Annotated in this window: 134 protein-coding genes and 2 tRNA genes (1 of these 136 running past the window's edge); 49 read left to right on the top strand and 87 right to left on the bottom strand. The window is 47.0% G+C overall.

Going from position 1 to position 111800, the window contains the following annotated elements; translation table 11 throughout:
• Nucleotides 1–483 carry the 3' portion of a phosphoribosylformylglycinamidine cyclo-ligase gene (purM, locus tag LGS26_RS04180; protein ID WP_237889468.1) on the top strand. Its footprint begins 567 nt before the window's first position, so 483 of the gene's 1050 nt are visible here — the last part of the coding sequence; the start codon falls outside the window, past its left edge; the stop codon is at nucleotides 481–483.
• 11 nt (nucleotides 484–494) lie between these two features.
• Here the strand turns inward: purM and LGS26_RS04175 are convergent, their stop codons facing one another.
• Nucleotides 495–788 carry an HU family DNA-binding protein gene (locus LGS26_RS04175; protein WP_237889466.1) on the bottom strand — a complete coding sequence of 98 codons (294 nt, stop codon included), beginning with the start codon at nucleotides 786–788 and terminating at the stop codon, nucleotides 495–497.
• Between the two features lie 213 nt (nucleotides 789–1001).
• Between LGS26_RS04175 and ftsY the strand changes: the two genes are divergently transcribed.
• Nucleotides 1002–2120, top strand: a complete 1119-nt coding sequence (gene ftsY, locus LGS26_RS04170; RefSeq protein WP_237889464.1) for a signal recognition particle-docking protein FtsY — start codon at nucleotides 1002–1004, stop codon at nucleotides 2118–2120.
• Between the two features lie 2 nt (nucleotides 2121–2122).
• Here ftsY and LGS26_RS04165 read toward each other — a convergent pair whose 3' ends face one another.
• Entirely contained in the window at nucleotides 2123–3046 is a 924-nt protein-coding gene (locus LGS26_RS04165) for a TIGR01777 family oxidoreductase (protein ID WP_237889456.1), read from the bottom strand.
• Between the two features lie 168 nt (nucleotides 3047–3214).
• On the opposite strand from LGS26_RS04165, the gene LGS26_RS04160 reads away from it, so the two are divergent.
• From LGS26_RS04160 to LGS26_RS04115, 10 genes are all read left to right on the top strand, one after another.
• Nucleotides 3215–3574 (top strand): DUF1844 domain-containing protein, encoded by a 360-nt coding sequence (locus tag LGS26_RS04160; RefSeq protein WP_237889454.1) that lies wholly within the window; start codon nucleotides 3215–3217, stop codon nucleotides 3572–3574.
• 10 nt (nucleotides 3575–3584) lie between these two features.
• A complete protein-coding gene (gene ispE / locus LGS26_RS04155; protein ID WP_237889452.1) occupies nucleotides 3585–4424 on the top strand; it encodes a 4-(cytidine 5'-diphospho)-2-C-methyl-D-erythritol kinase in 840 nt (279 codons plus the stop codon).
• A 35-nt stretch (nucleotides 4425–4459) separates the two neighbouring features.
• Nucleotides 4460–4531 (top strand) — tRNA-Gln (locus LGS26_RS04150).
• Between the two features lie 34 nt (nucleotides 4532–4565).
• On the top strand, nucleotides 4566–5510 hold the full coding sequence (locus tag LGS26_RS04145; protein ID WP_237889444.1) for a ribose-phosphate pyrophosphokinase: 945 nt from the start codon (nucleotides 4566–4568) through the stop codon (nucleotides 5508–5510).
• A 20-nt stretch (nucleotides 5511–5530) separates the two neighbouring features.
• Nucleotides 5531–6181 carry a 50S ribosomal protein L25 gene (locus LGS26_RS04140; RefSeq protein ID WP_237889442.1) on the top strand — a complete coding sequence of 217 codons (651 nt, stop codon included), beginning with the start codon at nucleotides 5531–5533 and terminating at the stop codon, nucleotides 6179–6181.
• 88 nt (nucleotides 6182–6269) lie between these two features.
• On the top strand, nucleotides 6270–6842 hold the full coding sequence (gene pth / locus LGS26_RS04135; protein WP_237889434.1) for an aminoacyl-tRNA hydrolase: 573 nt from the start codon (nucleotides 6270–6272) through the stop codon (nucleotides 6840–6842).
• A 13-nt stretch (nucleotides 6843–6855) separates the two neighbouring features.
• A complete protein-coding gene (locus tag LGS26_RS04130; RefSeq protein ID WP_237889426.1) occupies nucleotides 6856–8199 on the top strand; it encodes a M23 family metallopeptidase in 1344 nt (447 codons plus the stop codon).
• Entirely contained in the window at nucleotides 8200–8865 is a 666-nt protein-coding gene (locus tag LGS26_RS04125) for a hypothetical protein (protein WP_237889424.1), read from the top strand.
• Between the two features lie 27 nt (nucleotides 8866–8892).
• Complete coding sequence (locus LGS26_RS04120; RefSeq protein ID WP_237889422.1) at nucleotides 8893–9360, top strand: universal stress protein; 468 nt, start codon at nucleotides 8893–8895, stop codon at nucleotides 9358–9360.
• Nucleotides 9361–9375: 15 nt separating this feature from the next.
• Nucleotides 9376–10185, top strand: a complete 810-nt coding sequence (locus LGS26_RS04115; protein WP_237889420.1) for a hypothetical protein — start codon at nucleotides 9376–9378, stop codon at nucleotides 10183–10185.
• Nucleotides 10186–10222: 37 nt separating this feature from the next.
• On the opposite strand, the gene LGS26_RS04110 is transcribed toward LGS26_RS04115, so the two are convergent.
• From LGS26_RS04110 to LGS26_RS04035, 17 genes are all read right to left on the bottom strand, one after another.
• Nucleotides 10223–10645, bottom strand: coding sequence for a MerR family transcriptional regulator (locus tag LGS26_RS04110; protein ID WP_237889418.1), 423 nt, complete (start codon nucleotides 10643–10645; stop codon nucleotides 10223–10225).
• On the bottom strand, nucleotides 10638–11828 hold the full coding sequence (gene nrfD, locus LGS26_RS04105) for an NrfD/PsrC family molybdoenzyme membrane anchor subunit (protein ID WP_237889416.1): 1191 nt from the start codon (nucleotides 11826–11828) through the stop codon (nucleotides 10638–10640). The genes LGS26_RS04110 and nrfD overlap by 8 nt, the downstream gene beginning before the upstream one ends.
• A 49-nt stretch (nucleotides 11829–11877) precedes the next feature.
• The gene (locus tag LGS26_RS09660) at nucleotides 11878–12003 is read right to left on the bottom strand and encodes a hypothetical protein (RefSeq protein ID WP_269137059.1); all 126 of its coding nucleotides are present in this window, start codon (nucleotides 12001–12003) and stop codon (nucleotides 11878–11880) included.
• A 736-nt stretch (nucleotides 12004–12739) separates the two neighbouring features.
• The gene (locus LGS26_RS04100) at nucleotides 12740–13123 is read right to left on the bottom strand and encodes a cytochrome c3 family protein (protein ID WP_237889414.1); all 384 of its coding nucleotides are present in this window, start codon (nucleotides 13121–13123) and stop codon (nucleotides 12740–12742) included.
• A gap of 68 nt (nucleotides 13124–13191) precedes the next feature.
• A complete protein-coding gene (locus tag LGS26_RS04095; RefSeq protein WP_237889412.1) occupies nucleotides 13192–13944 on the bottom strand; it encodes a 4Fe-4S dicluster domain-containing protein in 753 nt (250 codons plus the stop codon).
• Nucleotides 13945–14101: 157 nt separating this feature from the next.
• Nucleotides 14102–15652 carry an NADH-quinone oxidoreductase subunit N gene (locus LGS26_RS04090; RefSeq protein WP_237889410.1) on the bottom strand — a complete coding sequence of 517 codons (1551 nt, stop codon included), beginning with the start codon at nucleotides 15650–15652 and terminating at the stop codon, nucleotides 14102–14104.
• A gap of 3 nt (nucleotides 15653–15655) precedes the next feature.
• On the bottom strand, nucleotides 15656–17224 hold the full coding sequence (locus LGS26_RS04085) for an NADH-quinone oxidoreductase subunit M (RefSeq protein WP_237889408.1): 1569 nt from the start codon (nucleotides 17222–17224) through the stop codon (nucleotides 15656–15658).
• A 49-nt stretch (nucleotides 17225–17273) separates the two neighbouring features.
• Nucleotides 17274–19259, bottom strand: coding sequence for an NADH-quinone oxidoreductase subunit L (gene nuoL, locus LGS26_RS04080; RefSeq protein WP_237889406.1), 1986 nt, complete (start codon nucleotides 19257–19259; stop codon nucleotides 17274–17276).
• 26 nt (nucleotides 19260–19285) lie between these two features.
• Entirely contained in the window at nucleotides 19286–19594 is a 309-nt protein-coding gene (gene nuoK / locus LGS26_RS04075; RefSeq protein WP_237889404.1) for an NADH-quinone oxidoreductase subunit NuoK, read from the bottom strand.
• A gap of 11 nt (nucleotides 19595–19605) precedes the next feature.
• On the bottom strand, nucleotides 19606–20049 hold the full coding sequence (locus LGS26_RS04070; protein WP_237889402.1) for an NADH-quinone oxidoreductase subunit J family protein: 444 nt from the start codon (nucleotides 20047–20049) through the stop codon (nucleotides 19606–19608).
• A 117-nt stretch (nucleotides 20050–20166) separates the two neighbouring features.
• Nucleotides 20167–20874 (bottom strand): NuoI/complex I 23 kDa subunit family protein, encoded by a 708-nt coding sequence (locus LGS26_RS04065; RefSeq protein ID WP_237889400.1) that lies wholly within the window; start codon nucleotides 20872–20874, stop codon nucleotides 20167–20169.
• Between the two features lie 20 nt (nucleotides 20875–20894).
• The gene (nuoH, locus tag LGS26_RS04060; RefSeq protein WP_237889398.1) at nucleotides 20895–21935 is read right to left on the bottom strand and encodes an NADH-quinone oxidoreductase subunit NuoH; all 1041 of its coding nucleotides are present in this window, start codon (nucleotides 21933–21935) and stop codon (nucleotides 20895–20897) included.
• 18 nt (nucleotides 21936–21953) lie between these two features.
• The gene (locus LGS26_RS04055) at nucleotides 21954–23090 is read right to left on the bottom strand and encodes an NADH-quinone oxidoreductase subunit D (protein ID WP_237889396.1); all 1137 of its coding nucleotides are present in this window, start codon (nucleotides 23088–23090) and stop codon (nucleotides 21954–21956) included.
• 86 nt (nucleotides 23091–23176) lie between these two features.
• Nucleotides 23177–23728: an NADH-quinone oxidoreductase subunit C gene (locus LGS26_RS04050; RefSeq protein ID WP_237889394.1), complete on the bottom strand. Its 552-nt coding sequence runs from the start codon at nucleotides 23726–23728 to the stop codon at nucleotides 23177–23179.
• Entirely contained in the window at nucleotides 23718–24233 is a 516-nt protein-coding gene (locus tag LGS26_RS04045) for an NADH-quinone oxidoreductase subunit B (protein ID WP_237889392.1), read from the bottom strand. The genes LGS26_RS04050 and LGS26_RS04045 overlap by 11 nt, the downstream gene beginning before the upstream one ends.
• A 13-nt stretch (nucleotides 24234–24246) precedes the next feature.
• Nucleotides 24247–24612, bottom strand: a complete 366-nt coding sequence (locus LGS26_RS04040) for an NADH-quinone oxidoreductase subunit A (protein WP_237889390.1) — start codon at nucleotides 24610–24612, stop codon at nucleotides 24247–24249.
• A gap of 697 nt (nucleotides 24613–25309) precedes the next feature.
• Nucleotides 25310–25382: transfer RNA gene (locus LGS26_RS04035), tRNA-Ala, on the bottom strand.
• Between the two features lie 116 nt (nucleotides 25383–25498).
• On the opposite strand from LGS26_RS04035, the gene pyrF reads away from it, so the two are divergent.
• The 4 genes from pyrF to LGS26_RS04015 are packed head-to-tail and all read left to right on the top strand — an operon-like array spanning nucleotide 25499 to nucleotide 30401.
• The gene (gene pyrF / locus LGS26_RS04030) at nucleotides 25499–26293 is read left to right on the top strand and encodes an orotidine-5'-phosphate decarboxylase (RefSeq protein ID WP_237889388.1); all 795 of its coding nucleotides are present in this window, start codon (nucleotides 25499–25501) and stop codon (nucleotides 26291–26293) included.
• Nucleotides 26286–28379, top strand: coding sequence for an acetate--CoA ligase family protein (locus LGS26_RS04025; RefSeq protein WP_237889386.1), 2094 nt, complete (start codon nucleotides 26286–26288; stop codon nucleotides 28377–28379). Before pyrF ends, LGS26_RS04025 begins: the two co-directional genes overlap by 8 nt.
• Before the next feature lie 17 nt (nucleotides 28380–28396).
• A complete protein-coding gene (locus tag LGS26_RS04020) occupies nucleotides 28397–29467 on the top strand; it encodes a phosphotransacetylase family protein (RefSeq protein WP_237889384.1) in 1071 nt (356 codons plus the stop codon).
• A 1-nt stretch (nucleotide 29468) separates the two neighbouring features.
• Entirely contained in the window at nucleotides 29469–30401 is a 933-nt protein-coding gene (locus tag LGS26_RS04015) for a L,D-transpeptidase family protein (RefSeq protein WP_237889382.1), read from the top strand.
• Between the two features lie 11 nt (nucleotides 30402–30412).
• Here LGS26_RS04015 and LGS26_RS04010 read toward each other — a convergent pair whose 3' ends face one another.
• Complete coding sequence (locus LGS26_RS04010) at nucleotides 30413–30766, bottom strand: alanine-zipper protein (RefSeq protein WP_237889380.1); 354 nt, start codon at nucleotides 30764–30766, stop codon at nucleotides 30413–30415.
• 66 nt (nucleotides 30767–30832) lie between these two features.
• Between LGS26_RS04010 and LGS26_RS04005 the strand changes: the two genes are divergently transcribed.
• Together LGS26_RS04005 and thiC are read left to right on the top strand one after the other, a co-directional pair.
• Entirely contained in the window at nucleotides 30833–31756 is a 924-nt protein-coding gene (locus LGS26_RS04005) for a L,D-transpeptidase family protein (protein WP_237889378.1), read from the top strand.
• Between the two features lie 62 nt (nucleotides 31757–31818).
• A complete protein-coding gene (thiC, locus tag LGS26_RS04000) occupies nucleotides 31819–33126 on the top strand; it encodes a phosphomethylpyrimidine synthase ThiC (RefSeq protein WP_237889376.1) in 1308 nt (435 codons plus the stop codon).
• Nucleotides 33127–33153: 27 nt separating this feature from the next.
• Here thiC and LGS26_RS03995 read toward each other — a convergent pair whose 3' ends face one another.
• Together LGS26_RS03995 and LGS26_RS03990 are read right to left on the bottom strand one after the other, a co-directional pair.
• Complete coding sequence (locus LGS26_RS03995) at nucleotides 33154–34626, bottom strand: CCA tRNA nucleotidyltransferase (protein WP_237889374.1); 1473 nt, start codon at nucleotides 34624–34626, stop codon at nucleotides 33154–33156.
• A 220-nt stretch (nucleotides 34627–34846) separates the two neighbouring features.
• Complete coding sequence (locus tag LGS26_RS03990; protein WP_237889372.1) at nucleotides 34847–35926, bottom strand: serine hydrolase domain-containing protein; 1080 nt, start codon at nucleotides 35924–35926, stop codon at nucleotides 34847–34849.
• Nucleotides 35927–35974: 48 nt separating this feature from the next.
• On the opposite strand from LGS26_RS03990, the gene def reads away from it, so the two are divergent.
• Genes def through rsmB form a run of 3 tightly spaced genes read left to right on the top strand, consistent with a single transcriptional unit; the run spans nucleotide 35975 to nucleotide 38814 of the window.
• Complete coding sequence (gene def / locus LGS26_RS03985) at nucleotides 35975–36472, top strand: peptide deformylase (RefSeq protein WP_237889370.1); 498 nt, start codon at nucleotides 35975–35977, stop codon at nucleotides 36470–36472.
• 4 nt (nucleotides 36473–36476) lie between these two features.
• Nucleotides 36477–37427 carry a methionyl-tRNA formyltransferase gene (gene fmt, locus LGS26_RS03980; protein WP_237889368.1) on the top strand — a complete coding sequence of 317 codons (951 nt, stop codon included), beginning with the start codon at nucleotides 36477–36479 and terminating at the stop codon, nucleotides 37425–37427.
• Nucleotides 37405–38814, top strand: coding sequence for a 16S rRNA (cytosine(967)-C(5))-methyltransferase RsmB (gene rsmB, locus LGS26_RS03975; protein ID WP_237889366.1), 1410 nt, complete (start codon nucleotides 37405–37407; stop codon nucleotides 38812–38814). The genes fmt and rsmB overlap by 23 nt, the downstream gene beginning before the upstream one ends.
• Here rsmB and LGS26_RS03970 read toward each other — a convergent pair.
• On the bottom strand, nucleotides 38811–40007 hold the full coding sequence (locus LGS26_RS03970; protein ID WP_237889364.1) for a pyridoxal phosphate-dependent aminotransferase: 1197 nt from the start codon (nucleotides 40005–40007) through the stop codon (nucleotides 38811–38813). The two genes, rsmB and LGS26_RS03970, sit on opposite strands and share 4 nt — an antisense overlap.
• 88 nt (nucleotides 40008–40095) lie before the next feature.
• Here LGS26_RS03970 and rpe point away from each other — a divergent pair, with 88 nt between their 5' ends.
• Nucleotides 40096–40767 (top strand): ribulose-phosphate 3-epimerase, encoded by a 672-nt coding sequence (rpe, locus tag LGS26_RS03965; protein WP_237889362.1) that lies wholly within the window; start codon nucleotides 40096–40098, stop codon nucleotides 40765–40767.
• 75 nt (nucleotides 40768–40842) lie between these two features.
• Here rpe and extJ read toward each other — a convergent pair whose 3' ends face one another.
• From extJ to LGS26_RS03915, 10 genes are all read right to left on the bottom strand, one after another.
• Nucleotides 40843–41094, bottom strand: a complete 252-nt coding sequence (extJ, locus tag LGS26_RS03960; RefSeq protein WP_237889355.1) for a selenite/tellurite reduction operon protein ExtJ — start codon at nucleotides 41092–41094, stop codon at nucleotides 40843–40845.
• A gap of 139 nt (nucleotides 41095–41233) precedes the next feature.
• On the bottom strand, nucleotides 41234–42067 hold the full coding sequence (gene purN / locus LGS26_RS03955) for a phosphoribosylglycinamide formyltransferase (RefSeq protein ID WP_237889353.1): 834 nt from the start codon (nucleotides 42065–42067) through the stop codon (nucleotides 41234–41236).
• A 176-nt stretch (nucleotides 42068–42243) separates the two neighbouring features.
• Entirely contained in the window at nucleotides 42244–42627 is a 384-nt protein-coding gene (locus LGS26_RS03950) for a DUF2493 domain-containing protein (protein ID WP_237889351.1), read from the bottom strand.
• A 33-nt stretch (nucleotides 42628–42660) separates the two neighbouring features.
• Nucleotides 42661–44907, bottom strand: a complete 2247-nt coding sequence (locus tag LGS26_RS03945; RefSeq protein WP_237889349.1) for a glycosyltransferase — start codon at nucleotides 44905–44907, stop codon at nucleotides 42661–42663.
• A 139-nt stretch (nucleotides 44908–45046) separates the two neighbouring features.
• Nucleotides 45047–46633: a glycosyltransferase gene (locus LGS26_RS03940; RefSeq protein WP_237889347.1), complete on the bottom strand. Its 1587-nt coding sequence runs from the start codon at nucleotides 46631–46633 to the stop codon at nucleotides 45047–45049.
• 19 nt (nucleotides 46634–46652) lie between these two features.
• Entirely contained in the window at nucleotides 46653–47402 is a 750-nt protein-coding gene (locus tag LGS26_RS03935) for a hypothetical protein (RefSeq protein WP_237889345.1), read from the bottom strand.
• A gap of 182 nt (nucleotides 47403–47584) precedes the next feature.
• Complete coding sequence (locus LGS26_RS03930; RefSeq protein ID WP_237889343.1) at nucleotides 47585–48796, bottom strand: ABC transporter ATP-binding protein; 1212 nt, start codon at nucleotides 48794–48796, stop codon at nucleotides 47585–47587.
• A gap of 65 nt (nucleotides 48797–48861) precedes the next feature.
• Nucleotides 48862–49671 (bottom strand): ABC transporter permease, encoded by an 810-nt coding sequence (locus LGS26_RS03925; RefSeq protein WP_237889341.1) that lies wholly within the window; start codon nucleotides 49669–49671, stop codon nucleotides 48862–48864.
• A complete protein-coding gene (locus tag LGS26_RS03920; protein WP_237889336.1) occupies nucleotides 49647–50540 on the bottom strand; it encodes a peptidylprolyl isomerase in 894 nt (297 codons plus the stop codon). Before LGS26_RS03920 ends, LGS26_RS03925 begins: the two co-directional genes overlap by 25 nt.
• 63 nt (nucleotides 50541–50603) lie before the next feature.
• Entirely contained in the window at nucleotides 50604–50780 is a 177-nt protein-coding gene (locus LGS26_RS03915; RefSeq protein WP_237889335.1) for a hypothetical protein, read from the bottom strand.
• A gap of 136 nt (nucleotides 50781–50916) precedes the next feature.
• Between LGS26_RS03915 and LGS26_RS03910 the strand changes: the two genes are divergently transcribed.
• The 13 genes from LGS26_RS03910 (at nucleotide 50917) to amrA (ending at nucleotide 60490) form a co-directional block, all read left to right on the top strand.
• Nucleotides 50917–51237 (top strand): hypothetical protein, encoded by a 321-nt coding sequence (locus LGS26_RS03910; RefSeq protein WP_237889334.1) that lies wholly within the window; start codon nucleotides 50917–50919, stop codon nucleotides 51235–51237.
• Nucleotides 51238–51385: 148 nt separating this feature from the next.
• Nucleotides 51386–51829 carry an Hsp20/alpha crystallin family protein gene (locus LGS26_RS03905; protein WP_237889333.1) on the top strand — a complete coding sequence of 148 codons (444 nt, stop codon included), beginning with the start codon at nucleotides 51386–51388 and terminating at the stop codon, nucleotides 51827–51829.
• A 215-nt stretch (nucleotides 51830–52044) separates the two neighbouring features.
• The gene (gene rpsB / locus LGS26_RS03900) at nucleotides 52045–52851 is read left to right on the top strand and encodes a 30S ribosomal protein S2 (RefSeq protein ID WP_237889332.1); all 807 of its coding nucleotides are present in this window, start codon (nucleotides 52045–52047) and stop codon (nucleotides 52849–52851) included.
• 71 nt (nucleotides 52852–52922) lie between these two features.
• Nucleotides 52923–53522, top strand: a complete 600-nt coding sequence (gene tsf / locus LGS26_RS03895) for a translation elongation factor Ts (RefSeq protein ID WP_237889331.1) — start codon at nucleotides 52923–52925, stop codon at nucleotides 53520–53522.
• A gap of 9 nt (nucleotides 53523–53531) precedes the next feature.
• The gene (pyrH, locus tag LGS26_RS03890; protein ID WP_237889330.1) at nucleotides 53532–54266 is read left to right on the top strand and encodes a UMP kinase; all 735 of its coding nucleotides are present in this window, start codon (nucleotides 53532–53534) and stop codon (nucleotides 54264–54266) included.
• 2 nt (nucleotides 54267–54268) lie between these two features.
• A complete protein-coding gene (gene frr, locus LGS26_RS03885; RefSeq protein ID WP_237889329.1) occupies nucleotides 54269–54826 on the top strand; it encodes a ribosome recycling factor in 558 nt (185 codons plus the stop codon).
• An 8-nt stretch (nucleotides 54827–54834) separates the two neighbouring features.
• Nucleotides 54835–55569, top strand: a complete 735-nt coding sequence (locus tag LGS26_RS03880) for an isoprenyl transferase (protein WP_237889328.1) — start codon at nucleotides 54835–54837, stop codon at nucleotides 55567–55569.
• A gap of 3 nt (nucleotides 55570–55572) precedes the next feature.
• Nucleotides 55573–56397, top strand: a complete 825-nt coding sequence (locus tag LGS26_RS03875; protein ID WP_237889327.1) for a phosphatidate cytidylyltransferase — start codon at nucleotides 55573–55575, stop codon at nucleotides 56395–56397.
• Nucleotides 56394–57581: a 1-deoxy-D-xylulose-5-phosphate reductoisomerase gene (locus LGS26_RS03870; RefSeq protein ID WP_237889326.1), complete on the top strand. Its 1188-nt coding sequence runs from the start codon at nucleotides 56394–56396 to the stop codon at nucleotides 57579–57581. The genes LGS26_RS03875 and LGS26_RS03870 overlap by 4 nt, the downstream gene beginning before the upstream one ends.
• Nucleotides 57578–58666: an RIP metalloprotease RseP gene (gene rseP / locus LGS26_RS03865; protein ID WP_237889325.1), complete on the top strand. Its 1089-nt coding sequence runs from the start codon at nucleotides 57578–57580 to the stop codon at nucleotides 58664–58666. Before LGS26_RS03870 ends, rseP begins: the two co-directional genes overlap by 4 nt.
• 12 nt (nucleotides 58667–58678) lie before the next feature.
• Entirely contained in the window at nucleotides 58679–59386 is a 708-nt protein-coding gene (gene tsaB, locus LGS26_RS03860; RefSeq protein ID WP_237889324.1) for a tRNA (adenosine(37)-N6)-threonylcarbamoyltransferase complex dimerization subunit type 1 TsaB, read from the top strand.
• 66 nt (nucleotides 59387–59452) lie between these two features.
• Complete coding sequence (locus tag LGS26_RS03855) at nucleotides 59453–59689, top strand: hypothetical protein (protein ID WP_237889323.1); 237 nt, start codon at nucleotides 59453–59455, stop codon at nucleotides 59687–59689.
• 225 nt (nucleotides 59690–59914) lie between these two features.
• On the top strand, nucleotides 59915–60490 hold the full coding sequence (amrA, locus tag LGS26_RS03850; protein ID WP_237889322.1) for an AmmeMemoRadiSam system protein A: 576 nt from the start codon (nucleotides 59915–59917) through the stop codon (nucleotides 60488–60490).
• On the opposite strand, the gene coaD is transcribed toward amrA, so the two are convergent.
• The 13 genes from coaD to ilvB all read right to left on the bottom strand — a co-directional run bounded on the left by coaD (nucleotide 60459) and on the right by ilvB (nucleotide 73671).
• Nucleotides 60459–60965 (bottom strand): pantetheine-phosphate adenylyltransferase, encoded by a 507-nt coding sequence (gene coaD, locus LGS26_RS03845; protein ID WP_237889321.1) that lies wholly within the window; start codon nucleotides 60963–60965, stop codon nucleotides 60459–60461. The two genes, amrA and coaD, sit on opposite strands and share 32 nt — an antisense overlap.
• A gap of 2 nt (nucleotides 60966–60967) precedes the next feature.
• The gene (rsmD, locus tag LGS26_RS03840) at nucleotides 60968–61558 is read right to left on the bottom strand and encodes a 16S rRNA (guanine(966)-N(2))-methyltransferase RsmD (RefSeq protein ID WP_237889320.1); all 591 of its coding nucleotides are present in this window, start codon (nucleotides 61556–61558) and stop codon (nucleotides 60968–60970) included.
• An 11-nt stretch (nucleotides 61559–61569) separates the two neighbouring features.
• Nucleotides 61570–62859: a class II fructose-bisphosphate aldolase gene (locus tag LGS26_RS03835; protein WP_237889319.1), complete on the bottom strand. Its 1290-nt coding sequence runs from the start codon at nucleotides 62857–62859 to the stop codon at nucleotides 61570–61572.
• Nucleotides 62860–63306: 447 nt separating this feature from the next.
• The gene (locus LGS26_RS03830) at nucleotides 63307–64326 is read right to left on the bottom strand and encodes an aspartate-semialdehyde dehydrogenase (RefSeq protein WP_237889318.1); all 1020 of its coding nucleotides are present in this window, start codon (nucleotides 64324–64326) and stop codon (nucleotides 63307–63309) included.
• Between the two features lie 7 nt (nucleotides 64327–64333).
• Nucleotides 64334–65395 (bottom strand): 3-isopropylmalate dehydrogenase, encoded by a 1062-nt coding sequence (locus LGS26_RS03825; RefSeq protein WP_237889317.1) that lies wholly within the window; start codon nucleotides 65393–65395, stop codon nucleotides 64334–64336.
• 185 nt (nucleotides 65396–65580) lie between these two features.
• Entirely contained in the window at nucleotides 65581–66078 is a 498-nt protein-coding gene (locus tag LGS26_RS03820) for a 3-isopropylmalate dehydratase small subunit (protein ID WP_237889316.1), read from the bottom strand.
• 45 nt (nucleotides 66079–66123) lie between these two features.
• The gene (leuC, locus tag LGS26_RS03815; RefSeq protein ID WP_237889315.1) at nucleotides 66124–67389 is read right to left on the bottom strand and encodes a 3-isopropylmalate dehydratase large subunit; all 1266 of its coding nucleotides are present in this window, start codon (nucleotides 67387–67389) and stop codon (nucleotides 66124–66126) included.
• A 38-nt stretch (nucleotides 67390–67427) separates the two neighbouring features.
• Entirely contained in the window at nucleotides 67428–68990 is a 1563-nt protein-coding gene (locus tag LGS26_RS03810; protein WP_237889314.1) for a 2-isopropylmalate synthase, read from the bottom strand.
• Nucleotides 68991–69005: 15 nt separating this feature from the next.
• Nucleotides 69006–69803, bottom strand: a complete 798-nt coding sequence (gene pssA, locus LGS26_RS03805) for a CDP-diacylglycerol--serine O-phosphatidyltransferase (RefSeq protein ID WP_237889313.1) — start codon at nucleotides 69801–69803, stop codon at nucleotides 69006–69008.
• 8 nt (nucleotides 69804–69811) lie between these two features.
• Nucleotides 69812–70456, bottom strand: coding sequence for a phosphatidylserine decarboxylase family protein (locus LGS26_RS03800; protein ID WP_237889312.1), 645 nt, complete (start codon nucleotides 70454–70456; stop codon nucleotides 69812–69814).
• On the bottom strand, nucleotides 70457–71446 hold the full coding sequence (gene ilvC / locus LGS26_RS03795) for a ketol-acid reductoisomerase (protein WP_237889311.1): 990 nt from the start codon (nucleotides 71444–71446) through the stop codon (nucleotides 70457–70459). It abuts the gene before it with no gap.
• A gap of 15 nt (nucleotides 71447–71461) precedes the next feature.
• A complete protein-coding gene (gene ilvN / locus LGS26_RS03790; protein WP_237889310.1) occupies nucleotides 71462–71947 on the bottom strand; it encodes an acetolactate synthase small subunit in 486 nt (161 codons plus the stop codon).
• A gap of 23 nt (nucleotides 71948–71970) precedes the next feature.
• Nucleotides 71971–73671 carry a biosynthetic-type acetolactate synthase large subunit gene (gene ilvB / locus LGS26_RS03785; RefSeq protein WP_237889309.1) on the bottom strand — a complete coding sequence of 567 codons (1701 nt, stop codon included), beginning with the start codon at nucleotides 73669–73671 and terminating at the stop codon, nucleotides 71971–71973.
• Between the two features lie 264 nt (nucleotides 73672–73935).
• Between ilvB and LGS26_RS03780 the strand changes: the two genes are divergently transcribed.
• Genes LGS26_RS03780 through LGS26_RS03735 form a run of 10 tightly spaced genes read left to right on the top strand, consistent with a single transcriptional unit; the run spans nucleotide 73936 to nucleotide 83681 of the window.
• Nucleotides 73936–75492, top strand: a complete 1557-nt coding sequence (locus LGS26_RS03780) for a PAS domain-containing sensor histidine kinase (RefSeq protein WP_237889308.1) — start codon at nucleotides 73936–73938, stop codon at nucleotides 75490–75492.
• Nucleotides 75493–75501: 9 nt separating this feature from the next.
• Complete coding sequence (locus LGS26_RS03775; RefSeq protein ID WP_237889307.1) at nucleotides 75502–76317, top strand: metal ABC transporter permease; 816 nt, start codon at nucleotides 75502–75504, stop codon at nucleotides 76315–76317.
• Nucleotides 76308–77000, top strand: coding sequence for a futalosine hydrolase (gene mqnB / locus LGS26_RS03770; RefSeq protein ID WP_237889306.1), 693 nt, complete (start codon nucleotides 76308–76310; stop codon nucleotides 76998–77000). Before LGS26_RS03775 ends, mqnB begins: the two co-directional genes overlap by 10 nt.
• Before the next feature lie 48 nt (nucleotides 77001–77048).
• Complete coding sequence (locus tag LGS26_RS03765; RefSeq protein ID WP_237889305.1) at nucleotides 77049–77909, top strand: 1,4-dihydroxy-6-naphthoate synthase; 861 nt, start codon at nucleotides 77049–77051, stop codon at nucleotides 77907–77909.
• A 15-nt stretch (nucleotides 77910–77924) separates the two neighbouring features.
• Nucleotides 77925–78638 (top strand): protein TolQ, encoded by a 714-nt coding sequence (gene tolQ / locus LGS26_RS03760; protein WP_330873326.1) that lies wholly within the window; start codon nucleotides 77925–77927, stop codon nucleotides 78636–78638.
• Between the two features lies 1 nt (nucleotide 78639).
• Entirely contained in the window at nucleotides 78640–79116 is a 477-nt protein-coding gene (gene tolR / locus LGS26_RS03755) for a protein TolR (protein WP_237889304.1), read from the top strand.
• Nucleotides 79085–80128 carry a cell envelope integrity protein TolA gene (locus LGS26_RS03750; RefSeq protein ID WP_237889303.1) on the top strand — a complete coding sequence of 348 codons (1044 nt, stop codon included), beginning with the start codon at nucleotides 79085–79087 and terminating at the stop codon, nucleotides 80126–80128. Before tolR ends, LGS26_RS03750 begins: the two co-directional genes overlap by 32 nt.
• Nucleotides 80129–80166: 38 nt before the next feature.
• Entirely contained in the window at nucleotides 80167–81453 is a 1287-nt protein-coding gene (tolB, locus tag LGS26_RS03745; RefSeq protein WP_237889302.1) for a Tol-Pal system beta propeller repeat protein TolB, read from the top strand.
• A 23-nt stretch (nucleotides 81454–81476) separates the two neighbouring features.
• Nucleotides 81477–82343 (top strand): tol-pal system protein YbgF, encoded by an 867-nt coding sequence (gene ybgF / locus LGS26_RS03740; protein WP_237889301.1) that lies wholly within the window; start codon nucleotides 81477–81479, stop codon nucleotides 82341–82343.
• Nucleotides 82344–82364: 21 nt separating this feature from the next.
• Complete coding sequence (locus tag LGS26_RS03735; protein WP_237889300.1) at nucleotides 82365–83681, top strand: ABC transporter substrate-binding protein; 1317 nt, start codon at nucleotides 82365–82367, stop codon at nucleotides 83679–83681.
• A 12-nt stretch (nucleotides 83682–83693) separates the two neighbouring features.
• Here the strand turns inward: LGS26_RS03735 and LGS26_RS03730 are convergent, their stop codons facing one another.
• The 8 genes from LGS26_RS03730 to rpsF form a co-directional block, all read right to left on the bottom strand.
• Nucleotides 83694–84380, bottom strand: coding sequence for a PHP-associated domain-containing protein (locus LGS26_RS03730; protein ID WP_237889845.1), 687 nt, complete (start codon nucleotides 84378–84380; stop codon nucleotides 83694–83696).
• A gap of 9 nt (nucleotides 84381–84389) precedes the next feature.
• Entirely contained in the window at nucleotides 84390–84893 is a 504-nt protein-coding gene (locus LGS26_RS03725) for a CDP-archaeol synthase (protein ID WP_237889299.1), read from the bottom strand.
• A 2-nt stretch (nucleotides 84894–84895) separates the two neighbouring features.
• Nucleotides 84896–85474 carry a 16S rRNA (guanine(527)-N(7))-methyltransferase RsmG gene (gene rsmG, locus LGS26_RS03720; protein ID WP_237889298.1) on the bottom strand — a complete coding sequence of 193 codons (579 nt, stop codon included), beginning with the start codon at nucleotides 85472–85474 and terminating at the stop codon, nucleotides 84896–84898.
• Between the two features lie 94 nt (nucleotides 85475–85568).
• A complete protein-coding gene (dnaB, locus tag LGS26_RS03715; protein WP_330873325.1) occupies nucleotides 85569–86939 on the bottom strand; it encodes a replicative DNA helicase in 1371 nt (456 codons plus the stop codon).
• A 2-nt stretch (nucleotides 86940–86941) separates the two neighbouring features.
• Nucleotides 86942–87391 (bottom strand): 50S ribosomal protein L9, encoded by a 450-nt coding sequence (rplI, locus tag LGS26_RS03710; RefSeq protein ID WP_237889297.1) that lies wholly within the window; start codon nucleotides 87389–87391, stop codon nucleotides 86942–86944.
• A 29-nt stretch (nucleotides 87392–87420) separates the two neighbouring features.
• Entirely contained in the window at nucleotides 87421–88356 is a 936-nt protein-coding gene (locus LGS26_RS03705) for a DUF2232 domain-containing protein (RefSeq protein ID WP_237889296.1), read from the bottom strand.
• Nucleotides 88357–88414: 58 nt separating this feature from the next.
• Nucleotides 88415–88687 (bottom strand): 30S ribosomal protein S18, encoded by a 273-nt coding sequence (gene rpsR / locus LGS26_RS03700; RefSeq protein ID WP_237889295.1) that lies wholly within the window; start codon nucleotides 88685–88687, stop codon nucleotides 88415–88417.
• Between the two features lie 3 nt (nucleotides 88688–88690).
• A complete protein-coding gene (rpsF, locus tag LGS26_RS03695; protein WP_237889294.1) occupies nucleotides 88691–89098 on the bottom strand; it encodes a 30S ribosomal protein S6 in 408 nt (135 codons plus the stop codon).
• A gap of 199 nt (nucleotides 89099–89297) precedes the next feature.
• Here rpsF and LGS26_RS03690 point away from each other — a divergent pair, with 199 nt between their 5' ends.
• From LGS26_RS03690 to LGS26_RS03675, 4 genes are all read left to right on the top strand, one after another.
• A complete protein-coding gene (locus tag LGS26_RS03690) occupies nucleotides 89298–89735 on the top strand; it encodes an Hsp20/alpha crystallin family protein (protein WP_237889293.1) in 438 nt (145 codons plus the stop codon).
• 11 nt (nucleotides 89736–89746) lie between these two features.
• Nucleotides 89747–92143, top strand: coding sequence for an endopeptidase La (gene lon, locus LGS26_RS03685; protein ID WP_237889292.1), 2397 nt, complete (start codon nucleotides 89747–89749; stop codon nucleotides 92141–92143).
• 57 nt (nucleotides 92144–92200) lie between these two features.
• Complete coding sequence (gene icd / locus LGS26_RS03680; RefSeq protein ID WP_237889291.1) at nucleotides 92201–93418, top strand: isocitrate dehydrogenase (NADP(+)); 1218 nt, start codon at nucleotides 92201–92203, stop codon at nucleotides 93416–93418.
• Nucleotides 93419–93496: 78 nt separating this feature from the next.
• Complete coding sequence (locus LGS26_RS03675) at nucleotides 93497–94249, top strand: ComF family protein (RefSeq protein ID WP_237889290.1); 753 nt, start codon at nucleotides 93497–93499, stop codon at nucleotides 94247–94249.
• 44 nt (nucleotides 94250–94293) lie between these two features.
• On the opposite strand, the gene rplQ is transcribed toward LGS26_RS03675, so the two are convergent.
• The 33 genes from rplQ to LGS26_RS03510 all read right to left on the bottom strand — a co-directional run bounded on the left by rplQ (nucleotide 94294) and on the right by LGS26_RS03510 (nucleotide 111750).
• Nucleotides 94294–94803, bottom strand: coding sequence for a 50S ribosomal protein L17 (gene rplQ, locus LGS26_RS03670; protein ID WP_237889289.1), 510 nt, complete (start codon nucleotides 94801–94803; stop codon nucleotides 94294–94296).
• Between the two features lie 3 nt (nucleotides 94804–94806).
• Nucleotides 94807–95844 carry a DNA-directed RNA polymerase subunit alpha gene (locus LGS26_RS03665; RefSeq protein ID WP_237889288.1) on the bottom strand — a complete coding sequence of 346 codons (1038 nt, stop codon included), beginning with the start codon at nucleotides 95842–95844 and terminating at the stop codon, nucleotides 94807–94809.
• A 34-nt stretch (nucleotides 95845–95878) separates the two neighbouring features.
• Complete coding sequence (gene rpsD / locus LGS26_RS03660; protein WP_237889287.1) at nucleotides 95879–96505, bottom strand: 30S ribosomal protein S4; 627 nt, start codon at nucleotides 96503–96505, stop codon at nucleotides 95879–95881.
• Between the two features lie 27 nt (nucleotides 96506–96532).
• On the bottom strand, nucleotides 96533–96919 hold the full coding sequence (gene rpsK, locus LGS26_RS03655) for a 30S ribosomal protein S11 (protein ID WP_237889286.1): 387 nt from the start codon (nucleotides 96917–96919) through the stop codon (nucleotides 96533–96535).
• A gap of 24 nt (nucleotides 96920–96943) precedes the next feature.
• The gene (rpsM, locus tag LGS26_RS03650) at nucleotides 96944–97312 is read right to left on the bottom strand and encodes a 30S ribosomal protein S13 (RefSeq protein ID WP_237889285.1); all 369 of its coding nucleotides are present in this window, start codon (nucleotides 97310–97312) and stop codon (nucleotides 96944–96946) included.
• 14 nt (nucleotides 97313–97326) lie between these two features.
• On the bottom strand, nucleotides 97327–97440 hold the full coding sequence (gene rpmJ, locus LGS26_RS03645) for a 50S ribosomal protein L36 (RefSeq protein WP_237889284.1): 114 nt from the start codon (nucleotides 97438–97440) through the stop codon (nucleotides 97327–97329).
• 22 nt (nucleotides 97441–97462) lie between these two features.
• Nucleotides 97463–97681: a translation initiation factor IF-1 gene (infA, locus tag LGS26_RS03640; RefSeq protein ID WP_237889283.1), complete on the bottom strand. Its 219-nt coding sequence runs from the start codon at nucleotides 97679–97681 to the stop codon at nucleotides 97463–97465.
• A gap of 50 nt (nucleotides 97682–97731) precedes the next feature.
• Nucleotides 97732–98448: a type I methionyl aminopeptidase gene (map, locus tag LGS26_RS03635; protein ID WP_237889843.1), complete on the bottom strand. Its 717-nt coding sequence runs from the start codon at nucleotides 98446–98448 to the stop codon at nucleotides 97732–97734.
• 67 nt (nucleotides 98449–98515) lie between these two features.
• Complete coding sequence (gene secY / locus LGS26_RS03630; protein WP_237889282.1) at nucleotides 98516–99817, bottom strand: preprotein translocase subunit SecY; 1302 nt, start codon at nucleotides 99815–99817, stop codon at nucleotides 98516–98518.
• Nucleotides 99817–100278 (bottom strand): 50S ribosomal protein L15, encoded by a 462-nt coding sequence (rplO, locus tag LGS26_RS03625; RefSeq protein WP_237889842.1) that lies wholly within the window; start codon nucleotides 100276–100278, stop codon nucleotides 99817–99819. The genes secY and rplO overlap by 1 nt, the downstream gene beginning before the upstream one ends.
• An 18-nt stretch (nucleotides 100279–100296) precedes the next feature.
• Nucleotides 100297–100797 carry a 30S ribosomal protein S5 gene (gene rpsE / locus LGS26_RS03620; RefSeq protein WP_237889841.1) on the bottom strand — a complete coding sequence of 167 codons (501 nt, stop codon included), beginning with the start codon at nucleotides 100795–100797 and terminating at the stop codon, nucleotides 100297–100299.
• A 25-nt stretch (nucleotides 100798–100822) separates the two neighbouring features.
• On the bottom strand, nucleotides 100823–101203 hold the full coding sequence (gene rplR / locus LGS26_RS03615; RefSeq protein ID WP_237889281.1) for a 50S ribosomal protein L18: 381 nt from the start codon (nucleotides 101201–101203) through the stop codon (nucleotides 100823–100825).
• A gap of 30 nt (nucleotides 101204–101233) precedes the next feature.
• Nucleotides 101234–101788 (bottom strand): 50S ribosomal protein L6, encoded by a 555-nt coding sequence (gene rplF, locus LGS26_RS03610; protein WP_237889280.1) that lies wholly within the window; start codon nucleotides 101786–101788, stop codon nucleotides 101234–101236.
• Between the two features lie 15 nt (nucleotides 101789–101803).
• Nucleotides 101804–102199 (bottom strand): 30S ribosomal protein S8, encoded by a 396-nt coding sequence (rpsH, locus tag LGS26_RS03605; RefSeq protein ID WP_237889279.1) that lies wholly within the window; start codon nucleotides 102197–102199, stop codon nucleotides 101804–101806.
• A 28-nt stretch (nucleotides 102200–102227) separates the two neighbouring features.
• A complete protein-coding gene (locus tag LGS26_RS03600; protein WP_237889278.1) occupies nucleotides 102228–102413 on the bottom strand; it encodes a type Z 30S ribosomal protein S14 in 186 nt (61 codons plus the stop codon).
• 18 nt (nucleotides 102414–102431) lie between these two features.
• The gene (gene rplE / locus LGS26_RS03595) at nucleotides 102432–102971 is read right to left on the bottom strand and encodes a 50S ribosomal protein L5 (protein WP_237889277.1); all 540 of its coding nucleotides are present in this window, start codon (nucleotides 102969–102971) and stop codon (nucleotides 102432–102434) included.
• A gap of 21 nt (nucleotides 102972–102992) precedes the next feature.
• A complete protein-coding gene (gene rplX, locus LGS26_RS03590; protein WP_237889276.1) occupies nucleotides 102993–103325 on the bottom strand; it encodes a 50S ribosomal protein L24 in 333 nt (110 codons plus the stop codon).
• Between the two features lie 21 nt (nucleotides 103326–103346).
• A complete protein-coding gene (gene rplN, locus LGS26_RS03585; protein WP_237889275.1) occupies nucleotides 103347–103715 on the bottom strand; it encodes a 50S ribosomal protein L14 in 369 nt (122 codons plus the stop codon).
• A 19-nt stretch (nucleotides 103716–103734) separates the two neighbouring features.
• Nucleotides 103735–103995 (bottom strand): 30S ribosomal protein S17, encoded by a 261-nt coding sequence (gene rpsQ, locus LGS26_RS03580; RefSeq protein ID WP_237889274.1) that lies wholly within the window; start codon nucleotides 103993–103995, stop codon nucleotides 103735–103737.
• A gap of 21 nt (nucleotides 103996–104016) precedes the next feature.
• A complete protein-coding gene (gene rpmC / locus LGS26_RS03575) occupies nucleotides 104017–104184 on the bottom strand; it encodes a 50S ribosomal protein L29 (RefSeq protein ID WP_407932050.1) in 168 nt (55 codons plus the stop codon).
• A 20-nt stretch (nucleotides 104185–104204) separates the two neighbouring features.
• Nucleotides 104205–104621: a 50S ribosomal protein L16 gene (rplP, locus tag LGS26_RS03570; protein ID WP_237889273.1), complete on the bottom strand. Its 417-nt coding sequence runs from the start codon at nucleotides 104619–104621 to the stop codon at nucleotides 104205–104207.
• Between the two features lie 9 nt (nucleotides 104622–104630).
• The gene (gene rpsC / locus LGS26_RS03565; RefSeq protein WP_237889272.1) at nucleotides 104631–105290 is read right to left on the bottom strand and encodes a 30S ribosomal protein S3; all 660 of its coding nucleotides are present in this window, start codon (nucleotides 105288–105290) and stop codon (nucleotides 104631–104633) included.
• A gap of 19 nt (nucleotides 105291–105309) precedes the next feature.
• On the bottom strand, nucleotides 105310–105642 hold the full coding sequence (rplV, locus tag LGS26_RS03560) for a 50S ribosomal protein L22 (protein WP_237889271.1): 333 nt from the start codon (nucleotides 105640–105642) through the stop codon (nucleotides 105310–105312).
• Between the two features lie 20 nt (nucleotides 105643–105662).
• Nucleotides 105663–105944: a 30S ribosomal protein S19 gene (gene rpsS, locus LGS26_RS03555; protein WP_237889270.1), complete on the bottom strand. Its 282-nt coding sequence runs from the start codon at nucleotides 105942–105944 to the stop codon at nucleotides 105663–105665.
• A 20-nt stretch (nucleotides 105945–105964) separates the two neighbouring features.
• Nucleotides 105965–106789, bottom strand: coding sequence for a 50S ribosomal protein L2 (gene rplB / locus LGS26_RS03550; protein WP_237889269.1), 825 nt, complete (start codon nucleotides 106787–106789; stop codon nucleotides 105965–105967).
• 1 nt (nucleotide 106790) lies between these two features.
• Nucleotides 106791–107081, bottom strand: a complete 291-nt coding sequence (locus LGS26_RS03545) for a 50S ribosomal protein L23 (protein ID WP_237889268.1) — start codon at nucleotides 107079–107081, stop codon at nucleotides 106791–106793.
• Nucleotides 107078–107701 carry a 50S ribosomal protein L4 gene (gene rplD / locus LGS26_RS03540; protein WP_237889267.1) on the bottom strand — a complete coding sequence of 208 codons (624 nt, stop codon included), beginning with the start codon at nucleotides 107699–107701 and terminating at the stop codon, nucleotides 107078–107080. The genes LGS26_RS03545 and rplD overlap by 4 nt, the downstream gene beginning before the upstream one ends.
• Before the next feature lie 15 nt (nucleotides 107702–107716).
• Entirely contained in the window at nucleotides 107717–108346 is a 630-nt protein-coding gene (gene rplC / locus LGS26_RS03535) for a 50S ribosomal protein L3 (protein WP_237889266.1), read from the bottom strand.
• 41 nt (nucleotides 108347–108387) lie between these two features.
• Nucleotides 108388–108696: a 30S ribosomal protein S10 gene (rpsJ, locus tag LGS26_RS03530; RefSeq protein ID WP_237889839.1), complete on the bottom strand. Its 309-nt coding sequence runs from the start codon at nucleotides 108694–108696 to the stop codon at nucleotides 108388–108390.
• 22 nt (nucleotides 108697–108718) lie between these two features.
• Nucleotides 108719–109909, bottom strand: coding sequence for an elongation factor Tu (tuf, locus tag LGS26_RS03525; protein WP_237889265.1), 1191 nt, complete (start codon nucleotides 109907–109909; stop codon nucleotides 108719–108721).
• A gap of 20 nt (nucleotides 109910–109929) precedes the next feature.
• On the bottom strand, nucleotides 109930–110400 hold the full coding sequence (rpsG, locus tag LGS26_RS03520; protein WP_237889264.1) for a 30S ribosomal protein S7: 471 nt from the start codon (nucleotides 110398–110400) through the stop codon (nucleotides 109930–109932).
• Between the two features lie 47 nt (nucleotides 110401–110447).
• Nucleotides 110448–110819: a 30S ribosomal protein S12 gene (gene rpsL / locus LGS26_RS03515; protein ID WP_237889263.1), complete on the bottom strand. Its 372-nt coding sequence runs from the start codon at nucleotides 110817–110819 to the stop codon at nucleotides 110448–110450.
• 136 nt (nucleotides 110820–110955) lie between these two features.
• On the bottom strand, nucleotides 110956–111750 hold the full coding sequence (locus tag LGS26_RS03510) for a YkgJ family cysteine cluster protein (protein ID WP_237889262.1): 795 nt from the start codon (nucleotides 111748–111750) through the stop codon (nucleotides 110956–110958).
• Nucleotides 111751–111800 lie beyond the last annotated feature (50 nt).

Here is a 111800-nt window from a genome sequence, read left to right as displayed (position 1 = left end):
AGCAATGGATTCTCCCTCGTAAGAAAGATATGTTTTGATGATTTAGGGCTTTCAATATCGGACAACATCCCTGAATTGGGCAACAGACCCCTGGGTGAATTATTACTGACCCCAACGCGTATTTATGCCACAACCATAGCGCACCTGTTAAAACAGCATAAGATAAATGGAATGGTACATATGACCGGCGGCGGCTTTCAAGACAACATCCCGCGCATACTCCCGAATTCATGCAAGGCTGTAATAAATATCGGAAGCTGGCCGGTCCCACCTATCTTTTCATTCCTAGAAAAAAAGGGTGGCATTGAGACAGAAGAGATGATGCACATATTTAATTATGGGATAGGTATGATCTTGATCGTTCCAGAGGCCGAAGCCCAGGACGTCGTTTTCCAGAGCCAAGTCGTCGGTGAGAAGGCCTTTATTATAGGTCGGGTAGAGACGAAGGCGGCTGGTGAACAGCCGGTGGTATTTAAATACTGATTACTGACCAGTCATGCCTTTTTGTCCCAATTCTTTATGACCCTTTCCCGCAACTCCTTGCCTACCTTAAAAAAGGGTAACTTTTTAGGTCCAACCGGGATCTTTTCGCCGCTCTTCGGATTTCTACCCGTATATGGCTTATACTCTCTGACCACAAAACTGCCGAAACCGCGCACCTCCGCACCCTCTCCATCTATGAGGGCCTCTGTTATGGCGGTAAAGACCTCGTTCACTACAAATTCAGCCACACCGTAGTTTAGGCCTGCCTCTTGAGCCAACGCCTCTATGATCTCTGATTTGTTCACCGGCCCTCTCCCCCATTCCCCATTCGGTTTGATCTTAAATATAAGACCCCTAAAAATCGTCTTTAATTAATTCTTAAATATATTGCTATATTTCAGAGTTACGTTAATATCAAAGTTATTCCATCTTAGCCTTAGCAGATCCCTTTTAAAAACTAATATATCTGATAAAAGGCGGCAAGGGGGTGGACACGAGATAAATCTATCGAGATCTTCATGATAAAAAAATGGCTGCAAAGGATAAAAAACTGGGACAAACAGACCGAACCTGAGGGATTGGGCGACGTCGGCAACGCCACTGAGGCGCAAGGGATTAAGGATTTCACAGAGCCTGCTCAGTCAGAAACAACGGTGATCTGTAAAAAGACAGATGCAACCCAGGAAGAAAACCTTACCCAGACAAGTCAAACGCCCAGCCTTGGTCTATTTAGCAGACTCAAGGAACGGATGAACAAGACCCGTCAAGGGTTTGTACACCAGATCGATCAATTGATCCTTGGTAAAAAGGAGATAGACCCTGAACTCCTGGATGAGCTCGAAGAGGTGCTTGTAACAGCCGATATAGGCGTTTCCACAACCCAAGAAATATTCACCAGGATCAGAGACGAGGTAAAAAAGCGCGAGCTGAGCGACCCCAATGTGCTCAGAGAGCGCATCAAAGAACAAATCTCGGGTCTTTTGCAGGTTGACGCCCCACCAATGAATTTGGAGCTGGCGCACCCCTTTGTGATCTTAATCGTTGGCGTAAACGGCGTAGGCAAGACCACCACCATAGCTAAACTCTCCTACAAGCTAAAAAAAGATGGAAAAAGGGTCCTGCTCGCCGCTGGCGACACCTTCAGGGCAGCAGCCATCGAACAACTCGAGGCATGGGGGGAGAAAACTGGCATCCCGGTAATAAAACACCAGACAGGCGCCGATCCTTCAGCCGTAGCCTACGACGCCATTGAGGCAGGGCTCAAAAGGGATTCAGACGTTATCATTATAGATACGGCCGGAAGGCTCCATACAAAGGTCAATCTCATGGAAGAACTGAAAAAGATAAGGAGGGTGATAGCAAAAAAGATACCGAACGCCCCTCATGAGACATTGCTTGTATTGGATGCTACGGCAGGACAAAACGCTATCTCCCAGGCCAAACTGTTTAAGGAAGCTGCTGGCGTAACAGGCATAGTGCTCACCAAGCTCGACGGAACAGCCAAGGGCGGGATCGTCATAAGCATTGCCCACCAGATGCGGATACCTATACGTTTTATAGGTATAGGTGAAGGCATGGAAGACCTGCGTCCTTTTGATTCACAGGAGTTTGCAGAGGCTATCTTCTCCAGAGACTAAACCTACCGCCTTCCATAGCATTTTCCCAAAAGGTCTTCAAGGGCATCTTTGATCGTCGGAAAATCAAAGGCGAAACCTTCCCTCTCAAGTACTGCCGGTACGACCCTCTGCCCCTTGAGCGCCACATCAGCCGCATTACCAATAAAAAGCCTCAAGGCAAACCCAGGCACAGGGAGGATGGCTGGGCGACCAAGGATGCCTGCAAGGGTTTTTGTAAATTCCATGTTAGTGACAGGATTCGGAGCGCACATGTTTACCGTACCGGACACTTTCTTGTTTGTAGCAATAAAAAGTACGGCTCGACAGAGATCATGGATATGTATCCAAGAAAACCACTGCCTTCCGTCTCCAAGGCGGCCTCCCACCCCAAGCCTGAACACAGGGATCATCTGGGCGAGCATCCCACCACCCATGCCTAGCACTGCACCTAAGCGGGCTACAACTACCCTTGCCCCATTTTCTGATGCCCTCATCGCCTCTTCCTGCCATTTCATGGTCACTTCCGCAAGAAAACCTGTACCGCAGGCTGATTCTTCAGTAAATACCGCATCTCTGTCTCCGTCCCCATAGTAGCCTACGGCGTTTGCATTTATGAGTGTTATGCCAGGACCTCTTTTTAATGCAACATCGGCTGCCAAACGGGTGGAACGCACACGACTTTCGAGTATCTCCTCACGCGCCTCATCCGTCCATCTGGTCAAGATTGGTTTTCCCACCAGATTTACTATCACATCTCTCTGCGATGCCACATCCTGCCAGCTACCTGCATGCAAAGGGTCACCCTGGATTATAGATACGCCAGGCGGAAATTCCTCTGCCTTTACGGGACGCCTGACAAGTGCTGTAACCTCATGACCCTTTTTCAATAAATAGCTTGTCAGGTGGGTACCAATAAAACCCGTCCCTCCCATTAAAAAAAATTTCATAATCACACCTTCTCTTTATCCATTACATATTTTTTATTATATCTTGTTTTTATTATAACCCTTTGGCATTATAAAGTCTATCTTATTGGAATTGGCCAGCAAACCAGAATCCAAAGACATGTGTATGCATATGGGTGTTTAAACAAACCTATGACTAGAGAGGCGGATATGGAAAAAGACAGGCTTGACCCATCCGATTCAGCTTCAACGACCGAACGGCACAATGACCAACAAAACAACCGAAGCCAGGGAGAGACCGGTCCCAAAAAATCAACCCCCCTCCCAAGGGTCACATTTTCAACCTTTGTACTCTCACTTAATACATCGGCATTGCTGCATCTAGGCGAGATCCCCGACCCTGTCTCTGGTAAAAAAGACAAAGACATACCCCTCGCCAAACATGTGATAGATACGCTTATCATGTTGCGCGACAAGACTACTGGCAATCTTGAAGATGACGAAAAGAGGCTCCTGGAGAGCATACTCTTTGACCTGCAATTGCGATTTGTGAACGCCTCAAGGCAATAGACATACCCCGATGGACAACCTCACCGTAAAGGCCCCTGCCAAGATAAATCTGTTTCTGCGCATTATAAAAAAGAGAGAGGACGGGTATCACAACATCGTTACTATTTTTCAAAAGATCAGTCTATGGGACGAGATAACACTGGCCATATCAAAAAAAGAAAGGGGCATCTGTTTAGAATGTAGTGATGACAACCTGCCGGGCATGGAAGACAATCTGGCGTTCAAGGCGGCAAAGGCATTTTTGGATTATACTGGCATAGACTATGGGGTTTACATAAAATTAAAAAAACAAATCCCAATCGGCGCCGGCCTCGGCGGCGGGAGCAGCGATGCAGCAGCCGTCTTAAAGGGATTGAACAAGCTGTCAGGGGGCCTCATGAACAGCGACGATCTCAATGGTATTGGCTGTAGGCTTGGTGCCGATGTCCCTTTCTTTATGCATGATGCGGCATCGGCAATAGGAACCGGGGTCGGGAACAGGCTTAAGGCCATCAAAATCCCGCTGTTTCACTACCTCCTGGTCTGGCCCGGTTTTAGTATAAGCACAAAATGGGTCTATGAGCATTTTGAGTTGACAACTCGACCTCTTGACACTATTTTTGACGCCGAGCTAGCCTTGCATGTCAGGAGATGGACTAATGACCTCGAAATGGCCGTGACTCCCATTTATCCCCAAATAAAGGCCATAAAGAATCGGCTCATGGAGTTGGGGGCTGAGACCGCTCTTATGTCTGGCAGCGGCTCAACGGTCTTCGGGGTCTTCTCCTCAGCAGAAAAGGCCAAGGCAGCTGCCTCAGGCCTGGTCGTCAGAGACAATCAGCGCATATACTTGACCAAGGCCTTGGGCTAAACATTAAAGATATTTTAACATGACAAACTATCGATTGGGGTGTCGTCAAGCGGTAAGACACGGGTCTTTGGAACCCGTATTCGGAGGTTCGAATCCTCCCACCCCAGTAACTGATTTCAACCATTAATGGGGTGTCTTCAAATGCCGGTCAATAATATCAAGATATTCAGTGGGAACTCCAATCCCAAACTGTCTCAAGAGATATGTGACTATCTTGGACTGCCGATGGGAAGGGCCACGGTCAAGACATTCAGCGACGGTGAGGTATTTGTAGAGATAGGGGAAAACGTAAGGGGGGCCGATGTATTCGTGATCCAATCCACATGTCCTCCTGTCAACAACAACCTTATGGAACTCCTCATCATGATAGACGCGCTGAGAAGGGCCTCCTCCAGGAGAATCACAGCCGTACTTCCCTATTACGGCTATGCGCGACAAGATAGAAAGGCGGCGCCTAGGGTACCGATAACTGCCAAACTGGTGGCTGATATAATAACAACTGCTGGTGCAAGGAGGGTTCTTGCCATGGATCTCCATGCCGGCCAGATACAAGGTTTTTTTAATATACCGGTTGATCATCTATTTGCAGCCCCTGTATTGCTCGATTATCTCAAAACAAATATTCAGGGCCAGGTAGTGATGGTATCTCCTGATGCAGGAGGGGTGGAAAGGACCAGGGCTTTCGCCAAAAGGCTTGGGGCCGGTTTGGCCATTATAGATAAACGAAGGGAAAGGCCCAATGAGGCAACGGTTATGAACATAATTGGCGATGTAAAAGGCAAGACTGCCGTTATATTGGACGACATGGTGGACACGGCTGGCACGCTCTGCAAGGCTGCTGAGGCACTTATGGCGCAAGGGGCGAGCTGCGTGCACGGCTGTGCAACACACCCTGTACTTTCCGGACCAGCCATAGAACGCATAAGGCAGTCGGTGCTCGACTCGCTGGTGGTGACCAACACCATCCCCCTGAATGAAGAGGCCAAAAAGTTCGACAAGATAAAGGTACTGTCTGTCTCCAGTCTTTTAGGAGAGGCAATAAGACGTATACATAATGATGATTCGGTAAGTTTACTCTTTGTATAGTTAAAAGGAGCATTGACAAGATGAAACAGGTGACTTTGGATGCATTAATGCGTGACGAGACTGGGAAGGGGGCGGCGAGAAAACTGCGCGGCGCGGGGAGGCTCCCGGGCGTATTATACGGGCCGAAGAACAAATCCGTTCCGTTGTCTGTAGACGCACATAGATTCAACAGGATTATTGAGACCTCCAAGGGGGAACAGATATTGTTTTCACTTAACCTCAGAGGAGCTGGCGGTGATGAAGCAAGTCGATTGGCCCTTGTCAAAGAATTGCAGCTCCACCCAGTGAATGAACGCATCCGTCACATAGACTTTTACGAGGTCTATATGAATGAAGAGGTAAGGGTAGACGTACCCATTGCAATCACAGGCAAGGCAAGGGGGGTTGAGATAGAAAATGGCATCCTTGAAATCATCAAACGCACAGTAAAGGTATCATGTCTTCCGATGTCCATACCAAAGGAGATCTTGGTCGATGTGTCTGACTTAGGGCTCGGCGAGGCGATACACGCCGCTGATCTAGTAGCCCCTGCCGGGGTAAGAATCATGGAAGACCCAAAGACAGCATTTATAACCATAGTAGGCGCAGGGATTGAGGAAAAGGCCAGCGAAACGACAGAGGCCGAGGCAGCAGCGGAGACAACTACAACCACTCAGACCGAAAACAAATAAGGCATCCAGCCCCCTCCTTATATGAGGAGGGGGGGAGTCACATAAACTGATGGTGCGTACTTAAACGATCCTTAAAGTGTCTAAAATCATGTTAGCCGGCCTGGGGAATCCTGGGTCTCAATATGCCATGACCCGCCATAATGTAGGCTTTATGGCGCTAGATGCCTTGGCGTCGAATTATGGTATAGCCTTTAAACGATTCAAACAGACCACGTGCGAAATAGGATCGGGCATCATCGAACAGCGCCCTATAGTCCTTTTAAAGCCGCTTACCTATATGAACAAAAGCGGAGATGCCGTGGCAAAGATGCTGGTCTATTATAACATTGAACCGCCAGCCATGATGGTCATACACGACGACATCGACATGCCGCTTGGTACCTTCAAGTTTTCAAGGGGGGGTGGCGCAGGTGGACACAACGGTATAAGATCGATCATCGAATCAATCGGGACAAATCAATTTCCGAGGCTGAAAATCGGCATAGGACGCCCCAAAGACCTCGCTCCAATAGATCACTATGTATTATCACCTTTTGGAGGAGACGAGATAAAGATATTGCAGGATGTACTGACGATGGCGCTTGAGGGTATTATATGTTTTATAAAAGAGGGATTAGAAAAGGCCATGAACGGCTATAATGGTAGAGGAATTAAATTGTGATCCAAGAGGTAATATGGGTAAATTTCTCATATATTTTTCCTGTGCAGTATTAGCCGCCATCCTTCTGGCAGGAACAATTGTCTCGACAATGATGTTGAAAGGCCCCCCACCTGAGATCAACGCCATCTCGGCCCCTCGAGTTATCGGCAGGGAGGCAGTTATCAGCTTCAGATTTCATGACTCCGGCAGAGGGATTAGGGAGATAACAGCCTCCATCATTCAAGGCAAAAAAGTGGTAACACTCGAACCAAAAAGATTCCCGGTTATAAGCTGGTGGAAAGGAACTAGCATCAAGGACAAGATCGTATCATGGCAAGTGGCGCCGCTTGCCATGGGTCTTCATCAGGGAAAGGCCATTTTGAGGGCAACCGCAAGGGACGCCTCGTGGAGAAATGACTTTAATGGAAATGAAACGACTTTCCAGTCTGAAGTCGTCATAGACGTCACACCGCCGTCGATAACCGTACTTAGCACAATACACAATATGATATCGGGCGGCGCTGGTCTAGTTTCTTACAAGGTCAACAAGGATATATCACGAACAGGCGTTTGGGTAGATGATATATTTTTCCCGGCATACCCGAGACCGCAAGGCAGTGCAGGTGAATATTCAGCCCTCATAGCCATCCCATTCGATGTCCCACGGCCCAAATTATATATAGAAGCAGTAGACACAGCGGGAAATGTGGCCAAGACCGGATTCCCATATCAAATCCACTACATGGCGCCCAAGGTGGATCGGATCAATATCAGCGACAACTTCCTTGAACAAAAAATGCCCGAGTTCACTGCGAGGTACCCAGACTTGACCGGAACACCTCTCAATATATTCTTGCAAGTGAACAGCAAATTACGAACCGAAAACGACCAGGAGATAAAAAACATATGCCTGAAAAGCTCTCCAAAGATCATGTGGCAGGGCGCATTTATAAGGCCGCCAGGGGCCAAGAGGGCTGGCTTCGCGGACGAGCGACATTATTTTTACAACGGCAAAGAGATATCACAAGCCCATCATATGGGCGTTGACATAGCGGCCCTCGCACAATTCCCTGTCCGGGCAGGCAATTCAGGCAAGGTAATTTTTACCGGATATCTCGGTATATATGGAAACGCAATCATTATAGACCACGGCTTTGGGCTTGCCAGTCTATACGGACACCTTGAATCAATCAATACAGCCGTTGGAGCCAGGGTGGAACGTGGGACAATAATTGGCACTACCGATTCAACGGGTCTCAGCGGCGGCGACCATCTGCACTATGCAATGATGGTGCACGGAGTCTTTATAAATCCAACAGAATGGTGGGACGACAAGTGGATAAAAGATCATATCATCAACAATCTTCTGGCTAAATAGGTGCAGCAAAAAAAAATTATCTATATCAATAGATATCTTATCGTGTTGGCTATTGTTTTATATACATTAGCCACATCAGCGTTTTCTTTGCCATCATTTCAAAATATCAAACATTCTATTCAAGAACAACTCGAAAAATTATGGGAAAAAACACCAATAGGCAAAGAACAAAAAGAATGGAGAATAGCAAGACAAGAAGCAATATCAGCAGTAAAAGATGCAGAATATCATAATGCTTTAATATATGCCAAACAACAAATATCTGATGCTCAAAATCTATTATTAAAAGCATATATATATGCTAATAATAAAGAATATTATGAAGCCATATATGCTGCAAAAAAAACAAAAATATTAGCAATTCAGGCAAAAAATATTAGTCAAAAAATAAAAAATGAAAAACTAAATAAAGCTAAAAATGAACTTGCTAATTTAGCACTACAAATAAAACAATTACATGAAAACTATCAAAAAATAAATCATAATATTCCAATAGAATATAATGAATTACTATTAGCCTGGAAAGATTTAACTAATGCTTTAGCATTAGAGCAATTTGAAGATATAGAAAATAATATCTCTACATTACAGAATAAAATTAATGAGCTTAATTCAAAATTAACTTCAATAAAAAAGAACAAGATTAAAAAGCACATCAAAAAATAAATAATAATTTTTGGAGAATTACTGTCTATGGAAATATCAATGATTTTAATACCAGTTGATTTTTCAGATTGTGCAAAAAATAGCATAATTTATGCAAAAAATTTTGTCAAAATCTGGAAAGCAGATGTCATACTTATTTATGTTATCAATTCTAAATATGCTGAACATATTGCAGAATATATAAAAGAGCCAATCGAAAAGGTTAAAGATCACTTAATCAATCAAGCAAAACAATCTTTCAGAAATTTTTTATCTCAATTATCAGAAAATAATTTTATCAAAGACACAATTGTATCATATGGAAGACCCTTCCAAGAAATAGCAATAAAGGCAAGAGAATTACAGGCCGATATGATAATTATGGGCGGATATGGAAGCATGGGCATAGGGCAAATAGACGAAATATTTTTTGGAAGTACTGTAGAAAAAGTAATAAGATTACTACCATGTCCTATCATTTGTGTACCTATGGGTTGGACAGTAAATAAAACATAAATTAACTAAAATTTTATGGAATTAAAAATAATAAAAAGTAAATTAAATACTATAATAAATGAAAAAGATTATAAATTTAAAATAGCACTAACAAATATATTATATGATAATCTTAATAAATGGCAAAAAATTGGACAAATTTTATTAACTAATTTTATAGCAAAAATAGCAAAAGAAGAAGGAATAGTTTCATTTACAAGCAAATATGATGAAGAAATATTCAAAGATCATTTACCCAATGATATAGCAAATACAATAACTCAGCTTTCAAGACTTCTTTTAGGCGAATTAGAAAATAAACAAGATAAAATAACGGCAATTTTCCTCTTGCTAAAACTTTTTGAATGGACACTTTTAAACTACGAAAATCGATGTCCTTATGGCAAAACAATAGACCAACAGGCCGAAATTTTACTAAAAAAAACATCTAACCAAACTGAACTATTTGGAAATAAAGATGAAATATGGCTTTACTCAATTGGTATTCTAAAAGACATATTTAAACAAAATTTCAATGAACAAAAGATCTTTTTCGGCTGCCGCGCTTATGCAGAAGAAGCTATATTCAACGACAAGACTGTGCTTATGGATGACAGGAATTGGTCACAAATTAACCTCCCATCGTCAGACTTGATTGGGAAGCTTGTCCTCGGTGCCCGCACAAATCTCACGGATCAGACATTGGTTGGAATTTCCATAAAGAGATACCAGCGACAGCAAATAAATAAAACGGAAGAGCATTCCAATAGGCTTGAAGGGATATTTCTGACAAGACTCACGGAACTGTGCGGTGCAGCGATTTGGAAAAAGGATGGGTCTGACTAAAACACAATGCAGACCCATTCCATACGGCATTTAACGTTCAATTCATTGAAATCTTTGATATAATAGCACAATCAACCAAAATATCGTGAGGGTGTCCGGGACTTTCTGTATAACATATCGCAGGATTGTCACCCATTATGACCTTACAGCTCATCCTGGTTTCAGTTTTGCAATTTAAGATTTTCCAGCATGTTGTATGTTGGAGCAATCTCTTTAAACTAGGCAATGTCACACCGATTTCATATATTATGGCCGTAAGGCATCTAAGCCAATAGATATCGGCTTGTGAAAATAATCTAAGAAATCCGTTATATTTTGGATAAACAAGACCTTCGGTCTCCAACATCTGTAATGTCTTTGGATGCATATCCAACAAATAGGCTGCTACGCCTATTGAATAAATAGGCGTAGCAGCCGCCTCGTCAATCCTTCTCACAGCACATCCCAAGAGGCTATCCATGATGTTCCTCAGACAGATGTCCATTAAAGAGTTTTTCTCCCATGAGAAAGAGCATCGCACAGAAACTAAAGCCGCCTATGGTTATCATGATCTCATAGAAACTTGGAGTATAAGAAAAATATCGCGGCATATCTACTATCCCCATACCTTCTGTCCAGGGCACGATCTGTCCAACAACGACCAAATCATAGCGCATAAAAAAGATACCTATCAGACAAAGTGCCCCTGCAAAAAACATGACCTTGAGATTCTTTGCCTTTACCGCTAAGATCAATATGAAAGGCAGAACCATGCCGAGTAATATCTCCCCGCCCCAAAAATTCAAGGAATAATTACCTGTTAATATGGCCTGCATAGCCTCATACTCTCCAGGCGGCTTGCCAGCAATACCTGCAAGTATCTTCCATGAAGTAAAAAACATTATGACGGCCATTAATAGCAAACCGAGCTTTCCTGTTGCAGAAAGAGACCGTTCCATTGCAACGCTCATCTTCCATCCGTTTGCCCTATAGGCTATCCAGGTAAAAAACAGGACCGCGGCACAGCCTGACATCATGGCTGATGCAATAAAATAGATCGGCATAAGCGGACCATGCCAGAATTCACGCGCGGCAAGCAACCCAAAGACTGCGCCAAGGTTGCTGTGGGCGGCAACACCTGAAATAACACCTAAGAGCCCAACCATGGATGCCTGTTTGTAGCGTCCAATTTGCAGCAAGGCGAACTCTATCAACATGAAGAAAAGATATGCACCATAGAGCGTGCCCATCCACCAAATATTTGAAGTCAAATTGGGAGAAATCACGTTATAGATAGCCATTCGCCAGGGATTTTCTATCTCGAATGCAATAACCATAAAACCGCTTATAATAGTTGCTATTGCCAGGAAAACCGATCGTTTGGCTATGGGCATAAAACTCTCTGTGCCAAAGACATGCCCTATCGACGAAACAAGGCACAACCCGGTCGATGTGACAACAAAAAAAACATAGGTAGAGATCAAAAGACCCCATGGTACCTCTCTGGTTACGCCATAGACATGATTATGGCCAACTATGAAGGCATCGATTCCAAAAGCAACACCTATGGCAGCTAAAAGGCCGAATATTGCTATTGCGGCATTATAGGCCCTTGATGTTGCGACCAGCGATTTGTCTAATGTAGCGGTCTTTACGTCGGACATAGGATAACACTCCTTCTTAAAGATTTAAATTTTAATAAATTACTTTAAGTTACTTATAGGTCTCACTCCATTGCTTTATTTTTTCACTAAGCACTGGTTTGACCTTTAGATCAAAATAGGTATGCAGTGACGCACAACCTATCCACATGACGAGGAAAAACAGACCTTTAAACATTTGTTGGCACCTCCTTCAAGAACCCCCCGGTAGCGGCCGGGCAAAACAAATTTGGAAGAGATCTTATTTTATTTATCTTAATATCAGCACCCCCTTTCTTTAATTTTCTTAAAGATCTCTTTTATAAAAAATATAAATTATAAGTTATAATTGTCAATAAAAATTTAAATTTAAATATCTATAAAATACACATTTAATATGTATCATAATCTTAAAAAAAAATTCAATAATTTATTGATTTAATTAAAATTATTAATTTTTAAAATAAATTTATTAAAAAATAATAGACGACGCAAAATAATCCCGAAAATTTTTTCAAATTTTTTTTTAAATTTTATAAAAGAAAAAGTGGCGCAATTTTAGCCTAAAATTTTATAAAAGTGGCGCAATTTTAGCCTAAAATTTTATAATTTTATAAATTAAATTTGTTAATTTAAATCTATATGCTAATTATTCTATTGATTTAATTAAAAAAATAAATATAGAAATCAGATTTGGCATTATTTTTGCTTGATAAAAAACTTAGGATAACACATAAAAAATAGACGAGGATAACAGACAACCGGATTTGAAAGCGGAGAGCGGTCCGCTTTCAAAAACCGGTACTAAAAAAATTTTTGAATTTAAAATCTTGTTAAAATGAGATAATTAAGACCAAAAATAAGACCCAGCATGAAGCTGGGTCTTAGATCAATTAAAAATTTTTTAAAGTTTTAAAAGTAAAGACCGTTTGATATTATTTTTTACCGGTCTTAGTGAGACGATTCATACCCTTTACGCCTATATGACAAACAGCGCACTTTGTATTTGAAGCAAATGCGGTCTCGCCATTATGACACGCACCGCAATATTTTCCGGCATAAAGCGATTTCATTGTAAAATCTCCTTTTTCCTCTGCCGTACCTTTTGCCTCTTCAAAAAGTTTATCGTGACAATCTTCGCAACTATAGCCGAAACCAAGATGCGTTTTATGATCAAAAAGTACTGCCTTGACAGGTTTTGTAAAAAGTATTGGGCCTCCCCCTTCATCGTCGTCACCAGCCAAAACTATTTTATATGAAAGGCATACCGATAAACAAATAAAAATCGAACATATAACTACTACGATCATTTTTTTCATGGATCACATCCTCGCATTTTCTGTTTTATTTATTCGTTTTGCGTCCAATAAAATCGATAGAATTTTAATCAACCTTTTGTGTAAAATACATTAGGCAAGGTCCCTGTCTCAGGTCTCAATACCCAAACCACCCTCTCTGGTTCATGCACTAATTTATAAACCCTGCTTGAAGGATCTGAGATGTCCCCGAAGATTCTTACATCAGCCGGACAAGCTGCGGCGCAGGCGGTCAGGGTCTCACCTTTTGACAACCTATTTTCCCAACAAAAATCGCACTTATCGATCGCCCGTATCTCTTCATTGAAATAACGCGCATTATATGGACAGGCAGCCATGCATGTCTTACAACCTATACATTTTTTGATATCCATTCTGACTATACCGGTCTTTTTGTCTTTATATGTGGCCCTGGTGGGACAAACTCTAACACATGGAGGACGATTGCAGTGATTACACAATACAGGCATGAATTCCCGCTGTTTTGAACCAGGGCCGATAACCAACTCCCTTTCTAAAATCGTTGTCCTATAACCATAATCCGGCACGTGATTGGTCTTTACACAGGCATCCATACAACGCTGACAATCTATGCAACGATCCTGACGTATCACCATGCTGTAATGAGGTTTATAGCTGTATTGTTTTAATACAATCCCTTCGACATCTGCATGACCGCGTTTTGCAGACATCAATGAAAGAATCGAGCCTCCTGCAAAGACACCTGTCACAACCAAACCTAGCCGTAAAAAATCACGTCTTTCTTTTGAAGGAAGGTGCTCAACGCCCTCGTTTTTCAATTTTTCTATCTCTTCAATCTTCATTTATTCCTCCATATTCCGACTGCCGACAATCAAGTATACAGCCTTCTTAAATTAGCATTCAATCTATTTGTGTGACAATTAACTTAAACAATTTTTGAATGTAATTCTATGCTACAATTTGTCAAGCATACGGCCCAAACTCCGACAAAAAATATCCCTAAAATATTATAGATAAACTCTTTTGGGCCGCATATGCTATGTCTGCAAGCCCTTCAGGCAGGACACCCAAATATAGAACGCCAATGGCCGCAACAACCAGCACAAGCATGGACGGCAAGGCTACCGCACCAGCCGACACCTCTCTGGCTGGCTCTTTCATGTACAATATATATAATACCCTTAGATAGTAATATGCTCCGATCGCGCTAGTCAGTATGCCCAGGGCAGCCAATAAAAGATAACCATTTTTTATCACTGCGGAAAAGACATAAAACTTGGCGATAAATCCGGCCGTAGGCGGCAATCCAGCCATAGAGACCAAAAAAAGGGACATAAGAAAACTAAGACCTGGATATTTGTAGCCAAGCCCTCTATAATCTTCAAGCGTCTGCGCACCCCTTTCATTCCCGTCAATGATATACAACACACCAAAGGCACCTATATTCATCAAGGCATATGATAAAAGATAAAAAAGAACACCCATGCGGCCCTCGTCATTACCGGCAAGTATGCCAAGCGCCATATACCCGGCGTGGGCTATGGAAGAATAAGCAAGCATGCGCTTTAAATTTTGTTGGGAGACTGCAAGCAAATTGCCAAAAAACATAGTCAACAGCGAAAGCCACCACAGGACAGGCTTCCAATACAGCCCTAAGGCCGCAAGATTAATGGTAGAGCAAAGGGCTGGATTACCGCTGTCACTTAACATGGGGGTAAACCCAACAAAAAGCACCTTCATAAAGGCACCGAATGCGGCCGCCTTGACCATCGTCGCCATAAAACCTGTAACAGAGGCAGGACTGCCCTCATATACATCAGGTGTCCACATATGAAATGGCACCATAGCCATCTTAAAGAGGAGACCGGCCATAATCATGGCCAGTGCAACCAATACTTCCGGCCTATCAAAGAGATTATTAGAATTATTAGAAAGGATGACGGCAACATGAGTAAGGTTTACAAACCCTGTTATTCCATAGATCAATACCATTCCAAAGAGGAAAAAGGCTGACCCGAAACTTCCAAGCAGGAAATATTTCAGCGCCCCTTCTTGAGAAAGGGGGTCATCTTTTAAGAAGGCGGCAAGTACATATACCGCAATTGACATGATCTCAAGGGCTATAAACATCATTAAAAGGTCCACGGCTTGCACCATGGCAACTGCCCCATAGAGGGCAAATACAAGGAGGATAAAATACTCGCCCTTATAAAGCTTGTTGTTTTGCAAATAACCGATGCTTATCAACGTAGCCAACAACCCGGACGTCAAGACAACCGCTGTTACAAATACTGAAAATTTCTCCATGGAAAAGACGCCCATCAGGATGATGCTGGTCAAATGCCATTCTCTATAGACCACATGGCCAAGGGCGGCCGAAATCCCGATAGCGGACAGCCATCCCAGCCATGAGATACGCTTTTTGCCATCATTGTTGACAAGATATAAATCTATAAAAATCAACACTACACCAACAGCAAGGAGGATAATCTGGCCACCGGCTATCCGCCATAACTGCATTATACTAAAGACATGTTCCAATCCGTTCATATATTACTCCTGGGTCTCGAGGCCGGCCTCGATTTTCTTTGCTGGTAGGTTGAGATTATATGAATATGCAGGATCAACTTTTTGTTCTATCCTAACCTGGTCGATAAAACCACCCACAGAATTGTGTATCTTATCCAAGAAGAAGTTTGGATAGAGACCTATCCAGAAAATAAAGACTAGAAGCGGTACGAGATAGCTGAATTCCCTGATATTAAGATCGGGAAGTCTTAAATTTTTTGGATTTGTTACCTCTCCATAAAAGACCCTCTGTACCATCCAGAGCATGTAAACGGCACCCAGAATCACGCCCGATGCCGCAAGCACAGCAGCAAGCTTATTGACCTTAAACGTACCTAGCAGAATCAAAAATTCGCCTATAAATCCGTTAGTTGAGGGAAGTCCTATTGAAGAAAGGGTCACTATCAAAAAAATTGTACTGTAGATCGGCATAATCCTGGCAATGCCGCCATATTCAGAAATGAGCCTGGTATGGCGGCGTTCATATATTATTCCTACCAAGAGAAAGAGTGCCCCTGTAGAAAGCCCGTGATTTATCATCTGAAGAATGGAACCTTCAACCCCTTGCGGTGTCAAGACATACAGGCCCAGCATACAGTAACCGAGATGCGACACAGATGAATATGCAACCAACTTTTTGATATCTGGCTGCACCATGGCCACCAAGGCGCCGTAGATGATCCCAATAATAGACAAAACGACTATGAGAGGGGTAAAGAAGCTTGATCCATATGGGAAGAGAGGCATTGCAAATCTTAAAAAACCATATGTCCCCATCTTGAGAAGAATACCAGCAAGTATAACGGAACCGGCTGTTGGGGCCTCGACGTGGGCATCAGGTAACCATGTATGGAGCGGAAACATAGGCACCTTAATCGCAAAAGCCAGTGCAAAAGCGGCGAAGAAAAGGACTTCATATATCCAAGGAAGATGGGTGCCATATAATGACAAGAGGTTAAAGGTGACGTGTCCTGTAGCCTCTGCATGGAAATACACGAGCCCGATTATGCAGACAAGCATGAGAAGAGAACCAACCGCGGTAAATATAAAGAACTTTATGGCCGCATAAATCCTACGTTCGCCACCCCATACGCCGATTATTAAATACATTGGGATAAGCATGAGCTCCCAAAAGACATAAAAAAGGAAAAGATCAAGCGCAACGAAGGTGCCAAGCATGGCTGTCTCAAGGACAAGCATCGCTACCTGAAATTCCTTAACCCTGTTGTCTATCGCCTTCCATGTCGAAAGGATCGTAAGCGGTGTAAGAAATGTGGTGAGCAAAACAAGCCAGAAAGACAGACCATCCAGGCCGACAAAATAGTTTATCCCGTAGCTTGGAATCCATGGATATTGCTCAATAAATTGGAAACTGGCCTGTTTGGCGTCAAATCCTGCGAAGATCCTAAGCGATACCAGGAAAACCAATATTGAGGTAACAAAAGATATCCCCCTTATAACATCTTTTCCTTCGTCACTTTTTTGGGGAATAAAAAGGATCGGTATTACTCCCATTAGAGGCAGAAAAATTACATAAGTCAAAAGGTTATCCATAGGTCAATCCCTTGTTTCTTATTTTTGCTCAAACCAACCGAAGATGTCATCAACTCATCTTTAAAAAATACCAAAGCATGGCTACAAGTCCTATCAACATAAAGGCGGCATATGTCTGGAGTCCGCCATTCTGGATATTCCTGACGGCACTCGAACCACGTTGCACAAGCCATGCCTGACCATTTATACCAAGACCGTCTATTAAGAATACATCGACGATCTTCCACAAAAATACAGAAAGATAGTATACTGGACAGACAACCAAGAGATAATATATCTCATCAACATAATATTTGTTGTAAACAAGGTTGTAGTGAAGGCTGTAGGTCTTTGCCAGCTGCGCAGGTAGTTCTGGGAATTTTTTCATGTAGACGATGAATGCCCCTATTATACCGGCCGCAGCAATCAATACAGAGAGGGCCATAAGCGCCCATTCTGTTGAATGGGTATAATGCGGTGCAATGGTTGCGGATGCGATGATATGCTGGGAATGTTCAAAAACAGGATCAAGAAAATGTTCAAGCATATTAGGTATGCCACCGCCCAGGCTCTTCCCAATAAGGGGTGATATGCCCAGCCAGCCACCTGTTAGTGACAAAAAGGCCAGGATTATGAGTGGACCTGTCATAGAGTATGGTGACTCATGCAAATGGTGGGCCTGCTCCTTGGTACCTCGAAACTCGCCATGAAAGGTCATAAAAATAAGCCTAAACATATAGAAGGCAGTTATGCCTGCACCAAGCACGCCCATAAACCAGATAACCTTGCCGATTTGCGGAAAATAAGGGAAATTGAATGCCTTCCACAAGATCTCGTCTTTACTGAAAAAACCAGCAAACGGCGGTATCCCAGCGATGGCCAACGTAGCTATCAACATGGTTACATATGTAATCGGCATCTTTTTGGATAGACCGCCCATCTTTCTCATATCCTGTTCGCCACCCATAGCATGTATAACGGAGCCGGAACAAAGAAAGAGGCATGCCTTGAAAAAGGCATGGGTCATCAGGTGGAATATCCCGGCCCAATATGCAGTCACACCGACACCCATGAACATATAGCCAAGCTGGCTCACGGTCGAATAGGCCAGGACCTTTTTGATGTCATTTTGCATTATCCCGATAGTAGCCGCCATAAGCGCCGTAGTAGCAGCCACCAGCGCCACAACCAGAAGGGCGGTCGGCGCCAACGTATAAAGGATATTGGATCTCGCCACCATATAGACACCCGCCGTGACCATCGTAGCTGCATGTATCAAGGCCGAAACAGGTGTAGGGCCAGCCATTGCGTCAGGGAGCCAGACATAAAGTGGTATCTGTGCGGATTTTCCCGTAGCGCCGAGGAACATAAGAAGACATATGGCCACGACCACGGGATTATCAACAGCAAGTCTCCCACTCTCATAGAGGTGGAACGCTTTAGGAAAGACATCGAGATATGACAATGAACCGAAGGTGACAAACATCAAGAACATCCCAAGAATAAAACCAAAATCGCCTATCCTGTTCACAACAAAGGCCTTTTTGCCTGCATCGGCATTCTGATTCCCGCGATACCAGAAACCTATCAAGAGGTACGATGCAAGCCCTACCCCTTCCCAACCTACAAACATCACCACATAATTTGCACCAAGGACCAGCATGGCCATGAAGAAGACGAACATATTGAGATAAGAAAAATATCGCCAATACGATTCATCTTCATGCATATACCCGATGCTGTAGATGTGGATCAAGAAACCAACCCCTGTCACGACCAATATCATCACGCAGGAGAGCTGATCGACCATGAAAGAAAGGTCTATATGAAAATCACCGACAGATATCCAGCTCCAGAGGGTCTGAATAAGCTGCCTATGTTCGGGGAGTCTTGAGAAGACATCATTAGCAACAAGTAGGGAAACGAGAAAGGCAAGACCTACACTTGCGCAGCCGACATAAGAGACAAACGTCTTGCCCAGCCTTTTGCCAAACAGACCGTTTAAAACAAAACCCAATAGTGGAAAAAACGGTATCAGACAGATATATCCTTCCATGCAAAACTCCCTGTGCAGGCGGGGTCTTACCCCTTTAAGATATTAAATTTAGTTAAATCCACCGTTCTCATATGACGAAACAGAGAAATAAGCAACGCAAGGCCTACCGCCACCTCTGCGGCCGCTACTGTGTATATAAACAAGACCATTACCTGGCCGGACAGATCAGCCCTGAACCTAGAAAACGCCACGAGCATCAGGTTGACGGCGTTCAGCATGAGTTCAACCGACATAAAGACTATCAAGGCGTTCCGTCTCGTCACGAACCCAATTATTCCCAACCCAAACAAAATTGATGACAAGATTATATAGTGATTCAATGTAACTGTTTCCATGCGGCTCTCACCTACAATTTCTTTTTGGCGATATATATTGCCCCTATCAAGGCAACCAGAAGAAGGACCGACGCTACCTCAAAATGGAGTAAAAAATTGTTGAAAAAAAGATAGCCAAATTGCCCCGGATTACCAAAGCCCTCGGGCAGGGTTTGTTCGCCAACAAGGTCATATATGCCCTTCAGCCCGAGCCCGATGAGTATCATTGTACAAAAACTCAATATAGCTCCAAGTATCCGATAAGAGACATTGTGTTGTCTCTCGCCGAACCTTTCTCCAGGTGTCATAAGGAGCATTATGACGAATACAACAAGCACTAATATCGCCCCTGCATAGATCGTCACCTGGAAAATGGCCACCAATGGGGCGTTCAGGTGGAGATAAAGACTCGCCAGTGCGATAAAGACCGTAAGGAGCCCCAAAGCACTCGGCAGAGGATCTCGCGACGTTATCATAAAAATACCAGCGCCAGTCGCCATGACTGCAAAAATCCAAAAATATAGATCCATATCACTCACCACATACCTTAATATTAATAAAACCAAGATCCCTGGCGGCCTAAATCAAGCACCTTATTTAGGAGCAGTCGACACATTTCTTGGAACGGCCTTCTTCTTGGGCTTATTCGGCGATGTCGCTGCATTGCCTTTGGATTCGACGCCTCCGGCTGCCTTCTTCACAGCAGCATCAGGGACGGTCGGACCCGCTGCCTTTGGTTCCGCCGCAACAGCTGGCTTACGCGGTGACTTAAGCGTGCCTGACTCCTTGGCGCGCCTATAATTTTCAAGGAGCCTTTCCTTGGTAAGCAGGCATTCATCTTTTGTATAACGTGCAAGCTCGTACCCTTGACCAAGCACTATGGCGTTTTTAGGACAGGCCTCTTCACAAAACCCGCAAAAGATGCACCGCAGGAGATCTATATTAAAAGATGCGGAATACGTCTTCCCTGCATAATGACTCTGCAGGTCCTCAGGAACCTTGGCGTTCACTACAGTTATGCACTTTGCAGGGCACGTCTTTGCACATATCCCACAGCCGATACACTTTTCTCTTCCCTCTTCATCCAGTAGGAGCATATGTTCCCCCCGAAATACAGGGGATATCTCCCTCCTGTCCTCCGGATATTGCCATGTCGTAGGGACCGTATGCGGCCCAGGTCTGAATGATGCCCTAAAGTTAAAAACAAAATGCCTCCACGTAAGCACCATACCCTTTAGTATCTCAAGGAGATAGACACGCTCGCCCCAGGTATATCTCTTTTCCACAACTGGTTTGGCCATAAGATCTGCTCCTATTTCTTTTATATGGTAAGTTGAATGGCCAACGCCGTTATAAAGAGGTTTATAAGGGCCAAAGGTATCAATGCCTTCCACCCAAGGCCCATGACCTGATCATACCTAAATCTCGGCACAGTCCATCTGACCCATACAAACAACCAAAGAAAAAATGAAACCTTCAGGAAAAAGACGACAAATGAGGCAATGCCATAAGATATAGGTCCCAATAAGGCGGCCATATTTATATAAGGCAGATGCCATGCGCCGAAATAGAACGTCACCATAAGAGCTGAGAGGGTACAGAGATTTACGTATTCGCCAAAGAGGTATAGTCCTAGCCGCATGGAACCATATTCAGTATGGTAGCCAGCGACGATCTCGCTTTCCGCCTCTGGCAGGTCAAAAGGTACACGATTTGCTTCAGCATAGGCTGTCACCATAAAAATGATAAAACCCAAAGGTTGTTTGAATATCCCCCAGTTGGGCAAAAATCCGAGGAACGTACCTTGCTGAGCAAGTGCTATCTCCCTCAAGCTGAAGGTTCCATATACGAAAGTTATCGCAAGAAGTGCAAGGCCCCATGGAACCTCATAAGAAATAAGCTGTGCCGTCGACCTAAGACCGCCGAGTATGGAATATTTGTTACTTGACGCCCAACCGCCCACTATTATTCCGTAAACAGCCATTGCCCCCAAAGCGGCCACATACAGAAAACCAACACTAATATCAGACACCTGCAGGATTATTTCTTTTCCTCCGATGACAATCTTGTCTCCGAAGGGCACTACGGCGTAAGCCGAAAAGGCTGGCAAAGCAAAGAGAACAGGGCCGAGATTAAACAGTATCTTCCTCGCGTTCTCCGGCACTATGTCTTCCTTGGTAAAGAGTTTTATACCGTCCGCAAGTGGCTGAAACAGCCCAAACGGCCCCGCCCGGTTAGGTCCGAGGCGGTCCTGGATCATTGACGCCCCTCTGCGCTCAACCCAGGTCATAACCACTGCGATAAGGAGTACCCAGACCCAGATGAACACAACCTTTATCAAAGCTATCAACCAATCATCCATTGACAGATCTCCTCCCCCTTATCGATCCAACTCGCCTGCAATGACATTTAAACTACTTAGACAGGCTATAAGGTCGGCGATCATCTCGCCCTTAACCATCTCAGGGAACGCCTGATAGACCATATAGCAAGGCGGTCTGATCTTTATACGGTAAGGCTTATCAGAACCATCGCTTTTTATAAAGAAACCAAGCTCGCCGTTCGGCGATTCGATCGCCCTGTACACCTCACCTTCAGGGGGCTTTATAACCTTAGGCACCTTTGCCATAAGTGGGGCGTCAGGCGGGAGCTCTTTATACATCTTGTATGCCTGGTCAATAATCTTTATGGACTCTTCCATCTCCCTCATGCGCACCATATAGCGGTCAAAGACATCCCCATGCCTTCCTACTGGGATCTCAAAGGCAAACTTATCATACATATAATAAGGTTCGTCTTTTCTAAGGTCCCTTTTTACCCCGCAGGCCCTTAGACAAGGCCCTGTAAACCCCCAATTCAGGGCGTCCTCCGGAGAAAAGGCGGTAACCCCTATAGTTCTGTCCATCCAGATGCGGTTATGGGTAAGGAGCTTATCGGTTTCGTCTATCGCCTTTAAAAGATTAGGCCTCAACTCCTTCCATCTCTGTTCAAAGTCGTCAGGCAGATCCGCCTCGACCCCTCCTATACGACCGAATGTATTGGTAAGCCTAGCACCGTTATACCACTCAAATATTTCATATATCTCTTCGCGCTGGATAATCAGGTAAAAAAACGGCGTGAATGCACCGAGGTCAACGCCAAGGATGCCGACACAAACCTGGTGATCGGCTATCCTTGCAAGCTCCATCATTATAATGCGGATCAATTGGGCCTTTTCTGGTATCTCAATGCCAAGCAACTTCTCCACTGCTATCTCATATGCAACGTTATTACAAATGGCGGAACAGTAATTCAATCTATCAGTAAGTGGGATGAATTGATGATACGTAAGCGACTCGCCCATCTTTTCCACGCCGCGATGCAAATAGCCTATCTCAGGATCTGCCTTTATGACGGTCTCCCCGTCGGTCCAGGCTACAACCCTCAAAGTGCCGTGCATGGCCGGATGAGACGGCCCAATATTTATTTTGACATAATCACCAGTAGAATGGCCTGACAGAGAAGAATCTTGAAACACCTTTACCCTCCGTTTTTAAAAACACCAGCCTACGAACAAACCTTAACAAACCCAACCGCCCTTCTTCCTTTGAAGGAATTCAGGATTTATTCGTAAATTAGGCACCTTTCCTCCCCCATACCCTCAAGCGGATAATCTTTTCTAAGGGGGTGGGCCGGAAACTCATCCCACATCAGGAGTCTTCTAAGGTCAGGATGCCCCTTAAAGCGTATACCATACATATCAAACACCTCCCGCTCCGGCCATGTGGCCGCCTTCCATATGGAGGTTACACTATCGATCACTGGATCATCTTCAGCTATCCGCGCCTTAACCCGCAGACGCCTGTTTGTCTTTAATGACAACAGAAGGTAGATCACATCAAAACGTGGCGGCGAAGGCATGTCATTCTCAGAAGGCGTCTCTGGGCCCTCATCGCCTGGTTTTTTAGAGGCGGTCTTTTTCTTATAAATCTCAGAATTATCCACACCAAAGAGGTCGCTCAAAAAATCGAAACCAAGTCCAGGGTCATCCTTAAGGCGGCGGAGGGCGTCTATTATGTGTGACTTTGGTACCTCCACGCTCAAATCCCCACGAAATTCATCGATGGCCACAGCTAATGGCCCAAGACACCCCCTGATCATGTCTTTAAGCTCCATTGTCGACCCCCAGCTTCAATTGATCAAACTGCTTCCTGAGAGGATGGTCCTTTTCGATCTTTTCCATAACCTTAATAAGGGCGTACAAAAGACCTTCGGGTCTGGGTGGGCAGCCTGGCACATAGACGTCAACCGGGATGACCTTATCTATGCCTTGGAGCGTGGAATAGGTCCTGAAGACGCCTCCGCTGCATGCACAAGCCCCCATTGCTATCACCCACTTCGGTTCAGCCATCTGGTCATATATCCTTTTTAATATCGGGACCATCTTTTTAGTGATCGTCCCTGCCTCTATAAGGACATCCGCCTGGCGGGGTGAAAAACTTGGACGTTCTGCACCGAATCTTGCCATATCATAACCTGAGGCTAGCGCGCACATCATCTCAATACCGCAACAGGCGGTGCCGTAAGGAAGCGGCCACGGCGACCTCTTGCGACCCCAATTAATCAGATCTTCAAGCTTGGTAAGTATCCACCCAGAACCGCTGTATGCCTGTAGCCCCATTGGATTCTCCCTCTTATTCCCATTCCACCGCACGTTTCTTTATGGCATAAAAAAGACCCGCCAACAAAACTGCGACAAATATGAAGACCTCAAAAAAAACACCCCAGCCATATTGAGCCAGGGCGCGATATCTAACGGCCAAGGGATATATAAGGACTGTCTCTAGATCAAATACGAGAAACAGCACTGCCACTAGATAATATTTGACATCATAACGCTTGATTGCCGGATCGAGAAGCGGGACGCCGCATTCATATGTGCTTCTTTTATTTGGAGTTGGACGCAACGGACCAAGCGCTGCAGAGATGGCAAGCATCGCCGCGATGGCCAATAAAGACATACCCAGATACATGACTATGGTCTCAAACCCACTCATCATGCCACCCCCTTTGTTGCAACAAAAGACCGCAATCATGAATTGCTGTTCATGATTGCACCCAAATTCACCAGATATGCTATTTCAATGGATCATAGATTTAGATTCTTTTATTTCTTTCTGTATAAAATGTCAAGCAAGAAAAAACGATCCAAATCATCCTTACGATTGCACCAAAAATCACATACATCAATATAACACTCTCGCCAAGATGTCAAGGCAAAAATGAACTGTCACTCATTTTTATAATGAGGATATGCACAGGACTTATTTTTAAGAGGCGATAACTAGGAGTAAAGGCGATAAAGGGACCTGCCCAAGACAGTCAAAGGCGCGACCTAATCCCTGTCTGACAGGTCTCTGTGCATGTATCCAGAAACCGCCTTACTTATAGAAGCGAACACCATTTGGAATGTTTCTTCAAAAGAAGAAGGGCCTACACGTCCACATTCAATAAATTTGACCATGATCTCCTTTGAGGCTTTTAATATCAATTCCGCCTCTCGAGACCTCGAATCATCGACGGCCGTGCGTTTATTTAAAGGATCGATCATAGTGGCGACAGCTCAAAGTGGTATGCAAGGACTAAAAAATGAATTCAATTATAACGCCCCTGCCGCACAAGAAGGCCAATAATCATACGACAGAGGCGTGTTTCTTGGGGAAAACCCCTTCAGGGCCATCCCTAATGCCTGAATTGTGGAGCTGAGCGGGATCGAACCGCTGACCTCTTGAATGCCATTCAAGCGCTCTCCCAGCTGAGCTACAGCCCCTTGAACAAAAAAGCTAATAACACACCGGATTTTGCACGTCAAGGAGGGATGGTATACGAAGTCTATTGACTTTGAAATTTCCGGCATGATATGAAGAATAAAAGGATAAACTGCGGATGGCTGCGATACCAAACGATATCCCCTTGAGGGACCGTCTTATCTTTGCCCTAGATGTCGACACGCCGGAAGAGGCAAGGTCATGGGTAAAACTCGTTGAAGGGCAGGTCGGATTTTACAAAATAGGCCTGGAACTTTTCCTTGCCGGCGGATTTGACATGGTGGAATGGATAGCAGCCAGGGGTCACAAGATATTTCTGGATCTAAAATTTTTCGATGTCCCGCGAACGGTTGCGCGGGCCGTAAGACAGCTTCAGGGCAGAGGCATAGAATTTACGACTGTACACGGCGATTCCTCGATAGTAAAAGCGGCGGTGGATGCGGCAGCCTGTGCCAGGGAAGGGCCCAAGGTCCTTGCCGTCACGGTGCTGACGAGCCTCTCAGACGAAGACATGCTGGAATTCGGTTTTAAAGGGGCGCTCGATGAGCTAGTCTATAAACGTGCAAAATCCGCCTTATCGCTCGGCTGCGACGGCGTCGTGGCATCAGGCCTTGAAGCCGCTATGCTAAGAAAACGGCTTGGGTGGAATTTCCTCATCGTGACCCCTGGGATAAGGCCTGAAAATTCTACGAGAGACGATCAGAGACGCGTCGTCACTGCAAAATACGCCATGGCAAACGGGGCGGACCACATAGTCATCGGAAGGCCGATCAGGGATGCAAAAGACCCTGAAAAGACGGTCCTGATGATGCAAGACGACATACAGAAGGGACTTGCAAGCAGGGTGCAACGCCTAATAAAACAAAACCTTGCGGGCACTGAGACAGAAAGGCAAGAGAGGGACCATGCTTGAGAAACTGTTTTCTCCACAGGCCATCGCCCTTATAGGCGCATCGGCTCACCCAGGCAAACTGGGCCATGAGATACTTAAAAATCTCGTAGCAAGCGGTTTCAAAGGCCCCATCTATCCAATCAACCCTAAAGCCGAGTCAGTCCTCGGCATCGAAAGCCACCCCGACATCAGGGCCGTCAAAGAGCCGATAGACCTTGCGATAATAGCCATACCAGCAGATTTTGTGCTCGACGCCCTCAGGGCCTGCGGCGAATGCAGGGTCGGCGCGGCGGTCGTAATATCGGCAGGCTTCAGAGAGACAGGCCATGAAGGGCTCCTTCGGGAGATTGAAATGGCAAATATCGCAAAAGAACACCATATGATGATCCTTGGTCCAAACTGTCTCGGCGTCATAGACACCATAACGCCCATGAACGCATCCTTCGCTGCATCCATGCCCCTTAAGGGAGAGGCGGCATTCATGTCCCAGTCGGGCGCCCTATGCACGTCAATAATAGACATATCTCTTTCCGCAGGTCTTGGATTTTCGAGGTTTGTTAGCCTGGGGAACAAGGCGCACCTTAATGAACTGGATTTTATGGAGGCATGGATAGATGACCCCCATGTCAAGATAGTGATGGGATATCTCGAAGGCATCACCGACGGGGCAAGGTTTATGGAGCTAAGCCGGCGCCTTACGAAAAAAAAACCATTTGTCGCTATAAAATCGGGGTCGACTGGCGCTGGATCGCGTGCGGTAAGCTCACACACAGGGACTCTTGCAGGGAGCGAAAAGGCCTATGAGGCGGCATTCAGGCAATCGGGCATCATCAGGGCCGAGTCTATCACAGACCTCTTTGACTTTTCCGCCTCCCTGGTTATACAGCCGCTACCCTCAGGGGATCGGATAGCCGTAGTGACCAATGCCGGCGGTCCTGGAATAATGGCAGCGGATGCCATCGAACGTGCAGGCCTAAGACTCGCTCGCCTGAGCAGAGATGTGATGGACGCCCTCTCCATGGCACTCCCGCCCGCGGCAAGCGTCTTGAACCCGGTTGACGTCCTTGGGGATGCCTTGGCTGAACGCTACAGAACAGCACTCGAACTAGTTACAAAAGACCCTGGAGTCGATGCACTGATCGTCATATTGACCCCTCAGATTATGACCCAGGCCGATGAAACGGCAAGGGTGGTGGTCGAGATGGCAAAGGTCGCAAAAAAAACCGTCATAGCCTGTTTCATCGGGGACAAAAACCTTAAAACTGCCCAAAAGATCCTTGAGGAAGGCAATATCCCAAACTTCATCACGCCTGAAAGGGCCGTAGCTGTCTTGAAGGTAATGTGGGACCAAAAGAGATGGAAAGACACACCTATTCACATCCCGAAACAGGCAACCCTTGACCGCGACAGGATACGCGCTGTTATAGAAAAGGCAAAAAATGAAGGCAGGGCCGAACTGGGCGAGGCTGAGGGAAGGGAGATCGTCTCAGCATGCGGACTTCAAATACCTACATCCAGGCTCTGCAAAAATCCGCAGGAGGCTGTAGAATCCGCTGAAGAGATAGGCTATCCGGTGGTCATGAAGATAGCCTCCCCCGACATACTCCATAAGACAGATATTGGCGGCGTGCGTCTTGATATAAAAGACGCCAGGGAGGTGCGCGATGCATTTGACCTTATCACGCTCCGGGCCCAGCGTTATATGCCTGACGCCGAAATATGGGGATGCCTCGTCCAGAAACAGATAAAAGGAGATGCCGAGGTCATAATCGGCATGAACCGAGATCCGCAGTTCGGACCCCTTGTGATGTTCGGACTCGGGGGTATATATGTTGAGATTCTAAAGGACATCTCATTTCGTATAGCCCCATTCTCAAAAGAAGAGGCCCTTGAGATGATCTCTGAGATACGTTCGGCAGGGCTCCTTTACGGCGCCCGCGGGACAAGACGTCTCGATATCGACGCGATAGCCGAAACACTCCTCAAGGTCTCGGGGCTCGTGACGGAGTTCCCCGAGATAGTCGAGATGGATATAAATCCGCTCGTAGTCTTCGAAGAAGGATGGGGCGTGATGGGGCTAGACGTAAGGTTCGTATTGAAGAACTGACAAGGCTGGAGGATGTCATGACAAAAAGCATATATGTAACCTCTACCCAGAACTTTTCCGGTAAAAGCGCCTTATGCGCCGGACTTATCAACAGATTTCAAAAAAAGGGGCTGAAAACCGGCTATATGAAGCCTCTCAGCACCAATCCCAAGATTGTGGATGGAAAGGCCATAGACGAAGACGCCGCCTTTATAAAAACAACTTTCAAGCTTGCTGACCCAATTGAGGCCATGTCCCCTACCATATTGAACAACCGCGTAATCGAAGATGTCCTTAAGGGTATGACGATTGACTTCCCTGCAGCCGTAAACGCCGCCTTTAATATTATAGCCGACGGAAAAGACATAGTTATACTTGAAGGCGGGGCCAGCCTCAGGGAAGGATGGTTCGTAAACCTGGCCCCGGTACAGACAGGACCCTCGCTCAGTGCAAGGTCCCTGGTGGTAGTGCCGTTTGAAACAGAGATGCAGGTGCTGGATGACCTGATAACGGCGCAGATCCGCCTTGGAGATTCCATGGTTGGCGCCGTAATCAATCGGGTCAACGTCTCAAAGATCGAGACTGTCCATGGACTCATAAGGCCCTATCTTGAAAAAAGAGGTATAGCCGTGCTCGGTGTGCTGCCTAAAGAGAAACTTTTGACGGCTGCAAGCGTAGAAGAATTTCTTGAAGGACTTGGAGGTGATGTACTCTGTGCAAAAAAAAGGCTAGACGAACTGGTTGAGAATATAATGATAGGAGCGATGAGCTTTGAAAGCGCCCTTCGGTTTTTCCGCAGAAAACGGAACAAGGCGGTAATAACCGGTGGAGACAGGCCGGATATACAGCTTGCAGCGCTTGAAACCTCCACGAAATGCCTCATACTTACTGGTGGACTTCGTCCAAGTCCGATGATCATAGGAAAGGCCGAAGAGGCTGGGGTGCCTGTTATACTTACAAATCTGGACACCATGGGGGCAATAGAGGTCATTGAAAACTTCTTCGGAAAAAGCCATTTTCATCAACCCAAAAAGCTTTCGCACTTGGACGGCCTTCTTAAAGAACGCATGGATTTCATGCGACTGGATTCCCTGCTAGGTATAAAATGACATGAAACGTACTAAACTTTATACTTCAAGCACAACCTTCTTTATCTCCATCTTCTGCTGGATGGCCAGCATACAAAACGCATTTGCCCTACGGTCGTTTGTCTTGACGCCCGACAGCACCATCTATGGGACGACAAGATGGGTCAAGATAAACAAAGGAGACACGCTGCTCGACATCGCGAGGGAGTTCGACCTGGGTTACAATCAGATTACATCGGCAAACCCGGGGATAGACCCATGGATACCGCCAAAAGACAGGCTAGTACTGATCCCATGGGCATTCGTCCTGCCGCAGGATAGGATAAGCTCAGGCATAGTAGTGAACCTGGCTGAGATGCGCCTTTACTACTTCTTCTCGAACGGCGGCCACGATTACTTTATTACCGCCCCAGTGGGCATAGGACAGGAAGGATTCCTTACAGAACTCGGCGTTTATACAATAAAGAGCAAGACCCCGAACCCCACATGGGTCGTGCCCGCCTCCATCAGGGCCATGGAACCCAACCTCCCGCCTGAGGTCCCACCTGGGCCTGACAACCCGCTTGGCGACTATATCTTCCGCCTCTCCCGTCTGGAATACGGGATACACGGGACAAATAAGCCTTTCGGGGTGGGCAGGCGTGTAAGTCATGGATGTATCCGCATGTATCCTGAAGACATAGCCGCCCTCTACCCGATTGTGCCGCAAGGAACGATGGTGAGGGTCACCTATGAACCCATCAAAGTAGGCTGGGGGAATGGCAAATGTTGGGTGCAGGTCTTCGATGACTTTGACAACAAAATAGCAGACCCGTTAAAAGAGGCCATGAAAAGGCTTCTGCAGTGTGAAACAGCCATGGGTCCGCTTGAAATAGACTTCGCGGCCCTCGATAAGGCCTTGAAAGAAAAAAGTGGTGTACCCATGGCTGTCGCCAGTCCAAAAAATGGACAGTAACCCTCAAATGACTACTTCTTGAGGGACTTCTCGAAGATGCGCTCGGTCTTCTTTGCCACCGCCTCTGCGCGTTCCGCCGCATCGGTTGCCTTGTTGGCAGCCGCATCAGCCCTCTTCGCAGCCTCTTCGGCGCTGGATGCAGCGCTTTCAAGACGAGCCCCCATCGCCTCGAGCTGTTTATCTATCGCCTCAGCCCTGGCTGCGGCGGCCTTCGCTTCCTCGGCGGACTGCTTTGAGCTCTCCAAAAGGGCCTTGTCTTCCTTATTTAGGGAAGCCGCACAACCACCAAGCCCGGCAAGGTATGGCAGGGCAACCAAGACAAACATCCCTGACAACATCCGATTCATCGCATTCTTCTTCTGCATTTCAGTTTCCTCCTTTTCTATCTCAATAGTTATATGATATTAGAAAAATTTTTTAAAAGTCAAGCGATGCGCCTTTTTTTTATCTTCACGCTCATAAACATCTTTGTGCCAAGATATGCGTTTGCCTCAACCTGTCTAGTAATAGACAAGGCGCGGAAGACGTTGACCGTCCTGAAAGACAAAAGACCTGCGGTAAAGGTGCATGTGTCTCTTGGCATAGACCCTGATTCCGACAAATACAAGGTTAACGACGCCGCCACGCCGGAAGGCCTCTACTTCATCACATACAAAAAACCAAAAAGCCGCTTCCATCGTTTCCTGGGCATATCATATCCAAATCTTATCAACGCTATAAGGGCATTGATGGGAGGGGTCATCTCCCCTGAGGAATACAAAAAAATATACACGGCGATCAAAAAATCAGAGGCTGTCCCCTGCGATACCGGACTTGGCTGCGGGATCGGTATTCACGGCGGCGGTATCTATAGATTGTTTGACGGCGTACCGGAGGCTGATTGGACAGAAGGATGTGTTGCATTAAATGACAAAGATATAGACCAGATCTTCCCATTGGTCAGACCGAACGACACGGTCATAATCCTCAACAGCCGCCGTAACCTCTATGGCGTTATACGCCCATTCGCCTCCATAATTGAGACGGATAAAAGCGGATTTCCTGTATGCCCGGACGGTGTATGTACATTCGAGACAGGCCTTAAGACATCCATGGGGCGGATGTTGATAAAAATCAAAGAGGGCAGGGACGGCAACCGCTCGCTCAAGGTCATGGTTTTCGACGAAAACGGCAAGGGGCCCGAAAATGAGCCCATTTTGGTCCTGACCGACCAGAACGCAGACGGACGGATCGGCCCAGGCGACACCGCAACAGGCCCCCTTGCACAAGGCAAAGACCCTCAGGCCATATATGACCTTATAAGGAAGGTGGTCATTGATGCCCTTCATAAAGGGGATATCATAAGGCATTATTGACGAGATGGACGAACAAAAATGGAATAAAAAAATTAAGAGAAAGGGGACTAAAAAGTTAAAAAATGAAGACTCAGATCCAATACGCCCGCGAAGGGGTCATCACAAAAGAAATAAAAGCCGTTTCGAATGACGAGGGGATGGACGCCAAGGACGTGAGAAGCCGCGTGGCCTCAGGTGCAATTGTGATATTGAACAGCCGTACAAGGGACCAACGTGTGGTCGGGATAGGCAAGGGCCTGAGGACCAAGATAAACGCCTCCATCGGGACGTCTTCCGACATCGTTGACATCGAGATGGAGGTAAAAAAGGCAAGGGCGGCAGAGGAAGAGGGTGCGGACACCTTGATGGATTTATCGACAGGCGGGGACTTGGACGAGATACGAAAAAAGATCATCGATGCAACCACCCTCCCAGTGGGGAGCGTCCCACTCTATCAGGCCTTTTGCGAGGCCTCAAGGAGACGCAAAAATCCAAACAGGCTTGACCCGGAGGAGCTCTTCGACCTTATCGAAAGACAGCTTGCCGACGGCATCTCGTTTATGGCCATTCACTGCGGCATAAACCGCTTTTCCATAGAACGCCTCAGAAGACAGGGTTACCGCTACGGCGGCCTTGTGTCGAAAGGCGGGACGTTTATGGTCTCATGGATGGAACATAACAACAAGGAAAATCCATTATATGAACAGTTTGACCGCGTGGTTGAACTCATGAAACGCTACGATGCGGTCCTCTCACTTGGAAACGGAATGCGGGCGGGCGCTATCCACGACAGCCATGACCGCGCCCAGATGGCAGAGATGATCATAAACTGCGAACTTGCTGAAATAGCGAGAGAAATGGGATGCCAGGTGATGATCGAAGGGCCCGGACACGTCCCGCTCGATGAGATAGAGGCAAATATTCTTCTAGAAAAGCGTATGAGCGATGGCGCGCCTTATTATGTGCTTGGGCCGCTTCCAGCGGACAGCGGTGCTGGCTACGACCACATAACCGCCGCGATAGGTGCTGCAAGCTCGGCAAGATACGGTGCAGACCTCATCTGCTACATCACGCCTGCCGAACACCTGGCCCTCCCGAACGAAGACGACGTCCGAGAGGGTGTGCGCGCAACCCGCCTTGCGGCCCATATAGGAGATTTGGCCAAATATCCGGGGAGACGCGACCTTGAAAAAAGAGTGGCCATCTTAAGACGCGACACCAGATGGGACGAGCAGATGGATCTCCTCATGTTCCCTCAAAGGGCAAAAGAGATAAGGGACAGCCGCTCTCCGAGGAATAAGAAGACGTGTACCATGTGCGGGGATTTTTGCGCGATGGAGCGCGGAAGCCTCTTGTTTAAAAAAGACATCAAGGGAGACAAATCTATTTAAATACTTTTAAACAAGTACATTCTAAGACTAAGAAAGGTTATTTCTCTTAAACCATGTCTCCAGAAATGAAACTGCCTCGTCTGTGGAACCCACAATGCCCTCAAGCCTAGCCTCCTCAACGGCATCCAGTGCCCTGCCGATCAACGGCCCTGGCCTGAGATCGAAATGGGCAATGACGTCATGGCCAGTAAGAAGACGTTTTTTTTGTCTCAGCTGGGCCAGGCGCCCGACATAAAATTCATGAACCCTCTCCCAGAGTATGGAGAGCTCAAAATCAAGTTCCGGCGGCTTCAGCGGCCCACAACCTGCGATGCTATCCGCCATTGCAAGTAAAAAGAGCGCCGGGTAATCGGCCTCTATCTCCATGACAAGGCGCCTCATGGCCCGAAGGGATGGCCCACCCCTCCTCAAGTCGCCCAAGAGATGGAATGGCCTCATGTGAAGACCAACAAGGCGTACCGCAAAATCGGTGTCGCGCCTCGGCCATTTGAGACGCCGCCCTATCCCCATTATCAATGCAGCCCCTGTCTCATCATGATGATAAAATGTGACCCTGCCATTTTTTTTGCCCCTGCACACAGGCTTTCCAACGTCATGGAAAAGGGCGGCCCACTTGAGGCACACTACCTTTTCCTGATTTTGAACCACCCAATCGGTCAAGGCGCTGCAAGACGTGAATTTGACACACGGGTCCATAATGAGCTCCTCGACCGCCCTTAATGTCTCGAGACTATGGCCCAAGACATCAAGGTGGTGAAAACCGGGCTGGTCAACACCCTCCATCGCCTTGAGCTCCGGGAAGAGCAAAAACAACAGACCGCCTTGTGCCATTTCAGCAAAAACGCCGGCCGCCCTGCCTGTGGTCATGATAAGCCTGAGTTCATAGCTGATCCGTTCAGAGGAAACAGACAAAAGTCCATCCCTCGCCTGATCTATCCACTTCACCGTATCAGATTCCAGCTCAAAACCCAATTGGGCCTGGAAACGATAGGCCCTGAGTACTCGCAATGGATCATCTTGGAGGTTTTTAAGGGATATCGCCTTTATTCTACCATTCTCAAGGTCGTAAAGACCGCCGGTCGGGTCGATGATCAGAGAAGTATCCAGCCTTGCCGAGGGTTGGGCTACGCTGTCCAAGAGACAAAGGACCTTGTCAAGCGATACAGCCATGGCATTTATAGTAAAATCCCTCTCTTTCAGGTCTTCACAAATGGTGGCGGCGCCATGTCTAAACTGACTGAAATCAAGGACAAGGCCCGAAAACACCACCCTCGCAACCCCCTCTTCCGCATCAAGGGGCACAAATGCCCCGCCTGTAAACCCTGCAAAGCTAGATGCCGTTTTAAGGGCGTCCCTCGGAACTACAAGATCGATATCGGCGCATCTGCGGCCTAACAGCCAATCCCTTACGGGACCGCCTGCAACATAGACCTCATAGGTCTGCGATACGGCTCGGAGTTCATCCAATATCAATGACATATCAGGTATGATTTCATTCATATAAACACCCATGGATCAAAGACATATCAGGTCTAGGTCTCTATGCGACCAACCTTGTTAGTAATGATAAATATTCTTGCTACGGACATCCTTTACATGAACCAGGCTAAGACCATCCATGGCCTCTTGCGACATGTCAATCCCTACAGGACCCTGCAGGATATGGAATGGATATCTACATACATGGATAATCAAACAAACAACCTGCCGCAAAAAATCTTCATAAAGTTGTCATTATCGCATCGTGAAGTCGAGCCCTGAACCGCCTCATCTCCTCTTGTTTCGCCTCGGCATGGTGCGGAAACGTCCTGTTTGAAAGGAAGACAACAATAACCCCTTGGTCGAGATCCATCCAGAAGGACGTACCTGTAAATCCCAGGTGCCCAACGCTATTTTTTGAAAAAAAACGACCTGACGTAGAACCATAAACGGAGGGCGTATCGAAACCAAGACCCCAGGTGCCACAACATGGGGTAAAGGCCTTGCGGACAAGCCCACTCGTAAATCCAGGGACGATCGACTCTCCCTTATAGAGTGAGAGCAGTCTAGAAAGCATGGCCTTGATACAGGATGCAGTCCCGAAAAGACCAGCATGGCCAGCAATTCCGCCCAGCGCCCATGCGTTCTGATCATTTACCTCGCCCCAGAGCACCCTTTTCCTCAGACCGCAAAAACCGGCAGATGGGGCGAAATCATGTAGAGGCATTAAGTCCTCACCGGAAAACCAGAGCTGCCTTGCATCAAATGGCATAAAGACCAGGCGGTGGACCGCCTCGTTTAGCGGCATAGCCATTATGTCTTCCACTATAAAACCCAAAAGCATAAATCCAAGATCACTGTAGATTGGCCTCTTGACGCACTCTAAGGGTTCGCTAAGGATCATATCCAGCAACGCACCTCTTCTCTCTTCAAGAGGCAGGGTTACCAGGCGGTTATAGTACGGCCTGTGAGCAGGGAGCCCGGACGAGTGGGAAAGCAGCATGGATACCGTGATCGACCTTTTATCATCCGGGACTGACGGCAACAGATCATCAAGACTGGAATCGAGTCTCATCCTCCCTTCTGTCACCAGGGCAAGTACGGCCAAGGCTGTAGCCAAGGGCTTAGTAAGAGAGGCAAGGTCATAAACGGTATCTACTGTCACTCTTGCAACCCATGGCGCATATGCGAGCCTCCCAAATGCCAAATCCAGATCAAGTCCTCCGTAACGTATGGAAAGGGTGCAGCCAGGGAAGAGACCGTCTTCAATAGCCTCTTCTATAAAGGCTCCTGCAAGACCGATAGATTTGTGCGGTTTCATGATATTCATGCTTGATTAACCTGCATCAAGGGCTTATTTTCATAATTTATGAAGATACTTGTCTATCCACATGAGATTCTAAGGCAAAAAGCCCTTCCTGTTAAGTCGATAGACGGCGATATCGTCTCAATCATAGACGAGATGTTCAAGACCATGTACGAGGCCAAGGGTATCGGCCTTGCCGCCAATCAGGTCGGGATCTTGAAAGAGCTCATCGTTATCGACATAACCCAGCCGGAACAACCCAAGAAACCTATTGTGTTGATAAACCCGATAATAATAGAGGCTGACGGAGAGGCTACAGATGTCGAGGGATGTTTAAGCCTCCCGGATTATTCTGAAAAGGTGAAGCGGGCGGAAAGGATACTCGTCACAGGATATGACAGGGATGAAAAGGAAATAAGGCTCGAGGCTGACGGTCTGCTGGCCAGGTGTATTCAACACGAAATCGACCACCTTAATGGTGTCTGTTTCATTGATCGTTTGAGCCCTTTAAAAAGGGCCCTGTTCCGCAAAAAGTGGTCTAAAACAAGGCCCAAGGAATAAGGCAATGGACAGAGACAAGATATTTCGAATCGTCTTTATGGGCACCCCTGACTTTGCCTTGCCGTCATTAAGGGCGCTTCTGGATAGCAAAGATGAGGTAACGGCGGTAGTGACCCAGCCTGACAGGCCCAGGGGAAGAGGCAAAAGACCTCTTCCCAGCCCTGTAAAGGAGGAGGCGTTGCTCTCCGAGATCCCGGTGATCCAGCCCGAAAAGGCGGATGATCCGAGATTTATCAAGGCCCTCAGAGACCTCTCACCCGATCTGTTGGTTACTGCGGCATTCGGCCAGATACTACCAAAACAGGTCCTTGACATCCCGAGCATCATGTCAATCAATGTCCATGGCTCGCTCTTGCCTAAATTTCGAGGGGCGGCGCCAATCCAATGGGCCATTTTAAAGGGCGAGAAGGAAACCGGCGTCACCATTATGCAGATGGACATAGGAATGGACACCGGCCCCATTCTCTTAGCCGAAGCAGTAACAATCGAGGAGGACGAGACCTACGGCAGACTCTACAGGCGCCTTGCAGAACTTGGCGCCAGGCTCCTCCTCAAGGCTATTCGAGGCCTCAAGGAAGGGGCGATCACACCTTTCCCCCAGCCGAAAAGTGAGATAAGCTATGCGCCGCCTTTAGGGTCGGGGATAGCATGGATCGACTGGGCCAAACCCGCCGAAGAGCTCCATTGCCTGATCAGGGCCCTTGATCCGCGGCCTGGGGCATATACCATCTTCAGAGGGAAAAGACTCAAACTTTTCAGCCCCATAATAATAAAAAGGCATACGACTGTCACGCCAGGAACGGTGCTTGAGTCCGGCGAAAACGGCCTGTTGATCGCCACCGGCAGGGATTCGCTCCTTGTACAGGAACTCTTTTTGGCTGGCAAAAGACGTCTCGGCGCCAAAGAATTCCTGAAGGGGACAAAAATTACAGATGGGATCGTCCTTGGATCTTGACAGGACACATCTTAAAAAGACAGCTGGACCGCCTCTTCCGTCCGTAAGGATGCTTGCAGCAAGGTTCCTGCTAAGGTGGGAAAATTTTTATAAAAATCGCCCACCATTAAACGAACTGGCCGAAGAGACCCTGAAACACCATGAGCCGCTAGACCCAAGGGACAGGGCACTCTTTTACGAACTCATATTTGGAACGGTAAGAAACCTTATTTTGCTTGACTGGATCATAGATTCAAGAGTAAACAACGGCTGCATCCTCTCCCCTTTAACAAGGTCACATCTTCGCATAGGGGCATATCAAATACTTTTTTTAGATAAAATCCCCGACTTTGCAGTGGTAAACGAGGCGGTAGAGGCCATCAAGGCCACAAAAGACAACAGGGCTGCAGGGCTGGTAAACGCCGTCTTAAGGCGTTTGACAAAGGCAAGGAATGGCGGCGACATGACCGTTTACAACGCTGGAGGTCTTGATCCGATCAAAAGGCTGTCCTTGGAGACGTCCCATCCCATGTGGATGCTGAATAGATGGATCAGAAGATACGGCCTTGATAAGACAAAGATACGATGCCTCTGGAACAATCAAAGGGCCCCCTTGACACTCAGGGTCAACCGGCGCCGGGCCCGACGAGGCGAGGTCATTTCCCTTATGAGCAAAGCCGGGCTTGAGGCGAGACCTGGCAGATATTGCCCTGACGCATTGGTGGTACATGGCTTCAGTGGTGCACCCACCACACTCCCGGGCTGGAATGACGGCCTCTTTTTAGTACAGGACGAGGCAGCCCAGCTCGTCACTCTGCTTCTTGATCCGACGCCTAATGAAAGGATCCTTGATCTCTGCGCTGGCGCGGGCGGAAAGACTATTCACATAGCTGACATCATATCAGACGTCGGGCTGATCCATGCATTTGATCCAAATAAAAAAAGGCTTGCAAGACTTGTTGAAGTCAGGGATCGGCTGGAATTAAAGTCCATCGAGATAGTCCAGACAAAACAAGGGCTTTTAAAAAACTATGACCGCATTCTCATCGACGCCCCATGTTCTGGCTTTGGGGTTATAAGGCGCCGCCCCGACATAAAATGGAACCGGACCGAGGCCTTGATCCAGATCCTTTCGAGAACGCAGCTTGAACTACTCAAAGAGGCCTCGGAGCGGGTCAGGCCTGGAGGAAGGCTGGTCTATGCCGTCTGCACCACTGAACCTGACGAAACGACTGGTGTGATTGAGGCGTTTTTGAAAACAAGACCTGATTTTAGACTCATAACATGTCGTAACTGCCTGCCAGACCGGGCAAAAATGCTGGCAGATAAAGCCGGTTTTTTAGAAATCAAGCCCAAAGAGGATGGACCTGATCTATTCTTCGCCGCTGTGCTTGAAGCGCCTTGTTAAGCCCAGGCCCTTTCCATGGCCTGCATAAAACCCTTCCGTGAGCGCTCAATCACCCTGTCATCAACACAAAAGGCCAAACGAAAATGGCCAGGGCATCCAAAACCCGAACCAGGTACGGCCAAAATGAGCTCGTTTTTCAAGAGATCAACAAATCTTAAATCGTCTTCAATGGGTGAACGAGGAAAGAAATAAAACGCCCCTTTCGGCATAATATACTCGTAACCTGCCTCGGTAAGTATACTGGCCATAAGATCCCTGCGCCTTTCATATATCCCGACATCCACCGTATCTTCCAGACACATGGCTACGGCCCGCTGCATCAATGCCGGGGCATTTACAAAACCCAATATACGGTTTGCCAGGATCAAGGCCCCCAAGACAACCTCTCGCCCTGGCATTTGAGGATGGACTAGGACATAGCCGATCCTTTCTCCTGGTATGGAGAGGTCTTTAGAAAAAGACGTGACTGCAAGACCTGCCTCGTAATATTTAAGGATGGGCGGTGCAATAACGCCGTCAAAGGTCAATCTCCGGTATGGTTCATCCGAGATGAGAAATATGGTCCTGTCAAAAGAGGCGCCTGCATCCTTTAAAAGCCCGGCCAAGGCCGCTATCTCACCCTCGCCGTAGACCGCACCTGTCGGATTGTTGGGGGAATTTATCAGCACGGCCCTGGTTTTTGGACCGATAGCCTTCTCAATGGCCGAAATATCAAGGGAAAAATCCCTTTTTGTATCCACTGGCACGAGCGTGCCACCATGATTGTCGACATAAAAGTAATATTCGACAAAAAATGGGCTTGGGGTTATAACCTCGTCGCCAGGATCCAGCATGGCCTTAAAAATGATATTGAGCCCGCCTGCGGCACCACAGGTCATGATGACATCATCGGATGAGGGCCTAACACCATGGGCCTCGCCTACAGACGCAGCCACCTTCTCTCGCACATCAAAGAGTCCAGCATTAGGCATATAACCATGTACGCCAGGCATTCGATCCCTCGATACGCTCTCAAGCGCCTCGCGGAAACGATCGGGTGGGTTCAGATCGGGGTTCCCAAGCGTAAAATCACAAACATTTTCCGTACCGTATCTTGCCTTCAGTCTCGAACCCTCCTCAAACATCTTCCTTATCCACGATGCCCTGCCCATGAAGTCAAGCATTCTGCTGGCTATAACACCCGCCTCTCGCATCTTCTCATTTTCCTCAAATAAAGGTATTATCAATGCTCTTACTAAAGAAATGCCGCTTCGTAAAGACCAAATCTAACGGAGATGCTCTATGGGAATCATGATCGCGCCTTCCATCCTGTCCGCTGACTTCAGCCGCCTAGGAGATGAGATAAGGGCCGTAGAAGAGGCAGGAGCTGACGCCATCCATGTGGACGTAATGGACGGCCGCTTCGTCCCCAATCTGACCATAGGGCCTATGGTCGTTGAGGCCATCCGTCCCGTCACAGGACTTCCGCTCGATGTCCACCTCATGATCGAGGCCCCAGACAGATACATAGACGCCTTCGCAAAGGCAGGGGCATCCTGGATCACTGTACACGTCGAGGCATGTACACACCTGCACAGGACCATCCAAAAGATAAAAGACCTCGGGATCAAGGCCGGGGCCGTGCTGAATCCAGCCACGCCGCCCTCTACCCTTGAATACTGTCTGGATGAACTCGACCTCATACTAGTCATGAGCGTAAACCCCGGCTTCGGCGGGCAGCGTTTTATACCATCGGCATTGAGGAAGACCGAGGCATTGAGGCAGATGTTGGCTGATAAGGGTCTTTCGGTCGCAATAGAGGTAGACGGCGGGATAAACTGCGATACCATATTTGACGCAGCGCGTGCCGGTGCCGAAATATTTGTTGCAGGATCCGCAATTTTCGGCACAAAAAACTACACAAAGGCCATAGAAGAACTCAAATCCCTTGGGGATAAGGGAAAAGGCGCCTGATAAATTAAAAGACCAAAAATAAAGAAGGGGGCAAGGCCCCCTTCTTTTGATCTATCGATGTCTTCTAATTACGAATTAGCAACCTTCTATCTTTTTCTTCTTTGGGGCGGCCTTTGCAGCCTCAATCTTGCCGTCTTTTACGGTCACCTTTTCACCGACTTTGGCCGCGCCTGTCGCCTCCATCTCAGTGCCATCACTGCACTTTACTGTTACATTGTTGCCCTCAACCTTTGTGACCTCACCAGTGCACTCACCAGCAATGGCCATACCCGCTATACTCAAGGAAAAAACAAGAGCTGAAACTACGGCTAAAATCTTTTTGCGCATTTTTAAACCCCCTCTTTTTATTTTGAATTAAGCCTTTTTTAGGCTTAGTTGTTAAGTATATGACCGTTATTAAATCTGTCAAGATATTTTTTGTCGCGCAATCCTTACAGTTTGAAGCTTAAAGATAAATTAGATCTTATCAATCGATGCGGTTGGCCGCTCCCTGAAGCGATGGGTCGATCTCGGGTGTAAGATCTAAAGGGGCCTCGAGCACCCTACCAAACCTGTCAAAGGGCATACCGTTCTTTATCAAGATATCGCCGTTTGCCAGCAACCTCAAGGTCTGGATTGTAAGCGGGACCTCTCTTTTTACCCCTTCCATCCTGATCGCGGCAAAAAGCCGCTGGGTCTCTCCATAAGAGGCCTTGATTGCATCAAGATCGGTGGTCTTGAGAGATCTATCAAGCTGATCCCACAAAATATCCCACTTGTCATTACCTCTTATCTTGAACCTGCAATAGGTTATAGCCGGCCCCCTGTCGAGTTCAGGGGTGACAAGGTGGATCATCGCCCCTGCAGATCCAGCTCTTTCCTGGATGAGCTGCCAGATCACCTCCTGCCATGTACCACAGGGCCCGCCGGGGAGCGCCGGATGAAGGTTTATGATCGGGAAACTTCGGCAGACCCTTGCACTTACCACCCACATATAACCCGCGAGCACTACAATGTCATGATGAAGATCCTTTAAAGCGTCGAGCACCATGCCGTGATAAAGATCCCTCCATCTCTCACGATCAGCCACCCTTAGCTCCGGCATGAATTTGGCCGCAGAGATGCTCACGACAGGGAGACCGCGCATCGACGCCTCGTCCATAAGCCTGTCGCTATATACACCCTCTCCCTTGGCCTTCGAACAAAATACATAAGAGATTTTACCGCTGATAACGCCGTCTTGTATGCCCTTCCAGGCGGCATCAAAGAGATCAAACGCCGCCCGATCCCTGCCTGTAGTCCACCAGCCGAAATCCATCATAACCAATACCCGCCCAACAATTTAAATTAAATAGAGACCCAATCCCCTAGCCAAAAAAGAATTCTCGAACACAAGTACCGATGACCTTTTGGGGCACTGAAAGGCAAGGTCTCAACCGCCGCCCCCAACCAGATCAGGCAAACAGGGCTCTGTTTCGACCTATCGAATACAAAGCGTCAAAGCCTTCTTGGATTCAAGAACAACTTGAGATACCCGTCAATTCTGACCTCAGCCAACAGCTTTCTCGCCCTCTTGGATATCTCAAGCATATGGCCGGCACCTTCAGAGAGGCCGTCCCAAAAGCAGATCACAAAGTCGGAGGACCTCAGCAGCACCTCATTCCTCATCATGGTGGCCTTAAGACCGTGCTTGGCCCATTCAGAAGGTATGATCTTGACCTCAAGCCCCCTTTGTCTGGCGTATTCCTCTCCCATGCGGTCAACCCCTGGGGCATTGCCGGAGAGCACAACATCCTCCTCTATCAAGAGCTGATCAAGTACATCTTTTACCAACCCATAGGAATTGATGCTCCTTGAACCACAAACGGCCACCTTGGCCATATATGCACCTCCTGGCATAAAATCACCAACTAACTAATCTGAACCGATCAACTTAAAGAAACGGCCTACCTTCCAATACAGACTACCATATATCTCTTCCAATTTCTTTTGCATATTTTCAGATTCTGTTATTGCGGCCATTAAAGACTCATTAAGTTCGGCGATGCGCAACTGCATCCGCTCGCACGCCTCGGTCTTCTGTTCATATGCCTCTTTCATGTGGGCATAAGCCCTTTCCAGCCCCTTATAAGAGGAATAAAGCCGCATATACGGCTCTGTAAGCCCTGTTTCCGTGCCTATGCAAGGCTCATAACGGGCGGCTTGCGGCCGGCCTATTCCTAACAGACGCACATAATCATCGACCATTTCATCAAGCGACCGATGCCGGAAACACTTGAGCCTCTCTCTGACACCTGTCAACATGGCCGGATGTTCCGAAAGCAGTCGGACCCTTTCTAAAAGGGCGTCTCCGCTTGGCTCAAAAAGAAAACCATTCACTCCATCTATTATACGGTCCTTAAAACTGCCAAGGGCAGTAGCCACTGGCGGGACACCAAGGATCATGAGTTCGCTTAAAACATAACTGAAGGTCTCTGGCCATACGGAAAGGAGCAATCCAAAGTCAGGCGCTATACCTTTAATAATGCCAGGCAGATCCGATCGATCATATCTTTCTATAATCTCTTTTATACACCTGGCGTCACTCAGCGATTGCTTCGCCTTTTCCCCACAACCCACTAAATATATATCTACATATTGGGATAGCCCATGGCAAACTTCCTGGAGCAGATGAAGCCCCTTTTCCCTTTTTAACTGACCAAGCACGATCGCCCGCATCTTTGAATGGGCCATGGGATAGGGCCGCAAGGATCTGTCCCCATCTAATGCCACTGAAAAGTCATTGAAGAGATAACCATGAGGAATGACCGTGAAATCCAAAGGGGAAAAACGTGATTCAAGCGCACATAGGCGCTCAACAGCGGACTTCGATGGGGCAACCAAGCTCACTCCGTGCGATTTGATCAATCTTACGTATTCTCCACGGAGATTGAGCCACTCCCGGGCCGAAAACTCAGGACTATTCATCAATAAATTCGATTTATTATGATAGATACAACTTGACAAACTATCAAAATCGCATTTTGCACATACTCCATCAAAATATGTCGTTATAGCAGGACAAAATGGATAATAATCATGACAAACTATAACAGTCTTTTTGTTGCTTGAAATAACATCAAAACTATGACCAATAAAAGATGATATAATAATAGCATCAACTGAGAATTCTTTAATGATTTGATTAAGAATTCTTCTATATTCGATATTGCTGGCTTTGGAACACAATATTGGAAGCGATAATTCCCATAATCTAATTGGATTAGTATCTTTAATATTGGTAAAAAGGGCAAGCCTATATCCATAGACTCCTGAATTGCCTATAGATTTTAAAACAATATTAACTGCCTTATCTCTAACATTTGAAAAATCGCGAATCCATTCCTCAATTCCACCACCCCAACTATGAGTTATATGAAGGATAACAGGCTTTGATTCAAGACCTGGCATAGAAATAATTTTATATTTTTTATCAATAAAATATGCAACTGCCTGACGAACAGTAGTTAATGGATGCGATAGAAGAAATTCTTTATCAACAAAATTATATTTACTATAATCAATATTGTTATAAGATACACAATTACTTATTGATTTATCGTAGCCAACATAAAGATGATCACATAAAACATGTAATTTACCGATAGAAATTAATGCATTATTTAAATCACTTAAAGTCGAATTAGAATTGCTACTAAACAATAAATTATGATCTTCAATTTCATTCAAAGCATCAAATCTTAGATAAAAACAGCCATCAAAAAAATAAGGCGTCTCATAAACAAAACGATGGCCAAGACAAAAAGAAAGACGATCTATATCTTCAAAATCAAAATTGGTATTATCATTGGAACTATTTACATCAAGAAGAGAAAAAAAAGGTGAGCAATCACACATTGGAGATGCTGTAGCAATAACGGAATCAGAATATGCAGCCTTTTTTAGACGCACATCCCACATATCTGGTACTTTTAACTCCGGTTTAATAAATAAAACATCATTGCATGGAAATTCTCTTAAACACACAACAAGAGAGGCAATTATGGCATTAGAATATAAATCAATATTTATCCGACGGAATATTACATTAGAATTTTCAATAAAAATATCATGATACTTTGCAAAAACTGGATCAAAAATATCAATTCCAGCTCTTGTCATATCTATAAATAAGATGCTAGTATCATAGTAGCACTTCTTTAAAATTAAATTGATATCATTAGATAACAAAGTGTCAGTTGATAACACAGGGAAACATAATATATGATTATTTCGAGATTCGATCATTGTCACATTATAATTATAATTTTGATCCAAATAATCTATTTAAAAAGCCTCTATATTTATTTAATAGAAAATTATTTTTATTTTTAACTATCGCTGTATCAATTGCCGATCGCAAATCTTTGGCAGGATCGGCTTCCAAGTGGCTACGGATAATATCCAAATAATCAGGATGAAGTTTAACTAGGGTTTCAATACCTCTTTGCTGCAATTCTTTTTTGGTACCGGAGAAGCTTACACCGCCTTTATGGTATACAAAGACATCTCCACAGAGCACATGACGCCAGCCTGATCTTGATGCCCTCATACAAAAATCATTTTCTTCACCGTAACCCTTCCCAAAATTTTTGAAATCAAACATGCCGACATCATTTAAACAAGAACGCTTTATATACATACAGAAACCGACGCCAGTTGGTATATCAATCATCTTACATGAATTAATCTTTTTAAATAAATTATCCAAATATTCTACTGATAAACCTTCTGGCAATTCGTTATCTTCGCAGAAATTCGGATAACTACATATTGTAGCATTGTTAGAAAAAGGAGTTACTGTGCCAATTGCAGGATCGCTTAGAGCACAGCGTCTAAGACGATCTATCCAATCATTTGAGACAATTGTATCGCTATTTAAAATTATAACATCTCTTTTATTATGTAACAACATTGCCGAATTTACAGAGGCAACAAAACCAAGATTTTGTGAATTATAAATAAATGTAATTAAATCTTTACTTGCAAGATTACTTAAATACTCATAAATAAACATATCAGGACTATTATCGTCTATTACGATAACTTCAAATGGCGCATTCTGTTCATACGATAATACACTCTCAATACATCTTTTTGTCTCTATTTCGCCTTTATAAACAGGTATGATTACATCTATTTTTTCTTCCTCAGGATAAACTGACAATTTAGATCTTGGATTAAAAAATCCATTTGCTGAATCATACAAGCCCACAGCAAGAACATATTGATAGACATCGGAGTCAGGAATTCCAAAGAGATACTTTCTAATCTGAGGGTCTATCTCGCTTATCATATAAGCAAATTCACTTTCTTCAAATGACAGATGTACTTTTTCTATTCTCTTTACGTCATATTTAAGCTCAATAAGCATCCGTAAAAAACTTTTAAGAGTAAAAAATCTTAAATGGCTTTTATCTAACAATCCTTCGTCTCTATAAGGGAAATCCCCGCTTATTATCGCAATTACCGCCCCTGCATAAGCAATATTCGGAATCGAAATTAAAATTTCACCATCCCTTTTTAAAAAAGATTTTAAATTTTCAAGTACCTGGGATGGCTCCTTTAAATGTTCGAGGATATCTGCACATATAATATAATTATAATCAGTATCTATCTGATCACTCAGGGAGATATTTTCCAAATCACCTATAATTAATTTTCTATAATATCTCCTAGCTATTTCAGCCATTAATGGATCTATCTCTATACCATCTACTATACAATCAAGTTGTTCAACTAGAAAACGCCCAAAATAACCTGAAGCAACACCAAGTTCTAATACTTTGGCGCCATGTCTAACCTGTTTTGCAATTATAGAGAGAGAATCACCACTATCAATGGACATTACTCTATTGTATATATGATTACTTTTCATGATCAACAAAAAACATATCTACATATTCCCAACAATGCCAAGATGCCGTATCGGAATATACGACCTTTTTAAGCTCATTTACAAGATAATCGGCAAGAACCTCCTCGCTATCGCTTTTAACTGGTTCGCTTATATTTATTGTCCTTGCGCCGGTCTCTCTGTCAAGCGTGGCTGAATAGGCTATAATCGGGATCTTCTCTCTCGCTGCCAGATGGATCAAGCCGCGCGGCAAAAAGATATCACGGCCAAAGAGCGAAGCCTTAATGGCATTTCGCTGCCGCCTTGTCGGAACATCCAGTAGCGCAACAAGACATGACCTGGCACTGAAGACGTTTCTCAATTTAAAATAACTGCCCTTATCGAGAAACACGAGGTTTTTTACCCCAGCCCTTGAAATCGCATAGGTACGAAGGCGACCGTAACAATAGCGTACAAACCTGCCAGGGAACTCCTCTCTGTTGAATCCCTTCATAAGGCCTGAGATGAATCTTCCAGTGGCCTTCAGATGCCTCAAAGACCACAGACCAGCGCCGAAATGAAAGGTTATGGCCAAAAATGGGACGTCATCCGCTGGCCAACCAAGACCTGTCACCGAGACGTATTTCTTGAACCATCTGTTACTGCGGAAAAGAGAGAGGTAGAGATCGGCATGGTCAACGAGCCTTGTCAAACGATAGGCAGATGCCCAAGCAATGGTATCGGCGATTCCGGCGATCGCTGCAGCCCGGCTGACGGCCATCTGGGTCTCTGTCTTGTAAATCCAATCAAATGCTGCAAAAAATCTGTAGATTCGGAAACAAAAGGGCCAGGGGATAAAAATCGCGAGCCCTGGCAACAAAAAAAGCTCGAAAAGATCCAAAAGGTTCTGTCTCAGGCTCATAAATAAAAACCAGTCATCGCCGATCAAACAGGCGGATATGATTATTCATGCCGCCATACGTGTTCCAAATAGCAAATACCCATGTCCCTTATGTCACCCAAGACCCTAAAAGGACATTCCAACGGATCAAACAGCCGCATGGCCTCAGGATCCATGGCGTGGGCTCGCAGGATATACCTTCCTGGCAGGAGCGGCAATTTTTTAAAATATATAGAAAAACCAAATCGTCCTGGATTAGATAGGATATAAGGTTCAGATCCGTCAATTTCTGTGGATGTGGCATAAACAGGGGTACCGTCGGCCCTCAAGATGCCGATGGCCACGACAGGCGTGCGACCGTCAGGCGAATAAACCACCCCTCGAACGGTTACATCGTCCCCATGCCTGATGTCGTAAACGATCTTGCCGTACGCATCCTCCATATGTACCTCCAACACTGAATAGACATCGTCATAAATTGAGGCCTTGCGCACCCCAAGTTCTTCTGGACCCGTCTTTTCTTTACAGCCGCGCTCCATCTCCTCAAAATAGGCGAGATAGCTTTGCGTCACCTCCATTGCATCTCCAAACATATGCGCCTTACCATCCTTGAGCCACAATGCCTTTCGACACAATTTCTGAATATGGTACATACCGTGGGAACAAAGCATCAAGGTGCCTCCGCCCGACAGATATGACTCCATCCATCTTATGCACTTTTTTTGAAAAGATTCATCGCCTACCGCAAGGACTTCATCGGTGATGAGCAAGTCGGGGCGCATGGCAGTAACTATGGCGAAGCCAAGCCTGACAACCATACCGGAGGAATAATGTTTTATAGGCCTGTCTATATGATCTCCGATATCCGCAAACTCTATTATATCGTCTATGCTCTCCCTTATCTCGGCGCTGGTCATGCCCATAAGCGTAGCCGCCAGCCTGATATTTTCCCTGCCTGTTTGCTCAGGATGAAACCCGGCACCAAGCTCCAGCAATGCGCCTATCCTGGCATTGACCTCAACAGTACCTGATGTCGGTCTTACAACACCAGCGATAATTTTAAGGAGGGTCGATTTGCCTGCACCATTTTCACCGATAAGTCCAATCGACTCCCCTTTACTTATATCCAGATCTATCCCATGAACGGCATAAAAACTCGGGATGTCTCCCCGCCCTGTCAAAAACGACCAGATATTTTTTAAATTCCCAAGACCTGGACTAAGTAATGGATATCCTTTGCTGCAATTTCTGAGCCTTACCAAAGACAAAGACATATCAAAACGACAGTTTATTTTCTATCAGGGCTTCTCTTAGTAACCCTGTTAGATGATTTAATAACCTATAGGACATTTTCGAAATAAGGCGAAAGCCTATTAAAAAACAGGCGCGCAAATATGAAAAAAAGGACAATCGCTACAGATTGAAAGGCATCCATCAAGCCTATCTGAAATTTATTATATAAAATGACATCCCGAATACGGCTTACACAATAAGTCATGGGATTGAGTTCGATGATATTACGAAGTTGTATAGGGGCAAGACTGATTGGATAGAGAACCGGCGTCGCATAAAACCAGACTGTAAATAAAGGGGCTATAGCTTGGCCTAAGTCCTCCACAAAGACCTTGAGTGCCGCAAAAATCAAAGCAAGGCCGGCGGTAAAAATAAACTGCAGGATCAACACCGGCAATATGAACGGTAGTTTGAATACATGGATCGAAAAGTCTGTTAAATACAAGACCAGAATAACGAATATAAAACCTGTGATTTGAATCACATAGATGGAGCCTACAGAGGCGTAAACGAGAAACTCATGGGGCAACCATACCTTCTTGACAAGATTTCTGTTAGCCTCAATCGAGGCAAGTCCTTTTTGAACACCGATCTGAAACGCCATCCACGGCCACATCGCCGTGGCCACGAAGGCTACAAAATCCTGACCTGATAATTCAGGGAATCTGACCTTGAATACTATCTTAAATACAAAGGCATATACGGCCAGTTGCACCAATGGATTTACCATTATCGAAAAAAAACCGGCCAAATGCCCTGAATAGGAATTGCCGAGCTCTCTCTTGAAAAGACAAAAAAATAATTCCCTTAACCTCCAAAGTCCTTGCGCCGTCATCTGTCTTCTTTCGGCATCCATTCTTTGTCCAGATATTCAACTCCCCATTTCTTCTCAAGCCTCTTGCGAAGCTCGGCCATTGCCTTACTCCTGCGCCATTCATCCGCCTTTTGCTGCACTGTCTCGATTATTTTGCCATACGGGTCGGCGATAGGCTCTTCTCTCTCAGTCACCATATATATGACAAAGGCATCGCCGTTTTTCAACACCCCGCTCGGCCTGTTCAACGGCAGAGACTCAAGGGTCTTTTCAATCTTTGACGACTCTATCTTCTCCATAGGAATAAAACCCAGATCGCCGCCCCTATCCCTGCTGAATCCATCTTCTGAGTATTTTTTAGCGACTTTATCAAAAGGCGTCCCCTCGTCGATGGCCCTTTTTGCCTCATTTATCTTTGCCAGCGCGGCGGCTTCGCCTTTATCTTTTATCTCGACCTTGATCTGAGAGATGCGAAGCATCAGAGGCGTAGAAAAAAGGGCCTTGTGTCTTTCATAAAACGAATGAAGCTCTTCGGTTGTGAGCGGTTTAAATGGGGGCAGCAACTTCTTGAGAACACGAAGGACGAGAAGCTCATCGTCGCCTTCTTTTTCTTCACCGGGCTTTATTATTCCTGCATCCCGCCCCTCAAGGAGCAGGAGTTTGCGCCATATGAGTTCATTCAGCACCTTCGGTGCCCCACCCGGGAACTGAAGCATCGAATTAAAATTCGGCGAGGTCTTGGCAAATTCCACCACATCCTTTATTGTTATAAACTTTCCATGGACCTCGGCCACCGCATGGTTTTCGTTTTTGCCCACAGAAACCATCTCGGCACAAGAAAGGAACGGGGCAAAAAACAACACTGAAAAGATGATTATGTATATCCCTGTCATCTGCTTCAAGACAGCCATATAACACCTCTATCTAAAAAATTTAGATTGATTTCGACCTCAATATTTTATAATATTTAAAATTTAGCTTGCCCCAAGCATGGCAGAACCCAAAAGCAAGGCAAGGGTTGATGAACAGGACGATAAAGAAGAGCTGACCTTTACAGCCTCAGGGTAAAACATAACCTCAAAAAAAGATGTGCGCTTACCCACAGATGATTCAAGATACTTAGCGGCGGCCTTGATGTCAACGGCCATCATTGATTTATTGTTCCATTGTGATCAATAATACTTGACGATTCAAATAATATTTGTATAATATCTTAAATTAAATTAAGATCGATTTTTATCAAAAAATTTAGGCCTCTAGAGCCAACATCAGAAAAGGAGAAGGAGAATGAAAAAGCTGAATCTCTTGATCGCAGTATTGGTTTCAGTTTCCCTTATGGGCGGGCTTGTGGCGTGCTCAAAATCTGAAGAAAAGAAAGAAGGGACAACCACTGAGCAGGCAGCACCTGCACCCAAGGTAGAAGAGGCGGCACCTGCTACTGAGCAGGCAGCACCTGCAGCAACACCAAAGGAAGAGGCTAAGCCGGCGGCACCTGCTACTGAGCAGGCAGCACCTGCAGCAACACCAAAGGAAGAGGCTAAGCCGGCGGCACCTGCTACTGAGCAGGCAGCACCTGCAGCAACACCCGAAGCCCCCAAGACGAAATAATAGTCAAACAACCTCAAAAACATGAGAATAAAAGACCCTCTGAAAAAGAGGGTCTTTTATTTATGCTGTGAGGCTATAAACTCATCTCCACTTGACTTTATATTATCAAATCTTATTTTTTTCAAAAAAAGAAAGGAGGAGATGAGCTATGTTTGAGATCCAACCGTGGAGACCGTTCCGGGAGCTAAGTAATCTGAGGAGAGAGATGGACAAGGTGTGGGAAGATTTTTTTGGCGGTGGCGAACTGGTGAGCACCGAGGGCACATGGATCCCTTCCATTGATCTCTCCGAAACCAAAGACAATCTCATCATAAAAGCTGAAGTGCCTGGCATGGATGCCAAAGATATAGACATCTCCATTGCAGGCGATATGCTCACCATCAAGGGTGAGAAACAGAGAAAGACAGAAGAAAAAGACGAAAATTATCACCGTGTCGAAACAAGATACGGTTCCTTTTCAAGGATGATAAGGTTGCCGGTATCCATAGATGCCGAAAAAGCCACTGCAACATATGAAAAGGGGGTTTTAAAACTGGTCTTGCCCAAAAAAGAGGAGGTTAAGCCGAAACAGATAGAAATCAAAACCGCCTGAAAAAATTAGATTCGATTCAAAAAAAAGGGCGATATCATATCGCCCTTTTTTATTTATATCGACCCCCATATGCTTGCAAAACTTCTGCCTCGGTGTTACAAAGAACAGATTTAAATTACACACACCAGGCAACTCCACGTGGTGCCGTCTTAATAGGCAAGACGGGCATATCTTTTTTAAAGCTTGGTGGTGGAAAAACCACTTTAGGAGGACCTATGGGTTACGTAACAATGAAACAACTTTTAGAGGCGGGGGTACATTTCGGACATCAGACTAGGCGATGGAACCCAAAGATGAAGCCATATATCTTTGGGGCAAGAAATGGTATCTATATAATAGATCTCCAAAAAACCGTAAAATTTTTTAAGACCGCATATGATTTTGTAAGCAATATAGCCGAAGCAGGGGGTATAGTACTTTTTATAGGCACAAAAAAACAGGCACAGGACGCTATAGCCGAAGAGGCCATACGGTGTGAAATGCCGTACGTCAATAACAGATGGTTGGGTGGGACGCTAACAAATTTTCATACGATTCAAAAAGGGATCGAAAAATTGAAACGTCTCGATGCCATGTTTGAAGACGGCAGCATAGAGAGATTTCCCAAGAAAGAGATCCTGCTGATGAATAGGTTACGTGAAAAACTCACACTTAACATCGGTGGGATAAAAAATATGACATCCTTACCATCGGCCTTGTTCATAGTCGATTCAAACGAAGAAGAGATAGCGGTAAAAGAGGCCAAAAAACTTGGGATACCTGTGGTGGCGATCGTTGACACCAACTGCGACCCTGATGGGATCGACTATCCTATACCAGGCAACGACGATGCAATACGCGCCATAAGACTAATAACGGCCAAGATGGCCGACGCCATAATTGAAGGCAGGCAGCGGCTCGCCGAGGCCCAGCAGGCCGCGACTGACAAGGCCGTCACAGAAGAAGAGATGGGGGCTGATAAAAATACAGTCGAAGAGACCGTCGTTGAAGTTGAAGAGGAATATACAGCGGTCGAGGCCTAACAAGGCCTCTGTGATAATCACACTTTATTCATTTTGATTAAACTTAAAGACAATTTCTTGGAGGAGTTATCATGGTTGATATATCTGCTGCAAAGGTCAAGGAATTAAGGGATAGGACCAATGCAGGAATGATGGATTGCAAAAAGGCGCTTCAAGAATGCGGCGGCGACATGGAAAAGGCGGTTGCATGGCTCCGCCAAAAAGGATTGGCAGTTGCAGCAAAAAGGGCCGGACGTGTAACATCCGAAGGGATCATACAATCCTATATTCATGCAGGAAATAAACTTGGGGTAATGGTGGAGGTAAACTGCGAAACTGATTTTGTAGCAAAAACAGATCAATTCATCCAATTCGCAAGGGATATCGCCATGCAAATAGCGGCATCCAACCCCATCTGCATAAGAAGGGAAGATGTCCCGACGGAAATCATCGAAAAAGAAAAGGCTATATATAAAAACCAGGCCGTTGATGCCGGTAAGCCTGAACATATCGCAGAAAAGATGGTAACGGGTAGGCTTGAAAAATTCTATAAAGAAGTCTGCCTCCTTGAACAGCCTTTTGTAAAGAACCCCGACATATCCGTGCAAGACCTCCTGAACGAACTCATGGCAAAAATGGGGGAAAATATCTCTATAAAGCGCTTTATACGCTACCAGATAGGGGCTGAATAGTACAAGTATATGCCGTCAAAGAATTTTACAGCCCTACCATACAAACGGGTCCTTTTAAAGCTAAGCGGAGAAGGGCTTTCCGATGACCTCCATGGTGGTATATCACAGGACGCTGTAAATGAACTTGCCGATGAACTGTCCCAGATACATGGACTTGGCGTACAGATGGGTGTTGTTGTAGGGGGCGGCAACATATTCAGAGGGGTTATGGGCGCAGCCCAGGGCATGGACAGGGCCACGGCAGATCAAATAGGCATGCTCGCCACGATTATGAATGCCCTCGCTATCCAAGATGCGCTCACAAAACGGAGGGTATCGACCAGGATAATGTCGGCCATCGAAGTCGGTAGAATGGCCGAACCCTTTATAAGGGCCAGGGCGCTTAAACACCTTGAAAAGGGCAGAATCGTAATCTTCGCTGCAGGCACAGGCAACCCATTTTTTACAACAGACACAGCCGCCGCATTGCGCGCGCTCGAGATAAAGGCTGACCTGCTCATGAAGGCAACAAGCGTGGACGGCATATATGATAGAGATCCCAAAAAGTACCCTGAAGCGGTTAAGTTTAACAATTTGACCTATCAGGATGTACTCGAGATGGGACTAAAGGTCATGGACGCCTCAGCAGTCTCCATGGCGCGCGACGGTCGGCTTCCCATAATCGTCTTCAATATGAAGACCCCAGGCAACATAAAAGGTGTAATAATGGGAAAACCAATAGGTACGATTGTAAGAGGAGGATGACAATGCACGATGCGGTCATCAAAGATACGAAATCAAGAATGGACAAGGCTATAGAATCCTTTCAAAAGGAACTTGCAAGGATAAGGACGGGCCGAGCGGCCCCAGCCCTTCTTGAAGGTATCAAGGTAGATTATTATGGGACACTCATGCCCATCAACCAATTGGCGACCATAGCCGCCCCTGAAAGCAGACTTCTTACCATTCAGCCGTGGGACAATGCAGTCCTTGGACTCATCGAAAAGGCCATATTGAAATCCGACCTCGGCCTGACACCCAACAGCGACGGGAAGATGATCCGTATCAACATCCCGCCACTTAACGAACAAAGGAGAAAAGACCTGGTCAAAATGGTCAAAAAGATGGCCGAAGAATGCAAAGTAGCCATAAGAAACATCAGAAGGGACATGATAGAGCGCCTTAAGGCTCAAAAAAAAGACAAGGGTCTTTCTGAAGACGACTTTTTTAAACTACAAGACGAAATACAAAAAATAACCGATGGGCACGTCAAAAAGGTCGAAGACATCCTCGCTTTAAAAGAAAAGGAGGTTTTGGAATTCTAACCGAAAGAATGGCCACCAATAAAGACCTGACAAAACTCCCAGGGCATGTGGCTATAATAATGGATGGAAACGGCAGATGGGCAAGGCTCAGAGGCCTTCCAAGGGTCATGGGACACAAAGAGGGGGTAAAGGCCGTTCGTTCCGTAGTTAGGCAGGCGCGAGAACTTGGGATATCGGTACTTACGCTGTATGCCTTTTCCAGCGAAAATTGGGGCAGGCCCAGAGACGAGGTAAATGCCCTTATGGACCTCTTATATAACTACCTTGAAAGTGAACTTGATGAACTCCTAGGGAACAAGATAGCTCTCAAGGCCATAGGCGAGATCGAAAAACTGCCTGATAGAGTAAGGAAATATCTTGAGGAAACCATTAAAAAGACCTCTGTAAATAAAGAAATGATTTTGAATCTCGCCCTTAGCTACGGCGGCAGAGCTGAGATCGTGAGGGCGGCCAAGGTGCTTGCGGAAAGATGTCTAAGGGGCGAGATATGTCCTGAAGACATAGACGAAGGAAGTTTTGCAGGCTGTCTCTATACGGCAGGGCTGCCGGATCCAGATCTTATAATAAGGACAAGCGGGGAAGAAAGGCTTAGCAATTTTCTCTTATATCAGGCCGCTTATGCTGAAATCTACATAACACCGACCCTGTGGCCTGACTTTGGCAGAGACGACTTTATGGCCGCCCTCTATGAATATCAGAAAAGAGAAAGAAGGTTCGGCCTTACCGCCGAGCAGATATCTTAAGATATGCACAGGAAAAGGGTTATCACCGCTGCCATCCTTGCACTGGCGTCGTTGGCCGTTTTAAGCAAAGGCGGGCACAGCGGAGAGATGGCGTTTTTATTCATGGTGATCGCCGCAACCGCCTTATGTCTAAGGGAATATTTTGCAATTACATTCCCTTGTCCAAATGCAGTTGGCAGGCTCGGGATTATAATCGGACTCTTGCCAGTTGTATGTGCCATTATAAATCCTGAACCCGGCGCCATTGCTGCGGGACTTTACCTTGCGCTTTTCAGCAGCATTTTGATATTCATACCGTCCGTCAAGATATGGCCGAACCCCTTATTGAACTGGGCTGCATTCCTGATGGGCGCATCCTACATCGGCCTGTGTGCGGCCCATCTTGTCTTGATCAGATCGCTTGAGGCCGGAAGGGAATGGGTCTTCTTTCTCTTCTGTGTAATATTCGCCGGTGACGTAGGGGCCTATTATACAGGAAGCGCTGTCGGCAGGCACAAGCTGTGCCCTGTGCTAAGTAAAGGAAAAACGATAGAAGGGGCAGCAGGCGGCCTGGTAAGCAGCGTTATCGTAGGTTCAGGGGCTGGTGCCTTGCTCTTTAACAGGACAAGCCCCATATTCATTGGAGCGCTTGCGGCTGCGCTTGGAATAACAGGACAGATCGGCGATCTCACCGAATCACTCGTGAAGCGTTCATTCGGCGTAAAGGATTCAGGATCATTGCTGCCAGGTCACGGCGGTATCTTTGACAGGATAGACGCCCTCCTTATGGCGACACCCATGATGTACTGGATATTGCAACTTACTGAAAAATACGGTCTATTTCAATGAAAACCATATCGGTCCTTGGTTCCACAGGTTCTATCGGCAAAAACGTCTTGGATGTAGCGGCCAGATCCAATGGACAAATCAAGGTAGTCGGGCTCGGCGCGGGCAAAAATATAGCACTCTTAGCAGAACAGATCAGGTTATTCAGGCCGCGCCTTGTTACGGTCATGACGCCTGAACTTGCCAAGAAGCTTGCAAACACGCCTGGTCTACCCAGGACACAAATCCTCTACGGCAAAGCCGGCTATAGGGCGCTGGCACAGATGCCAGAGGTTGACATAGTCGTCTCGGCCATGGTCGGGGCAGCCGGACTTATACCTACCATAGCCGCCTTGGATGCAGGGAAAGATGTAGCCCTTGCAAATAAGGAATCGCTGGTCACTGCAGGCCCGTTAGTAAAGGCCATCGCCGATAAAAACAATTGCAGGCTACTCCCTGTCGACAGTGAACACTCAGCCATATTCCAGTGTATGGCTGGAAACAGAAAGGAAGACATCAAGAGGCTTATTCTTACGGCTTCAGGGGGTCCATTCAAAGATATGTCTCAGGAGGAAATGGCAAATGTTACGGCCGAGGATGCAATCAAACATCCAACTTGGTCAATGGGCGCAAAGATATCCGTTGATTCAGCCACGCTTATGAATAAAGGGCTCGAGGTGATAGAGGCAAGCTGCCTCTTCGATATCAGGGTTGACTTGATCGACGTGCTCATCCACCCGCAGAGCATAGTCCACTCAATGGTTGAATATTCCGACGGTTCGATCGTGGCCCAGATGGCTGTTCCGGATATGCGCATACCCATAGCCTATGCACTTGCATGGCCGGAACGAATGAAACTGGACATTCCAGCCCTTGACCTTACAAAGACCGCTCCACTGACCTTTGAAAGGCCTTCAATGGATAAATTCCCATGCCTTTCCATGGCATATAGGGCGGCAAAGGTGGGCGGTACGGCCACCACCATATTGAACGGCGCAAACGAAGTGGCAGTTGAGGCCTTTCTTGAAGGACGTATCGGTTTCAATACAATAGCCGATATAGTAAACGAGGTACTCTCCTCTATCGCACCGGAGGAAATAAACGGACTTGACGATGTGTTGAGGGCGGACGCCCTGGCGAGGCTCAAAGCAGACAACCTTGTCCAATGCATGACCTCTGCGCCGCCATCCAGGAGCATAATAACATGACGACGGTTTGGTCTTTTCTCTTGGTACTGAGTCTCCTTATCTTGGTCCATGAATTCGGTCACTTTATAGTAGCCAGACGCCTCGGCATAAAGGTACTAAAATTCTCCTTTGGTTTCGGACCAAGACTTTTTGGGATAATTCGCGGGGCTACAGATTACTGCGTCTCTGCCCTCCCGCTAGGCGGATTTGTAAAAATGCTCGGTGAGCAACCCGATGAACCCGTGCCCGATAATGAAATAAAAGGGTCATTTTCTCACAGGCCAGTGTGGCAAAGGGCGGCGATCGTATTCGCCGGGCCCCTATTCAATATCATCTTTGCGTGGGCTATTTTTTTTGTAATATTCCTTAGTTATGGAAATCCGATACTGCTCCCGGACATAGGTAATGTACAGGCTGGATCCCCTGCTCAAAAGGCTGGCATCACGAAAAAGGACAAGATAATCGCCATAAATGGTCAGCCGGTCAAGACATGGCAGGAGGTCTCTGAAAGGATAAAAAAATACCCAGGGCATGAGATATCTATATCAATAAAAAGGGGCGAAAAACTGCTTGACCTGATTGTCAAGCCAAACATAACCCGGCTCAAAAACATATTCGGCGAAGAGGTGAAGGTCCCTGTCATAGGCATCAGCGCCGCCGGAGACCTGAAAATAGAAAAGCTGAATCCGCTTGAGGCACTTGCCCAGGCATCGGTGAAGACATGGGAGCTTACCGTCCTTACAGCCAAGGGCTTTTTAAAAATCATCCAGAGGGCGATCCCGCTCTCTACACTTGGAGGTCCGATAATGATCGCCCAACTCGCCGGAGAACAGGCCCAGCTTGGGCTGCTGAACCTTTTTTATTTTATTGCCATACTAAGCATCAACCTGGGACTCTTAAACCTCTTACCCATACCAGTACTCGACGGCGGTCACCTTGCATTCTTTACACTCGAGGCCATAATAGGCCGCCCACTGTCGATAAAGCAGATGGAATTTGCACAAAAGATCGGCATGGCCATCCTGGGGACCCTAATGTTGTTTGTATTCTACAACGACATCATAAGACTTTTGGGCATAGCTCATACTGTCACAACAACCCCATAACAGGCAATTTAAATGATCACGCTCGCGCTGGAGACATCTGGACCGTTTGGCGGGATTGCCGTGCTTAAAGACAGAACCCTTTTGGGAGAGATCACGCTTTCATCAGGCTGCGGGACCTACTCAAAAAGGCTCTTGAGGGCGATAGGTTGGCTATTCAAGGACCTCATAATGGAATGGTCCCATATAAATATGATAGCAGTAGGTCTCGGGCCTGGGAGTTTCACTGGGCTCAGGATAGGCCTTGCCACAGCAAAAGGCCTTGCTTTTTCGCTCGGCATCCCCCTTATTGGGGTCCCTACACTTGATGCACTTGCGGCCAACATCATATGCTGCGAAGGAGATATCATATGCCCTGTGCTCGATGCCAAAAAATCCCAGGTTTATCTGGCCTTTTATAAAGGGCAGATGGACGGCTGGCACGTAAGGATCAGTCGATTTCAGTGCCTAACCCCGAAAGAGGTCCTGGAACAACTCCCCGGTCGCGGTAGGATATTTTTTTTGGGCGACGGTGCGCATCTTCTGGGCATAAAAGAAGACAAAGAGCTCTCGCTAGACAGAAAAGCATATCTGGTACCAGCCCATCTCGCCCGTATAAAGGCGGAAAATATAGGCCTTATAGCCTGGCGTAGATACATGTCAGGAGCGGTCGGTAGCGATATCGGCACACTGAGGCCAATCTATGTACGCCCATCGGATGCTGAATTGTCAAGACAGATTTGACAAACAATCCTTGATTCATATATCCTGTTTGAGTCAAAATCAGCTATCACCGATAAGGAGCAACCCATGTCAAAGAGACGCTGTCCGTATTGCAGGGAAAAGATAAGGAAAGACGCCCTGATTTGTAGATACTGCCGTAAGGAGCTGACACCCTTAAAAAAAGAAAACGATTGCAGATTAAAGTTATTCGCCGTCTTTACAGGGCTTGCGGCAGGGACTGTATTGGCCTTTTTTTGGGGTTACTACCAGGAGCGGCTAAAATGGCGCGACGAAGGTCTTACACTGACAGAAACAGAGCAATGATTTTAATTAATACCGAGCCCTCCTCTGCGCCTTGTCCTTTTTGCCGGCGAACTCACAATTACGCCTGCAGTTTCTACATATGGCTGGATGGGTCAACCGCTTCGGGTTTTTATAACAACGCATGTTTACCTCCTTGTTTTTATTATAAATATTTTTGATATTTAAATTAAACATAATCATCGTCTTTAGTTGTGCAACAACTATGCAATTTAAAAAGGAAAAAATATGACACAAATAGATCAATTTAGCAAGGAAGAACGGCGTTTTTTGCTCGAACTCGCGAGAAAAACCATAGATGCTAAGCTGAAAGACGCCCCGCTAAGCATCCCGATCGTAAGGGAACCAAGACTGCAAAGACATTCTGGTGTCTTCGTCACTCTGCATAAGCATGGAAATCTTAGGGGCTGTATAGGTACATTCGTATCAAACAAACCCCTCTATGAACAAGTAATGGACATGGCCATATCAAGCGCCTTTCATGACCCTAGATTCAGACCATTGACGAGCCAGGAGCTCAAAGAAATAGACATAGAGATCTCAGTCTTGAGTCCCCTAAGGCTTATCAGCAGCATCAACGAGATAGAGATAGGGACACATGGCATCTATATAATAAGCGGACCTTACAGCGGCGTACTCCTGCCGCAGGTGGCCACTGAATACGGTTGGGACCGCCTGACATTTCTGGATCAAACATGTCTGAAAGCCGGACTGGCTCCTGGATGTTGGAAAGACCCTGCGACAAAGATATACATATTCAGCGCCGATATATTCAGCGAACAGTCTGAAGGTTTATCTCCCTGAACTTTTCTCTGAGTCTTTCTTCTACAAGAGGAGGCACAAGGTCTTCAAGGCTTCCGCCAAAACGGGCCGCCTCTTTTACAATAGTAGAACTTATATATATCCAACGAAAACCTGTCATCAAAAATACGGTCTCTATATCACGCGCAAGCTTGCGGTTCATCAGCGCCCGCTGAAGCTCATAATCAAAGTCAGAAACTGCTCTCAAACCGCGGAGAATCGCGCAAGCCCCGTGTCTAACCGCGAAATCGACCAACAGACCATCAAAGCTTGCAACTTCAATACGCCCATCCACCCCAACGGTGTCTTTTATCATCTCAATCCGCTCCTCAAGGGTGAAAAGCGGCGCCTTTGCCGGATTCGTGCCGATCCCAATGACTATCTTATCAAACAGCCTGAGGGCGCGCTCTATGAGGTCTATATGTCCATTCGTAACGGGATCAAACGTCCCGGGATAAACGGCTATGCGCTTCGTCATCGTCAACCTCTCTTATAAAACCATATCCTAGACTGTCCATAGGCGCGGACATCGACGAGTTTCAATGCCTTGTCGCCGTTATCCATACCGAATCCCTGTGGAAGCTCAACCTTTTTAAACTCCTCTACCGCCATAATACCGCCTATGCGCAATGCACTCGAATGAACCACCCATCCTAGACACTGGTTTGACAACCCTTCCATATAAGGTGGATCGGCCATAATGACATCAAACGGTCCTTCTCTCTCGATCAATCCGTAGACCATGGCGGATCCCTGGCCGGCATCAGCCCTTATCACAGTAGCCCTGGACAAGAAACCGCAAACCTCGACATTTCTATAAATTCCGTCGATTGCCTTCCTTGAAAGCTCTATAAACACCGCCTCCTTTGCCCCTCTTGACAGGGCTTCAAGCCCCAATGTGCCTGCACCTGCAAAGAGGTCCATAACGCGGGTCTCGGTCCACGGAACAGGGATGTGATTGGTCAATATCTGGAAAAGCGCCTCTCTTACTAAGTCAGTTGTTGGCCTAAGTCCGCGCACCTTAGGCACAAAGAGCCTGCGCCCCCTCGCCTCCCCGGCAATAATCCTCATGACTTACAGGCCTAATCGTCAAAACTGCCGGCTGGACCCTTGTTGGTGTTAAGCCCCTTTGCCCTCTGTCTTATCTTGTCTTCAGTCCAATCCGCAGGGTCTTCGACCCTTGAGGCCTTCGGACCAAGGTCATAAGAACCAGTGGAAAGTATGGCATCTATAGCAAGGGGCGCGGAATTGGCGGCATTGAAGACATCGACCAAGAGATGATATACAAAATCTTCCACCCTCCTCGCCATCCTCTCTCTTATCTCCCTCGGCTGCGCCATAAGTTTATTGTCGAAAACGAGATTTAATTTCTTGTAGTCCCCAGCCTTAAGACCTTTTTCAAAGGCATATGCAACCATAGCCTGCCACATCTCCTCTGTGACGCCTTCGTCTTCCAGTTTTATGAAATTCCCAGCCTCATCCATCTCGGCGTTACCGTAGTCATTGACCTTCAGACCCCATGATATCATCTGGAGCGCTGTTGCGACGTTGGCCTTGGTGGTCCTGGTCTTTGAGGCTATCTCCTTTAGCCGCTCCGAGCTGTTGCCCGAAGTCCCATGCTGGGCGCCTGAAACTTTATATGGGGACAAGACCCTATGTATCTCCTCGGTAAGCCCTACTTGTATCCCTTGAGCGCTTGCTTCAAGCCCATGCGTAGTCCCGTTGTTGAGTGCGATCCAGTCCGGGAATATCCCATGGGCATTAAGCCCTTTAATTAAAAACAAGGCCTCATCCGGCGTCGAAAGCCCCTCCTTGCCCTTTATCTCCCCAACCTCCGTCTCAAGCCCGGCCCATTTGGGAATAAGCGGATTCAGCGCTATATTGGCAAGAAGGTTCTCGTCGTCAGGCAGATGCGATGCATCTATAGCTATCGATGTGATCCCTGCGTCAAAGATGGAGGGTATCTCGGTCTTGGCCTGCGCTATATCCTTTGGCCCCTTGATGGCATAATGATCGGCATGTACGGCAACCGGCACATTGACCCCAAGCTCGTTCATTGTTTGATCCACAAAACAGGCGATGTTCCAATAATTTACAGGACAATATGCATTCTGACCGCCCTCTGACTTTGCAATCTCAATGATAATAGCGGCACTAGCCCGCTGTGCAGCTATTAACGCGCCCCTTATTACAAAACGATTCCTTGCATTCGCAGCTATGGTCATGGCCTTGCCTTTTTCGGTCATGGCCCTGTCGATGACCTTGCCGCTCACAATCAAGGCCCTTGAATTGGGAAAGAGCTTTTTGATATTCGGTGGACGCCCGATCTCTAATGCGCGTTCAAAATCTCTGTCGGCCTGGCTTATCGTCATAACTTACCTCCGTAATGTCATACCATTATCAATAATATTTGTTATTGTAACACATGCTGAAGTCACTACAAAATAAAAAATAATCCAAGCAAGACCAAGAAGACGGATTTCTAATCTTTAAGAACTCGAAGACGAACTGGGGTTGCAGAGGCTGGAAGCCATCTTGGAATGTCTCGCAGGTCTGCAGACATCGTGTACTCCAGGGAACATTTTTATCATTTCAATTATATAAAGCTAGCAGAGATATTGCGGGGAGATCGGCCGTAGGAAACCATATCTCAAGAATCTCAAGAACAAGTGGGACCCATAGAGAAGACATTCGGCTGCTACGGGGCGCAGAGGCGGTTCATTCAATTCTGCACTTTCCCGTGGCCGCCGACAGACCGAAGATCGGATTATAATTGGGGCAGACTTTAGGCTCTGATATAAAGTTTGTTTATATCTAGTTTATATATAGTCCTTTATCAGTATCTCGGCTATTTGAACGGCATTTGTCGCCGCGCCCTTTCGTATATTGTCAGCCACGATCCACATCGCAAGGCCGTTAGCGCAGGATAAATCCTCGCGTATGCGGCCCACAAAGGTAAAATCCTGACCTGCGGCTTCAATAGCCATAGGATATCTATTCGCCCCAGGTTCATCTACAACCCTTACCCCTGGCGCAGCGGCAAGGAGTTCTCTTGCCCTTTCAGGTGTTATACATCTCTCAAACTCCACATTGACCGCCTCTGAATGGCCATAAAATACCGGAACGCGCACAGCGGTCGCCGAAACCAGTATATCCGGTGCCTCAAGTATCTTCCTGGTCTCGTTGACCATCTTCATCTCTTCCTTTGTATAGCCGTTATCAAGAAAGCTGTCTATGTGGGGAAGGCAGTTGAAGGCGATCCTGTGAGGATAGATCCTGCTTTCCATGGATTGGCCGTTGGCCCAGGCCTTGACCTGACCATCAAGCTCAGCTATCGCCTTTTGCCCTGTCCCTGACACGGCCTGATAAGTAGAAATCACGATCCGCTTTATCCTGGCAAAGTCATGTAAAGGCTTCAGGGCCACCACCATCTGGATGGTAGAACAATTCGGGTTTGCTATAATCCCCTTGTTCTTATATCCGGCTATGGCATGGGGATTGACCTCAGGGACCACCAACGGCACGTCTGGATCCATGCGCCATGCGCTTGAATTATCTATGACCACGGCCCCGCTCTTTACAGCGGATGGAGCAAATGCAATACTCCTGTCCCCACCTGCGGAAAACAGGGCCACCTCCACGCCCTTGAATGAGTTATGGTCTAACTTTTGCACCCTGACCTTTTCGCCGTTAAAGACAAACTCTTTGCCTTCTGACCGCTCTGAGGCCAGGAGCCTGATCCGGCTCACAGGAAAGGCCCTCTCTTCTAAGACCCTCATCATCATCTGACCAACAGCGCCGGTCGCACCGGCGACTGCCACGCTATATCCTCTGGACATAAAGCACCTATCCTTTCACATAGCCAGCCACCAGGTCGCCGACCTCTGTGGTGCTGTGGCCCATCTTACCGGCAGAAAGGCTCTTCAAATCCTTGCTTACCACCTTTTTTACTGCATCTTCTATCGTCTTAGCCGCATCATGTTCTCCTAAATAGTCTAACATCATCTGGCCGGCACATATTGCGGCAAGCGGGTTTATCACATTTTTGCCTGTATATTTCGGCGCCGAACCGCCGATGGGCTCGAACATGGAAACCCCCTCGGGGTTGATATTGCCGCCGGCGGCGATGCCCATACCGCCCTGGATCATGGCCCCAAGGTCTGTGATTATATCACCGAACATATTGTCGGTAACTATCACATCAAACCATTCCGGATTCTTGACCATCCACATACAAGTAGCGTCAACATGGGCATAATCGGTTTCAATATCAGGATACTCCTTTGCCACCTCATAAAAGGTGCGCTCCCAGAGATCAAAGGCAAAAGTGAGGACATTGGTCTTACCACACAGGGTCAACTTCTTTTTCTTATTCCGCTTTCTGCAATATTCAAAGGCGAATCTTATGCAGCGCTCGACACCCTTCCTTGTATTTATCGACTCCTGCACCGCAACCTCATCAGGCGTGCCCTTTTTCAAGACCCCGCCTGAACCTGTGTAGAGTCCCTCTGTGTTCTCTCTCACCACTACAAAATCGATCTCGTCAGGACCCTTGTCCTTAAGCGGCGTATCGACACCAGGATAGAGAACCACTGGACGCAGATTCACATACTGATCCAAGGCAAACCTCAGGGCAAGAAGTATCCCTTTTTCAAGGATACCTGGTCTTACATCAGGATGACCTATGGCACCAAGATAGATAGCTTGATATTGTTTAAGGTCTTCAACCGCCCCATCTGGCAACACCTCTCCCGTCCTGAGATAACGCTCTCCGCCGTAATCATACCAGGTAAGGTCCAGTTTGAAACCGAAACGATCAGCTGCTGCATTCACCACCTTTACACCCTCTCTGATCACCTCCGGGCCAGTCCCATCGCCTGGAATAACCGCAATCTTATAATTCTTCATGCATAAACTCCTTTATCGCTCTTAAAATTCAATGGTTGAGATCTATATTCATCCCCGCCCCGACTTCCAATCAAAACTGACCTGCGATCTTTCATGTATTCCAAACCACATCTCCTAGTAAATCATTGGAAATAACATACTTTTTAAAACTCTATCTTATGATATGAGAGGTTTCTTATATTGTATCAACTCTTTGCAAGTCCATTAAGGATGTGCGGTATTAGCCCCCCGTCAGCGATGAGCTCTTGCATAAAGGGTGGGATTGGTTTGAATTTAAAGGTCTTGCCAGTGGTGATGTCTTTAATTTCACCAACAGATGCATCGATCTCTACCTCATCCCCTTCTCTGATGGCATCTGCGGCATCCGCCGACTCAAAGATGGGAAGCCCCATATTAAAGGCGTTACGATAGAATATCCTTGCAAAACTAGGGGCTATGACGCAACCTACACCCACAGCCTTAAGCGCTATAGGGGCATGCTCCCTGGATGAACCACAGCCGAAGTTCTTGCCTGCGACGATCACATCGCCTGGGCGCACCTTCCTGGCGAATTCAGGGTCTTTGTCTTCCATGCAGTGCCTTGCAAGCTCAGCCGGATCGGATGTATTCAGATACCTGGCCGGGATGATCACATCCGTATCTATATTTTCACCGAATTTCCAGGCCTTTCCCTTTATCTTCATGATGCCTTTCCTTTGCCAATCTTATTTTGTCTAACCCAAGATGCATTACAGATCGTCAGGGCCCGCAATCCTGCCTAATACCGCGCTTGCTGCAGCCACTGCCGGGCTCGCGAGATAGACCTCGCTCTCCGGATGCCCCATCCGACCTACGAAATTTCTGTTGGTTGTACTGAGGGCGCGCTCGCCCTTTGCCAATATCCCCATATGCCCACCTAAACACGGCCCACAGGTCGGGGGCCCGATAACTGCCCCTGCCTCCATGAATATCTTCAGATACCCGAGCTCCATGGCCTTAAAATACACAAAAGGGGTAGCCGGAAGTACGATGAGCCTCAAGCCCTTAGAGACCTTGCGCCCCTTAAGTAAACCCGCCGCAACGGCGAGATCTTCGATCCTGCCGTTTGTGCATGAGCCTATCACGACCTGATCAAGCGGAACGTCGCCAAACTCGGATATCCCTTTCGTATTCCCAGGAAGATGGGGGCATGCCACCTGCGGCTCGATCTTTTCGCAGTCGAATTCAAACACCTTTGTATATTCAGCCCCTTCATCGCTCGTTAACGGTTTAAATTCCCTCGTTGTCCGCTGATTTACATAGCGCATAGTCTCCTCGTCGGGATTTATAAGCCCAACCTTACCCCCAGCCTCAATCGCCATATTTGACATAGTGAAACGATCCGCCATCGGAAGCGCCTCAATGACAGGACCTGCAAACTCCATGGCCATATAAAGCGCTCCATCCACGCCAATCCTCCCGATAGTGTAAAGGATGAGGTCTTTGCCCGAGACCCAGGGCCTGAGCCCGCCCTTATAGACAAACTTTATGGACTCAGGGACCTTGAACCAAGTCTGGCCCGTAATCATGGTTGCTGCAAGATCTGTGCTACCTATCCCTGTAGCAAACGCCCCAAGCGCCCCATAAGTGCAAGTATGGCTGTCTGCGCCTATCACCACATCCCCGGGTAGGACAAGACCTTTCTCCGGCAAGAGTACGTGCTCAACCCCTGTCTCTCCGCCTTCGTAGTGATACACTATGCCATGCTCTCGGGCGAACTCCCTCAAGATCTTCGCCTGCTCAGCACTCTTTATGTCTTTATTAGGGACAAAATGGTCCGCGACAAGCGCTATCTTCTCCTTATCAAAGATCCTCTTGACGCCCGAGTCTCTGAATATCTTTATTGCAATCGGCGCAGTGATGTCATTACCAAGCGCAAGATCAACATTCACTTGGACAAGCTGACCGGGCTCGACATAGTCAAGGCCTGCATGCACAGCCAGTATCTTTTCAGCTATCGTCATCTTTTTGATCATAAGTCTCCCCTTGGCAGAAACGCAAACTTGTTTTTTCTTCAAAGACGGACCGATGCCCTTTCCGATGTGCAGGCCTTTTTGTATTCTATGCGGTTCAGGGCGTTCAGGTAGGCCCTCACACTTGCCGTTATGATATCAGGATCTGCTCCCTGACCGGTCACGACAACACCGTCTTCTTCTATCCTGACGCTCACCTCGCCCTGCGCATCAGTCCCGCCTGTGATGGAATTTACAGAAAATTTCAACAGTCTGCTCTTGGTCTGCGTAATCTCGGAGACAGCCCTGAAGGCCGCATCGATAGGCCCTGCACCCATACTGACCCCGCTTATCTCCTTGCCGTCCACCTCGACCACCACGGTCGCAGTGGGCCTGATGCCGCTCCCACCCGCCACGTGGAGATAGACCAAGCGGTACCTGTCAGGCACCCCCTCGGCCGGAATCCGAAACACCTCTTCCGCCACCAGCGCCTCGATATCTTCGGGGAATATCTCCTTTTTCTTGTCAGCTACAGCCTTGAACCTTGCAAACACCCGATCGATCTCATCGTCACTGAGCCGATAACCCAGTTCCTCAAGTCTCGCCTTGAGAGCATGGCGTCCTGAGTGCTTGCCAAGGACTAGGGCACCTTGCGCAAGACCTATGTCTTTCGGATCCATTATCTCGTAAGTTGTACGCTCCTTCAAGATCCCGTCTTGATGGATACCTGACTCGTGGGCGAATGCATTGATCCCGACGATCGCCTTATTCGGTTGGACGGCCATACCTGTAAGCAGACTCACCAGGCGACTCGTGGCTGCTATATATCTGGTTACGATATCCGTGTAATACGGCAGGAGGTCATTCCTGGTACGTATCGCCATCACCACCTCCTCCATAGCCGTATTGCCAGCGCGTTCGCCTATGCCGTTTATGGTACATTCAACTTGACGCGCCCCGGCGTCTATGGCCGCAAGGACATTCGCCGTGGCAAGCCCGAGGTCGTTATGACAATGAACGCTCAAAACAGCCTTATGGATATTGGGCGTATGCTCGATTACATAACGTATCATCCTTGCAAAATCCCAGGGTACAGCATAGCCGACCGTATCCGGAAAATTCACCGTTGTAGCCCCGGCATCGATCACGATCTCAAAGACCTTGCACAGAAAATCAAGGTCGCTGCGGCTTGCGTCCTCGGCCGAGAATTCCACGTTTGAGGTGTATCCGGCGGCATGGCTGACCGCCGCCCTCGCCATTTCAATCACCTCTTCTCTTGTCTTTCTGAGTTTATATTTAAGGTGAATATCAGAGGTGGCAAGAAAGGTATGGATACGAGGGTTGGCCCCATGCTTTATGGCCTCCCATGCAGTATCAATGTCTTTCTGGCTTGCCCTTGCAAGGGCAGCAACCTGAACACCACGGATCTCATCGGCAAGGCGCTTTACAGCCGCAAAATCCCCTGCCGAGGCCACAGGAAAGCCTGCCTCGATGACGTCCACGCCCAATTTTTCAAGCTGTACGCCTATCTGAAACTTTTCATCGACATTTAATGAGACGCCAGGTGACTGCTCGCCGTCCCTAAGAGTCGTATCAAAGATCAATATCCTTTTGCAGTCTGTCATAGATGTTTCGACCCTTTATTTTCTTTCGCCCGCTATGAGCGGTTCGGCGTCATCGCCGTGTACGCCTCCAACCCTTAAAAACCTCTTGAAAGGCGCCAATACAGGCCCTGAAAGCACATATACAGACATGACTGCAAAGAGTGTCACCTTTGGCTCGATGGCAACCACGGTCATGGCCATTAAGACGACAATAATGCCAGAAAACGGGTGCCTATGAAACCAACGCATCTCCTTGAAGCTGTAATAACGCACATTGCTTACCATAAGAAATGACAATATATAGACTATGGCAAGCACACCAACATGCCGGATCGGACCTGCCATACCGAGATATTGACACAACAGCACTAGCGAGGCCACGGTACAAGCTGCCGAAGGGCACGGGAGACCGACGAAATATCGCTTAGAACCCATGCCGCTGAAGCTCAAGGTATTGAAACGGGCAAGGCGCAAGGCCGTAGTCGCTGCATAAATAAACGCTGCAAGCCAGCCGAGCCTGCCGTATTCCCTCAACCCCCATACGAATCCGAGCACTGCCGGCGCCACGCCGAAGGCCACAAGATCGGAAAGTGAATCATACTCTATGCCAAAGCGGCTTGTGGTCTTTGTAAGCCTTGCAATCCTTCCGTCAAGGCCGTCAAATATGGCAGCAACGAATATGGCCACGGCCGAGCCTTGGTAGTTCCCATTTATCGCCGATATAATGGCGTAAAAACCACTGAAGAGCGCGGCGGACGTAATGAGATTGGGTAGCAGATAGGCCCCTCTTCTTGGATTTTTGACAGGATTTTCGATCTGTTGTCTAGTTACCATATAGAGACTCACTTTTTCAGGGCGAGCACCGTCTGACCAGCCAGGACGCGCTGGCCCTTTCTCACCAATACAGGGATATCTTTGGGCAGATATACATCAAGTCTCGAGCCGAATCTGATAAGACCGAAACGCTCACCCATCTTCAGGCAATCTCCTTCTTCGGCCCAGCAGACAATCCGTCTCGCAACAAGACCAGCCACCTGGACCACTGTACATTCAAAACCCTCGTCGGATGCCAACAAAAGGGCGTTCCTCTCGTTTTCGACAACCGCCATCTTTTTATCGGCAGCCCAGAACGCCCCTTCCCTATATTCCATCCGAACGACCCTGCCAGAGATGGGTGCGCGGTTTACATGCACATCAAATAAATTCATGAATATGCTGATCCGCACAACATCAGAACCCTGAAGCGAGCCTTCTGATGCACCCTTGACCTCTATAATCCTGCCATCGGCAGGGGAGACTACAAGATCATCCCCGCTTGGGACCACCCTCTCCGGATCTCTAAAAAAATAAAGCACAAAGGCCGTGGCCGCAAGAGAGACCACGGCCGCTGCAGGCCAATTCAAGATGGCAAATACTACGGAAGCGAGGGAAAGGATACCTATAAAAGGCACACCTTCCTTTGCTACCGGGATCTTTTTAGGGAGCATTTATCTTTTTAACCAGCTCATCATCCCCCTGAGGCGGGCACCGATATCTTCAATAAGATGCCCCCTTTCGCGCCTCCTCAGGGCGTTGAACACCGGACGGCCCACTTGGTTCTCGAGCATCCACTCCTTGGCGAACTGACCGGACTGTATCTCGTCAAGGATTTTTTTCATCTCCTTGCGGGTCTCATCAGTAATGATGCGCTTACCCCTTGTATAGTCCCCATATTCAGCGGTATCGCTTATAGAATAACGCATCCTTCCAAGACCGCCTTCATATATAAGATCAACTATCAACTTGAGCTCATGGCAGCACTCAAAATAGGCTATCTCAGGTTGATAGCCTGCATTTACAAGCGTCTCGAAACCAGCTTTTATGAGTTCGCTCACACCACCACAGAGGACACTCTGCTCGCCGAAAAGGTCAGTCTCGGTCTCTTCCTTAAATGTGGTCTCGATAACACCAGCCCTGGCCGCCCCTATACCCTTGGCATATGCCAACGCCTTCTTCATGGCCTCGCCGGTTGCATCCTGATGGACGGCCACAAGGCTGGGCACACCGGCGCCCCTTTCATACTCTCGTCTGACAAGGTGCCCAGGGCCCTTCGGTGCCACCATAGCCACATCCACATAAGCAGGCGGGACTATCTGGCCGAAATGAATATTAAACCCATGCGCAAAGAGTAGCATGTCGCCCTCTTTAAGGTGCGGTGCGATCGCCTCGTTGTATAAAGGCCCTTGGATATGGTCAGGCACTAGAAGCATGATCACATCGGCCTTTTCGGCGGCCTCCTGCGCGCTTACAGGCTTAAAGCCGTGTTTTACGGCAAGGTCGTAATTGGCCGAACCGGGCCTCTGACCTACAATAACAGACAGCCCGCTCTCCTTGAGATTCAAGGCATGGGCATGTCCCTGGCTCCCATAACCTATGACGGCTATAATCTTGCCGTTCAACGCCTCCAGCTGGGCGTCTTGTTCATAATAAATACGCATGGTTGCAACTCCTTTCTAAACGGTCTTTTTCTCCCGTGCCATCGCTATAGTCCCGGTCCTTGCGATCTCTTTTATCCCTATAGGGCGCAAAAGCTCCAGCACGGCCTTGAGCTTGGTTTCAGGTCCTGTCACCTCAAGGGTATAGGTCTTTGGGCTTACATCCACAACCTTGCAGCGGAAGATGTCAACGATCCTCAAGACCTCTGCGCGCGTCTCGGCCTCGGCCTTGACCTTTATAAGGGCCATCTCACGCTCAACATACTCCCCTTCGCTGACATCCACAACCTTATAGACATCAACCAAGCGGTTCAGTTGCTTGATGATCTGTTCGATGATCAGATCCGCGCCGGACGTGACCAGTGTCAGGTGGGAGAGTGTGGGATCAAGCGTTGCGGCTACACAGAGGCTCTCGATATTGAAGCCGCGGCCGCTGAAGAGTCCGGCGATACGGGAAAGGGCACCTGGATTATTTTCCACCAAGACGGAAAGTGTATGTCTCATAAGGGCAAACTCCTTTTCTAGAACTAAACTAACAACATCTCGGTCGTAGCTTTGCCAGCAGGGACCATTGGGAACACCCCCTCCTCACGGGCGATGGCGAATTCCATGATCACAAGGCCGTCGGTCTCAAGCCCTTGTTTCAAGACCTGATCCACCTCTTCAGGTCTGGTAGCCCTGAACCCCTTCGCCCCATAGGCCTCGGCGAGCCTTACAAAATCGGGGACGACCTGGAATCTGGTGGCCACGTAGCGCTTTTCATAAAAGAGCTCCTGCCACTGCCGCACCATACCTAGGAACTGGTTATTTAAAATGACTATCTTTACCGGCAGTTTCTGCTCCATCGCAGTCGCCATCTCCTGGATATTCATCTGGATGCTGCCGTCACCGGCCACATCCACGACAAGCTTGTCAGGAAATGCTATCTGGGCACCGATTGCCGCTGGAAAACCGTAACCCATGGTGCCGAGGCCCCCGGAGGTCAAGAGCGTCCTGGGCTCGTCAAACTTGTAAAACTGGGCCGTCCACATCTGATTCTGACCGACTTCAGTCGTAATTATAGCCCTGCCCTTTGTCATGTCATATAACCTTTCAATTACATATTGAGGCTTTATGACATTCGAATCCTTTTTATAGCTCAGAGGATGCCGCTTCTCCCAGGCCCTTATCTGTTCCCACCATGCCTTATGCTGATTCTTCCATGTCTCCTGGTCGCGTCCGCCTTCTTTTAAGACCTTCAATAGTTTGCTAAGGCCTTTTTTACAATCGCCCACTATCGGGACATCCACCTTGACGTTCTTCTGTATAGAGGTAGGATCAACATCCATATGGATTATCTTCGCCATTGGGGCGAAGGCCTCTATCTTGCCCGTCACCCTGTCATCGAAACGAGCGCCAACGGCTATGATAAGGTCTGTATTCGCCATAGCCATGTTGGAGCAGTAGCTCCCATGCATTCCAAGCATCCCAAGACTATATGGATGGGTACCAGGAAACCCTCCAAGCCCCATGAGCGTCATTGCCACAGGGGCGCTTATCTCCTCAGCCAACGCCCTAAGTTCCTTGTGCGCACCTGCGATGACGACACCGCCTCCTGCATAGATTATCGGCTTTCTTGCCTGCTCGATCAAGGCGCATGCCCTCTCGATCTGTTTGATGTGCGGATCGGCCACCGGTTTATAAGATCTCAACTCTATCTCTTCCGGATAGGCGAACTCGGCCTTGCCGTTCTGGACATCTTTCGGGATATCGATAAGCACTGGCCCAGGCCGGCCTGATCTTGCCAGGTAGAACGCCTCTTTAAGTATTCTTGAGAGGTCTTTTACGTCCTTTACAAGGTAGTTGTGTTTGGTACATGGGCGCGTGATGCCGACTATGTCAACCTCTTGGAATGCATCGTTTCCTATGAGCGCCGTCGGTACCTGGCCTGTTATCACGACCATGGGCACAGAATCCATATATGCAGTGGCGATGCCAGTCACCGTGTTGGTTGCGCCAGGGCCAGATGTGACAATACATACGCCGACCTTGCCGCTCGACCTTGCATACCCATCAGCCGCATGCGTCGCCCCCTGTTCATGGCGCACAAGCACGAATTTGATGCTGCCATCTTTGTCGATTGCATCAAAGACGTCTATGATGGCCCCACCTGGGTAGCCAAAGACCACTTCGACGCCTTCCCTCTTGAGGGCCTCAACAACCATCTGTTTCCCGGCCATCTTAGCCATAAATTCACCTCACTGTCTAAATCTAAATAATGTAATGTCAACATTAAACCACCAGACAGACGTCATGCCCATTAGTTAGTGGCTGAGTCACAAACAAATGAAATTTATTATCCAAATCTTAATTTGTCAATCATTAGCAGATTAAAATTAGGTAATATTTTTATAAATTAAATAACACGCAAACAAAATCAAATGTCGCTCCTTGTAAGTAGCACAGTTATACTATACTATTTATGTTTTAATAACTCTCGGATCGTTCTATCCATGAAAACCATGAAAATAAAAGACTGGAAGGCCGTGCTTGATTCAATACCAGACATGATCTGCCTATTGGACAGGGAATACCGGCTCATATACATAAACAGGGCAATGAAGGCAAGGCTCGACCATCAACCTGAAATCATTGGAAGACCATGCTATGAGGTCATATACGGCAGGGAGGCGCCGGTTGACTATTGTCCACTTGCCATGCTGTTGGTCGACGGCAAATCCCATACCGTTGAGATAACCGGCGGCCCGCTTGGCGAATATGTAGAGGTAAACGTCTCACCGCTTCACGATGAAAAAGGGGCGCTCGTCGGCGCAATACATGTAGCCCACGACATAACCACCCTTAAAAAGACCCAAAAAGACCTCAAAAAAAGTGAGGAACGATACCTAGACCTCCTCGAAAACGCAAACGACCTCATACAGAGCGTGGCCCCTGACGGGTCATTCATCTATGTAAACCGCGCATGGCTTGAAACGCTCGGTTATACCGTGGAGGAGGTAGCAAGGCTGAAGCTCATGGATGTCTGGGCCCCTGAATGCCAATTAAAATGCCAGGATATGTTCAAAACCGTGCTCTCAGGGGGCAGCGCCGAGCATATCGAGACCAGTTTTATTGCAAAAGACGGGCGCCGGATCATCCTCGAAGGAAACGCCAACTGTCACCTCGATGAACAGGGCAGGCCCCTTTTTACCAGGGGCATATTCCGTGATATAACCGAACGCAAAAGGGTCGAAGAGGATAAAAAGAGGCTCGAAGAGAGGCTTCATCGTACGAAAAAGATCGAGGCCATCGGCGTGCTTGCAGGGGGAATAGCCCACCAATTCAACAACATCCTGGCAGGAATACTTGGGTATACAGAGATCTGTCTGACCAGACTCCCTGACGACTCTCCGCTTAAAGAATTCCTTTTAAAAATCGAACAGGGGGTCAGACGCGCGGCGGAACTCACCAGTAAGATGCTTGCCTATTCGGGCCAGGCCATGTTAATGTTAAAAGAATTGGAACTCGCGGCCTTCATGAGGGAACAGGCCCATCTAATAAGGAACACTATATCCAAAAAGGCCGAATTAAAACTGGAGATCCAAACGGCGCCCATCCTGATCAACGGGGATCCGACGCAGCTGAAATACATGGTCATAGACCTTGCAGCCAATGCATCAGAGGCACTGAATAACGCTGGCGGCCTTATAACCATAAAAGTGGGCACCATGTACGCAGACAGGCAATATATCTCCCAGGCCTTTCTCGCTGAAGATTCGAAGGAAGATGAGTATGCCTTTATCGAGGTATCTGACACGGGCATAGGCATGGATGAGGAGACGATGGCAAGGATATTCGACCCGTTCTTTACAACCAAATTCACAGGACGTGGTCTCGGCATGGCTGCAGTGCTCGGGATAGTAAAGGGCCACAACGGCATGATAAGCGTCTCAAGCAGGCCGTCCCTTGGCACCACGGTTAAGGTGCTGTTTCCCCTCAAAAGACCTGGGGCCTTACAGCCCGCTGGACGGTCTAATAAAGGCGCAGAAATCAGACCTGCCGCCTCCTGACCATTCGACATGGAAATCCTCTATATCTTCTCCTTTGATTTTATGAAAAGGGCCTTTCTGGCAGGCACGCTTGTAGGCGCAAGCTGTGCCATACTGGGGATATTTCTAGTACTTAGAAGAGAGGCCATGATAGGCCATGGGCTCTCCCATGTGACATTCGGCGGGGTGGCCATAGGGCTCATGTTCAATCTGGCACCCTTACCGGTCGCCCTTGTCTTTACACTCCTCGCAGGCCTCTGGATCAACGCCATCAAGGACAAATCAGGCCTTGGCGGGGATACCGGCATAGGGATAGTCAGCAGCCTTGGAATGGCGCTCGGGGTCATGCTGGCATCCATAGCAGGCGACTTTAATGCGGAGCTGTTTTCCTATCTCTTCGGGAGCATCCTTGCGATCAGCCAGGTCGAGGTCTGGATGGCGGGAGGACTTGCCCTGGTAACGCTTGCAACCCTCGCATTATTTTATAACGAGCTGGTATATGCCACATTCGACAACCAGACAGCAAAGACGGCTGGCATCAATGTAGGCGTACTCGACATGCTCATCGCCATCCTGACGGCTGTAACAGTGGTGACCGGCATGAAGGTTGTAGGGCTCCTCCTTGTAGCGGCCCTGATGATTATACCGGCGGCAGCAGGGCTTACCATGGCCGCAAGTTTCAGACAGGCTGTATTCATGGCCGTGATCTTTGCCGTTGTCTCCATATTCGTGGGCCTGATCCTGGCCTTTTGCCTCGACTGGCCCGCATCGGGTTCGATAGTCCTGTTGAGCGGCTTGATACTTGGCATAGGTCTTGTCTTCCGACAGAGATACAAATGGACCTGAAAAAGACCTTACTCATCACACCGACAAGACTCGAACTCTATGCCCTTTCCAGCGTCGTTGAATTCTCAAAAGTCGTGGAAAGAAACCGCCTCCCCCATATCGTGTCAGGCATAGGCCCAGGGGCGACCGCCATGACCCTCACAATGATAATGGAGAGGCAAAGGCCTGAGATCGTGATCCTGGTCGGGATCGGGGGCTGCTACAAAGACACCGGGGTCGGGTTGGAAGATGTGTGCCTTGCAGAGTCAGAGATTTACGGAGACCTCGGCCGGTGTACTCCAAAGGGGGTCGAACCCATCGAAATCGGCAATGAAAGGATCCCCATGATGTTCCCACTCAAAGACAGATGGACGCGCTTTTTAAAACCCGATTTTTTTAAAATCCTCGACGGCATTGGGATAAAAGCCATACCAATGGTAACTGTATCATGTGCAAGCGCCGACTTCGAGAGGGCTGCCAGACTGAAACACCGCTTCAAGGCAGCAGTGGAAAACATGGAAGGGGCTGCAGCGGCCCAGGTATGTAGCCTCTATTATGCGCCGCTCATTGAGCTCCGCGGCATAAGTAATTACGCCGGGGATCCTGATAAAGCTAGATGGACGACTGAAGGCGCACTCAAAAAAACCGCCACCGTACTCGTTTCTATACTAAACTACTTGAAAATTCTCTCGCCCGGTGATTGATTAGGCCTGCATGATGAGGCAACATCGAAAAGAATCTTGACAGCAGATATGGACACAGTCAATCCGAGCAGGACAATCTCCCTCGGCCTTTCATCTTGCCCGAACGATACGGGCATATTTTACGCACTCCTCCACAAAAAGGTCCAGTTTTCGCTGGAAATAAACTACTGCATCTCCGACATCGAGGAACTGAATAAAGAAGTCATAAAGCGCAATCTGGATGTAAGCAAGATCTCATACGGCGTGCTAGACCGCATAGCTGATGACTATGTCCTCTTGAGATCGGGAAGCGCACTCGGAAGGGGTTGCGGCCCGCTTATCCTCGGAAGGGAAAAGGATATGACCCCAAAAGACCTCGAATCTGCAAGGATAGCCATACCTGGGGTCCACACTACCGCTGCCTTGCTGCTCAGACTCTATTGTCCCGGGGCGACAAATCTTATACCCATGAATTTTGCAAAGATCGCTCAGGCCGTAGCCGATGGGGACGCCGATGCAGGTGTAATCATACACGAAACGAGGTTTGTCTATCATAAATACGGCCTTGCGCTGATACGGGATCTTGGAGCATGGTGGGAGGAACTGACCGGGCTTCCAATCCCGCTTGGAGGTATAGCGGCAAAACGCCGTCTAGGTCGAAATCTATTGCAAACGCTGAATAATGCCTTAAAATTTAGTGTTTTGTATGCAATGAATAGTGGCCTCAAGGGTGAAATCCTTGACTTTGTCAGGCGTCATGCACAGGAGATGTCGCCGGAGGTTATGGTCAACCACATAAAATTGTATGTAAATCATTATACAGTAGATGTAGGCGAAGACGGCTTGAAAGCGGTAGAGCTCCTGACAAAAGCTACCCATGAAAAGGACATCTTCAGACAAGAAATCGGTTCGCTGTTCATAGAACTTTAAGGCTGGTGAGATACAATGCCACTTAACGGAAACGACAATATATTATCTTTGATATTGGAGGCAGGGCCAGTGGTGCAGATGGTCCTGCTGCTGCTCATCTTCTTCTCAATCCTGAGCTGGACCATCATAATCGTGAAATCAAAGAGATTCCGGCAGGCAAGACGACTTAACGAGGAATTTGAAGAGCTCTTCTGGGACACACAGAACCTTGTACAACTTTACAGTCATGCAAAAAGGATGGATGAGGCCCCTATGGCCGGGGTGTTCCTTGCCGGATATAATGAACTGCGCCGCCTGCAGGAGAGTGTCAAGGACAAGAACATGGCACCCGGCCCAAGGGTATGGATAGAATCACTCGAAAGGAGCCTGAACAAGGGTATCCAGGAAGAGATTGCAATGCTTGAAAACGGCATCCCGTTCTTGGCGACGATCGGCAACTCAGCCCCGTTTATAGGGCTCTTCGGCACTGTTTGGGGCATCATGCGGAGCTTTCACAACATAGGACTCCATGGTTCGGCAAGCCTCGCTACTGTGGCGCCAGGCATATCAGAGGCGCTGATCGCCACTGCGGTCGGACTTTCAGCTGCGATCCCAGCCGTAATTGCATTCAATACCTTTATGAGCTCACTTGCCAGGATAGAGGGGGTTCTTCAGGGCTTCTCGAGTGACTTTATAAATATGGTCGAAAGAAAACTGCTGCCCGGGAAAAACGGCAGGGAGGGCAATTAAAATGGGCATGGGCGCTGTGCCTCAGAAAGGCAAACGCCACTACCTGGCGGATATAAATGTGACCCCACTTGTGGATGTAATGCTGGTACTGCTCATCATATTCATGGTGACGGCGCCCATGATGACCAAAGGTCTGGATGTCAAGCTCCCTGCCGTCAGCGCAAAACCGCTGCCACAAAAAAGAGAGCCTGTTGAGATCACCGTAAATGCCGACGACAAGATATTCCTCAACAAAATACCGGTAGATGAAGAGACATTGAGGCAACGGCTCTTGGAGATGAAAGACAGCGGCTCGGCAGAGCAGGTCCTGTTGAGGGCAGATAGGGCCGTTGCATACGGCGTAGTGGCGGGTGTTATGGCGACGATCAGAGAGGCGGGTATAGAAGACCTTGGTCTTGTAACCGAACCGATTGACTCAGCCGGCGCCAAGGGGAATAAGGCCAAATATGACAAAAAGGTCAATAAGCCGAACAAATGAAGACTGGCAAGTTGCCTTTTTAAGTGCGCTTGGACTCCATATTATCATAGCAGCCATGTCGGTCGTGCTGTCTATGTTTTTTGACGTCCCCAGGCCACTTCCTCCAGTTTATAATGTAAAGCTTTTCGACGTATCGGACATGCCTGCGTCAAGGCCAGCCCCACTCGGGAGACCTACCGCAAAGGCAGATACAGCACCAAAAATCGGCTCGGAATCGCATAAGGTACAAAAGGCCCTACCGCCGGTCCCGAAGATACCAGTGCCCAAACCTCCGAAACCGGTGGTTGAAAAGGAGGCGAGACCCAAAACGCCTCCTCCAAAACCTATTGAAAAAAGGCCTGAACCAAGGCCCGAGACGAAGCCGAAAGAAACAGTCTCTATCTCTGCCGACAAAAAGATAAGGCCTGAACCAAGGCCCGAGGAAAAGGCAGAAAAGCCCCCAAAGGCCACACCACAGGCCCAAAAACAGAAAGAAGAAGATGTGCTCGCCAAAAAGCTGCAATCCATTCAAGAACATGTAAAAGAGGAAAGGCTCCTGAACAAAAGTCTCAATGCGATCCAGGAACATGTTCAAGAAAAGGAGAACGCGGCATTGCTGGCCGAGCGCATAGCCGCCCTTGCAGAAAAACTTGAAAAAAAAGGTATTGAAAAGGAAGGGTCAAATGCAATACCAAGTGGATCAATACAGGCCGGCGGCGGGGGTCAGATCAACAATGAACTCCTGAGGCAGTACCTAGGCGAAATGGTGTCCGCGGTACAGAGCAGATGGGTCCTTCCTGACGAACTCATTAATAAAAAAGGGCTTTTATGCATCATAACATTCGGAATAAACAGCGACGGCTCCATAACAAACATCCAGTTTGAAAAAAAATCAGGACAGGCCCTGTTCGATCAGGCGGCGTTGAGGGCTGTAAAGGATGCGGCCCCGTTTCAGCCCATCCCCAGGGCTATCGCACCCCTTCTCAGTGACGGGATCGGGCTGAAATTCACACAATCGGGTGTTACATTATGATCTGTGTAATCTGGCAATTTTAAGGAGATGCTGGCCGTATGAAAAAAAAATTTAATGTGCTTCTCTTGATCCCATTCTTAGTTGCATGGGCACATATTGCCCATGCAAGGATATATGTAGACATCACTTCGCCAGGGATGACCAAGATCCCTATTGCCGTGCCTTATTTGAACGTTACGCCCCAGACCATCGAGTATGAGCAACTCGGCCGTAAGATCTCAGAGATCTTGTCCAACGACCTCACGTTTCACGATTTTTTCTCAGTCCTCGACCCAGCCCAATATGGTGGCAGGGCCGATGCCGACTGGAGCAAATTCAGGATAGACTATCTGGTAAAGGGTGCTGTAACTGCTAGCGGAAACGCCATAGTCGTCGATTTTCAACTCATCGACATGTCAAATAATTCTGAGATGGTCAGCAGACATTACACGGGAAAGATCATCGACTACAGATGGATAGCCCACCGTTTCTGTGATGAAATAATTATGGCGATTACTGGCGAACACGGCGTAAGCCTTTCAAAAATAACTTTTGTAGGGCCAAACGGCAGATTCAGGGATGTTTATACCGCTGACTTCGACGGTGCGGACGCAAAAGTGGTGACCAATGAGAGATCTCTTGTCGTGTCTCCGCGCTATTCCCCTGACGGCAAGTATATCGCATACACGTCTTACAGATATGGAAAGCCGCAGATATTTATAAAGGACCTGGCAACCGGGGTCACAAAGAGGATAGCCGCTTATCGCGGCCTCAACATATCACCCGCATGGGCACCGGACGGCAGACGCCTGGCCGTCACCCTCAGCAAAGACGGAAACCCCGACATTTATATCATCGATATCTCCGGCAAGGTGCTGGAAAGACTCACAAATGGACCGGGCATAAACGTATCACCTTCATGGTCGCCGGATGGTGCGAGACTGGCGTTCGTCTCGGACCGCGAAGGCAAGCCACAGATCTACATCTACGACATGATCACGAAGACAATAAAACGCATCACGTATAACGGCAACTACAACACAGACCCACAATGGTCTCCACGGGGCGATAAGATAGTCTATGCCAGCAGGATCGGCGGTCAATTCCAGATAATGACCATCGCCCCAGATGGCGGAGAACCCACACAACTTACTACGGTAGGCGACAACGAAAACCCCTCCTGGTCGCCTAACGGCAGGATGATTATCTTCAGTTCCAACAGGCTGGGCGGGAAAGCCATATTTGTAATGCAGGCAAACGGCGCCGATCAGCGGGTGGTGGTGCGCCGCTTCGGCAACCTGACAATGCCTAACTGGGGCCCGAATGATCTATCCGGGTCTAAATAAAAATAACAAAAAGGAGCCCTTTTATGCAGAAGCCAGACGCCAAATCAAACAAAGCCAAGTCGATCTGTTGGACCGGCAGGAAGGTGGCAGGCCTCCTGTTTGCCGTATGCGCACCAATACTCCTTGCCAATTGCGCCCCGCAGGATCAAGTCATGACCCTCGAACGACGAATGAACAACCTGGCCCTTGAAAACGCAAATATGGCGAACAAACTGGCCGAACTCCAGTCTTCAGGTGGTCTTTCCGAAATACGAGCCACACAGGCTGACCTGTCTAACAAGGTCGATGAGCTGCATGCGGAGATCCTGCGGCTGAATGGCATGATAGACGAGATGAAGCACAGAAACAAACAAGACAAAGAAGAGATAATGCGATTTGCAAACGAGGTGAAGACCCAGATAGACAACTTGAAGGCCCAGCAGGAAACCATAGCCGCCGCATGCGGCGCTCCAAAACCAGGCGGACTCTCCACGCCGCCAGCGCCTACCAATGCCGAGCAACAGCCCGTGCAGACTCCGCAGGAAACGGACCAATATCAACACGGCATTGAACTTTTTAAACAAAAAGATTTCAACGACGCCGAGAAATCGTTTAAATCTTATATAGACAAGAATCCCGATGGCAAACTTATAGACAATGCCTATTTCTGGATCGGGGAGTGCGAATACAACCAAGAGCACTTTGACGAGGCCATCCTCGCCTATCAGAAGGTTATAAGTCAGTTCCCCAAAAGCAACAAGGTACCCGATGCGCTGCTGAAGCAGGGAATGGCCTTCGCAAGACTTGGAGACAAACAGAGCGCAAGGATTTTACTCGAAAAGTTGATAAAACAATTTCCAAAGAGTGAACAGGCGGCAAGGGCAAAGAAATTAATTGCCAACCTAAAATAGGGTATGGCGGTGAGACATTGTATGCAACCGATCCGGAGACAATGCATACATGACCTCAATGTTTTTACTAGGCCTTGTCTGCTGGTCTGTCTTTGTATTCTCGCCATATCATGTCACTGCAGCGACGTGCAGGCACAGGAACAGGAACGAACCATAAAGATAGGACTTCTGTGCGACATGTCCGGATTCGATGCACGTTTGTGCAAAGCTGCAGCCCTTGGGGCTAGATCAGCAGTTAACGCCGCAAACTTAGAGGATTGGGCAAAGACAAGACCCCTTGAACTCATCGCGTCCGACACGTCGGGAGACCCAGCCAAGGTCTTGCCGAAGGCGGAAGGACTGGTCAAGGAACAAGGGGTTGTGGCAATCATAGGACCTGAAGGACCAGGTGGCCCTGATGGAACTGGTCAGGATGCCGTACTTGACGCGTTCAAAAAACTGGGCGCCGCCCTACATGTCCCGGTAATACTCATGAGGAATGAAGAGATATTCAGATACTCAACTGGCAATGAAGGGGTCAGGAACTGGACGTTTACCGTAGCGCCCGATATAAACTCGGAGATCAAGGCCCTTTGCCGATGGCTTTCAGCAGGACCCCCCTCAGGACCCCTTCCTGCCAAAAAACGCACGCTTTTCGCCATCGTCCCGGATTCTCCGGTTGGGCAAAAGATAACGCTGCTTCTCAAAGCCTACGGCATCGAATGCGGGATAAAGGCCATATCGTCATCAATCGCCCTGAATCAGGCCGATCTCTCAAGCAGCCTGTCGTTGCAATTTAAAAAGGCCAAAAGTGAAATGGCAGACGTGGTAGCGGCCTTTGGCCTTGGCAGGTCGGCCCTCCCCACCCTTATACGCTCAGCCAGTGAGGCTGGTGTCAATTTGGCCGTATCGGCTGCAATGCTGAACGATGAAACGCCAAAAGAAGCCGGCGCCACTGCCCGCTTTTTTATCATAGCCCCTCCCCTTTTGGCAAACCAAGGACTGAAAGACGACCACCCGTGCAAAGTGGCTGTAATACGTTTCGAACTTGATATGGGAAATAAGATAGACAATCTCTCCCCAGCCGAGATGCTCGCCGCGGGTGCCGGCTGGGATGCAATAAACCTCTTGGCGGCAGGCATCAAAAATCTGCAGACCCTGGATGCCGATACACTACTTAAGGCCATCGAAGGTCTGAATGCGCCTTACGCTGGGGTAATGGGCCTTATAAGACCCTCTGAGACCGTGCATACAGGTCCATTGCCCGAATCGCTCATAGTCGTAGAAAAGAAGGCTGGAACGTCCTTCACACCCGAGGAGACATACAAAGGTCCGGACCTGCAACTGCCGAATCTATAAAAAACTAAACCCTTACCACCTCTTATATAATTTTACAACCTGGTTCCTCCATGCCATCTTTATATTGATCTTGGCCAAAAAGGATAGATCAAGGGGGCGTGTGACCACCCTAACCCTGCCCGATTTTACAGCCTCAACGATGGATTCGGGATCGGGTTCCGCATCGATCAAGGAATAAGTGGTATGGAACTGTGACCTTTGGTGGGCGTCAGATGTCCCAACCATTGGCAGACGGCATTCCTCTGCGATCCGCTGTGCAGCCCTATTGAAGCTGAGGTGCTCTGTATAAAAATGACAAAACTCTATGGCGTCGAAAAGGGTTATATTGGGCCTTAAAAGCCCTCTTAATGCCTTGGGGCTTGGATAATAAGGGTGAGGGGCGATTACAAGGCCTTGAGGGGTCTTCAATCCCCTGAGACCTCGGAGACTGCCGCGGTCCACGGATGCGAAATCCAAGTTGTAAAGGAGCACATGTCGCCCTTCAATAGTGGCCTCCATGCCGGGGATAAGAACTATCCCTCTTTCCTTTGCGTAGTCTCTAAGGTAACCGCTATAGGTGAGATGGTCGTGGTTAGTTATCGACAGGACTGAATAGCCGAGACCGTGGGCCATGTCTATGAGTTCGACGGCGCTGTAAAAAACCACGTCTTGAGGGTCTTCAGAGGTATGGATATGTAGATCGGCCTTTAAAAGAGGCATGGTCGTCACCTAAAACGGATCGCTCCTCATATGAAACCTATAGAGCACCGGAGAGATAATAAGCTCTAAAATCAAAAAAACAAGCACTATGATGGCTATCTCGCCCCACTCCAGACCAATTTCCCTTTTTATACACCAAAGCGGCAAAAAGGACTCAAGGCCTTGATCAAGACCTATGACACTGTTGCCCGATCCAAACCGCAGCCGTCTCTTTATAAAGCTTGAAAGAAGATCGCCGACCATGGAAAAGACGGCTATCTTTGCACCCAGCCATGCCCCCGGAAAATAAAAAAGACTACATACGGCAGTGGTCCCAAATATCGAAAGGATCAGACCCCTCCATGTCTTGTGGGGTCCGAAAAGCGGCTGACCGTCAAGGAAAGAAAGACCGAGGTCAACCGGCATGGCGAGTCGTTCCTTGAGAAACAATGTAGCCGCCAATGGGATAGAATTTGCACACCCTAAACACAGCAGGAGCATGATATCTCTGTGCCAATTGGGGTGCAGAATCATGGCTATCTCTTGCGGACAAGGATCAGGCAGCGTCTATACCCAGCCGCCGGGGTCCGGGTCTCAACTGGCCTTGCAACCCAACCCTTGCTCGTAAGCCAGCCTTCTTTAGCCTTCAATTCCTCTATCCCCTTGGGCCCTTTTAACGATACAATCAAACCCCCTTCCCTTACAAGACCACTGGCAATCTCGACAATCCTGTCTAATGGACCTACCGCCTGGCTGATTACAAGGTCAAACCCCTCACGAGGCCTTCGTATTGGCACGTCATCCAGGCCAATCCTGCCATGTTCCGCCCAGACCCCTGAAAGTCCCATCTTGGCGATCAAATACCTCAAAAATGAGACCTTTTTGCGGACTGCGTCAACAAGCGCAACCTCGAGGTCCTGCCTTATAAGCTTCAAAACAAGCCCTGGCACGCCAGCCCCTGTGCCGATATCGAGCACCGTATTTGCGCCCTCCGGGGTATGAAGCGCAACAAGGATGGTGTCGCCGACATGCCTCAAGGCCATCTCTCTCGGGTCAGTGATCCCTGTAAGGTTTATCCGCCTATTCCATGATTCAAGCTCAAATATATAGGCCATCAGGTCGGATAACACCCTTTCGGTGGGATCAATGCCGGATTCTTCAAACAACCGAGCCAGGATTGAGGCCACGGAAGGTGCAGGATATACCGGACTAATTCTCACTCTCCCGCGACAGGTTTGCAAAGGTTGAATATTTTGATACAAAGGCCAATTGAACAACGCCCGTAGGACCGTTTCTCTGTTTTGCTACGTTTATCTCGGCCTTGCCCCTATTAGGATTGTCTTCGCTAGGATTATAGACCTCATCTCTATAAATGAAAATAATCACATCCGCATCCTGCTCAATGGCACCTGACTCCCTCAAATCCGCCATCTGGGGCTTTTTATGAGGCCTATCCTCAACCTTGCGGTTTAATTGGGAAAGGGCTATCACCGGCACATTCAGTTCCTTTGCCATGGCCTTCAACGAACGCGATATCTCCGATATCTCCTGCTCGCGTCTCTCACTCTGACCTCTGCCGCGCATAAGCTGCAGATAATCCACGATCACCAGCCCAAGATCATGTTCGCCTTTGAGCCTTCTCGCCTTAGCCCTCATCTCAAGAACCGATGCAGCAGGGGTGTCGTCTATAAATATAGGGGCCTCCGAGAGGCGCCCGGCAGCGTTTATCAAGGCAGGCCAGTCATGCTCGCTTAAAAAACCCGTTCTGACATTTTGTGCATTAACCCTCGCCTCTGAACATAGCATCCTGAGGGCGAGCTGTTCCTTGGACATCTCAAGTGAAAAGATGGCTACCGCTATATTTTGATCGATCGCCGCCTTTTGGGCGATATTTAATGCAAATGCGGTCTTGCCCATACTAGGACGTCCGGCTATGATAATGAAATCAGATGGCTGGAAGCCTGCGGTCAACTGATCAAGTTCTTCAAATCCACTCGATATGCCTGTAATCAGGCTCTTGTTTTCATAGAGGGCCTCAACCTTTTTGATGCTGTCCTTCAAGATGCCGTTTAATGGATAAAATGCTTGTCGTATCTTTTGCTGGGATATCTCAAAGATGGAAGACTCGGCGGATTCGATTATCTGATCTACGTCTCCAGACTCTTCATAGCACAGGGTAGCTATATCGGAGGATGCCTGGATAAGTCTACGCAACACCGCCTTATCTCTAACGATCTTTGCATAATATTCTATGTTGGATGCAACCGGCACCACCTCAGCGAGTTCGGCCAGATAGGAGGTCCCGCCCACAACATCCAACTGCCCCTTGGACTTGAGGAGATTGTTGACCGTTATAAGGTCTTGAGGCTCATTTCTGGCAAAGAGATCAAGCATCGCCTCATAGATGACGCCATGAGCCTCCCTATAAAAATCTCCAGGGCTTAAGGTGTCAACAACCTTCAAGATGGCACCGTCTTCTATGAGAATACCCCCCAGAACACACTGCTCGGCCTCAACATTCTGGGGTGGCATCCTATAGCCAGCCGACCGCTCTATGGATTTCAATCGGACGAGGGCCAAAATTATTGCTCCATAGGCATTACTTTAACCTTAAGAGACGCGCTAACATCGCTGCTGAGCTTCACTGGTATATCGAATTCGCCCACGGATTTTATGGGTTCGTCCATATATATCTTACGGCGATCGATCACATAACCCTTTGACTCAACGGCCTTGGCGATATCCATGCTTGTGACTGAGCCATAGAGTCTGCCTTCTTCGCCGACGCGCACCTTTATCTCTATGTCCAATCCCCCAAGCTTGGCTGCAAGCGCCTCATACTCGGCCTTGAGCTTCGAGGCCCTGGCAAGTATCATGCTGCGCTGGCGCTCTATCTGGTCCATATTCTTCTTGTCAAACGGGAGTGCAAACCCTTTTGGAATCAAGTAGTTCCTGGCATAGCCAGACGCAACCTTAACCACATCGCCGGCCTTCCCAAGCGGCCGAACGCTCTCTCTCAGGATGATCTCCATTAATATACCTCCATAATGAATGAATTTGCTTAAACCCCCCTTGGCGGCGTCATTGTGGCCTTAGACCTGAAATCGAACCATACATCAAAGAGACCTATGGTCGCTACAGTCAAGATGCCATACCATTGAACTGTAAGCAAAAAGATCACAGGCCACTTTATGAATGCTGGGGTGTTGAAGACCTTGAAGAAAAAAGACATTACCGAAAGACCTTGTACAAAATATATCCCGCCTATGAACAACAGGCAATTTTCAGCGCAGACCACATACCAGCCTTGCCCGAACAATGCCAAGGCACCAGCCAAGATACCGAGCCATACGAGGTGGTCAAGCATTTTCCACATAGGAAACTCTGGTCCGAAGACCCCTTTCTGAGGATGACCCTTATGGATAAGACGCGCCCCTATAAACACATTCACAAGACTTGCCGTCAAAAAGCTCAACCCTACAAGACTGGGCAGAAAATTTGCAACGATGGTCTTAAACTGATTGAGCAAGGCCTCAAACTCAGGCCTATGTGTATTATTGTACAGACTCGCCGCCTGCTCAAGGTCGTTGATCACCGCCCTTTTTGCCTCACTATATGCAAAAAAAAGGTTGCCGTTTGAACCAACAGCCATTACTGAAACTACATACAGTAAGAAATATATAAGACAGGCAAGAAACGTCTTCGGACCCGACCAGACCTTAGACCTGGCAAAAAGTAGCAATATCGCACAACCTAAAATCTGGACGAGCAGTATCACATTTCCGGCTGCGGCAACCTTTAGCAGCAACAAGGCGGCTGAAATAAACGCCGCCCCAACAATAAGGCATGCATATTTTATGTCGATATCCCGCATCATACCGACAAGTAGACCAGGTATGAAAAATTGCGATAAAGATCCAAATCCGACCGTTAGATACGGACTTGCCAAAACTAGCAGAATAACAGCCCATCTCCCAAACGGTCCGTTGCGAACCAAGGATACCCCCATGCAAATAAACAACCTAGACGCCGCTCAATGCCAGGCGCCACAGACATCAATCTTTTAGGGCATGCGCTGAGGTAAACGGCAAAAGTGCCATTACCCTTGACTGCTTTATGGCCGTGGTCAAGCGCCTTTGATGTTTGGCGCATGTGCCGGTGATACGGCTCGACAATATCTTGCCTCTCTCGGTTATGAAATGCTTAAGCAAATTATAGTCTTTATAATCGATAACGATGGTCTTGTCGGCGCAAAATCTACAAATCTTTTTGCGCACATAAACGCGACGACGTTTTAAATGGCTTGTTGTCTTGTCTTCTTGCTGCATTCCCTATATCTCTCCTTCCAACTCCTGTACAGCCGTTTCCCCGGCCTCGCCGCCTTCTTCGGCGGCTTTCTTAGAGGCCTTATCTTGATAGGCCTTCAGTATCGCATCGTAATCAAACTTTTCACCAAGTTTCGACGTCATGAATCTGAGCACCATATCATTCAGCCGCAATTCTCTGTTGACCTCAAAAACTGTTTCAGCAGAAGCGCCGTACTCCATCAGGACATAATAACCATGCGTCTGCTTATCTATTTTATAGGCGAGTCTTTTTAACGGCCATGGATCGGTCTTTACGACCCGGCCGTCTTTGTCAGTGATTATCTTTTCTAATTTCTCTGCGATTGCATTCCGCTCTTCATCGTTCAGGTCGGGATGAAGAAGGTAAAATGTTTCATAATGACGTAATTTCATTAATTGTATGCCTCCCTCTGGACATGGCAAAATAGGCCCTTAAAAAGGAAAAAGCACTTCTTTCAGGGCAAGGAGGTAAAAAAACCTCTGAAGAGATATCTTTTAAACCAGATGGGTTGCACCGTCAAGCCCTGGGTTTTAGATTATCTTTGATTCTTATTTGATCCAGAAAGACAAAACCGCCTCAGGAGGATAAGGAATGGCGACTATAAAAATAAAAGTTGAAGATTACTCGGGAAGACCAGGGGACAGCCTGGGGCAGGTACTGCAGGACCTTTTTCGTATCTCCTCCATGTCTATCATGTCGCCGGCACAGGGATGGGTCCCTGCGCTGGACGTATACATGACCCAGGAAGATATCTATATCGTAGCAGATATATCTGGAGTGGAGGTAGATAGCCTGTATCTGGCCGTCAAAGACAGGCTCCTCCATCTTTCTGGACACAGGCCCCAGCCTAGAAATGAAGGCGAGGTGCATTTTTATCAAATGGAAATAAACTACGGCCGATTCGAGCGAATCATCCGATTGCCATGTGAAGTCGAGGTAGATCAAGCGGATGCCAGTTACGAAAATGGCCTTTTGATAGTGAAAATACCGCGCCGTATCCAAAAAAAGATCAAAATAGAGATTTCTTGAGGTATTTTTTTATGGATAGAAACAACGAGGTAAAGGAAAAGACCAACCACAGCACGATTCGAGAGCTGCCTGTCATCCCGAGCAAGGATATAGTCCTTTTCCCGCATATGGTGATACCCTGGATGACCGATCAGCCCAACCTCATCAAACTCATAGACGATGCCCTCGCAACAGACCGGACCGTGGCGTTTTTGAATACAGCCGGAGACGGCGAAATTGAGGCAGGAAGATCCGCGCCAAAGATAGCAACTGCGGCACTGATCCTGCGTATGGCAAAAAATGAAGAAGGTCACGCTAAACTCATCCTACAGAGCGTATCCAGGATCCGCATATTGGAAATAGTAAAGACTGACCCCTATCTCAAGGCCAAGGTGGAGACCGTAGAAGAGGCGGTAGGCAGAGACCTTGAGACCCAGGCACTTGTAATCAATATCAGACAGGCGTTTGCAAAGATACTTGAATTTTCGCCAAACCTTCCGAACGAGCTCGGCGGGCTGATCTCATCAATAGACGAGCCAGGGGTATTGGCTGATATAGCCGTAAGTCATCTGAATATCCCGCCCATTGAAAAACAGGGGGTACTTGAGAGTTTGAATGTGAAGGAACGCCTCACAATGGTCCTCAAGATACTGACGCAGCAGATAGAGATATTGGACCTGGGCCACAAGATACAATCAGAGGTAAAGGGGCAGTTGGATAAGACCCAAAGGGAATTCTACCTCAGGGAGCAACTTAAGGCCATCAAGAAGGAACTTGGCGAAGGTGATGAAAGGACAGACGGCACGGCTGGCCTGAGAGAAAAACTAAAGGCGAAAGGATTGCCTCCCGAGGTGATGGAAGAGGCCGAACGCGAGCTCGAACGACTCTCAAAAATGCACCCTTCGTCGTCAGAATACACGGTTGCGCAGACCTATATCGACTGGTTGATAGCACTGCCATGGAATGAGACAACCGAAGACCGTCTGGATCTTGACACCGCAGAAGACATATTAAACAAGGACCACTATGATCTTGAAAAGGTCAAAAAACGCATCCTGGAATACCTGGCCGTCAGGAAATTGAAGCCTGACGCAAAGGGGCCGATCCTCTGTTTTGCTGGCCCGCCAGGCACAGGCAAGACATCGCTCGGCAGGTCTATAGCCCGCTCCCTTGGGCGCAAATTTCTAAGGATAGCACTCGGAGGTATGCGAGATGAGGCTGAAATAAGGGGACATAGACGGACATACGTCGGCGCCATGCCCGGGCGCATCATTCAAGGGCTAAGAAAGGTAGGTGTCAAAAACCCGGTATTTATGCTCGATGAAATAGATAAAATAGGAATGGATTTCAGAGGGGATCCGGCCTCTGCACTCCTCGAGGTGCTGGACCCCGAACAGAATTCCAAGTTTTCCGATCACTATCTCGGCATTGAGTTCGACCTCTCGAAGATCATTTTTATCGCCACTGCCAACGTCCTTGATACCATCCCTGCCCCGCTGCTTGACAGGATGGAGGTCATTGAACTCAACGGCTACACCCACGAAGAAAAAATGGAGATAGCCAGGAGGTATCTAATCCCAAGACAGCTCGATGCGCACGGACTCAAAAATTCAAACCTGGGCATTGAAAAAGGGGCACTCCTGAAGATCATAAGCGAATATACCCGAGAAGCCGGTGTGAGAGACCTTGAAAGACAGATTGCCGCGATCTGCAGGGCGGTAGCCAAGGATGTTGCAAAGGGCAAAACCGCAAAGACCATCATAAAGACATCTAATCTGAAAGAATATCTCGGCCCGCCGCGGTTTATATATGATGTGGCCGAAAGGACCAAGATACCAGGGGTCGCCACCGGCCTGGCTTGGACCCCTGCAGGGGGCGAGATACTCTTTATTGAAGCCACCAAAATGAATGGATCTGGGAAGCTCATCCTCACAGGTAAACTTGGTGATGTAATGAAAGAATCTGCACAAACCGCCCTTAGCTATATAAAGGCCAAGGCGGTGCAATTGAAGGTGCCCAGTGAGAACCTTAAAGATATGGATATACATATACATGTACCTGCCGGCGCCATCCCGAAAGACGGGCCTTCAGCAGGAGTCGCCATCACAATGGCACTCATTTCTCTCCTGACAAATCGCCATGCAAGGCCTCAAGTTGCAATGACCGGCGAGATAACGCTGAGAGGACTGGTCTTGCCTGTAGGCGGCATCAAAGAGAAGGTGCTGGCTGCGCATAGGGCTGGGATAAAAGAGGTAATCATCCCTAAGCGGAATGCGCCCGATCTCGAAGAGATCCCCAGTTACATCCAAGATACGCTTAAAATCCATCTGGTCTCCAAAATAAGCGAGGCGCAAAAAATAGTATTTGAAACGAATTCCGTTCATGATGGGCGCGCAAAAAGACCGGCTAAAACGCGGCAAGATCATTGACGATCGACCATTTTCTGTATAGTTTCAAGGCCTAAAAACTCTGAAGGAGACCTTGGCATGCCAGCAAAACAAAAGATAACTATAACTGAAAGGGGCCTGGACACGCCGGACTTCCCGGTGATCCCATATATTGAAGGAGATGGAGTTGGCCCTGATATATGGAAGGCGACTAATAGGGTGTTGAATGCCGCAGTGGAAAGGGCCTATAACGGCAAAAGGAAGATTGAATGGAGAGAGGTCTTGGCCGGCGAAAAGGCCTTTAATGAAACCGGCAAATGGTTGCCTGACGAGACCCTTGATATCATAAAAGAACATGTTGTAGCTATCAAGGGTCCCCTCACGACCCCTGTCGGCAAAGGGATAAGAAGCCTCAATGTCACATTGAGGCAAGAGCTCGATCTCTATGCCTGTGTACGTCCAGTCAGATACTTCAAGGGCACACCAAGCCCTGTTAAGAGGCCTGAAGACATAGATATGGTGATCTTCAGGGAAAACACCGAAGATGTCTATGCAGGCATCGAGTGGGAAGAGGGATCGAGCGAGGCCCAAAAGATCATAACATTCCTTAAAAAGGAAATGGGAAAGACTGTGCGGCCGGATTCCGGCATAGGCATAAAGCCCATCAGCAGATTTTGTACATACAGACTCATGAGAAAGGCCATTCAATATGCCATTTCCAACAAAAGAGACAGTGTCACACTAGTGCATAAGGGGAATATTATGAAATTCACCGAAGGGGCATTTAGAAATTGGGGCTATGAACTTGCCCGGAGGGAATTCCCTGATGTGATCATTACCGAACAAGATCTGCACGATAACTACGGTGGGGATATCCCTGACGGTAAGATCGTCGTCAAAGACCGCATTGCCGACGCGATGTTCCAACAAATACTTCTGAGGCCTAGGGAATACAGCGTGCTCGTGACCCCAAACCTTAACGGCGACTACATCTCCGACGCCCTCGCTGCACAGGTAGGCGGTCTGGGGATGGCGCCAGGCGCAAATATCGGGGACGGCTTTGCAGTCTTCGAGGCCACACACGGAACTGCACCTAAATATGCCGGCCTAGATAAAGTAAACCCCGGATCCCTGATCCTATCAGGCGCCATGATGCTCGAATACATAGGCTGGAGAGAGGCAGGCGGTTTGATCCTTGGCGCAATCGAGGCCGCCATCGGCAAAAAAAGGGTCACATATGACCTTGCAAGACAAATCGATGGCGCAAAAGAGGTTAAATGCTCTGAATTCGCCGATTGCATCATTGAAGCAATGTAAAATGTAAAACCGATACACAACCTCATTGTCGGCTGATCTTGCTGCCGATCGACGAGGTCTGTTATTCTGATGCAAAATATGCTGACAAAGATTGCGCTGGCGGCGTTAAACATCCTGGATGAGATATTTTTCCCATGCCTTTGCGCCGCATGCGGCGCAAGGCTTGAAAATGCCTACCAAGGAGGGCTCTGCGCAGATTGCCTCTCAAAGATCAAAAAAATCGAGCATCCACTATGTACTATATGCGGCATGCCTTTTGTTTCGCTAAGCGGCGAAGACCATATCTGCGGCGCATGCCTCAAAAATCCACCTATCTTTAAGGCAGCCAGGGCCATCTTTGAATATGATGGCCCTATACGCATTTTGATAAAAAAAATCAAATTTCACGACGACAGATACGCCCTGAAAACCATTTGCAATCTGACGAAAAGATATCTAGAGGCATGGCCTTCGGGATTATCCAATCCAACACTCCTGATACCAGTCCCGCTGCACATCTCAAGGCTGAGAGAAAGGGGTTTCAACCAGGCCCTTGATCTGGCAAAGGGGATATTCCCCGATCTTCCAATATACACAGGGCTTATCTCAAGAAACAAAAAGACGCTCTCTCAAACAGGGCTTGACGCACAAAAGCGTATAAAAAACGTAAGGGATGCATTTTGCGCAAGAAATACTGCAGATCCGTCGCCTGAAGCTGTAACAATAATAGACGACATATTCACAACAGGCTCAACAGTAAATGCCTGTGCACTGGCTCTCAAAAAGGCTGGCACAAAACACATTGATGTATTTACAGTGGCACGGACTGTAAAAAAACACTCGACCTTCTAGAAAACCAAAAAGCAAGCTTGTTGCAAAAAACCCGTCCTAAAAACTTATACAGCGGCCTGAAGATCGCTACCAGGCTCTGAGACAGAGGCCTCCTTTGTATCAACATCGGATGGCCGAGAAGTGGAAGTCGCCTCTTTTGAAACGGCCTTCTTTTTATCTCTCAAAGGCCTTGGGCTGGTTGACTTGGGCCTTTTAAGCGAATCCGTAGCCAGCTCGACGATGGCCAACATGGCCGCATCACCTCTTCGCTGACCGATGGGTACAAGACGGCTATAGCCGCCGTTTTTGTTAACAAATTGTTGACCCCAATAGTTAAACAGTCTGTCAACCAACTCCCGACGGCGAATTACGGACAAGGCCTGCCTTCTGGCATGAAGACCCCCCTCCTTGGCCAGAGAGATCATCTTGTCGGCGACCTTGCGGAGTTCCTTACCTCTCGGCACCGTTGTAACAATCCTCCCATGCTCCAGCAATGAACTGACCATATTCCTCAACATGGCGATACGATGGGCCGTCTTGACCCCAAGCTTTCTCGTCTGTCTCCTATGTCGCATAACTTACTCCTCTTCTTGTTGGGCAGTTTTTTCTTTGCCCTTTCTAGGCGAGACCCATCCATCCAGTTTCATACCCAAGTGTAGATTCATGTTGCCCAAAACCTCTTTTATCTCTTTCAACGATTTCCTGCCAAAATTTTTTGTCTTGAGCATCTCTTGCTCCGTCTTCTGTACGAGGTCGCCGATATAATGTATGTTGGCATTCTTTAGACAATTAGCAGAGCGTACCGAGAATTCAAGCTCGTCTATCTTGCGGTTAAGATAGTCACTTATCGTATGTATATCTATTGATTCATGCTCAGACGTAGACTCCTGCTCCTCGTCGAAAGAGATAAAGACGGAAAGCTGCTTTTTCAATATCTTAGCCGCATAGCCAAGGGCCTCGTCAGGGGCTACACTTCCATCCGTCCATATCTCCATCGTCAATTTGTCATAATCGGTCATCTGGCCAACCCTGGCCCGCGTAACCACAAAATTAACCTTTGAAACAGGCGAAAACAAGGCATCAATCGCTATCGTCCCAACTGGTTGCCCTGGATCCTTATTCCTTTCAGCAGGAACATATCCTTTTCCCCACTTAGCTACCATCTCCATATGGAGTTCGCCTTCAGATGATAGGGTAGCTATATGGTGCTCAGGATTCAAAATTTCCACCCCTCCATTTGGGGCAATGATATCGCCTGCCTTAACCTCACACGCACCTTTTTTGTCAAGTATAAGTATGCTGCTTTCGTCTTTAAATAGCTTTAAACGTACTCCTTTGAGATTCAATACAATATCGGTTACATCTTCAATAATGCCTGGCACACTAGACAATTCATGCAATACATTGTCTATTTTGACCGAAACTATCGCTGCACCCTGAATTGAAGAAAGCAATATCCTTCTTAGGGCATTACCAAGCGTAATACCATAGCCTCTTTCGAGAGGTTCACAGCTAAATTTAGCATAATTACGTGTGAACCCCTCATGCTTCTCTATTTTATTAGGGGTAATTAATTCACGCCAATTTCTATAATAAGGGGCTTGTTGATTAGTCATAATCTGAGCTTATCCCTGCAGTAATTTTACCTGACTATTTTGAATAGAATTCAACAATAAGTTGTTCATTTATAGGCAAGGTTATATGAGATCTCTCTGGCAGAGATTTAACCCTTCCTTGCAACTTTTCTGCATCAAGCTCAAGCCATTCCGGCACGCCTCTGCGCGCTATGGCTTCCTGTGATTGTCTAATGGGCAATATGACATTTTCCTTATCCATTACGTCGATCACATCACCAGGAGATACTAAAAATGAAGGCATATTTACCCGTTTATTGTTTACAGAAAAGAAACCATGTCTGACAAGCTGCCTTGCCTGAAAGCGAGATTCTGCAAATCCGAGCCTGTACACCACATTATCAAGCCGCCTCTCCAAACAGCGCAGCAAATTAACGCCCGTAACCCCTTTCTGCCTATCAGCAAGATCGAAATAACCCCTGAACTGCGCCTCTTGTACACCATATACCCGTCTAAGACGCTGTTTCTCTCTCAAACGAACGCCGTAATCCGAGATCTTGGCCCTCATCTGTCCATGCTGACCAGGCGCATAACCACGCCTTTCAAAGGAACATTTATCAGAAAGACACCTCTCGCCTTTCAAAAAGAGCTTGATGCCCTCCCTTCTACAAATCCTACAGCGCGCCTCAATATATCTAGCCAATGTATTCCTCCACGACCTTAAAGATTCTTAAACCCTGCGCCTCTTTGGCGGTCTGCAACCGTTATGAGGTATAGGCGTGACATCTTTGATCACCTTTATCTGAAAACCAGCCATCTGCAAGGCCCTTAGCGCCGCTTCTCTGCCTGAACCGGGACCGTTTATATGAACCTCAACACTCCTCATGCCATGCTCGGCCGCCTTGCGCGCCGCCGTTTCCGCTGCGATTTGCGCGGCAAAGGGGGTGCCTTTCCTTGAACCTTTAAACCCCTGGGTACCGGAACTGGCCCAAGAAACCGTATTGCCTTGTTTGTCGGTTATTGTGACTATAGTATTGTTAAATGTAGCTTGGATATGCGCTATTCCTTCTGGCAGATTTTTCTTCTCTTTACGACCACCCTTTTTTGGTGGAGCCATAGCTTTTCCTCCAGTTAATGACGATTAACCCTTCTTCTTAATTAATGAAGAACCCGGACCTTTTCTAGTTCTGGCGTTTGTCTTTGTACGCTGCCCCCTGACAGGAAGCCCCTTGCGGTGTCGAAGACCCCTGTAACAACCCAAATCCATCAGTCTTTTGATATTCATGGATACGTCCCTGCGCAGGTCACCTTCCACTTTATATTCTGTATCTATAATCTTTCTCAGGGATGTTATATCGTCATCGGTTAATTCATCGGTTTTTTTATTAAAATCGATAGCTGCCTTTTTAAGTATATTTTGCGCTGTAGCACGGCCTATGCCATATATATATGTCAGCGCAACTTCAAGCCTCTTATTTTTAGGCAAATCCACTCCTGCTATTCTGGCCACCTTAACCCCCTTTTTTAACCTTGACGCTGTTTGTGGCGCGGATTTTTGCAAATAACCCTAACCACGCCTTTGCGGCGGATTACGATACAATTCTTACAACGCCTTTTAACTGATGCACTGACTTTCATATTTATTCCTCTTAAATAAAAACTATTTTGCACGGTAAACAATCCTGCCGCGTGTAAGGTCATATGGAGACACCTCAACAGTTACTCTATCACCTGGCAATATCCTTATATAATGCATCCGCATCTTACCGGATATATGGGCCAAAATCTTGTGGCCATTTTCCAACTCTACACGAAACATCGCATTTGGCAATGTCTCCAAAACCTTACCCTCTAACTGTATAGCATCACCTTTTGACATTTACCCGACTTTGTTGTCTAATTTTTAATTCTGCAAGCAAATAGATAAGCTCAATCAAGACCACTTAATATCTCAGGACCATACCTCGTAACGGCAATTGTATGCTCAAAATGTGCAGATAAAGAACCGTCTACGGTTACGACCGTCCATCCGTCATCCAAAATCTTTACATCATGACCACCTGCATTTACCATCGGCTCAATGGCCAAAACCATTCCTTCCTTCAGTATAGGCCCTGTCCCACGCTTGCCGTAATTCGGCACCTCTGGGGGTTCGTGAAGCGCTCTTCCTATACCATGACCTACAAACTTGCGGACTACGCTAAAATTTGCACCTTCTACATATTCTTGAATCGCCGAGGATATATTCCCCAGATTCGCCCCTGGCAATGCCTCTTTTATGCCTAGCATTAGGGCATTCCTCGTAACATTTATCAATCGTTCACCCTCTTCTGAACCAACAACCACTGCAGCGGTTATTGCGGCATCGCCGTAATAACCATCAAAAACAACTCCCAAATCAATACTAACTACATCCCCTTCTTTCAGAATCCGTTTCTTTGATGGTATGCCGTGGACTACCTCATTATTGACAGATATGCAAGTCGCTGCGGGATAACCAAAATAACCCTTAAACGCAGGTGTAGCTCCATACAATTTTATCTTTTCTTCTGCGATCTTATCCAAATCGTATGTAGTAATCCCCGCTCTCAATATCCCTGAAAGCTCTCTCAAAATCTTGGCAACAATTTGATTGGCAACCCTCATTTTTTCAATCTCAGATGGAGATTTGAGAGTTATAACCCTGCCAGCTTTATATTTTTTCACCTGGATACTATCTGCCTTTGAGTTTTACGCCCTTAATAAATCCCTCATAATTTCTTGTAATTAAATGCGATTCTATTTGGCCCATCGTATCCATTGCAACACCAACAACTATCAACAAAGCAGTACCTCCAAAATAAAATGGCACATTGAAATTGACAATCAATATGCTTGGAAGCACACATATGAACGATATATAAATCGCACCAATCAAGGTAATTCTCGTCAAAATAGTATCTATAAATTCTGAAGTTTTTCTTCCAGGCCTTATACCTGGTATATATCCTCCATATTTTTTTAAATTATCTGCTATATCAATAGGATTGTACGTTATAGCTGTATAAAAATAACAGAAGAAAATGATTAAGATTACAAAAATAGTTTCATAAACTAAACTACCAGGCCTCATCAATTGAGCAAATTTCTGCATCCATGGAGTCTGAATAAAATTAGCTATTGTAGCAGGAAACATTATTATTGATGATGCAAATATCGGAGGTATAACGCCTGCAGTGTTGATTTTGAGCGGCAAATGCGAAGTCTGCCCACCATAAATCTTCCTGCCTACTACTCGTTTGGCATAATGTATAGGAATCCGCCTATAGGCCCTTTCCATAAAACATATAAATCCTACAATAAATACCATCATAACCAACAAAAACAATAAAAGAACAAAATTAATCTCGCCTGTTTTCATAAGATTGAATGTATTTATTATAGCTGAAGGTAAACGGGCAACTATGCCTGCAAATATAATCAGAGATATACCGTTACCTATCCCCCTCTCCGTTATTTGTTCTCCTAACCACATTAGAAATATGGTCCCAGACATCAGCGTAAGCGCTGTCAATAATCTGAAACCCCATCCAGGAATTGCAACTACATGCACCCCATTAGGCGCCGTCATGCTTTCTAGGCCTATAGCAATTCCTAGTCCCTGAATTACGCTCAGGAAAACCGTTCCATATCTTGTATATTGACTAATCTTCTTACGACCACTCTCTCCTTCTTTTTTCAAGGCCTCGAGTTTAGGTATGGCCACAGTCAGGAGCTGAAGGATTATCGATGCACTTATGTATGGCATAATGCCCAATGCAAAAATGGAAAGCTTCTGCAAGGCACCACCGGAAAACATATCAAAGAGTCCGAACAATGTACCCTGAGCCCTTGCAAAAAAAGACGCCAATGCAGTTGCGTCAATTCCAGGCGCGGGTATCTGTACACCTACCCTATAAACAGCAAGCATCAATAAGGTAAAGCCTATACGTTTTCTTAATTCAGGAGTCTGAGCAAGACTCTCGATCCCTCTCATTAAAGCCTGACCTCATTGTCGGATAATAGCTCAACCCTTCCGCCTGCAGCCTCTATCTTTTTTATCGCAGCAGAACTGGCTGCATGGGCCTTCACAATTATAGCCTTGTGAATATCTCCCTCGCTAAGTATCTTAAGAAGATCAAATCGCTTGCCCATCAAACCGCTCTTTTTGGCTGACTCTATATCTATGACACTACCATCAGGAAATGCCTCGAGGTCTTTGATATTGAGCACACCATATATCTTTTTAAATGGATTTTTAAAGCCTCTCTTGGGCAATTGCCTGTATAGGGGCATCTGTCCCCCTTCGAAGCCAGGGGATATAGATCCGCCTGTACGTGCCCGCTGGCCCTTTTCGCCCCTACACGCAGTCTTGCCATGACCGGAGCCGTCACCCCGACCTACTCGTTTTTTTGACTTCTTTGCGCCTGTATGCGGTCTTAATCTATCTAGTGCGATCATAATTACATTCTTCTCTTAACTTAAATTTTCTTCCGATGTCGTAGATCTCATCTTTGCTGCAGCCGTGGAGGTCTTCAACATCTCTAACCCCTTAAATGCTGCATGAACGATATTGTGAGGGTTGTTTGTGCCAAGGCTCTTTGACAATATGTCCTGCACACCAGCCGCCTCCATGATAGCCCTGACAACTGCCCCAGCTATAACCCCGGTTCCTGGCGAAGCTGGCCTGAGAAAGACCCTTCCTGCACCGAATTCCCCGATAATCTCATGCGGTATAGTCTTACCATGCATCGGGATTTCAATCATACGCTTACGGGCCTTTTCCGAGGCCTTACGGAACGCATCAGGTACTTCTTTTGCCTTTCCTACGGCAAAACCAACCTTCCCTGCTCCATCACCTACTATTGCAAGGGCGCTGAAACTGAATCTCCTTCCCCCCTTAACAACCTTAGCAACCCTGTTTATAGAGACTATTTTTTCAATATATCCCTGTTCAGATGCAGTTTTTTCCTGCATTACCATCATTTTTTCCTCTCATTTCCTAAAATTCGAGGCCGCCTTCTCTGGCAGCTTCAGCCAAAACCTTCACCCTTCCATGGTATAGATAACCATTACGATCAAAGGCAACCTTTGCTATGCCAATATCTTTGGCGCGGATAGCTAATAATTGGCCAACGTGCCTAGCAATATCCTTTTTCCCGCTGCCCGTTTCAGATGAAGCGATCTTTTCCCTCAATTCTTTAGATAGACTCGAAACCGACACCAATGTTCTATGTTGTTCATCATCAATGATCTGGGCATAAATATGCTTCGTTGTTCTAAATACCGAAAGTCTGGGGCGTTCGGCATTGCCAAACAATTTTTTACGAATACGTTTTTTTCTTTTTAATCTTGCTTGTATCTTTTTGTTAAGATTTTTCATTTATATTTTCCAACGTCTTGAAATTATATTTTATTTTTTTGATTTAGTAGCTGTTTTGCCTGCCTTACGAATGATATTTTCATCGGCAAATTGAATACCCTTGCCTTTATAAGGTTCTGGCGGCCTTAATGCCCTAATCTTAGAAGCTACTAATCCCAATAATTCTTTATCATATCCTTCTAAAATTATGCGTACTATTTTTTGTCTATCAACTTTAGCCGTTATTCCTTTCGGCAACGGAAATTCAATGGGATGAGAATGTCCTAAATTAAAGATTAATTTATCGCCCTTTTCTTCAATCTTATAACCAACCCCCGTAACTATAAGTTCTTTTTGAAATCCATTTGCAACACCTATAATCATATTATTTAACAATGTACGGGTAAGGCCATGTATAGAATGAGACTGCCGTGAATCATTCATATTTTTAACAAGTAATTGATTATCAACTAATTCAACAGTTACCAATGGACTAATTTGTCTAACCAAAATTCCCTTAGGCCCACTTATAGTAATTTTATTGTCTTCTATATTTACCTTTACTCCCGAGGGCAAAGGAATAGGTTTCTTACCAATTCGAGACATTAATATTTCTCCTGTTTACCAAATTGCACAAAGCAACTCACCGCCAACTTTATTATTTTTAGCCTGAACATCAGTCAAAATTCCCTTTGATGTCGATATTACGGCAATTCCCAACCCTCCGCGAATAGTAGGTAACTTATTATGGCTGCAATATATTCTTCTTCCTGGCTTACTAATTCTTTTCAATCCTAAAATAATTGGATTTTTATCAACATATTTTAAAGCAATCCTTAACACATCTTTACCATTTTCTTTTATAATACGATAATTTAATATATATCCTTCGTCTTTCATGAGTTTAGCAATATTTATTTTTAACTTCGACGAAGGCATATCGACACGATCATGTCTCGCAGATATTGCATTTCTGATACGTGTCAACATATCAGCTATTGGATCAGTCATTCCCATATATGTATCTCCTAGCCTAATGTTTGATCTACCAACTAGCCTTAACCACTCCAGGTATATGCCCCGTTGAAACCATTTTTCTAAAACATATTCTACAAATACCAAATTTGCGCAAAAAAGCTCTTGGACGTCCACATAATGGACATCTATTATATTGTCTAATTTTAAATTTAGCTTTGCGTTGAGCTTTTATCAATAATGCCTTTCTAGACAATTTTACCTCCTTATCCTTTTACTTACGAAAAGGCATGCCAATTGCATTTAAAAGATATCTAGCTTCTTGATCGGTTTTAGCTGTAGTTACAATAGTAATATTAAGTCCTTTAATCTTATCTACCTTATCGTATTCTATTTCAGGGAAAATTATATGTTCTTTTATACCTAGCGTATAATTCCCTCTGCCGTCAAATCCTTTTGGAGATATACCTCTAAAATCTCTAATTCTTGGAATGGCAATATGTATAAGTTTTGTCAAAAAATCATACATTCTCTGTCTTCTCAAAGTAACAGTACAACCGATAGGAACTCCTGTCCTTAGTTTAAAAGCAGCGATCGATTTTTTTGCCCTAGTTACAACCGCCCTTTGTCCAGCTATCCTGGTCAACTCTTCCATTGCACTATCTATAATTTTGGGATTCTGTATAGCCTCTCCCAGACCCATATTAAGAACTACCTTTTCCAATCTTGGAACTTGAAATGCGTTAACATATCCAAACTGTTCCATCAATTTTGGAACGGCTATTTCTTTATATTGTTGTTCTATAAGAACCATTAAAATGCCTCCAACCTTATCTTAATTTGCATCTGGAATTGCATCTCCACATTTTTTACAAACACGAATCTTTTTCCCATTTTCTAAGAATTTATGAGATATTCTGGTTGGTTTTGTGCATTTAGGACATAAAAGCATAAGATTGGATATATGTATCGATGCCTCTTTTTCTACAATACCACCTTTAGAACCAGGACCCGGTTTCGTATGTTTTTTAATAATATTTATACCTTCAACACGTGCTCTGTATTTACCAGGTAATATCTCTATAATTTTACCTACTTTTGCTTTATCTTTACCGGCTAAAACAATTACACGGTCATTTTTGCGTAAATTTGTCTTTGAAACCTTCATAGCAGCACCGCTCCCAATATCTTATAAAACTTCAGGAGCTAAAGAAATTATTTTCATATATCTCTTTGCTCTTAGCTCCCTTGCGACTGGCCCAAAAATACGTGTACCTATCGGTTCTCCATATTGATTGACAAGGACTGCTGCATTCTCATCGAAGCGAATCAACGATCCATCAGGTCTTGACAACTCTTTTTTAGTACGGACAATAACAGCTTTTGCAACATCACCCTTTTTTACTTTGGAATCAGGCAGTGCTTCTTTAACTGCTACAACTATTAAATCACCAATACTTGCATATCTACGCTTTGTTCCACCCAGTACTCTGATACAACTAACTACTTTGGCCCCTGAATTATCTGCAACTCTTAATGTAGTTTCTTGTTGGATCATAAATGATCCCTCCCATTTCTTAGACAGCTTTTTCCAAAATCTCTCTTACTATCCACCGCTTTCGTCTGCTAATCGGTTTACTTTCTTCTATTAATATTTTATCACCTATATTACAACTATTATGTGGATCATGTGCCATATATTTTTTACGGTGCTGAATGTACTTACCATATATTGGATGTTTAAAACGACGGTTAACAATAATAACTACTGTTTTATCCATTTTATTGCTGGCAACAATCCCAACAAATGTTTTTTTCTGCTTCTTTACACTCTCCATCAAGATCTCCAACTTATTTTATCAAGATCGTAATTCATTTATAATAGTTTGTATCCTGGCAATATCACGTCTAACCGATCTTATGCGCATTATATTTTCAAGTTGATGAGTCCCATGTTGAAATCTTAAATTAAAAAGTTCATGCCTTAAGTCGCTTTCTTTTTTAATGAGCTCTTCAACTGTCAGCATCCTCAATTCCTTAGCCGGGATCATATCACTTCACTCCTGGATACAAACTTGGTTGGAATTGACAATTTATGTGCGGCCAAACGAAAGGCCTCCCTTGCCGAGGCCTCATCAACACCCTCCATTTCATACAAAATACGGCCTGCACGCACAGGCGCAATCCACATCTCTACAGGACCCTTACCGCTACCCATTCTTGTCTCCGCTGGTTTTTTACTTACCGGCTTATCAGGGAAAACCCTTATCCAGACCTTGCCCCTCCTTCGAACGAAACGATTGATGGCAATACGTGCAGCCTCGATCTGCTGGGCGGTGATGCGGCCGCTCTTCGTAGCCTTAAGCCCAAAATCTCCAAAGGCCAGGGTTGAACCTTTGTACGCAACCCCTCCTATCCTACCCTTCTGTTGCTTTCTGTATTTTGTCTTCTTGGGACTAAGCATATCAACCTCTTAAACGGCTATAGGGAGGATCTGGGATTCTTTTTCGGGCAGTATCTCACCTTTAAAGATCCAGACCTTTACACCTATAACTCCATATGTAGTCTTTGCCTCGGCAAGTCCATAATCAATGTCTGCCCTCAATGTATGCAAAGGGACGCGCCCTTCGAGATACCACTCACGCCTTGACATCTCCGCTCCCCCCAGACGCCCCGAGCAAGCAATCCTGATCCCCTGGGCGCCGAACTTCAAGGCCATATTCACCGCCTTTTTCATTGCCCTGCGGAACGAAACCCTATGGAGCAGCTGCCCGGCTACATTTTCAGCCACAAGTTGTGCATCAATTTCTGGTCTGCGGACTTCTATTATATCAATCATAACAGGCCGGCTAATCATCTTTTCGATATCTTTTTTCAGCATCTCTATCTCTGCGCCCTTTTTACCTATAACTATCCCCGGCCTGGCGCAATTTATGCGCAATCTCAATCGCTGCGCTGCACGTTCTATCTCTATTCTTGATATACCAGCGTGATAAAGTCTATTTTTTATGTAATCTCTTAATCTTTGATCCTCTATAACAAGCGCCGGATAATCCTTCCCTGCATACCACCTAGAATCCCACGTCCTTGTTATTTTCAATCTAAGACCTACCGGATTAACTTTTTGCCCCAAAACTGCCTCCTCTCCCTAATCAAGCCTCATCCAAAACAACGGTTATATGAGCAAGCCTATGCAATATACCAAACGCCCTGCCCTGAGCCCTTGGACGTATCCTTTTTAACTGTGGACCATTGTCGATTAAAAGTTTTTTTATATATAGCGTATCAACATCTATATTAGGATTCTGATCCGCATTTGCTATCGCTGATTCCAACACCTTTTTTAAAAATCTCGCCGATTTCTGAGGCAATACACCCAAAATCTGCATCGCTTCACCGGCCTTCTTGTTCCTCACCAAATCCGCCACCAATCTGGCCTTTTGCGGCGAGACCCTGATATATTTAGCCACTGCCCTTGCTTCCATCTATTTACCCCGCCTTTTTCTTATTTACGAACCTTGGTCTTTTTGTCTGCAGAATGGCCATGATATGTCCTTGTAGGTGAAAACTCCCCTAGTTTGTGGCCGACCATATTTTCCGTGACAAATACAGGTATAAATTTCCGGCCGTTATGAACAGCAAAAGTCATGCCAACCATCTGCGGAACTATCATGGACCTCCGCGACCAGGTCTTTATGACACGCCTATCGTTGGTCTCCAGCGCAGCCTGAACCTTTTTCATCAGGTGTTCATCTATAAACGGACCTTTCTTTACTGACCTTGGCACCTTAATACCTCTTAAATGGATTATTTCTTTCTAGGTTTTATAATAAATACATCACTTGGTTTCTTTTTCCTGGTTTTATAACCCTTTGTAGGCCAACCCCATGGACTGCAAGGATGTCTTCCACCTGATGACTTGCCTTCACCGCCGCCCATCGGATGATCCACAGGGTTCATTGCTACACCCCTTACACTTGGCCTTATTCCAAGCCAACGGCTCCTACCGGCCTTGCCAAGAGAAATATTCTCGTGGTCGAGATTCCCAACCTGACCGATCGTCGCCATACAGGAACCCAAAAAGACCCTGACCTCGCCGCTTGGAAGTCTCAATTGAACACGATTCCCTTCTTTAGCCATCACCTGCGCAGCCGTACCCGCACTTCTTACAATCTGCCCGCCTTTATTGGGCCTCATTTCAATGTTATGCACCAATGTACCCAATGGTATATTTTTTAGTTGCATACAATTGCCGGGTCTCACATCGGCCGACGCATCTGAAATGACCATATCGCCCTTGTTTAGACCAAGCGGCGCCAAGATATATCTTTTTTCGCCATCGGCATAGTGCAACAATGCAATATTGGCGGACCTGTTGGGATCATATTCGATCGCCGCAACCCTTGCCGGAACTGACATCTTATCCCTCTTAAAATCTACTATCCTATAGTATCTTTTATGGCCGCCGCCTCTATGTCTTGCAGTAACCCTGCCGTAATTGTTCCTACCCCCGCTCTTCTTCAGCGGCTCGATCAGACACCTCTCGGGGGCCTTGTCTGTCAAGGTTTCATCCTTCAAAACGGTCATGAAACGTCTGCCCGAGGATGTAGGTTTATACTTTTTGATAGCCATCTTAAACCTCAGAAAAGAAATCTATAGTATCGCCGGGCCTAAGTCTTACTACAGCCTTTTTGGTATCGGCACGCCTTCCGTGAAATCGTCCAACCCTTTTTGTCTTGCCTTTTATAACAGCTGTCTGGACATCTTGAACCTTTACCTTGAAAAGCTGCTCTACGGCCCTTTTTATCTCTATCTTATTGGCACACCTATCTACCCTGAAAACCACCTGATTACCCAGTTCTTTCTGGAACGTGGCCTTCTCGGTTAAAAGAGGTGAATGTATCACCGAATAAAGGTCCCTCATGGTTGCAGTCTCTCCTCTATCAATCCAACAGCTGACTCTTTCAATATCAGATGCCTGTATTTGAGGAGGTCAAAGACATTAAGGGCCTCCTGTGAAAGGATCTTGATATTGGGTATATTCCTTGCTGACAACTCCAGCATCCTATCTTCACCATCGATCACAATGATCGCCTTATTTACATCAAACCGCTTTAAAAATCCACTGAAATCCTTTGTTTTAATCCGCTCCAGCCCGAAATCGCGCACCACGTACAAATTATCTTCGAGACGCTTGGCGCTGAGCGCCATCCTCAAAGCAAGTCTTCGAAGCTTCTTAGGGATGTTGTAAAAATAACTCCTCGGTTTAGGTCCGAAGACTGCACCGCCTCTCCTCCAGAGAGGGGATGTATTACTGCCTGCCCGTGCACGACCCGTACCCTTTTGACGCCATGGTTTCTTACCGCCCCCGCTGACCTCGCTCCGTTCCTTTGTACTTGCATTGCCTGACCGTCTTTTAGCCAGTTGCCATTTGACGACCTCGTGCAGCACGCCCTCTTTCGGCGTGATATTAAATATCTGGTCACTTACCTCTATATCGGATATCTTTTGCCTTTGTGAATCATAAACCGCCAGGGTTGCCATCTTACTTTGTCTCCTCTATTTACATTTTATATAGACAAGCTGGTTTGTCGCCCCCGGCACACTCCCCTTGACCAGAAGAAGGTTTTCTTCAGGCCGCATATCAACCACCATTGAATTTTTTACAGTCACCCTTTTGCCGCCCATACGCCCAGGCATACGCTTGCCTTTAATAACGCGTGAAGGAAATGCACTCTGCCCCACCGATCCCATCTCCCGATGGTGTTTTGATCCATGGGCCATAGGGCCTCTGCTGAAACCATGTCTCTTTACTGTACCGGCAAATCCACGGCCCTTGCTGACCCCGACGATATCAACCAATTGGCGTAGGTCAAGATCTTTTAAGGTCAATATCTGGCCCAACTCGAATGCGTCGATATCATCAACTTGACATTCGGATATATGATAAAACCCGTGATCAAGCCCAATCTTTTTGATCTTTCCAAGTTCAGGCATGTTGAGTCTTCCTAGAGGTTTGGCGCGGAAACCTATTTGCAGGGCGTCATAGCCGTCAACATCCCGTGTCTTTTTCTGGAGCACAGCGCAAGGACCAACCTCCAAAATCGTAACGGCAATCGACTGCCCCGTGCTCAAAAAGGTCTTGGTCATTCCAATCTTACGGCCCATCAGGCCCTTTAATCCTAACATCTAAGTACCCTCTACAGCTAAAATTTATACAATAACAATTATTAAAGTTTTATTTCTACATCGACGCCGGCTGAAAGCTCCAACTGCATAAGGGCATCTATCGTCTGCTGCGTCGGATCCAAGATATCTACAAGCCTCTTGTGTGTCCTCAATTCAAACTGCTCTCTGGACTTTTTATCTATATGGGGCGAACGCAAAACGGTATAACGTCCTATCGACGTAGGGAGCGGTATGGGACCGGCTATACGCGCACCCGTCCTTTTTGCGGTATCAACTATCTCTCCTACCGATTTATCCAGCTGCTTATGATCATAAGCCTTAAGACGGATTCTTATCTTGCCCGTTGGGATCATCCCTCGATTCCTCGCCTAATTATTCTATAATCTTACTCACCACACCTGCGCCTACGGTACGGCCCCCTTCACGGATGGCGAACCTGAGGCCTTCTTCCATGGCTATGGGCTGTATCATATCAACCTCTATGGAGACATTATCCCCAGGCATGACCATCTCAACCCCTGCAGGAAGCGTAACTATTCCGGTGACGTCCGTGGTCCTGAAATAGAACTGGGGACGGTAACCCGAGAAGAACGGGGTATGTCTGCCGCCCTCTTCCTTGCTCAGGACATAGACCTCCGCCTTGAACTTCTTGTGAGGGGTGATGCTGCCCGGCTTTGCAACCACCTGGCCGCGCTCCACCTCGTCCCTCTTGGTACCTCTCAACAGTACACCTATGTTGTCTCCGGCCCGGCCTTCGTCAAGTATCTTCCTGAACATCTCAAGGCCTGTACATACAGTCTTTTGTGTGGGGCGTATACCTACAAGCTCCACCTCGTCACCCACCTTTATCACACCGCGCTCCACCCTGCCGGTGACCACAGTGCCGCGGCCGCTTATACTGAAGACATCCTCGACAGGCATCAGGAAGGGCTTGTCTATGTCGCGTTTGGGCTCTGGTATGTAGTTGTCTATTGCATCCATAAGGTCCAAGATGCACTTGGTCTTTTCAGGATCAGTTGGGTTGTTGAGGGCCTCAAGGGCGCTACCCCTTATTATAGGCACCTCATCGCCCGGGAACTCGTACTTGGTAAGGAGCTCCCTTAACTCGAGCTCTACGAGCTCCAGGAGCTCCGGATCGTCCACCATATCACACTTATTCAGAAACACCACCATGGCCGGCACGCCTACCTGACGGGCAAGGAGTATGTGCTCCCTGGTCTGGGGCATCGGGCCGTCATCAGCGCCTACCACCAATATGGCGCCATCCATCTGTGCGGCACCGGTTATCATATTCTTTATATAGTCGGCATGGCCAGGGCAGTCCACATGGGCATAGTGGCGCTTGTCGGTCTCGTATTCTACATGGGCGGTGGCTATGGTTATGCCACGTTCACGCTCCTCAGGGGCCTTGTCTATCTGGTCGAACGGAACGAACTCAGCCTTGCCCTTCTCGGCCAGCACCCTTGTTATAGCTGCAGTCAGCGTCGTCTTGCCATGATCGATATGGCCTATCGTGCCTACGTTAACATGCGGTTTTGTACGCTCAAACTTCTTCTTGCTCATGACTATTCCTCCTCAAGCATCTACCAACGGTAATGGGCGAATGCCTTGTTCGCCTCTGCCATGCGATGCGTATCTTCCTTCTTTTTAAAAGCAGCCCCTTTTTGCTGAAAGGCGTCCATAAACTCGTATGCAAGCCGCTGGGCCATGGTCTTTTCGCCACGTTTCCTTGCGAATCCAACCAGCCATCTGATAGCCAAGGCCCGTCGCCTCTCCGGTCTGACCTCAACTGGCACCTGATAAGTAGCGCCGCCAACCCTTCTCGAACGCACCTCAACTACCGGCTTTATATTTTCAATCGCACGCTCAAAGACCTTTATGGCGTCTTCCTTCATACGTTTTTCGATTATATCCATGGCCTCGTAAAAAATACCCCTGGCCACACTTTTTTTGCCCTCAAGCATCATCCCGTTGATGAATTTAGACACCAATGTGCTGTTATATTTGGGATCCGCAGTTACCTCTCTCTTGGGGATATCTCTCCTTCTAGGCATGACCCTCGTCGCCTCCTAATACACTCCCATAAGTTTTGCTGGACATACTATTTTGGACGCTTGGTGCCATATTTTGAACGCCCTCTGCGCCTATCTTGAACACCAAGGGCATCAAGTGTACCCCTGATAATGTGATATCTGACGCCGGGGAGATCTTTGACACGACCGCCCCTAATGAGAACCACCGAGTGTTCCTGAAGGTTATGGCCGATACCGGGTATATAAGAAGTAACCTCCATACCATTCGTAAGCCTTACACGAGCCACCTTCCGCAGGGCCGAGTTAGGTTTCTTTGGGGTAGTGGTATAAACCCTAGTACATACCCCTCGGCGTTGCGGGCATGCATCAAGCGCAGGCGCCTTGGTCTTCTTTTTGATCTTTTCCCTGCCCTTGCGGACCAATTGATTAATTGTCGGCATCAATACACCTCAAATTGCCAAAAAAATAAAAATCGTTCCACGTCCTTGCAGGCTTTTGCTCTACGCAAGCGTGATCTGAACACTACAAACAAAGTTCGCATTTAATACTGGTTTAAACAGATATTGTCAAGCCTTTTTAATCTATCGCATCTGTGGAGTATTGTCTAATGCTGAAATTTCTGGATCCCAGAAGTGTCGTTTCCAACCACTTAACACCGAAATCGAGGGCCGACACATCATCCGCAATAATCTCTTCCTGCCTCTCTTTGGGAACTATATAGATATCCAGAAACCTGCTCTCGAACACAAAACGCCTGAAGGCGTCTATGTTGTAACAGGCCATAAAGAACATCTGCAAGGTCTTTTCGGAGATATCCACAAATGGGCCAAGGGATTTCCTCTTGAGGATCAATCCAACCCAGCCTGCATTCACCTCTTCATATCGATTTATCCCTTGATTTTCAATCCATTCCCTGACCGTCCACTCCCTTTCCGATAAATGCCCTAGGCAGTGTGGTTCCTTTATCATAGCGAAAAAACGCTCGTCAGACGATGCGTCTCTATTGTGGAATATGCCTGCCCCAAGAGGATAGTACCTGCACGTAAGCGGCCTTACGCTATATATTGAGCAGCCGGTTTCCTTGAGAAACGGGCAGGCCCTGATTTCTTCATCCATGACCTTCAAGATCGGGATTGGGAGCTCGGTAGCCGCGATCAAGCCAGGCTCAGTAAATAAAAAAAGAAATTCATCTGAGGTCAGGCCTAGCTCCTTTTTCATCATGATAATGTCATAAGGAGTAAGCATGATCTTGATATTTCTGCAACACTTCGTAAAACAAGCGGAATCCTTTCCGCATGAAAAGGTAAAATTACTGTTCAGATCAAATCTTACAGGGACAATGGGACCCTGGCTGTCTTTGGGTGCGTACATCGGGTTCTCCTGTGGAGGTTAAAGAAAAATTTTTATTTTTATATTATAAT

It is taken from the genome of Dissulfurimicrobium hydrothermale (assembly GCF_022026155.1).
GTDB classification, from domain to species: Bacteria; Desulfobacterota; Dissulfuribacteria; order Dissulfuribacterales; family Sh68; genus Dissulfurimicrobium; species Dissulfurimicrobium hydrothermale.
Note: the sequence above shows the minus strand (reverse complement) of the source record. Positions and strands in the feature narration are given on the sequence as shown.

What these genes read in the sequence shown, in the direction of transcription:
- rseP (WP_237889325.1), top strand. Translation starts at nt 57,578, where the DNA reads ATGACGACGGTTTGGTCTTTTCTCTTGGTACTGAGTCTCCTTATCTTG.
- nuoK (WP_237889404.1), bottom strand. Translation starts at nt 19,594, where the DNA reads ATGGAAACAGTTACATTGAATCACTATATAATCTTGTCATCAATTTTG.
- LGS26_RS03910 (WP_237889334.1), top strand. Translation starts at nt 50,917, where the DNA reads ATGAAAAAGCTGAATCTCTTGATCGCAGTATTGGTTTCAGTTTCCCTT.
- LGS26_RS03665 (WP_237889288.1), bottom strand. Translation starts at nt 95,844, where the DNA reads ATGACTAATCAACAAGCCCCTTATTATAGAAATTGGCGTGAATTAATT.
- LGS26_RS03750 (WP_237889303.1), top strand. Translation starts at nt 79,085, where the DNA reads ATGACAAAAAGGTCAATAAGCCGAACAAATGAAGACTGGCAAGTTGCC.
- LGS26_RS03835 (WP_237889319.1), bottom strand. Translation starts at nt 62,859, where the DNA reads ATGACGATAAGCCAGGCCGACAGAGATTTTGAACGCGCATTAGAGATC.
- LGS26_RS03915 (WP_237889335.1), bottom strand. Translation starts at nt 50,780, where the DNA reads ATGATGGCCGTTGACATCAAGGCCGCCGCTAAGTATCTTGAATCATCT.
- lon (WP_237889292.1), top strand. Translation starts at nt 89,747, where the DNA reads ATGGATAGAAACAACGAGGTAAAGGAAAAGACCAACCACAGCACGATT.
- frr (WP_237889329.1), top strand. Translation starts at nt 54,269, where the DNA reads ATGCACGATGCGGTCATCAAAGATACGAAATCAAGAATGGACAAGGCT.
- LGS26_RS09660 (WP_269137059.1), bottom strand. Translation starts at nt 12,003, where the DNA reads ATGTTTAAAGGTCTGTTTTTCCTCGTCATGTGGATAGGTTGTGCGTCA.
- LGS26_RS03780 (WP_237889308.1), top strand. Translation starts at nt 73,936, where the DNA reads ATGAAAACCATGAAAATAAAAGACTGGAAGGCCGTGCTTGATTCAATA.
- LGS26_RS03830 (WP_237889318.1), bottom strand. Translation starts at nt 64,326, where the DNA reads ATGTCCAGAGGATATAGCGTGGCAGTCGCCGGTGCGACCGGCGCTGTT.
- rpsR (WP_237889295.1), bottom strand. Translation starts at nt 88,687, where the DNA reads ATGCAGCAAGAAGACAAGACAACAAGCCATTTAAAACGTCGTCGCGTT.
- LGS26_RS03800 (WP_237889312.1), bottom strand. Translation starts at nt 70,456, where the DNA reads ATGCTCCCTAAAAAGATCCCGGTAGCAAAGGAAGGTGTGCCTTTTATA.
- LGS26_RS04005 (WP_237889378.1), top strand. Translation starts at nt 30,833, where the DNA reads ATGCGCCTTTTTTTTATCTTCACGCTCATAAACATCTTTGTGCCAAGA.
- pyrH (WP_237889330.1), top strand. Translation starts at nt 53,532, where the DNA reads ATGCCGTCAAAGAATTTTACAGCCCTACCATACAAACGGGTCCTTTTA.
- rplB (WP_237889269.1), bottom strand. Translation starts at nt 106,789, where the DNA reads ATGGCTATCAAAAAGTATAAACCTACATCCTCGGGCAGACGTTTCATG.
- LGS26_RS03545 (WP_237889268.1), bottom strand. Translation starts at nt 107,081, where the DNA reads ATGAGGGACCTTTATTCGGTGATACATTCACCTCTTTTAACCGAGAAG.
- LGS26_RS03825 (WP_237889317.1), bottom strand. Translation starts at nt 65,395, where the DNA reads ATGAAGAATTATAAGATTGCGGTTATTCCAGGCGATGGGACTGGCCCG.
- rplN (WP_237889275.1), bottom strand. Translation starts at nt 103,715, where the DNA reads ATGATCCAACAAGAAACTACATTAAGAGTTGCAGATAATTCAGGGGCC.
- LGS26_RS03735 (WP_237889300.1), top strand. Translation starts at nt 82,365, where the DNA reads ATGCAACCGATCCGGAGACAATGCATACATGACCTCAATGTTTTTACT.
- LGS26_RS03875 (WP_237889327.1), top strand. Translation starts at nt 55,573, where the DNA reads ATGCACAGGAAAAGGGTTATCACCGCTGCCATCCTTGCACTGGCGTCG.
- pssA (WP_237889313.1), bottom strand. Translation starts at nt 69,803, where the DNA reads ATGGTAACTAGACAACAGATCGAAAATCCTGTCAAAAATCCAAGAAGA.
- LGS26_RS04160 (WP_237889454.1), top strand. Translation starts at nt 3,215, where the DNA reads ATGGAAAAAGACAGGCTTGACCCATCCGATTCAGCTTCAACGACCGAA.
- LGS26_RS04115 (WP_237889420.1), top strand. Translation starts at nt 9,376, where the DNA reads ATGGAATTAAAAATAATAAAAAGTAAATTAAATACTATAATAAATGAA.
- purN (WP_237889353.1), bottom strand. Translation starts at nt 42,067, where the DNA reads ATGATGGATTTCGGCTGGTGGACTACAGGCAGGGATCGGGCGGCGTTT.
- LGS26_RS03765 (WP_237889305.1), top strand. Translation starts at nt 77,049, where the DNA reads ATGGACACAGTCAATCCGAGCAGGACAATCTCCCTCGGCCTTTCATCT.
- rplQ (WP_237889289.1), bottom strand. Translation starts at nt 94,803, where the DNA reads ATGCGACATAGGAGACAGACGAGAAAGCTTGGGGTCAAGACGGCCCAT.
- LGS26_RS03905 (WP_237889333.1), top strand. Translation starts at nt 51,386, where the DNA reads ATGTTTGAGATCCAACCGTGGAGACCGTTCCGGGAGCTAAGTAATCTG.
- LGS26_RS03945 (WP_237889349.1), bottom strand. Translation starts at nt 44,907, where the DNA reads ATGACAAGAGCTGGAATTGATATTTTTGATCCAGTTTTTGCAAAGTAT.
- tolQ (WP_330873326.1), top strand. Translation starts at nt 77,925, where the DNA reads ATGCCACTTAACGGAAACGACAATATATTATCTTTGATATTGGAGGCA.
- thiC (WP_237889376.1), top strand. Translation starts at nt 31,819, where the DNA reads ATGAAGACTCAGATCCAATACGCCCGCGAAGGGGTCATCACAAAAGAA.
- rplR (WP_237889281.1), bottom strand. Translation starts at nt 101,203, where the DNA reads ATGAAAAATCTTAACAAAAAGATACAAGCAAGATTAAAAAGAAAAAAA.
- rplC (WP_237889266.1), bottom strand. Translation starts at nt 108,346, where the DNA reads ATGTTAGGATTAAAGGGCCTGATGGGCCGTAAGATTGGAATGACCAAG.
- rpsE (WP_237889841.1), bottom strand. Translation starts at nt 100,797, where the DNA reads ATGCAGGAAAAAACTGCATCTGAACAGGGATATATTGAAAAAATAGTC.
- ybgF (WP_237889301.1), top strand. Translation starts at nt 81,477, where the DNA reads ATGCAGAAGCCAGACGCCAAATCAAACAAAGCCAAGTCGATCTGTTGG.
- def (WP_237889370.1), top strand. Translation starts at nt 35,975, where the DNA reads ATGAAGATACTTGTCTATCCACATGAGATTCTAAGGCAAAAAGCCCTT.
- rpe (WP_237889362.1), top strand. Translation starts at nt 40,096, where the DNA reads ATGGGAATCATGATCGCGCCTTCCATCCTGTCCGCTGACTTCAGCCGC.
- infA (WP_237889283.1), bottom strand. Translation starts at nt 97,681, where the DNA reads ATGTCAAAAGGTGATGCTATACAGTTAGAGGGTAAGGTTTTGGAGACA.
- tolR (WP_237889304.1), top strand. Translation starts at nt 78,640, where the DNA reads ATGGGCATGGGCGCTGTGCCTCAGAAAGGCAAACGCCACTACCTGGCG.
- LGS26_RS03935 (WP_237889345.1), bottom strand. Translation starts at nt 47,402, where the DNA reads ATGGCCGTCAGCCGGGCTGCAGCGATCGCCGGAATCGCCGATACCATT.
- LGS26_RS04065 (WP_237889400.1), bottom strand. Translation starts at nt 20,874, where the DNA reads ATGGCCAAACCAGTTGTGGAAAAGAGATATACCTGGGGCGAGCGTGTC.
- rpmJ (WP_237889284.1), bottom strand. Translation starts at nt 97,440, where the DNA reads ATGAAAGTCAGTGCATCAGTTAAAAGGCGTTGTAAGAATTGTATCGTA.
- tolB (WP_237889302.1), top strand. Translation starts at nt 80,167, where the DNA reads ATGAAAAAAAAATTTAATGTGCTTCTCTTGATCCCATTCTTAGTTGCA.
- rpsL (WP_237889263.1), bottom strand. Translation starts at nt 110,819, where the DNA reads ATGCCGACAATTAATCAATTGGTCCGCAAGGGCAGGGAAAAGATCAAA.
- LGS26_RS03940 (WP_237889347.1), bottom strand. Translation starts at nt 46,633, where the DNA reads ATGTCCATTGATAGTGGTGATTCTCTCTCTATAATTGCAAAACAGGTT.
- LGS26_RS03855 (WP_237889323.1), top strand. Translation starts at nt 59,453, where the DNA reads ATGTCAAAGAGACGCTGTCCGTATTGCAGGGAAAAGATAAGGAAAGAC.
- ilvB (WP_237889309.1), bottom strand. Translation starts at nt 73,671, where the DNA reads ATGGCTAAGATGGCCGGGAAACAGATGGTTGTTGAGGCCCTCAAGAGG.
- pyrF (WP_237889388.1), top strand. Translation starts at nt 25,499, where the DNA reads ATGGCTGCGATACCAAACGATATCCCCTTGAGGGACCGTCTTATCTTT.
- rsmD (WP_237889320.1), bottom strand. Translation starts at nt 61,558, where the DNA reads ATGAGGATTATTGCCGGGGAGGCGAGGGGGCGCAGGCTCTTTGTGCCT.
- rplD (WP_237889267.1), bottom strand. Translation starts at nt 107,701, where the DNA reads ATGGCAACCCTGGCGGTTTATGATTCACAAAGGCAAAAGATATCCGAT.
- mqnB (WP_237889306.1), top strand. Translation starts at nt 76,308, where the DNA reads ATGGACCTGAAAAAGACCTTACTCATCACACCGACAAGACTCGAACTC.
- rpsK (WP_237889286.1), bottom strand. Translation starts at nt 96,919, where the DNA reads ATGGCTCCACCAAAAAAGGGTGGTCGTAAAGAGAAGAAAAATCTGCCA.
- map (WP_237889843.1), bottom strand. Translation starts at nt 98,448, where the DNA reads ATGAGGGTTGCCAATCAAATTGTTGCCAAGATTTTGAGAGAGCTTTCA.
- rpsG (WP_237889264.1), bottom strand. Translation starts at nt 110,400, where the DNA reads ATGCCTAGAAGGAGAGATATCCCCAAGAGAGAGGTAACTGCGGATCCC.
- LGS26_RS04050 (WP_237889394.1), bottom strand. Translation starts at nt 23,728, where the DNA reads ATGGAGCTTAAAGACATGATCAGGGGGTGTCTTGGGCCATTAGCTGTG.
- coaD (WP_237889321.1), bottom strand. Translation starts at nt 60,965, where the DNA reads ATGACGAAGCGCATAGCCGTTTATCCCGGGACGTTTGATCCCGTTACG.
- rpsQ (WP_237889274.1), bottom strand. Translation starts at nt 103,995, where the DNA reads ATGGAGAGTGTAAAGAAGCAGAAAAAAACATTTGTTGGGATTGTTGCC.
- LGS26_RS03925 (WP_237889341.1), bottom strand. Translation starts at nt 49,671, where the DNA reads ATGGATGCCGAAAGAAGACAGATGACGGCGCAAGGACTTTGGAGGTTA.
- LGS26_RS03725 (WP_237889299.1), bottom strand. Translation starts at nt 84,893, where the DNA reads ATGATTCTGCACCCCAATTGGCACAGAGATATCATGCTCCTGCTGTGT.
- amrA (WP_237889322.1), top strand. Translation starts at nt 59,915, where the DNA reads ATGACACAAATAGATCAATTTAGCAAGGAAGAACGGCGTTTTTTGCTC.
- LGS26_RS03675 (WP_237889290.1), top strand. Translation starts at nt 93,497, where the DNA reads ATGCTGACAAAGATTGCGCTGGCGGCGTTAAACATCCTGGATGAGATA.
- LGS26_RS03510 (WP_237889262.1), bottom strand. Translation starts at nt 111,750, where the DNA reads ATGTACGCACCCAAAGACAGCCAGGGTCCCATTGTCCCTGTAAGATTT.
- rplE (WP_237889277.1), bottom strand. Translation starts at nt 102,971, where the DNA reads ATGGTTCTTATAGAACAACAATATAAAGAAATAGCCGTTCCAAAATTG.
- LGS26_RS03880 (WP_237889328.1), top strand. Translation starts at nt 54,835, where the DNA reads ATGGCCACCAATAAAGACCTGACAAAACTCCCAGGGCATGTGGCTATA.
- tsaB (WP_237889324.1), top strand. Translation starts at nt 58,679, where the DNA reads ATGATCACGCTCGCGCTGGAGACATCTGGACCGTTTGGCGGGATTGCC.
- nuoL (WP_237889406.1), bottom strand. Translation starts at nt 19,259, where the DNA reads ATGGAAGGATATATCTGTCTGATACCGTTTTTTCCACTATTGGGTTTT.
- LGS26_RS03730 (WP_237889845.1), bottom strand. Translation starts at nt 84,380, where the DNA reads ATGCCTCTTTTAAAGGCCGATCTACATATCCATACCTCTGAAGACCCT.
- LGS26_RS04110 (WP_237889418.1), bottom strand. Translation starts at nt 10,645, where the DNA reads ATGGATAGCCTCTTGGGATGTGCTGTGAGAAGGATTGACGAGGCGGCT.
- rpsH (WP_237889279.1), bottom strand. Translation starts at nt 102,199, where the DNA reads ATGGGAATGACTGATCCAATAGCTGATATGTTGACACGTATCAGAAAT.
- rpsF (WP_237889294.1), bottom strand. Translation starts at nt 89,098, where the DNA reads ATGAAATTACGTCATTATGAAACATTTTACCTTCTTCATCCCGACCTG.
- LGS26_RS04010 (WP_237889380.1), bottom strand. Translation starts at nt 30,766, where the DNA reads ATGCAGAAGAAGAATGCGATGAATCGGATGTTGTCAGGGATGTTTGTC.
- LGS26_RS04025 (WP_237889386.1), top strand. Translation starts at nt 26,286, where the DNA reads ATGCTTGAGAAACTGTTTTCTCCACAGGCCATCGCCCTTATAGGCGCA.
- LGS26_RS03990 (WP_237889372.1), bottom strand. Translation starts at nt 35,926, where the DNA reads ATGAAACCGCACAAATCTATCGGTCTTGCAGGAGCCTTTATAGAAGAG.
- LGS26_RS04130 (WP_237889426.1), top strand. Translation starts at nt 6,856, where the DNA reads ATGGGTAAATTTCTCATATATTTTTCCTGTGCAGTATTAGCCGCCATC.
- tuf (WP_237889265.1), bottom strand. Translation starts at nt 109,909, where the DNA reads ATGAGCAAGAAGAAGTTTGAGCGTACAAAACCGCATGTTAACGTAGGC.
- rpmC (WP_407932050.1), bottom strand. Translation starts at nt 104,184, where the DNA reads ATGCTGACAGTTGAAGAGCTCATTAAAAAAGAAAGCGACTTAAGGCAT.
- LGS26_RS04045 (WP_237889392.1), bottom strand. Translation starts at nt 24,233, where the DNA reads ATGGGGCTACAGGCATACAGCGGTTCTGGGTGGATACTTACCAAGCTT.
- rplP (WP_237889273.1), bottom strand. Translation starts at nt 104,621, where the DNA reads ATGCTTAGTCCCAAGAAGACAAAATACAGAAAGCAACAGAAGGGTAGG.
- fmt (WP_237889368.1), top strand. Translation starts at nt 36,477, where the DNA reads ATGGACAGAGACAAGATATTTCGAATCGTCTTTATGGGCACCCCTGAC.
- LGS26_RS03930 (WP_237889343.1), bottom strand. Translation starts at nt 48,796, where the DNA reads ATGTCTTTGTCTTTGGTAAGGCTCAGAAATTGCAGCAAAGGATATCCA.
- LGS26_RS04040 (WP_237889390.1), bottom strand. Translation starts at nt 24,612, where the DNA reads ATGATGAGTGGGTTTGAGACCATAGTCATGTATCTGGGTATGTCTTTA.
- rplI (WP_237889297.1), bottom strand. Translation starts at nt 87,391, where the DNA reads ATGGAGATCATCCTGAGAGAGAGCGTTCGGCCGCTTGGGAAGGCCGGC.
- rsmG (WP_237889298.1), bottom strand. Translation starts at nt 85,474, where the DNA reads ATGGCCTATATATTTGAGCTTGAATCATGGAATAGGCGGATAAACCTT.
- ftsY (WP_237889464.1), top strand. Translation starts at nt 1,002, where the DNA reads ATGATAAAAAAATGGCTGCAAAGGATAAAAAACTGGGACAAACAGACC.
- LGS26_RS03995 (WP_237889374.1), bottom strand. Translation starts at nt 34,626, where the DNA reads ATGAATGAAATCATACCTGATATGTCATTGATATTGGATGAACTCCGA.
- LGS26_RS04100 (WP_237889414.1), bottom strand. Translation starts at nt 13,123, where the DNA reads ATGAAAAAAATGATCGTAGTAGTTATATGTTCGATTTTTATTTGTTTA.
- LGS26_RS04140 (WP_237889442.1), top strand. Translation starts at nt 5,531, where the DNA reads ATGAAACAGGTGACTTTGGATGCATTAATGCGTGACGAGACTGGGAAG.
- icd (WP_237889291.1), top strand. Translation starts at nt 92,201, where the DNA reads ATGCCAGCAAAACAAAAGATAACTATAACTGAAAGGGGCCTGGACACG.
- LGS26_RS03775 (WP_237889307.1), top strand. Translation starts at nt 75,502, where the DNA reads ATGGAAATCCTCTATATCTTCTCCTTTGATTTTATGAAAAGGGCCTTT.
- LGS26_RS03690 (WP_237889293.1), top strand. Translation starts at nt 89,298, where the DNA reads ATGGCGACTATAAAAATAAAAGTTGAAGATTACTCGGGAAGACCAGGG.
- tsf (WP_237889331.1), top strand. Translation starts at nt 52,923, where the DNA reads ATGGTTGATATATCTGCTGCAAAGGTCAAGGAATTAAGGGATAGGACC.
- rsmB (WP_237889366.1), top strand. Translation starts at nt 37,405, where the DNA reads ATGGGATCGTCCTTGGATCTTGACAGGACACATCTTAAAAAGACAGCT.
- pth (WP_237889434.1), top strand. Translation starts at nt 6,270, where the DNA reads ATGTTAGCCGGCCTGGGGAATCCTGGGTCTCAATATGCCATGACCCGC.
- LGS26_RS04070 (WP_237889402.1), bottom strand. Translation starts at nt 20,049, where the DNA reads ATGATAACGTCGCGAGATCCTCTGCCGAGTGCTTTGGGGCTCCTTACG.
- rplF (WP_237889280.1), bottom strand. Translation starts at nt 101,788, where the DNA reads ATGTCTCGAATTGGTAAGAAACCTATTCCTTTGCCCTCGGGAGTAAAG.
- LGS26_RS04015 (WP_237889382.1), top strand. Translation starts at nt 29,469, where the DNA reads ATGAAACGTACTAAACTTTATACTTCAAGCACAACCTTCTTTATCTCC.
- LGS26_RS03810 (WP_237889314.1), bottom strand. Translation starts at nt 68,990, where the DNA reads ATGACAGACTGCAAAAGGATATTGATCTTTGATACGACTCTTAGGGAC.
- ispE (WP_237889452.1), top strand. Translation starts at nt 3,585, where the DNA reads ATGGACAACCTCACCGTAAAGGCCCCTGCCAAGATAAATCTGTTTCTG.
- ilvN (WP_237889310.1), bottom strand. Translation starts at nt 71,947, where the DNA reads ATGAGACATACACTTTCCGTCTTGGTGGAAAATAATCCAGGTGCCCTT.
- LGS26_RS04120 (WP_237889422.1), top strand. Translation starts at nt 8,893, where the DNA reads ATGGAAATATCAATGATTTTAATACCAGTTGATTTTTCAGATTGTGCA.
- rplX (WP_237889276.1), bottom strand. Translation starts at nt 103,325, where the DNA reads ATGAAGGTTTCAAAGACAAATTTACGCAAAAATGACCGTGTAATTGTT.
- LGS26_RS03820 (WP_237889316.1), bottom strand. Translation starts at nt 66,078, where the DNA reads ATGAAGATAAAGGGAAAGGCCTGGAAATTCGGTGAAAATATAGATACG.
- LGS26_RS03870 (WP_237889326.1), top strand. Translation starts at nt 56,394, where the DNA reads ATGAAAACCATATCGGTCCTTGGTTCCACAGGTTCTATCGGCAAAAAC.
- rpsB (WP_237889332.1), top strand. Translation starts at nt 52,045, where the DNA reads ATGGGTTACGTAACAATGAAACAACTTTTAGAGGCGGGGGTACATTTC.
- LGS26_RS03970 (WP_237889364.1), bottom strand. Translation starts at nt 40,007, where the DNA reads ATGCGAGAGGCGGGTGTTATAGCCAGCAGAATGCTTGACTTCATGGGC.
- nuoH (WP_237889398.1), bottom strand. Translation starts at nt 21,935, where the DNA reads ATGGATGATTGGTTGATAGCTTTGATAAAGGTTGTGTTCATCTGGGTC.
- LGS26_RS04090 (WP_237889410.1), bottom strand. Translation starts at nt 15,652, where the DNA reads ATGAACGGATTGGAACATGTCTTTAGTATAATGCAGTTATGGCGGATA.
- ilvC (WP_237889311.1), bottom strand. Translation starts at nt 71,446, where the DNA reads ATGCGTATTTATTATGAACAAGACGCCCAGCTGGAGGCGTTGAACGGC.
- LGS26_RS03950 (WP_237889351.1), bottom strand. Translation starts at nt 42,627, where the DNA reads ATGGCCAAGGTGGCCGTTTGTGGTTCAAGGAGCATCAATTCCTATGGG.
- LGS26_RS04020 (WP_237889384.1), top strand. Translation starts at nt 28,397, where the DNA reads ATGACAAAAAGCATATATGTAACCTCTACCCAGAACTTTTCCGGTAAA.
- LGS26_RS04095 (WP_237889412.1), bottom strand. Translation starts at nt 13,944, where the DNA reads ATGAAGATTGAAGAGATAGAAAAATTGAAAAACGAGGGCGTTGAGCAC.
- LGS26_RS03920 (WP_237889336.1), bottom strand. Translation starts at nt 50,540, where the DNA reads ATGGCTGTCTTGAAGCAGATGACAGGGATATACATAATCATCTTTTCA.
- rplV (WP_237889271.1), bottom strand. Translation starts at nt 105,642, where the DNA reads ATGGAAGCAAGGGCAGTGGCTAAATATATCAGGGTCTCGCCGCAAAAG.
- secY (WP_237889282.1), bottom strand. Translation starts at nt 99,817, where the DNA reads ATGAGAGGGATCGAGAGTCTTGCTCAGACTCCTGAATTAAGAAAACGT.
- LGS26_RS04165 (WP_237889456.1), bottom strand. Translation starts at nt 3,046, where the DNA reads ATGAAATTTTTTTTAATGGGAGGGACGGGTTTTATTGGTACCCACCTG.
- nrfD (WP_237889416.1), bottom strand. Translation starts at nt 11,828, where the DNA reads ATGTCCGACGTAAAGACCGCTACATTAGACAAATCGCTGGTCGCAACA.
- LGS26_RS04145 (WP_237889444.1), top strand. Translation starts at nt 4,566, where the DNA reads ATGCCGGTCAATAATATCAAGATATTCAGTGGGAACTCCAATCCCAAA.
- extJ (WP_237889355.1), bottom strand. Translation starts at nt 41,094, where the DNA reads ATGCGCAAAAAGATTTTAGCCGTAGTTTCAGCTCTTGTTTTTTCCTTG.
- LGS26_RS04085 (WP_237889408.1), bottom strand. Translation starts at nt 17,224, where the DNA reads ATGGATAACCTTTTGACTTATGTAATTTTTCTGCCTCTAATGGGAGTA.
- leuC (WP_237889315.1), bottom strand. Translation starts at nt 67,389, where the DNA reads ATGATCAAAAAGATGACGATAGCTGAAAAGATACTGGCTGTGCATGCA.